At 70.6% G+C, this 113,880-nt stretch carries 100 protein-coding genes and 7 pseudogenes (2 of these 107 only partly in view); 49 read left to right on the top strand and 58 right to left on the bottom strand.

Going from position 1 to position 113,880, the window contains the following annotated elements; translation table 11 throughout:
* The 6 genes from OG819_RS31740 to OG819_RS31715 all read right to left on the bottom strand — a co-directional run.
* A protein-coding gene (locus tag OG819_RS31740) for a DUF2264 domain-containing protein (protein ID WP_266651984.1) crosses the window boundary here: on the bottom strand, positions 1–1,465 show its 5' portion. The gene continues 485 nt to the left of window position 1, outside the view; the window shows 1,465 of its 1,950 coding nt (coding positions 1–1,465); the start codon lies at positions 1,463–1,465; the stop codon falls past the left edge of the window.
* A gap of 21 nt (positions 1,466–1,486) precedes the next feature.
* Positions 1,487–2,545, bottom strand: coding sequence for a LacI family DNA-binding transcriptional regulator (locus OG819_RS31735; RefSeq protein ID WP_266651982.1), 1,059 nt, complete (start codon positions 2,543–2,545; stop codon positions 1,487–1,489).
* 52 nt (positions 2,546–2,597) lie between these two features.
* Positions 2,598–4,247: an extracellular solute-binding protein gene (locus OG819_RS31730; RefSeq protein ID WP_266651980.1), complete on the bottom strand. Its 1,650-nt coding sequence runs from the start codon at positions 4,245–4,247 to the stop codon at positions 2,598–2,600.
* A 29-nt stretch (positions 4,248–4,276) separates the two neighbouring features.
* Positions 4,277–5,164, bottom strand: coding sequence for a carbohydrate ABC transporter permease (locus OG819_RS31725; protein ID WP_266651978.1), 888 nt, complete (start codon positions 5,162–5,164; stop codon positions 4,277–4,279).
* Entirely contained in the window at positions 5,161–6,015 is an 855-nt protein-coding gene (locus tag OG819_RS31720) for an ABC transporter permease subunit (RefSeq protein WP_266651976.1), read from the bottom strand. Before OG819_RS31720 ends, OG819_RS31725 begins: the two co-directional genes overlap by 4 nt.
* A 399-nt stretch (positions 6,016–6,414) precedes the next feature.
* Complete coding sequence (locus tag OG819_RS31715; protein WP_266621973.1) at positions 6,415–6,909, bottom strand: subtilase-type protease inhibitor; 495 nt, start codon at positions 6,907–6,909, stop codon at positions 6,415–6,417.
* Between the two features lie 309 nt (positions 6,910–7,218).
* Between OG819_RS31715 and OG819_RS31710 the strand changes: the two genes are divergently transcribed.
* The 5 genes from OG819_RS31710 to OG819_RS31690 all read left to right on the top strand — a co-directional run bounded on the left by OG819_RS31710 (position 7,219) and on the right by OG819_RS31690 (position 11,665).
* Positions 7,219–7,770 carry a hypothetical protein gene (locus OG819_RS31710; protein ID WP_266621975.1) on the top strand — a complete coding sequence of 184 codons (552 nt, stop codon included), beginning with the start codon at positions 7,219–7,221 and terminating at the stop codon, positions 7,768–7,770.
* A 50-nt stretch (positions 7,771–7,820) separates the two neighbouring features.
* Positions 7,821–8,648: an LLM class F420-dependent oxidoreductase gene (locus OG819_RS31705; RefSeq protein ID WP_266621977.1), complete on the top strand. Its 828-nt coding sequence runs from the start codon at positions 7,821–7,823 to the stop codon at positions 8,646–8,648.
* Positions 8,649–8,722: 74 nt separating this feature from the next.
* A complete protein-coding gene (locus OG819_RS31700) occupies positions 8,723–9,160 on the top strand; it encodes a TIGR03668 family PPOX class F420-dependent oxidoreductase (RefSeq protein WP_266621979.1) in 438 nt (145 codons plus the stop codon).
* Between the two features lie 230 nt (positions 9,161–9,390).
* Positions 9,391–10,974 carry a cytosine permease gene (locus tag OG819_RS31695; protein ID WP_266418075.1) on the top strand — a complete coding sequence of 528 codons (1,584 nt, stop codon included), beginning with the start codon at positions 9,391–9,393 and terminating at the stop codon, positions 10,972–10,974.
* 7 nt (positions 10,975–10,981) lie between these two features.
* Positions 10,982–11,665, top strand: a complete 684-nt coding sequence (locus OG819_RS31690; RefSeq protein WP_266621982.1) for a cyclase family protein — start codon at positions 10,982–10,984, stop codon at positions 11,663–11,665.
* 264 nt (positions 11,666–11,929) lie between these two features.
* Here OG819_RS31690 and OG819_RS31685 read toward each other — a convergent pair whose 3' ends face one another.
* Positions 11,930–13,108 (bottom strand): helix-turn-helix domain-containing protein, encoded by a 1,179-nt coding sequence (locus tag OG819_RS31685; RefSeq protein ID WP_266651974.1) that lies wholly within the window; start codon positions 13,106–13,108, stop codon positions 11,930–11,932.
* 113 nt (positions 13,109–13,221) lie between these two features.
* Here OG819_RS31685 and OG819_RS31680 point away from each other — a divergent pair, with 113 nt between their 5' ends.
* Positions 13,222–14,391 (top strand): lactate 2-monooxygenase, encoded by a 1,170-nt coding sequence (locus OG819_RS31680; protein ID WP_266579841.1) that lies wholly within the window; start codon positions 13,222–13,224, stop codon positions 14,389–14,391.
* Positions 14,392–14,420: 29 nt separating this feature from the next.
* The gene (locus OG819_RS31675) at positions 14,421–15,425 is read left to right on the top strand and encodes an NAD(P)-dependent oxidoreductase (RefSeq protein WP_266652894.1); all 1,005 of its coding nucleotides are present in this window, start codon (positions 14,421–14,423) and stop codon (positions 15,423–15,425) included.
* 23 nt (positions 15,426–15,448) lie between these two features.
* On the opposite strand, the gene OG819_RS31670 is transcribed toward OG819_RS31675, so the two are convergent.
* From OG819_RS31670 to OG819_RS31655, 4 genes are all read right to left on the bottom strand, one after another.
* Positions 15,449–17,362: an RICIN domain-containing protein gene (locus OG819_RS31670; RefSeq protein WP_266621986.1), complete on the bottom strand. Its 1,914-nt coding sequence runs from the start codon at positions 17,360–17,362 to the stop codon at positions 15,449–15,451.
* A gap of 671 nt (positions 17,363–18,033) precedes the next feature.
* Positions 18,034–18,225, bottom strand: a complete 192-nt coding sequence (locus tag OG819_RS31665; RefSeq protein ID WP_266652893.1) for a hypothetical protein — start codon at positions 18,223–18,225, stop codon at positions 18,034–18,036.
* Positions 18,226–18,232: 7 nt separating this feature from the next.
* Positions 18,233–18,862: a hemerythrin domain-containing protein gene (locus OG819_RS31660; RefSeq protein ID WP_266651972.1), complete on the bottom strand. Its 630-nt coding sequence runs from the start codon at positions 18,860–18,862 to the stop codon at positions 18,233–18,235.
* On the bottom strand, positions 18,859–20,484 hold the full coding sequence (locus OG819_RS31655) for an MFS transporter (RefSeq protein WP_266651970.1): 1,626 nt from the start codon (positions 20,482–20,484) through the stop codon (positions 18,859–18,861). The genes OG819_RS31660 and OG819_RS31655 overlap by 4 nt, the downstream gene beginning before the upstream one ends.
* A gap of 173 nt (positions 20,485–20,657) precedes the next feature.
* Between OG819_RS31655 and sigJ the strand changes: the two genes are divergently transcribed.
* Together sigJ and OG819_RS31645 are read left to right on the top strand one after the other, a co-directional pair.
* Positions 20,658–21,629: an RNA polymerase sigma factor SigJ gene (sigJ, locus tag OG819_RS31650; RefSeq protein ID WP_266621992.1), complete on the top strand. Its 972-nt coding sequence runs from the start codon at positions 20,658–20,660 to the stop codon at positions 21,627–21,629.
* Entirely contained in the window at positions 21,626–23,173 is a 1,548-nt protein-coding gene (locus OG819_RS31645) for a cytochrome bc complex cytochrome b subunit (protein ID WP_266651968.1), read from the top strand. Before sigJ ends, OG819_RS31645 begins: the two co-directional genes overlap by 4 nt.
* Here the strand turns inward: OG819_RS31645 and OG819_RS31640 are convergent.
* Both OG819_RS31640 and OG819_RS58665 read right to left on the bottom strand, forming a co-directional pair.
* A complete protein-coding gene (locus tag OG819_RS31640) occupies positions 23,084–26,182 on the bottom strand; it encodes a glycoside hydrolase family 2 TIM barrel-domain containing protein (protein WP_266651966.1) in 3,099 nt (1,032 codons plus the stop codon). The two genes, OG819_RS31645 and OG819_RS31640, sit on opposite strands and share 90 nt — an antisense overlap.
* 11 nt (positions 26,183–26,193) lie before the next feature.
* On the bottom strand, positions 26,194–26,640 hold the full coding sequence (locus OG819_RS58665) for an Arc family DNA-binding protein (RefSeq protein ID WP_323139374.1): 447 nt from the start codon (positions 26,638–26,640) through the stop codon (positions 26,194–26,196).
* Between the two features lie 20 nt (positions 26,641–26,660).
* Here OG819_RS58665 and OG819_RS31630 point away from each other — a divergent pair.
* The 4 genes and pseudogenes from OG819_RS31630 (at position 26,661) to OG819_RS31615 (ending at position 30,945) form a co-directional block, all read left to right on the top strand.
* Positions 26,661–27,887: pseudogene (locus OG819_RS31630) on the top strand (RNA-guided endonuclease InsQ/TnpB family protein).
* 112 nt (positions 27,888–27,999) lie between these two features.
* Positions 28,000–29,004 (top strand): annotated as a pseudogene (locus OG819_RS31625) (SpoIIE family protein phosphatase); the annotation flags it as partial.
* Between the two features lie 85 nt (positions 29,005–29,089).
* Positions 29,090–30,385: an arsenic transporter gene (locus OG819_RS31620; RefSeq protein ID WP_266418053.1), complete on the top strand. Its 1,296-nt coding sequence runs from the start codon at positions 29,090–29,092 to the stop codon at positions 30,383–30,385.
* A 35-nt stretch (positions 30,386–30,420) separates the two neighbouring features.
* Positions 30,421–30,945: a universal stress protein gene (locus OG819_RS31615; protein ID WP_266651964.1), complete on the top strand. Its 525-nt coding sequence runs from the start codon at positions 30,421–30,423 to the stop codon at positions 30,943–30,945.
* On the opposite strand, the gene OG819_RS31610 is transcribed toward OG819_RS31615, so the two are convergent.
* Positions 30,875–31,831, bottom strand: coding sequence for a helix-turn-helix domain-containing protein (locus tag OG819_RS31610; RefSeq protein WP_266651962.1), 957 nt, complete (start codon positions 31,829–31,831; stop codon positions 30,875–30,877). The two genes, OG819_RS31615 and OG819_RS31610, sit on opposite strands and share 71 nt — an antisense overlap.
* An 80-nt stretch (positions 31,832–31,911) precedes the next feature.
* Here OG819_RS31610 and OG819_RS31605 point away from each other — a divergent pair, with 80 nt between their 5' ends.
* Entirely contained in the window at positions 31,912–32,706 is a 795-nt protein-coding gene (locus OG819_RS31605; protein ID WP_266634078.1) for a phytanoyl-CoA dioxygenase family protein, read from the top strand.
* Between the two features lie 2 nt (positions 32,707–32,708).
* On the opposite strand, the gene OG819_RS31600 is transcribed toward OG819_RS31605, so the two are convergent.
* A complete protein-coding gene (locus tag OG819_RS31600; protein ID WP_266622002.1) occupies positions 32,709–33,632 on the bottom strand; it encodes an alpha/beta hydrolase in 924 nt (307 codons plus the stop codon).
* A 21-nt stretch (positions 33,633–33,653) separates the two neighbouring features.
* Positions 33,654–34,259 (bottom strand): NADPH-dependent F420 reductase, encoded by a 606-nt coding sequence (locus OG819_RS31595; protein WP_266622004.1) that lies wholly within the window; start codon positions 34,257–34,259, stop codon positions 33,654–33,656.
* A 355-nt stretch (positions 34,260–34,614) separates the two neighbouring features.
* On the opposite strand from OG819_RS31595, the gene OG819_RS31590 reads away from it, so the two are divergent.
* Together OG819_RS31590 and OG819_RS31585 are read left to right on the top strand one after the other, a co-directional pair.
* Positions 34,615–35,415, top strand: coding sequence for an endo alpha-1,4 polygalactosaminidase (locus OG819_RS31590; RefSeq protein WP_266651960.1), 801 nt, complete (start codon positions 34,615–34,617; stop codon positions 35,413–35,415).
* 115 nt (positions 35,416–35,530) lie between these two features.
* Entirely contained in the window at positions 35,531–37,222 is a 1,692-nt protein-coding gene (locus OG819_RS31585; protein ID WP_266651958.1) for a phospholipid carrier-dependent glycosyltransferase, read from the top strand.
* 10 nt (positions 37,223–37,232) lie between these two features.
* On the opposite strand, the gene OG819_RS31580 is transcribed toward OG819_RS31585, so the two are convergent.
* Both OG819_RS31580 and OG819_RS31575 read right to left on the bottom strand, forming a co-directional pair.
* Complete coding sequence (locus tag OG819_RS31580) at positions 37,233–37,766, bottom strand: flavoprotein (protein WP_266651956.1); 534 nt, start codon at positions 37,764–37,766, stop codon at positions 37,233–37,235.
* Between the two features lie 42 nt (positions 37,767–37,808).
* On the bottom strand, positions 37,809–38,267 hold the full coding sequence (locus OG819_RS31575) for a nuclear transport factor 2 family protein (RefSeq protein ID WP_266418036.1): 459 nt from the start codon (positions 38,265–38,267) through the stop codon (positions 37,809–37,811).
* A 115-nt stretch (positions 38,268–38,382) separates the two neighbouring features.
* On the opposite strand from OG819_RS31575, the gene OG819_RS31570 reads away from it, so the two are divergent.
* Positions 38,383–38,964 carry a TetR/AcrR family transcriptional regulator gene (locus OG819_RS31570; RefSeq protein ID WP_266622012.1) on the top strand — a complete coding sequence of 194 codons (582 nt, stop codon included), beginning with the start codon at positions 38,383–38,385 and terminating at the stop codon, positions 38,962–38,964.
* Between the two features lie 99 nt (positions 38,965–39,063).
* Here OG819_RS31570 and OG819_RS31565 read toward each other — a convergent pair whose 3' ends face one another.
* Both OG819_RS31565 and OG819_RS31560 read right to left on the bottom strand, forming a co-directional pair.
* Complete coding sequence (locus OG819_RS31565; protein WP_266590917.1) at positions 39,064–39,258, bottom strand: ferredoxin; 195 nt, start codon at positions 39,256–39,258, stop codon at positions 39,064–39,066.
* Positions 39,259–39,277: 19 nt separating this feature from the next.
* Entirely contained in the window at positions 39,278–40,465 is a 1,188-nt protein-coding gene (locus OG819_RS31560) for a cytochrome P450 (protein WP_266622014.1), read from the bottom strand.
* 406 nt (positions 40,466–40,871) lie between these two features.
* On the opposite strand from OG819_RS31560, the gene OG819_RS31555 reads away from it, so the two are divergent.
* From OG819_RS31555 to OG819_RS31545, 3 genes are all read left to right on the top strand, one after another.
* Positions 40,872–41,504 (top strand): LysE family transporter, encoded by a 633-nt coding sequence (locus OG819_RS31555; protein ID WP_266651953.1) that lies wholly within the window; start codon positions 40,872–40,874, stop codon positions 41,502–41,504.
* 121 nt (positions 41,505–41,625) lie between these two features.
* Positions 41,626–42,069, top strand: coding sequence for a nitroreductase family deazaflavin-dependent oxidoreductase (locus OG819_RS31550; protein ID WP_266622016.1), 444 nt, complete (start codon positions 41,626–41,628; stop codon positions 42,067–42,069).
* 245 nt (positions 42,070–42,314) lie between these two features.
* A complete protein-coding gene (locus OG819_RS31545) occupies positions 42,315–42,632 on the top strand; it encodes a DUF4235 domain-containing protein (RefSeq protein ID WP_266622017.1) in 318 nt (105 codons plus the stop codon).
* A gap of 43 nt (positions 42,633–42,675) precedes the next feature.
* Here OG819_RS31545 and OG819_RS31540 read toward each other — a convergent pair whose 3' ends face one another.
* The 3 genes from OG819_RS31540 to OG819_RS31530 all read right to left on the bottom strand — a co-directional run bounded on the left by OG819_RS31540 (position 42,676) and on the right by OG819_RS31530 (position 44,408).
* Entirely contained in the window at positions 42,676–43,068 is a 393-nt protein-coding gene (locus OG819_RS31540; protein ID WP_266622019.1) for a VOC family protein, read from the bottom strand.
* Between the two features lie 94 nt (positions 43,069–43,162).
* Entirely contained in the window at positions 43,163–43,624 is a 462-nt protein-coding gene (locus OG819_RS31535; RefSeq protein WP_266622021.1) for a pyridoxamine 5'-phosphate oxidase family protein, read from the bottom strand.
* Positions 43,625–43,646: 22 nt separating this feature from the next.
* Entirely contained in the window at positions 43,647–44,408 is a 762-nt protein-coding gene (locus tag OG819_RS31530) for a TetR/AcrR family transcriptional regulator (RefSeq protein ID WP_266634082.1), read from the bottom strand.
* A gap of 170 nt (positions 44,409–44,578) precedes the next feature.
* On the opposite strand from OG819_RS31530, the pseudogene OG819_RS31525 reads away from it, so the two are divergent.
* The 4 genes and pseudogenes from OG819_RS31525 to OG819_RS31510 all read left to right on the top strand — a co-directional run bounded on the left by OG819_RS31525 (position 44,579) and on the right by OG819_RS31510 (position 48,775).
* A pseudogene (locus tag OG819_RS31525) lies at positions 44,579–46,054 on the top strand (APC family permease).
* A 12-nt stretch (positions 46,055–46,066) separates the two neighbouring features.
* Positions 46,067–47,725, top strand: a complete 1,659-nt coding sequence (locus OG819_RS31520; protein ID WP_266651951.1) for an amidohydrolase — start codon at positions 46,067–46,069, stop codon at positions 47,723–47,725.
* Between the two features lie 136 nt (positions 47,726–47,861).
* Positions 47,862–48,224, top strand: a complete 363-nt coding sequence (locus tag OG819_RS31515; protein ID WP_101403984.1) for a DUF1304 domain-containing protein — start codon at positions 47,862–47,864, stop codon at positions 48,222–48,224.
* On the top strand, positions 48,221–48,775 hold the full coding sequence (locus tag OG819_RS31510) for a TetR/AcrR family transcriptional regulator (protein ID WP_266651949.1): 555 nt from the start codon (positions 48,221–48,223) through the stop codon (positions 48,773–48,775). The genes OG819_RS31515 and OG819_RS31510 overlap by 4 nt, the downstream gene beginning before the upstream one ends.
* A gap of 4 nt (positions 48,776–48,779) precedes the next feature.
* On the opposite strand, the gene OG819_RS31505 is transcribed toward OG819_RS31510, so the two are convergent.
* Together OG819_RS31505 and OG819_RS31500 are read right to left on the bottom strand one after the other, a co-directional pair.
* Positions 48,780–49,634 (bottom strand): hypothetical protein, encoded by an 855-nt coding sequence (locus OG819_RS31505; protein WP_266622027.1) that lies wholly within the window; start codon positions 49,632–49,634, stop codon positions 48,780–48,782.
* 136 nt (positions 49,635–49,770) lie between these two features.
* The gene (locus OG819_RS31500; protein ID WP_266622029.1) at positions 49,771–50,718 is read right to left on the bottom strand and encodes a GlxA family transcriptional regulator; all 948 of its coding nucleotides are present in this window, start codon (positions 50,716–50,718) and stop codon (positions 49,771–49,773) included.
* A 69-nt stretch (positions 50,719–50,787) separates the two neighbouring features.
* Between OG819_RS31500 and OG819_RS31495 the strand changes: the two genes are divergently transcribed.
* On the top strand, positions 50,788–51,738 hold the full coding sequence (locus tag OG819_RS31495; RefSeq protein WP_266622032.1) for an NADP-dependent oxidoreductase: 951 nt from the start codon (positions 50,788–50,790) through the stop codon (positions 51,736–51,738).
* 21 nt (positions 51,739–51,759) lie between these two features.
* Here OG819_RS31495 and OG819_RS31490 read toward each other — a convergent pair.
* Positions 51,760–52,323: pseudogene (locus OG819_RS31490) on the bottom strand (zinc-binding dehydrogenase); the annotation flags it as partial.
* Between the two features lie 168 nt (positions 52,324–52,491).
* Between OG819_RS31490 and OG819_RS31485 the strand changes: the two are divergent.
* The gene (locus OG819_RS31485) at positions 52,492–52,929 is read left to right on the top strand and encodes a MarR family winged helix-turn-helix transcriptional regulator (RefSeq protein ID WP_266418010.1); all 438 of its coding nucleotides are present in this window, start codon (positions 52,492–52,494) and stop codon (positions 52,927–52,929) included.
* Between the two features lie 164 nt (positions 52,930–53,093).
* The gene (locus OG819_RS31480; RefSeq protein ID WP_266418008.1) at positions 53,094–53,474 is read left to right on the top strand and encodes an anti-sigma factor antagonist; all 381 of its coding nucleotides are present in this window, start codon (positions 53,094–53,096) and stop codon (positions 53,472–53,474) included.
* A 233-nt stretch (positions 53,475–53,707) separates the two neighbouring features.
* Here the strand turns inward: OG819_RS31480 and OG819_RS31475 are convergent, their stop codons facing one another.
* The 8 genes from OG819_RS31475 to OG819_RS31440 all read right to left on the bottom strand — a co-directional run bounded on the left by OG819_RS31475 (position 53,708) and on the right by OG819_RS31440 (position 63,029).
* On the bottom strand, positions 53,708–54,937 hold the full coding sequence (locus OG819_RS31475; RefSeq protein ID WP_266651947.1) for a family 16 glycosylhydrolase: 1,230 nt from the start codon (positions 54,935–54,937) through the stop codon (positions 53,708–53,710).
* Positions 54,938–55,212: 275 nt separating this feature from the next.
* Positions 55,213–56,166 carry a ribose-phosphate pyrophosphokinase gene (locus OG819_RS31470; RefSeq protein WP_266418006.1) on the bottom strand — a complete coding sequence of 318 codons (954 nt, stop codon included), beginning with the start codon at positions 56,164–56,166 and terminating at the stop codon, positions 55,213–55,215.
* Positions 56,167–56,396: 230 nt separating this feature from the next.
* The gene (locus OG819_RS31465; RefSeq protein ID WP_266651945.1) at positions 56,397–57,608 is read right to left on the bottom strand and encodes a hypothetical protein; all 1,212 of its coding nucleotides are present in this window, start codon (positions 57,606–57,608) and stop codon (positions 56,397–56,399) included.
* Positions 57,602–58,843: a glucarate dehydratase family protein gene (locus OG819_RS31460; RefSeq protein WP_266622039.1), complete on the bottom strand. Its 1,242-nt coding sequence runs from the start codon at positions 58,841–58,843 to the stop codon at positions 57,602–57,604. Before OG819_RS31460 ends, OG819_RS31465 begins: the two co-directional genes overlap by 7 nt.
* Positions 58,840–59,739: a 5-dehydro-4-deoxyglucarate dehydratase gene (locus tag OG819_RS31455; protein WP_266651943.1), complete on the bottom strand. Its 900-nt coding sequence runs from the start codon at positions 59,737–59,739 to the stop codon at positions 58,840–58,842. The genes OG819_RS31460 and OG819_RS31455 overlap by 4 nt, the downstream gene beginning before the upstream one ends.
* 64 nt (positions 59,740–59,803) lie before the next feature.
* Entirely contained in the window at positions 59,804–60,610 is an 807-nt protein-coding gene (locus OG819_RS31450; protein ID WP_266634084.1) for a carbohydrate ABC transporter permease, read from the bottom strand.
* Between the two features lie 137 nt (positions 60,611–60,747).
* Entirely contained in the window at positions 60,748–61,701 is a 954-nt protein-coding gene (locus OG819_RS31445) for a sugar ABC transporter permease (protein WP_323138092.1), read from the bottom strand.
* Positions 61,698–63,029, bottom strand: coding sequence for a sugar ABC transporter substrate-binding protein (locus OG819_RS31440; RefSeq protein WP_266651941.1), 1,332 nt, complete (start codon positions 63,027–63,029; stop codon positions 61,698–61,700). The genes OG819_RS31445 and OG819_RS31440 overlap by 4 nt, the downstream gene beginning before the upstream one ends.
* Before the next feature lie 325 nt (positions 63,030–63,354).
* Between OG819_RS31440 and OG819_RS31435 the strand changes: the two genes are divergently transcribed.
* From OG819_RS31435 to OG819_RS31420, 4 genes are all read left to right on the top strand, one after another.
* Positions 63,355–66,240, top strand: a complete 2,886-nt coding sequence (locus OG819_RS31435) for a glycoside hydrolase family 2 TIM barrel-domain containing protein (RefSeq protein ID WP_266622044.1) — start codon at positions 63,355–63,357, stop codon at positions 66,238–66,240.
* A gap of 51 nt (positions 66,241–66,291) precedes the next feature.
* Positions 66,292–67,797, top strand: a complete 1,506-nt coding sequence (locus OG819_RS31430; protein WP_266622046.1) for an alpha-N-arabinofuranosidase — start codon at positions 66,292–66,294, stop codon at positions 67,795–67,797.
* A 185-nt stretch (positions 67,798–67,982) separates the two neighbouring features.
* The gene (locus OG819_RS31425; protein WP_266651939.1) at positions 67,983–68,645 is read left to right on the top strand and encodes a DUF4230 domain-containing protein; all 663 of its coding nucleotides are present in this window, start codon (positions 67,983–67,985) and stop codon (positions 68,643–68,645) included.
* Positions 68,646–68,773: 128 nt separating this feature from the next.
* A complete protein-coding gene (locus OG819_RS31420) occupies positions 68,774–69,355 on the top strand; it encodes a VanZ family protein (protein WP_266651937.1) in 582 nt (193 codons plus the stop codon).
* Positions 69,356–69,514: 159 nt separating this feature from the next.
* Here OG819_RS31420 and OG819_RS31415 read toward each other — a convergent pair whose 3' ends face one another.
* The 4 genes from OG819_RS31415 to OG819_RS31400 form a co-directional block, all read right to left on the bottom strand.
* The gene (locus OG819_RS31415) at positions 69,515–69,892 is read right to left on the bottom strand and encodes a peptidase inhibitor family I36 protein (protein ID WP_266651935.1); all 378 of its coding nucleotides are present in this window, start codon (positions 69,890–69,892) and stop codon (positions 69,515–69,517) included.
* On the bottom strand, positions 69,889–70,641 hold the full coding sequence (locus OG819_RS31410) for a hypothetical protein (RefSeq protein ID WP_266622052.1): 753 nt from the start codon (positions 70,639–70,641) through the stop codon (positions 69,889–69,891). Before OG819_RS31410 ends, OG819_RS31415 begins: the two co-directional genes overlap by 4 nt.
* A gap of 3 nt (positions 70,642–70,644) precedes the next feature.
* On the bottom strand, positions 70,645–71,031 hold the full coding sequence (locus OG819_RS31405; RefSeq protein ID WP_266651933.1) for a hypothetical protein: 387 nt from the start codon (positions 71,029–71,031) through the stop codon (positions 70,645–70,647).
* Between the two features lie 231 nt (positions 71,032–71,262).
* Complete coding sequence (locus OG819_RS31400) at positions 71,263–71,499, bottom strand: hypothetical protein (protein WP_266579905.1); 237 nt, start codon at positions 71,497–71,499, stop codon at positions 71,263–71,265.
* A 169-nt stretch (positions 71,500–71,668) separates the two neighbouring features.
* On the opposite strand from OG819_RS31400, the gene OG819_RS31395 reads away from it, so the two are divergent.
* Positions 71,669–72,730 carry a PHP domain-containing protein gene (locus OG819_RS31395; RefSeq protein ID WP_266622055.1) on the top strand — a complete coding sequence of 354 codons (1,062 nt, stop codon included), beginning with the start codon at positions 71,669–71,671 and terminating at the stop codon, positions 72,728–72,730.
* Between the two features lie 309 nt (positions 72,731–73,039).
* Positions 73,040–73,999: an SDR family NAD(P)-dependent oxidoreductase gene (locus OG819_RS31390; protein ID WP_266622057.1), complete on the top strand. Its 960-nt coding sequence runs from the start codon at positions 73,040–73,042 to the stop codon at positions 73,997–73,999.
* A 13-nt stretch (positions 74,000–74,012) separates the two neighbouring features.
* Here the strand turns inward: OG819_RS31390 and OG819_RS31385 are convergent, their stop codons facing one another.
* Both OG819_RS31385 and OG819_RS31380 read right to left on the bottom strand, forming a co-directional pair.
* A complete protein-coding gene (locus tag OG819_RS31385; RefSeq protein WP_266622059.1) occupies positions 74,013–74,846 on the bottom strand; it encodes an alpha/beta fold hydrolase in 834 nt (277 codons plus the stop codon).
* A 336-nt stretch (positions 74,847–75,182) separates the two neighbouring features.
* Positions 75,183–76,631: an ROK family transcriptional regulator gene (locus tag OG819_RS31380; RefSeq protein ID WP_266651932.1), complete on the bottom strand. Its 1,449-nt coding sequence runs from the start codon at positions 76,629–76,631 to the stop codon at positions 75,183–75,185.
* A gap of 169 nt (positions 76,632–76,800) precedes the next feature.
* On the opposite strand from OG819_RS31380, the gene OG819_RS31375 reads away from it, so the two are divergent.
* Genes OG819_RS31375 through OG819_RS31360 form a run of 4 tightly spaced genes read left to right on the top strand, consistent with a single transcriptional unit; the run spans position 76,801 to position 81,407 of the window.
* Entirely contained in the window at positions 76,801–78,117 is a 1,317-nt protein-coding gene (locus tag OG819_RS31375; RefSeq protein ID WP_266651931.1) for a sugar ABC transporter substrate-binding protein, read from the top strand.
* Positions 78,118–78,131: 14 nt separating this feature from the next.
* Entirely contained in the window at positions 78,132–79,133 is a 1,002-nt protein-coding gene (locus OG819_RS31370; protein WP_266651930.1) for a carbohydrate ABC transporter permease, read from the top strand.
* A gap of 46 nt (positions 79,134–79,179) precedes the next feature.
* Entirely contained in the window at positions 79,180–80,019 is an 840-nt protein-coding gene (locus OG819_RS31365) for a carbohydrate ABC transporter permease (protein ID WP_266422099.1), read from the top strand.
* 29 nt (positions 80,020–80,048) lie between these two features.
* Positions 80,049–81,407, top strand: coding sequence for a GH1 family beta-glucosidase (locus OG819_RS31360; protein ID WP_266622065.1), 1,359 nt, complete (start codon positions 80,049–80,051; stop codon positions 81,405–81,407).
* A 79-nt stretch (positions 81,408–81,486) separates the two neighbouring features.
* Here the strand turns inward: OG819_RS31360 and OG819_RS31355 are convergent, their stop codons facing one another.
* Positions 81,487–82,470 carry an aminoglycoside phosphotransferase family protein gene (locus tag OG819_RS31355; RefSeq protein ID WP_266651928.1) on the bottom strand — a complete coding sequence of 328 codons (984 nt, stop codon included), beginning with the start codon at positions 82,468–82,470 and terminating at the stop codon, positions 81,487–81,489.
* Positions 82,471–82,635: 165 nt separating this feature from the next.
* On the bottom strand, positions 82,636–83,529 hold the full coding sequence (locus tag OG819_RS31350) for a DUF3626 domain-containing protein (RefSeq protein ID WP_266622068.1): 894 nt from the start codon (positions 83,527–83,529) through the stop codon (positions 82,636–82,638).
* A 233-nt stretch (positions 83,530–83,762) separates the two neighbouring features.
* Between OG819_RS31350 and OG819_RS31345 the strand changes: the two genes are divergently transcribed.
* The 3 genes from OG819_RS31345 (at position 83,763) to OG819_RS31335 (ending at position 87,463) form a co-directional block, all read left to right on the top strand.
* Entirely contained in the window at positions 83,763–85,034 is a 1,272-nt protein-coding gene (locus tag OG819_RS31345; protein WP_266622069.1) for an aromatic acid exporter family protein, read from the top strand.
* A 51-nt stretch (positions 85,035–85,085) separates the two neighbouring features.
* Positions 85,086–86,126, top strand: a complete 1,041-nt coding sequence (locus OG819_RS31340; protein WP_266651926.1) for a hypothetical protein — start codon at positions 85,086–85,088, stop codon at positions 86,124–86,126.
* A 116-nt stretch (positions 86,127–86,242) separates the two neighbouring features.
* Positions 86,243–87,463, top strand: coding sequence for a lactonase family protein (locus tag OG819_RS31335; protein WP_266651924.1), 1,221 nt, complete (start codon positions 86,243–86,245; stop codon positions 87,461–87,463).
* On the opposite strand, the gene OG819_RS31330 is transcribed toward OG819_RS31335, so the two are convergent.
* Positions 87,431–88,156, bottom strand: a complete 726-nt coding sequence (locus OG819_RS31330) for a DUF2470 domain-containing protein (protein WP_266652891.1) — start codon at positions 88,154–88,156, stop codon at positions 87,431–87,433. The genes OG819_RS31335 and OG819_RS31330 overlap by 33 nt on opposite strands.
* Before the next feature lie 98 nt (positions 88,157–88,254).
* Positions 88,255–88,872: a TetR/AcrR family transcriptional regulator gene (locus OG819_RS31325; protein ID WP_266622074.1), complete on the bottom strand. Its 618-nt coding sequence runs from the start codon at positions 88,870–88,872 to the stop codon at positions 88,255–88,257.
* A 122-nt stretch (positions 88,873–88,994) separates the two neighbouring features.
* Here OG819_RS31325 and OG819_RS31320 point away from each other — a divergent pair, with 122 nt between their 5' ends.
* Positions 88,995–90,479, top strand: coding sequence for a cytochrome P450 (locus OG819_RS31320; RefSeq protein ID WP_266622075.1), 1,485 nt, complete (start codon positions 88,995–88,997; stop codon positions 90,477–90,479).
* Here OG819_RS31320 and OG819_RS31315 read toward each other — a convergent pair.
* The 11 genes and pseudogenes from OG819_RS31315 to OG819_RS31265 all read right to left on the bottom strand — a co-directional run.
* On the bottom strand, positions 90,447–91,289 hold the full coding sequence (locus OG819_RS31315) for a pentapeptide repeat-containing protein (protein WP_266622076.1): 843 nt from the start codon (positions 91,287–91,289) through the stop codon (positions 90,447–90,449). The two genes, OG819_RS31320 and OG819_RS31315, sit on opposite strands and share 33 nt — an antisense overlap.
* A 179-nt stretch (positions 91,290–91,468) precedes the next feature.
* Complete coding sequence (locus tag OG819_RS31310; RefSeq protein WP_266622078.1) at positions 91,469–92,770, bottom strand: alpha/beta fold hydrolase; 1,302 nt, start codon at positions 92,768–92,770, stop codon at positions 91,469–91,471.
* A gap of 135 nt (positions 92,771–92,905) precedes the next feature.
* Positions 92,906–93,931: a LacI family DNA-binding transcriptional regulator gene (locus tag OG819_RS31305; RefSeq protein WP_266417968.1), complete on the bottom strand. Its 1,026-nt coding sequence runs from the start codon at positions 93,929–93,931 to the stop codon at positions 92,906–92,908.
* A 76-nt stretch (positions 93,932–94,007) separates the two neighbouring features.
* A complete protein-coding gene (locus tag OG819_RS31300) occupies positions 94,008–95,432 on the bottom strand; it encodes a BNR repeat-containing protein (protein WP_266651922.1) in 1,425 nt (474 codons plus the stop codon).
* 82 nt (positions 95,433–95,514) lie between these two features.
* On the bottom strand, positions 95,515–95,835 hold the full coding sequence (locus OG819_RS31295) for an L-rhamnose mutarotase (protein WP_266622082.1): 321 nt from the start codon (positions 95,833–95,835) through the stop codon (positions 95,515–95,517).
* Between the two features lie 17 nt (positions 95,836–95,852).
* Entirely contained in the window at positions 95,853–96,935 is a 1,083-nt protein-coding gene (gene rhaS / locus OG819_RS31290) for a rhamnose ABC transporter substrate-binding protein (RefSeq protein WP_266622084.1), read from the bottom strand.
* Positions 96,936–97,059: 124 nt separating this feature from the next.
* Positions 97,060–98,037 (bottom strand): ABC transporter permease, encoded by a 978-nt coding sequence (locus tag OG819_RS31285; RefSeq protein ID WP_266622086.1) that lies wholly within the window; start codon positions 98,035–98,037, stop codon positions 97,060–97,062.
* A complete protein-coding gene (locus OG819_RS31280; protein ID WP_266651920.1) occupies positions 98,030–99,070 on the bottom strand; it encodes an ABC transporter permease in 1,041 nt (346 codons plus the stop codon). The genes OG819_RS31285 and OG819_RS31280 overlap by 8 nt, the downstream gene beginning before the upstream one ends.
* Positions 99,071–99,161: 91 nt before the next feature.
* Positions 99,162–100,328 (bottom strand): annotated as a pseudogene (locus OG819_RS31275) (sugar ABC transporter ATP-binding protein); the annotation flags it as partial.
* A gap of 36 nt (positions 100,329–100,364) precedes the next feature.
* Positions 100,365–101,611, bottom strand: a pseudogene (locus OG819_RS31270) (IS701 family transposase).
* Positions 101,612–101,714: 103 nt separating this feature from the next.
* Positions 101,715–102,068 (bottom strand): annotated as a pseudogene (locus tag OG819_RS31265) (ATP-binding cassette domain-containing protein); the annotation flags it as partial.
* 340 nt (positions 102,069–102,408) lie between these two features.
* On the opposite strand from OG819_RS31265, the gene rhaI reads away from it, so the two are divergent.
* The 7 genes from rhaI to OG819_RS31230 all read left to right on the top strand — a co-directional run bounded on the left by rhaI (position 102,409) and on the right by OG819_RS31230 (position 111,508).
* A complete protein-coding gene (gene rhaI, locus OG819_RS31260; protein WP_266579948.1) occupies positions 102,409–103,569 on the top strand; it encodes an L-rhamnose isomerase in 1,161 nt (386 codons plus the stop codon).
* A gap of 146 nt (positions 103,570–103,715) precedes the next feature.
* Complete coding sequence (locus OG819_RS31255; protein WP_266622092.1) at positions 103,716–105,755, top strand: bifunctional aldolase/short-chain dehydrogenase; 2,040 nt, start codon at positions 103,716–103,718, stop codon at positions 105,753–105,755.
* Complete coding sequence (locus OG819_RS31250; protein ID WP_266651918.1) at positions 105,752–107,200, top strand: FGGY-family carbohydrate kinase; 1,449 nt, start codon at positions 105,752–105,754, stop codon at positions 107,198–107,200. The genes OG819_RS31255 and OG819_RS31250 overlap by 4 nt, the downstream gene beginning before the upstream one ends.
* A 142-nt stretch (positions 107,201–107,342) precedes the next feature.
* Entirely contained in the window at positions 107,343–108,098 is a 756-nt protein-coding gene (locus tag OG819_RS31245; RefSeq protein ID WP_266622096.1) for a (Fe-S)-binding protein, read from the top strand.
* Positions 108,095–109,582, top strand: coding sequence for a LutB/LldF family L-lactate oxidation iron-sulfur protein (locus OG819_RS31240; protein WP_266622098.1), 1,488 nt, complete (start codon positions 108,095–108,097; stop codon positions 109,580–109,582). Before OG819_RS31245 ends, OG819_RS31240 begins: the two co-directional genes overlap by 4 nt.
* Complete coding sequence (locus OG819_RS31235; protein WP_266622100.1) at positions 109,579–110,226, top strand: lactate utilization protein C; 648 nt, start codon at positions 109,579–109,581, stop codon at positions 110,224–110,226. The genes OG819_RS31240 and OG819_RS31235 overlap by 4 nt, the downstream gene beginning before the upstream one ends.
* 127 nt (positions 110,227–110,353) lie before the next feature.
* Positions 110,354–111,508 (top strand): betaine/proline/choline family ABC transporter ATP-binding protein, encoded by a 1,155-nt coding sequence (locus OG819_RS31230; RefSeq protein ID WP_266651916.1) that lies wholly within the window; start codon positions 110,354–110,356, stop codon positions 111,506–111,508.
* A 124-nt stretch (positions 111,509–111,632) separates the two neighbouring features.
* Here the strand turns inward: OG819_RS31230 and OG819_RS31225 are convergent, their stop codons facing one another.
* The 3 genes from OG819_RS31225 to OG819_RS31215 are packed head-to-tail and all read right to left on the bottom strand — an operon-like array spanning position 111,633 to position 113,235.
* The gene (locus tag OG819_RS31225; RefSeq protein WP_266651914.1) at positions 111,633–112,217 is read right to left on the bottom strand and encodes an alpha/beta hydrolase; all 585 of its coding nucleotides are present in this window, start codon (positions 112,215–112,217) and stop codon (positions 111,633–111,635) included.
* Between the two features lie 29 nt (positions 112,218–112,246).
* On the bottom strand, positions 112,247–112,645 hold the full coding sequence (locus tag OG819_RS31220) for a hypothetical protein (RefSeq protein WP_266651912.1): 399 nt from the start codon (positions 112,643–112,645) through the stop codon (positions 112,247–112,249).
* A complete protein-coding gene (locus OG819_RS31215) occupies positions 112,642–113,235 on the bottom strand; it encodes a hypothetical protein (RefSeq protein WP_266651910.1) in 594 nt (197 codons plus the stop codon). Before OG819_RS31215 ends, OG819_RS31220 begins: the two co-directional genes overlap by 4 nt.
* Positions 113,236–113,584: 349 nt before the next feature.
* Here OG819_RS31215 and OG819_RS31210 point away from each other — a divergent pair, with 349 nt between their 5' ends.
* On the top strand, positions 113,585–113,880 hold the 5' portion of the coding sequence (locus tag OG819_RS31210; protein ID WP_266651908.1) for a DUF1206 domain-containing protein. The gene runs 544 nt beyond the window's last position; 296 of the gene's 840 nt are visible here — the first part of the coding sequence; the start codon lies at positions 113,585–113,587; its stop codon lies beyond the right edge, outside the window.

Below are 113,880 nucleotides of genomic sequence, written 5' to 3'. Positions count from 1 at the left end.
TCGTCTCGATGCGGTGCTCGGCGCCCGCCAGATGTGCCGAGTGCCAGGAGGCGGCGCGGCGCCCGACCGCGCCCAGCGGATGGATCCGGCCGCGCCGGGACTCCGTGCCGTCCGCCGCGACCAGCGCGAGGTGGTTGTCGATCCCGGCCCCCTGGGTGTCGGGCGCGGCCGCGCTGGCGTAGGCGAACCTCGTGTAGTGCGGGCTGTCCTCGTCCGGTGCGGGCGGGGGCGGCAGCCGGTCACTGCCGTGGTTCACCAGGCGTACGACGCCGTCGGCGGCCGTCGACTGCACAAGCCAGCCCGGGACGGGCAGCGCCACGCACGCATCGGCCGTGTCGACCGGGCCCGGCTCCTCAGGGGCCGTCCACACCGGGTGGTCGGCGGGGAGCAGCAGACCCAGGAACGCCTTGCTCGCCCAGTACGGGGAGGCGGGTCCCGAGTAGCGCTGGGTGACCGGGAGGAAGGGGCGGTACCAGCCGAGGGACAGCAGCCCCTTCTCGTCGGGCACGCCGCGTTCGGCGAAGTGTTTCAGGGCTCCGGAGGCGAGGCGTCGGGTCAGACCCGGTGCCAGCGGGGTCGCGTCGGCGAGGGCTCCCGCCCACAGGGGGGCGGCGGTCGCGAAGCGGTAGGTGAGGGAGCGGCCCTGGTGCACGGGGGCGCCGTCCGAGCCGAAGAAGTACTGGTGGACGCCGAGGAACGCGGCCAGCCTGGCCCGGTGTTCGGCCACCAGTTCCGGGTCGGCCCGCGATCCGGCGACGCGCGCCCACAGCACCGGGTACAGGTGCAGGGCCCAGGCGTTGTAGTAGTCGAACTTGCGGCCGTCGCCGTCCGTGTACCAGCCCTCCCCCCGGTACCAGTCCCCCAGCCGCGCCAGCCCCGCGTCGATCTCGTCCCGGCTGTGCGGGGCGCCGACCGAGGCGAGGAACTCCTCCGTGATGACCTGGAAGAGCCGCCAGTTGGAGTCGTTGACCGTCGCGCCGATGAAGCCGCTCAGCCAGTCGACGACGCGACCGCGTACGGAGTCGTCGAGGCGGTCCCAGATCCATGGGCGCGTCTCGTGCAGGGCGATCGCGACGGACGCGGCCTCGACCATGGGCTGGCCCCGGTCGGTGATGGGCGGCCACCGGTCCGGGCCGTGCGGGTCCGTCCCGGCGGCGAGCCCGGCCGCGTACCGCTCGATCAGCGCGGGACCGGCCCTGCCGCCGGATCCCGCGATACGGAAGGCGGCGAGCAGGAAGGAACGTGCGTAGCCCTCGAGGCCGTCGGACCAGGGGCCGGAGTGACTGGCCCGGCCGGGGAGCCGGTACTGGGCCGACCCGGGTGAGGCGTAAGGGAGCAGACCGTCCAGGAGGCGGTCGGCGGTCGCCTCCCAGTGGGCCCGGGTCCAACCGGTGAGCGGTGAGGTGGTGGGGTCGGGGGGCGGCAGGTGTGTCGGGGCGGTGAGCGACACATGCGGGACGGTCATACGGGGGTGGATCCTCCGTCTCTAGGCCCCGGGCGGGGGAGGCTGGACGCTGTCGCGTACGACGATGTGGGTGCCGAGCAAGTGGTGGGCACCCGCCGCGTGTTCGGGGTCACGCAGGGCGATGCGGACGGCGGCGCGGCCGAGTTCCTCGGCGGGGGTGCGGACGGTGGTGAGCGGGGGGTTGAAGTCCTCCGCGAGCGGGATGTCGTTGTAGCCGACGACGGAGATGTCCGCCGGTACGCGCAGACCGGCGTCGGCGATGGCCCGCAGGGCCCCGGCGGCGACCATGTCGTCCCCGGCGAAGACCGCGGTGAAGCGCCCCGGGTTCTCTGCCCCTTTGAGCAGTTCCGTCATCGCGCGGTGGCCCGCCGCCCGGCCCAGGCCGCAGTCGACGACGTGGGCGGCCTCGGGACCCAGGCCGTGTTCGGCGAGTGCGGCCCGGTATCCGGCGACGCGGGCGTCGAGGGCCGTGTTGCCGGGCAGGCCACCGAGGAAGACGATCCTGCGGTGGCCGGCGGAGAGCAGATGGCCGGTGATCGCGCGTGCCCCGGCCTCGTTGTCGAACTCGACGACGAGCGCCGGGATGTCGGGGTCGGGCGCGGGCCGCCCGCACAGGACGAGCCGCGCACCGGACGAGGCGAGCGCCTGCGCGTAGTGCGCGACGCGCTCCCGGTAGGCGTCGTCCTCGACGACCCCGCCGACCAGGATCACCAGCTGGGCGCCCTCCTCGCGCATCAACTGGACGAACTCCAGCTCGCGCCCGGGGTCACCGCCCGTGGTGCCGACCAGGCAGAGCCAGCCGCGGGCGGCGGCCTCCGCCTCCACGCCCTCGGCGACCTGGGCGTAGAAGGGGCTGGTGACCTGGCGCAGGACGACGGCGACCATCTTGCGGCCGCCGCCGACCAGGGCGCGGGCGTGCGCGTTGGCGACGTAGTCGAGGTCACGGGCGGCGCGCAGCACCCGGGCCCTGGTGGACGCGGGCACCGGGTGGTTGCCGCTGAGCACGCGTGAGACCGTGGCCATGGACACTCCGGCCCGCTCGGCCACCTCGCGGATCGTGACCCGTCCCTTCGACGTCATGTCGCTCCCCATCCCCATCCCCCGCGCCTCTCCGTCAACCGGCTCCGCCGCCTCAGGTGTTGGCGGCGTAGTCCTTCGCGAATTCCTCGGCCATTCTGTCGCCGCCGCGATCGCGCCACTTCTTCGCGGCGGCGTCGAGTTCGGACAGCGACAGGCGGCCCGCGATGACGCCGGTGACGGTGTCGTCCATCAGCGCCCTGAGCGTGGTGCCCTGGGCGGTGTACGTGCTGGACTGCAACCCGAAGGACGCGTTGCGGATCGCCACCGGGACCACCTTCACCTGCCAGGCGTGCAGGGCACGTACGGCATCTGGCATGCCCGGCACGAACAGCACCTGGGGCCCCTCGGCGAGGTACTTCAGCGGCAGGTTGGTGTTGTTCTCGACGTCGCCGAGCTTGGTGGCCTCGGGCGAGCCGTCCTTGCCGCGGGTGAAGTGGGTGCCCTCGACGCCGTAGTGGACGAGTTCCCACTCCTTGCTGCCGAAGGGCGCGGCGAGGTAGTTCAGGACGCGCAGGAGAAGCTCGATGCGCTCCTTCTTCGCCTTCTTCAGGACCGTGTAGCCGAAGGAGCGGCGGCCGGCGACGATCCCTCCGGGTGTCCCGTCCACGCTGTACGGCAGCGCGGCGGCCGGGGTCAACAGGCCCTTGGAGTCGAGGTACTTGGGAAGGTACCCGCCGAAGCCGTCCTGCATGGAGCCGACGGTGCCGTTGAGGAAGAGCGTGCTCAGGTCCGGCTGGGAGAGGGAGGTGGCGTCGGGGTGGTAGGAGCCGTTCTTGCGGAGCTGCGCCTGGTAGGCGACCGCCGCCTTGTAGCGTTCGTCGCCGTAGTTGGCGTGGAAGGTGCCGTCCTTGTCCACGGCCCAGCCCTGCGGCGCGTTGTGCGCGGCGGAGTGCACCGCGTTGCCGAACAGCGAGCCGGTCGCGGCCCCGAGCGCGTACTTCTTGCCGCTGGTGCCCTTCTTGGCGACGGCGGCGAAGTCCTGGGAGGTCCAGCCCTCCTTCATCCCCGCGTCGGTGAAGAAGGCCTGGTTGAGCCAGAGGGTGGAGCCCGGCAGCGGGCGTTCCAGAGGGATACCGTAGATCCGGCCGCCGATGCGGCCCATGTCGCGCCAGGCGTGGGTGGGGATGTTGGCGAGGTTGGGGTGGTCCGCGATCGCCTCGCCGGAGAGGTACGGGGTGAGGTCCTCGGCCCTGCGCTGCACGAACTGCGCCTCGCGTGGCAGCACGAAGCCGGAGAAGACGTTGATGATGTCGGGCAGTTCGCCCGGGTCTCCGGCCATCACCGTGGCCATCTTCTTCTGGTAGTCGGTCTGCGAGATGATCGTGTACTCGATCTTCACGCCGAGCGCCTTCTCGACCGCCGCCCAGAACCGGTTCGCGGAGGCCGGCTTGGGCGGCGTGCCGAAGGTCACCGACATGACCTTGATGGTGGAGCCGTCGCCCGGTGTGCCCGAGACGGCCGTGACCAGGTCGCTGGGGTAGGCCGTGTATCCGGCCTGGACCCCGGCGTCGGTGGGCGCGAGGTCGGGCTTCGGGCCGGCGAACGCCTTGTACGCGGGCCAAGGGGCCAGCTTTTTGCCCGCGTTGGAGACGTCGCCGTCACCCGAGCCGGTCGAGCAGGCGGCCAGTGCGCCAGGTGCGGCGAGCGCGGCGCCGCCGAAGGTCATCGAGCGCAGCAGGGTGCGCCGGGACAGGGAGGGCATGGGAAACCGACCTTTCCTGGTGGACGGAGTCAGCTCTTGACGGCGCCGGTGAGCACGCCCTTGGTGAAGTACTTCTGGAGGAAGGGATAGACGAGCAGGATCGGCACGGTGGCGATCACCAGGACCGCCATCTGCACGGTCTGCGGCGCGTTGACCGTGCCCTCGCCGACCGTCGTGTCGGTGAGCCCGGAACCGGCCACCACGTAGGTGCGCAGCACCTGTTGGAGCGGCCAGTGGTCGCTCTCCAGATACAGGGAGGCGTAGAACCAGGAGTTCCAGTACGCCACCGCGTAGAACAGTCCGACGACGGCGAGGGCAGCCTTCGACAGGGGCAGCACGACCGACCACAGCACCCGCCAGTCCCCCGCCCCGTCCAGCCGCGCGGCCTCGTACAGCTCCTCCGGGATCGCCTGGAAGAAGCCGCGCAGGACGACGAGGTTGAACACGTTCACGAGCACGGGAAGGATCAGCGAGCTGTACGAGTCGAGCATGCCCAGCTCCTTGACCAGCAGGAAGCCGGGGATCATGCCCGGGGGGAAGAGGAAGGTGAACAGGATCAGGAGCAGGACCGGTTTGCCGCCGAAGACGCCGGGACGCGACAGCGCGTACGCGAGAGTGACGGTGCAGACGAGGCTGAGCAGGGTGCCGACGAGGGTGACGCCCGCGCTGACGCCGAGGGCGTGGGTGACGATGCCGCCGTCGAGGATGTCGCGGTAGGCCTTGAGGGTGGGGTGCTGGGGCCAGAGCACCCAGCCGCCGTTCGCGACGACCTCCCGCTGCGAGGCGAGCGAAGTGGAGAGGATGACGAGGAACGGCACGCACACCAGCAGGACGACGGCGACGAGGGCGACCGCCTTGGCGGCCTGGGTCGCGGGCTTCGGCTTCTCCATCCAGCCGGGCCGGGCATAGGTGCTCACCGGTAGACCCCCTGTTCGCCGAGGCGGTGGGCGACCTTGTTGGCCGCGTAGACGAGCAGGGCGCCGACGGCACCCTTGAACAGGCCCGCGGCGGCGGCGAATCCGTAGTCGCCGCCGACGATGCCCTGGTAGTACACGAAGGTGTCGATGATCTCGGCGGCCTGCGGGCCGACGGCATCCCGCTGGAGCAGCATCTGTTCGAAGCCCACCGAGAGGATGTCGCCGAGCCGCATGATGAGCAGCAGCACGATCACCGCGCGGATGGCGGGCAGAGTGACGTGCCAGAAGCGGCGCCAGGGGCCCGCGCCGTCGATGGCCGCGGCCTCGTACTGCTGCTCGTCGACCTGGGAGAGGGCGGCGAGGAAGATGATCGTGCCCCAGCCGGCGTCCTTCCAGATGACCTGGGCGACGACGAGCGGTTTGAAGGCGTCGGGGTTGCCGATGATGTCCACCGTGTGCAGGCCTGCGTCGCCGAGATAGCTGTTCACCATCCCCGTGTCGCCCAGGACCTGTTGGAACAGGGCGACGACGATCACCCACGAGATGAAGTGCGGCAGGTAGGCCACCGACTGCACGAAGCGGCGGATGCTGCTGCGGGTGAGGCTGTGCAGCAGGAGGGCGAGGCCGAGCGGGACGGGGAAGTAGAAGACGATCTGGAGGACCGCGATCCAGAGGGTGTTGAGGACCGCGTCCCAGAACTCGCCGTCCTCGAACATCCGCCGGAAGTTGTCGAGGCCCACCCAACGGCTGCCCCAGACGCCGTCGAACGGCACGTAGTCCTTGAACGCGATGACGTTGCCGAGCAGGGCGCCGTAGTGGAACACCAGGAAGTAGGCGAGCCCGGGGAGCATCAGCAGGAACAGCGTCCTGCTGCCATGTTTATGAAAACGCTTTAAGCCACGACGGACCTCGACCGGAGGGCGAGGTGAAGGGTCCACTGCCTCCGTACCTGCGTGATCCCGCAACACTGCGGCCACGGAGCCTCCTCACCTGGGACTGTCGGGTGAGGGGAAATTAAAACGTTTTCAGTGTGGGGTCAACACTTCTGACACAACCGCGAGTTGAGGACACGAGGAAGGCCGGCCGGGCATGCGCCACGACCGGCCGGACAGATGTCGGGGGCCGGCCGGCGGCCCCACTCCGCCTGACCGACCCCCGATGCGAGATCGCGTCGTACTCCGTGCCGGGGCGCGCACTCCCCACCTACTGCCCCCGGTCGACGCTCACGCAGGCCGCGCGATCCCGGTCCCTCAGAACGTGAAGACGGTCGTCCCGTAGGAGTTCTTCACGCACTCGTTGGCGAAAGTCCGTTCGTACGCGACGCGCTTGCCCCGCCAGACGCCCTCGACCGTGACGACCACCGGGTCGAACTGCCGCGTACACAGCGCCCCGTCTCTCAGGGACAGGGCGTCGAAGTCGCCGTTCACCGCGCGGAGTTCGGCGCAGGCCTCGAAGGCGGCGGGGTGGGTGCCGGAGGCGGTCGGGGCGCAGTTCAGCGTGACCGCGCGCTCCGGGGTGACGGTGGCGGCGGTCTCTCCGTGGCCCATGGTGAGCACCAGGGCCGAGGGGGCGTAGAGCCCGGAGGGGGCGAGAGCCGCGGTGGCGTGGGCCTGGGTCGCAGCCGTCTGGGTCACAGTCGCCCGAGTCGCGGGGGCCGTGGTGGCGAGGGCGGGCCCTCCGAGGGGGCCGCAGACGGCAGCGGCCGTGAGGGTGAGAGTCGCTGCCCAGCGCGCGGTGGTCGGCATTGTGTGCATCCTTCCGCTCGATTGAATGCAGTACCGGCTCGGTTGAGTGCCGGTGCGGCGAGCGCGAGTCTGCCGAGTCCGGACCGGAAACACACATCGACCCCATGCGTTTCGGTAACTTTGAGTATTGAATCACTGGCGTGAAGTAACGAAACTCGAACGTTCGAGCCCCGGAACTGAGGGGTTGTTGATCGCCAAGGACACCCTCCTGGCCGGATCCCCCCGGCTCCGCAATAGGCCTGAAACATTCCGGTTCAGCTCCCGGCTGAGCCCCTTGCATCCTCACTGCAACGGAGTAATCGTCATTACATGATTACGTCAGAGCAGCACGAGAAGCTGCGCGGCTGGTTCGCCGGCCGCCTGCCCGACGACCTCTTCGAGAGCCTGGTGGAGGTCACGGTCGACCGGGAGGAGATCACCGTCGTCGGCCGCATCCCCGCGCCCGGGCTCGCCGAAGGCGCCTCGGACACCGAGAAGGAGGCGGCCGCCCAGGCCCGTATCCAGGAGTTCCGCGAGCGCACCCGCGAGGACCGGGTCGCGGTGGCACGGGAGGCCGAGCACCGGTTCCGCAAGAAGGTCTCCTGGGGTGTGGAGTGCGGGGGTGAGCGCGCCCTGTTCACGCACATCGCCGCGCCCGTCATGACCCGGCTGCGACAGCCCGAGCGTCAGGTCCTCGACACCCTCATCGCCGCCGGGGTGGCGCGCAGCCGCAGCGACGCCCTCGCCTGGTGCGTCCGCCTCGTCCAGCGCCACACCGACGACTGGCTGACGGAACTGCGCGACTCGCTGGAGCAAGTGCAGCGGGTCCGGGCCCAGGGTCCGGACGCCACACCACAGGAGGCCACACCCGGCGAGGAGTGACCGACCGCGTCACACTGACGGCAAGAGCCGACAAGACGAGGTGGTCGCGGATGAAGTTCGGAGTGTCGACGTTCATCACCGACGAGGGCATCGCTCCGGCAGCTCTGGGCCCCGCTCTGGAAGAGCGCGGGTTCGACACGCTGCTGCTGGCCGAGCACTCGCACATTCCGGTGAGCCGGGAAACGCCGTATCCGATGGGCGGCGAACTGCCCCGCATCTACTACCGCACGCTCGATCCGTTCGTGGCGCTCGCCGCCGCCGCCTCCGTGACCCGCGACCTGCTGCTGGGCACGGGGATCGCCCTGGTGGTCCAGCGTGACCCGATCACCACCGCGAAGGAGATCGCCTCCCTCGACCTGATCTCCGGCGGCCGTGCCGTGTTCGGTGTCGGCGCCGGCTGGAACCGGGAGGAGATGCGCAACCATGGCACGGATCCGGCGTCCCGCGGCCGGCTGATGGACGAGCGGATTCGCGCCATGATCGAACTGTGGACCAAGGACGAGGCCGAGTTCCACGGCGACTTCGTCGACTTCGCACCGGTCTACTCCTGGCCCAAGCCCGTCCAGCGGCCCTACCCACCCATCTGGGTCGGGGGCAACAGCGAGCGCACCTTCGCCCGCGTCGCCGAGTACGGGTCGGCCTGGCTGCCCAGCGGCGTACCCCCCAAGGAACTGGGCGCGCGCATCGAACAGATGCGCAAGACGGCCGGTGACCGGCCGACCGTCGTGGTCTACGGGGCCGGGCAGGACCGGGAGTCCCTCGACATCTACGCGGAACTCGGCGTCGACCGCGTGCTGCTGGATCTGCCGACCCAGCCGGAGGACGAGACACTGCGCACGCTGGACGAACTGGCCCAGGCCGTGTCCACCTACCGCTGACCGCTTCCGGCCGCCGGGAAATCCGGGCTCAGCGTGCTCCGGCCGCCGGGGAATCGGAGCTCACCGTGCCGGACATGGACGAGGAGGAGGCGCGCCGCCGGTTCGTCGCGGCACGGGTGGCGCGCCTGGCCACGGTGGACGCCGAGGGGCGCCCGCACCTCGTGCCCCTCGTCTTCGCGGCGCGCGGCGGTGAGCTCGTCACCGCCGTCGACCACAAACCCAAGAGGTCACAGCGGCTGCGGCGACTGCGCAACATCGCCGCCCACCCGGCCGTGTGCCTCCTCGTCGATGCCTACGACGAGGACTGGGACCGGCTGTGGTGGGTACGGGCGGACGGTGACGCCCGCGTCCTGCCGCCCGGCACACCGGGCGAGTACCCCGCGGCGATCGCCCTGCTGCGCGACAAGTACGCGCCGTACCGCCGGCGGCCGCCAGACGGTCCGGTGATCGCCGTCACCGTCCACCGGTGGCAGGGATGGCGCGCCGCGCCCCAGCCGTACCCGGAGAGCTGAGCCACCGGGCACTCCCCGCAATGGACGAATGTTCCACCTCGGGCACGCAAGGTGGACGTTTTACCTTCTGGCGCAGGTCACCGACCCGGCCTTAGCGTCGGCAGACCTCCCAAGGACGGCTTCCGCTCCCACCGCACATCCCAGCGGCGACAGCGGGACCGTTCTCCCCTCGCGCCATCACGCGCTCCATCGCCCGCGTCCGGGCCCAGGCACTTCGCTGGAGCACCCCCTTGTCCGAGAACTCCCCCGCCACGTCGTCTCCGTCTCTCACCGAGGTAGAGACCTACGGCGTCGAGCGCATCCCCGACGCGGACCGCACCGCGTCGCCGCTCGACCTGTTCAGAGTCGCCTTCGGCGGTGCGAACACCTTCTCCACCTGCGTCCTCGGGGCCTTCCCCATCCTCTTCGGCCTCTCCTTCTGGCAGGGGCTCGCGGCCACCCTCCTCGGAGTCGTCGTCGGCGCGCTGATCCTGTGCCCGATGGCGATGTTCGGCCCGGTCAACGGCACCAACAACGCGGTCGCCTCCTCCGCCCACCTCGGTGTGCACGGACGGGTCGTCGGCTCCTTCCTGTCGCTGCTCACGGCCGTCGCCTTCTTCTCGATCTCGGTGTGGAGCTCCGGCGACGCCCTGGTCGGCGGCGCGCACCGGCTGTTCGGACTCGAGCAGAACGATCTGTCGTACGTGGTCGCGTACGCGCTCTTCGGCTGCCTGGTGCTCGCGGTGTGCGTGTACGGGTTCCGGTTCATGCTGTTCGTCAACAAGATCGCGGTGACCTCGGCGACCCTGCTCTTCCTGCTCGGCGCGATCGCCTTCGCCGGTGACTTCGATCCCTCGTACGCCGGCGCCTTCACTGCCTCGGCCGACTCGGCGACGCAGGCGCTGTTCTGGCCCTCCTTCATCGGCTCGGCGCTGATCGTGCTGTCGAACCCGGTGTCCTTCGGCGCGTTCCTGGGCGACTGGTCGCGCTACATCCCGGCGAACACGCCGCGCCGCAAGGTCGTCGGAGCCGCCTTCCTGTCCCAGATCGCGACCCTGCTGCCGTTCGTCTTCGGGCTCGCGACCGCGAGCATCATCGCGGCCAAGGCGCCGAAGTACGTCGACCCGGCGGCCCCCGACTTCGTGGGCGGCCTGCTGGCCATCTCACCGAGCTGGTTCTTCCTCCCGGTGTGTCTGCTCGCGCTGATCGGCGGCATGTCGACCGGCACGACGTCCTTGTACGGCACCGGGCTCGACTTCTCGTCGGTGTTCCCGAAGCTGTCGCGGGTCCAGGCGACGATCCTGGTCGGAGTCCTGTCGATCGCGTTCATCTTCATCGGCCGTTTCGGCTTCAACCTGGTGCAGTCCATCTCGACGTTCGCCACGATGATCATCACCTGCACCACGCCCTGGATGGTCGTGATGATGCTCGGGTTCTACACCCGGCGCGGCTGGTACGACCCGGACGCGCTCCAGGTCTTCAACCGCCGTCAGCGCGGCGGCCGTTACTGGTTCACGCACGGCTGGAACTGGCGCGGCATGACGGCCTGGTGGGTGGGCGCCGTGGTCGGTGTGCTGTTCACCAACATCCCCGGCCAGTTCGTCGGACCGCTGGGCGACCTCGCGAACGGCATCGACATCAGCCTGCCGCTGTCACTGGCCGTCGCCGCCGTGCTGTACCTGGCGATGCTGCGACTGTTCCCCGAACCCCGGGCGGTGTACGGGCCCGAGGGCCCGCGGCTGGCCCGTACGATCGACGTGCCGGTGCCACCGATCACCGGTCCCGGTACGGAGAGCGAGGGCACGCCCGCGGCCCTCGCGGTCGAAGGCGGTTGATGCGCTGATGGCTGATGCGCTGATGGAGGGCTGGCTCGACCTGTCCGTGCCCGTGGTCACCGGGATGCCCGTCTACCCCGGTGACCCGGAGGTGGAGGTCTCCAGGGCGCTGCGGGTCGCCGAGCACGGCGTGAACGTCCTTCGGCTGCACATGGGCTCGCAGTCCGGGACGCATGTCGACGCGCCGTACCACGTGGACGAGGCGTGGCCCACGCTGGACGATCTGCCGCTGGAGCGGTTCGCGGGGCCGGCGGTCGTCGCCGACGTCCGCGGTCTGCCCGCGCGGGCACCGATCACTCCCGACCTGCTCACCTCCGCCCTGGGCCTGCTGCGGCCCGGCTCGATCCTGCTGCTGGCCACCGGGTGGTCGCGGCACTGGGGAACCGAGGACTACCTCGGCCACCCCTGGCTCACGCCCGAGGCGGCGGAGGCCGTGGTCGCGGCGGGTTGCCTCACCGTCGGGATCGACGCGCTGAGCGTCGACCCGACCGGACCCGCGGATCTTCCCTCTCACCGGGTGCTGTGCGGTGCGGGGGGTGTGATCGCCGAGAACCTGACCGGGCTCGGCGGCGTCGCGGACGCGCAGGCCGCGGGATGTTCGATCGAGGCCTTCCTGTTCCCGATGCGCCTCGCCGGCGCGGATGGGGGCCCGGTCCGGGCGACGGCCCGCGTCACGCCCCGCGCACGGTAGTCCCTACCTGGGGGCGTTAGTCGGATGCGTTCATCGGCTACGTTCGTCGGGTGCGGGCGGGTGGGGGCTGGTCGCGCAGTTCCCCGCGCCCCTAGAAGCCCGGGGCCGTCCGGCGTTCGAAGACGGGCCCGGAGGGCGCACCGAACCCACCCCGGCGCGCATCACTCAGCCTGTCCGGCGCTTGAGGACGAACCTTTCGGGCGGTACGGGTGCAGGGGCGCGGCCCCCGGGGATGGGACGGGTAGGGGCGGCGGGGGCGAGGGACTATGGCCTGATCGTGCGGGCGATGTCCAGGGTGAGGCGTTGCCAGGGGTCTCGGGGGTCACGGGACGTCAGGGCGTGGATGCGGCGCAGCCGGTAGCGCAGGGACTGCGCGTGCAGATGGAGCGCTCGCGCGGCGGCATTCGCCGAGCCGGTGTCGATGTACGCGGTGAGCGCATCCATGAGATGCCGCTGCCCCGGGTCGGTGAGCGGACCGAGGACCAGGCGGGCGACGTGGTCCGGCGCGGCGGCCGCGTGCCCGGCGAGCAGGGCGAGGACATGGGCGTCCGCGTCGGTGAGGACACGCCCCGCCCGGTGGGCATGGCCGGGCGCCGTGTCGAGGGCGTCGGCGGCGAGCCGATACGCCACGGCGACCCGGTCCAGACTCTCCCCGGTGATCGCACAGCCCCGCCAGGACCGCGCACCCAACACGGTTCCCGCCCCGGCGGCGGCCGCGCCCGGCAGCAACAGCACGGCACGGGAGCCCCGTACCGTCGCGGTCGAGGCGGCCTCGTCGCCCGGAACGGCCAACGCGTCGAGCAGCCCCGTCGCCGCGTCGAGCGCCATGTCGGGGCGCTCCGTACCCACCGGCTCGGCCACCAGCAGACAGTAGGGGTCAGGGAGTTGGACCCCCAGCCGGGCCGACCGATCGCTCAGCGCACCCACCGAGGCGTGCCGCCCGGCGATCAGGTCGTCGAGCAGCAGCCGCAGCGCCCGGTCGCGGTCCGCCGCGAGGTCCTCGTCCGTGGCGGCGTAGGCCGTGGTCATCTCCTCGGAGAGGGTGTCGAGCGCGGTCAGCAGCATCCGGGAGAGGGCGAAGGCGTCCGCGGCGGCGAGCCGGGGCGCGCGGGCCGCGATCTCGTCGGTGAGGACGGTCGCCGCCACCCGGTAGGCCCGCAGCACCGCCTGCACGGGCCGCCCGTCCGCCGCGCGGGCCGCCGCGATGCCTCGCAGGCGCCGCAGGTCTGACGGATCGAGGGTGCCGTCGGTGACCCACAGGTGGAGGAGCCGCTCCAGCCCCCAGGCCGCGATGGCCCGTACCTCCGGCAGCCGGCTGTCGTCCAGCGCGGCGTACACCGGGACATGTTCGTGGACCGCCGAGACGATCGCCGCCACCAAGCGTGGATCGGCGAGCATCTCCTGCCGGACGTGTTCCCTTGCGGCAACGGGCTGACTTGTCACAGGGTGATGATCCCAGCCGCGCGATGTGCGCACCACAGTGGACGGCCCTTGTCACCTTCGCCAGGATCGACGGCGTACAGCGCGGTCTCAGGGACGAGAGGCGGGACGTACGGATGGCTAAGCATTGGGCCGACTTCCAGTACGAGATCTATCTGAACGGAATGACGGGCGCCGTACCGCGGCTGCCCACCGATCTGACCCGGCTGGAGGAGCTCACCGAGCAGCGGCTCGGGCCCGGTCCGGTCGGCTATGTGGCGGGCAGCGCGGGCAACGGCAGCACCGCCCGGGCCAACCGGGCCGCCCTCGACCGGCGCCGGATCGTGCCGCGCATGCTGCGCGACGTACACGAACGCGACCTGTCCGTGGAGGTGTTGGGGCGCGCCCTGCCCGCACCGCTGGCGCTCGCACCCGTGGGCGTGCTGTCGATCATGCATCCGGACGCCGAGTCCGCCGCCGCGCGGGCCGCCGCCGCGCAGGGCGTCCCGTACATCCTGTCCTCGGCGTCCAGCACGCCCATGGAGCAGGTCGCGGAGGCGATGGGGGAGGCGGAGCGCTGGTTCCAGCTGTACTGGGCGAAGGACCGCGAGGTCACCCGCAGCTTCCTGAACCGTGCGAAGGCGGCGGGGTACACCGCGCTGTTCGTCACCCTCGACACTCCTCTGCTGGCCTGGCGCCCGCGCGACCTCGACCAGGCGTACCTGCCGTTCCTGCACGGTGTGGGCACGGCGAACTACTTCTCCGACCCGGCGTTCCAGGCGGGTCTGGCCAAGCCGGTGCACGAAGACCCGAACGCGGCCGTGATGCACTTCGTCGGCATGTTCGCGGACCCGGGCAAGACCTGGCCGGATCTGGCGTTCCTGCGGGAGAACTGGGAGGGGCCGATCGTCCTCAAGGGCATCCTGCACCCGGACGACGCCCGCCGCGCCGCCGACGCCGGGATGGACGGCGTGGTCGTCTCCAACCACGGCGGCCGACAGGTGGCGGGGTCGGTGGCGGCGGCCGATGCGCTGCCGCGCGTGGTCGAGGCGGTCGGCGAGCGGCTGACCGTCCTGTTCGACAGCGGCATCCGCACCGGCGACGACATCTTCAAGGCGCTCGCGCTCGGCGCGCGGGCCGTACTCGTGGGACGCCCGTACGCCTATGGGCTGGGCCTGGACGGACAGGCGGGCGTCGAGCACGTAGTCCGCTGCCTGCTCGCCGAGTTCGACCTGACCCTCGCCCTGTCCGGGCACGCCCGCCCCGCCGGCCTCGGCCCCGACGATCTGATCGAGGAAACCGCATGAGCACGACCAACACGACCGACACGGCTCACATGACCGACACGACCGACACGACGGTCGCCGCGGTGGCGAAGAACGTTCTGGCCGTGGTCTCGCCCCACGTCGGCGGGCGCACCGCCGGTGCCGCGCTCGCCACCGTCTTCCCCGGCGAGGCCCGCGTCACCGTCGTGGAGACGACCGACGAGGACCCGGCCGCACTGCGCGAGGCCCATGTCATCATCACGGGGCTCGGCCCGGTGACCGCCGAACACCTCGCCACCGCACCGGACTTGGAACTGATCCAGTGCGCGAGCCACGGTTTCGACTACGTCGACCTGGACGCCGCCCGCGCGCAGGGTGTGCCGGTGTGCAACATCGGCTCCAGCGGCGCCGAGAAGCAGAACGTGGCCGAGCAGACCTTCGCCCTCATGCTGGCCCTCGCCAAGCAACTGATCCCGGCGCACACCGCGCTCGTCGACGCCGACTGGGCGCTGCCGCGGCTGCAGCGTTCCGTCACCGAGCTGTCCGGCAAGACCCTCGGCATCGTCGGGCTCGGCCACATCGGCGAGGAAGTCGCCCGGCGCGCGGTCGCGTTCGACATGAGCATCGTGTACGCCGGTCCGCAGTCCGTCGGCGCGGAGGCCGAGGCGCGGCTCGGCGGCGCCCGCCATGTCGAACTCGACGAACTGCTGCGCACGTCGGACTACGTCACGCTGCACGCACCGCTCACCGAGGAGACACGGCATCTTCTGAACGCCGAGCGGCTCGCGCTCCTCAAGCCGACCGCGTTCGTGGTCAACACCTCGCGGGGCGCCCTGATCGACCAGGACGCCCTCGCGGACGCGCTCGAGGCGGGCGCCCTGGCCGGGGCGGGAATCGACGTCTTCGACCCCGAACCTCCCACCGCGGCCCTGCGGTTGCTCAAGTCCCCGAACGTGGTGCTGTCGCCGCATGTCGCGGGCGTCACGCGCGAGACGCTCGTACGGATCGCGCTGGCGGCGGTCCAGAACGCCGCCGACTTCGTGGCGGGCAAGCCGCCCCGGGACGTGGTGTCCTAACCTCCGACCGACGCGCTTGCCCGCTAGAGCCCCAACCCCTCCACAACTGCTGAGAGTTGGGCGGGCAGTGACAGCGCGGGCCGGGGGCTCGTGCGGTCGTCGACGGTCACGGAGCGGGGCTCGGCAGAGGACTCCGACGGGGTCGCCGACGGGTCGCTCTGGTCATCCGCCGGCGGTTCGCTGGGCGAGGCGCTCGGCTCATCGGCCGTGGCGTGTGGGGACGGCGACTCGCTGACCGGCCTGGTCGAGGCGCTCGCCGTCCCCGCGATCGACAGCGACCCGGGATCGGCCGAGGCGGAGTCGGAGTCGGTCCGCCACCGCTGTGCGTCGGAGCCGTCCCGGTCCTTGACCACGATGTCAGCGCTCGGGTCGGTGGAGCTGGGCGTGATCGCCAGCCCCTCGCGCGAGCGGGACAGCAACTCGCCCCGCACGGTGAGGTCGTAGCGCACGTCACCGCCCCGCGCGGCGCTCTTCGCGACACAGCGGTCCAGGGTGACGACACCGTCCTCGGCGTGCGAGTCCAGGCACAGCGTGGGGTCGGCGACGCTGCGGAGCAGGCCGTCGTTCTCGTACGACCACTGCTGGGTCCAGGCCGAGGAGCAGACGGCCAGCTCGGCCTCGGCACCGGCCTTGGCCTTGCCGCCCCGGATGTCGAGGCAGAGGTCGGCGGCGAGGTTGCGCAGCCGGGTCTGCTCGGTGCTGGTGGGCAGTCCGGCCGAGGTCGGCGGCGAGGAGTCGGCGGAGGGGCCCGGGGTGACGGGGCTGGGTGAGACGGTGCGGCTGCTGCCGACGCCCGTGGAGGCGGCCGGATCGGCGCCACCGTCGTCGTGGGACCACAGACTGATGGTGAGCACGCTCACGAGCAGCACCGCCGAGGCCGTGCCCGCCCCCGTGAGCAAGGCCTTCGAGTGCTTCTGGGCAACCTGGGCCAGCCGTGCCGGTGCGGGAATCTGTGCCAGCAGACGATGCCGACCGGCACTCCCCGGACGCCCACCGGTCCCGAGACGCCCGCCGGTACCCTCACGTTCGCCCGCGCCCAGCCGTTCGCCGCCGCTCACACGTCCGGCGTCGAACGCGGGACCTCCCTCGGAGCGCACCGCTTGCCCCGTGCGCCCCGGGCGTGCGTCGAGATAGCGTCGAGCGCCCCAGCCCAGCACCGCTTCGGCGATCAGGATGCCCAAGCCGCGCTCGAAATGGCTGAGTTGCTCGGCGGCATGACGGCAGTGGCGGCACTCCCCCAGATGCTGTCGGACATCCGGCAGCAGGGCACCGCCGCGACGAATCGGGACGTCCAGGAGCCGGTTGTAGAACCCGCATTCCTTGGTCGGCGCGAGTTCCCGGTGGGCGCGCACACATCCCTGGCGGAATTGGTCGCGGGCCTGCTCCAGAGCGGCCGACGCGGTGTCGACGTCGAGGCCCGACAGACCGGCCGGTACGGATATGTGCTCGGCCTCGACCTCGGTGTGCCACAGCAGGCACTGGGCGAGCGGCGGCAGGGCATGGAAAGAGCGCTCGGCGAGCTTCCGATTTTCGGCGGTCATGGACTGCGCGGCCCGCATACCCCGCCCCCCGGCGGGTTTCCTCAAATCCGGCAGAACGCCGGATATCCGGTCCTCCCCGGACCACTCGTTGACGGTGTCCCGCACGGTCACGAGGAGTCGGGGCCGCAGGGCCGCGCCGGACTCGCCGCGTATGAGGCAGTCGAGCGCGTAGTGGAACGAGGTCGCGGCGACCATCGAGGCGACGTTCGAGGAAGAGGCGAGGCAGATGGCCGCGTAGTCGTACGTCGGCTGCCAGTGCCGCGCCATCAGCAGTGCGACGGATTGCGTGGCCTCGCCCTCCATCCGGCCTCTCAGCCGGGCGGCGAGGCCTTCGTCGGACTCCCCGGGAGCGCCGCCGGGAGGATAGGAGGGACGAGGGGGGTGGGGGGTGGGCACAGACCGGGTTCCTTCCACGGTGCAAGGTGGTACACAGAATTTTCTTGGTCGCCGAAAAGGGGGCCCCTGCCTGGTGCATACCTTTTTGACGGAGCGCCGGGGAAATGGCCGTCGGGCCGGAATAATGAACACCGATTTCATACCCGGCCATTGACCCGCGCGGTAAGTTCAGCCTCGCACAAAACGCTCACGACCAACAAGGCGCTTGGGCAACATCCGCATATTGAAAGATAGTCAGTAACTGCGCCAACTCACGCCGCTCGCACCGGCTTTCGAAATTTCCCATACCATGCTCACGGGCCTCGTCGGCGCACCAGGTGCATACGCCATGTTCATACACCATGCCATCCACCACGTTCTTGACCGTTCATGACCGCTCACGGCCGCCTTCGTGGCCGCTTTCGTGGCCGCGGTCATGGATGGCCGTGTTCAGGCGCTCCACGCATGCGCCGGGGCCCATGCGCCCCGTGTGAACCGCACGCTCACGCCGGAGCCCGTCGCACGGTCCCGGCGCGCGGATCTCCGTAGTCCACTGGAATCCGGCCCTTCTCGGAGGCCCCGCGCAGGACGGCGGCTCTCCCGCGCGAAACCGGCCGCCGGCCCCGATCCTCCCGCCCTCGGCCGGCGGCCTCGGGACCCGTTGGGGGCCGCGCGGCCGGTCTCAGATCCGCTCAGGCGGTCCGTCCCTCACCCCTGCCGGGAGGTTCGTCCTCGGGGAAGGCCGCCGCGAACTCGTCGGCGTGCGCCGTGAGGAAGCGGCGGAACACCTCCGGGCCCTCCTTCAGCGCCCGGTGCCGCACGATGTCGGCCGCGGCCGCCTCGTACACCAGGGCCTTCATCGACGTACCGCGCTCCTCGGCGATCTGCCGCTCAGGCCCTCCACAGCCCGCGCCTGCGGTAACCCGCCTCCCAGAACAGCTTGTTGAGGACCCGTGCGGGCGGCGGCAGCGCGCCGAGGAACCTGGCACGGTCGGCGGGTGACGCCCCGTCGACGATCCACGGCACGAAGACCGCGGCCCCGCGCACGCCCTGCGTCTTGCGGATACGACCGGTGAACGCGCCCCAGTCCGCGAGCGTCAGCAACTCCCGGATGAGCGGCAGGGCACTCTCCTCCTCATGAGCGAGGTGGTCGTCGAGCGTCGACGCCAACGTGCGGACCAGGAAGGGAAGTTCGGCCGACCGGTCCGTCAGGGCCGCGTCGACGGCGGTGAGCCGCGGGTCGAGCAGAGCGTGCTCCGCCTCCATCTCGGCCAGGAGCGCGACGTCCCGGGGGCGGCCCGCGACCTTGCGCTCCACGCGCGGCCACAGATCACTGTCCTCGGCGGTGTGGTGGATGTGCAGCTGGTGCCTGAAGTTGTCCCAGCCCGCGCGGACCTGGGGGGTGAAGGCGGTGCCGTCGGCCGCCGCGTCGCCGAGGCGTTCCAGGTCGCGGCGGAAGGCGTCGTGGGCGGCGTACATGACGGTGAGGTCGACGGTGCCGGCTGTGGCTTCGGTGGTCATGAGGTCACTTCCTCCAGTGCGGGTTCGTGGACGGGAAGGGCGTGCGGGTTGGCCGACGGTCCGCGGTGGCGGCGTACGGCGAGACAGGCGAGCGCGCCGGTCAGCAGGACGGCGGCCGAGACCAGGACGGCGGGACCCATGGCGTGCACGAAGCCGTGGCCGAAGACCTGGCCGCCCAGTGCGCGCATGCGGTCGGCGATGTCGTGCGGCACACCCTTCGGCAGCCGTGCCGCCTGCCGCGCGTTCACGTCGGTGCCCGCCTGGGAGAAGCCGCCGACGAAGCCCTCGCGGTACGCGGCGGGCAGCTGTCCGGCGCGCTGCCGGGCCTGGTCGGTGAGCGAGGAGGCGAGCCGGGCCTGGAGCACGGCGCCGACGACGGCGCCCGCGAGCACCGAACCGACCTGCCGCAGCGCGTTGTTGACGCCGGACGCCGCTCCGGAGAGCCTCGCCGGTACGTTGCGCATGACCTCCGTGGCCATCGGTGCGAAGGTACAGCCCGCGCCCAGACCCGCGAGGAAGAGCGGGAAGGCGACCGCCGTCCAGCTCGACCCGACGTCGGTCGCGGCCACGATCCACACCAGGGCCGCCGTCCAGGCGAGCAGCCCGGTCATCAGGATGAACTTGCCGCCGATCTTGTCCGCGAGGACTCCGGCGGGCCCGGCCGTCACGAACGAGCCGAGCGCGAGGGGCAACAGCACGAGCCCGGACTTGAGCGCGCTGAAGCCCAGTACGGACTGCAGGTAGATCGTCAGCGGCAGGAACATCCCGACCACGCCGAAGGACACGGTGACGCCCACGAAGTTGATGAGGGTGAAGTTGCGGTCCTTGAAGAGCGAGAAGGGGACGAGAGGGTCGTCGCCCTGCTGGCCGCGCTCATGACGGAGGAAGGCGGCGAAGAGAAGTGCCGCCGCGCCGAACAGCGACCAGATCCAGGCGTTCCAGTCGTAGCGCTGTCCCTCGGTCAGACCGAAGGCCAGACAGAACAGGGCTCCTGAGGCGAGCAGCACGCCCAGGGTGTCCAAGCGGTGGCCTACGGTGCGCCGTGAACCGGGGATGATCGCTACGGCAAGGCCCAGCACCACGACCCCGAGCGGCAGGTTCACGAAGAAGATCCACCGCCAGTCGAGGTGGGTGATCAGCTCACCGCCGATGATCGGGCCGAGGGCCCCGGAGACGCCCGCGACCACACCCCAGACGCCCATCGCGGCGCCCCGCCGGTCGGCCGGGAACACCTCCGCGATGATCGACAGGGTCTGCGGCATGAGCAGCGCCGCGCCCAGGCCTTGGACCGCGCGGAACGCGATCAGCTGCGCCGGATCCCGCGCGAGGCCGCAGGCGAGGCTGGCGAGGGTGAAGAGGGCGACGCCCGCGAGGAACAGGTTGCGTTTGCCACGCAGGTCGCCGAGGCGGCCCGCGGTGATCAGCAGGACGGCCAGGGCGAGGGTGTAGGCGTTGACGACCCACAGGATCTCGTCGAGGGAGGCGTCGAGGTCCTGGCCCATGTCGGGGATCGCGATGTTCACGATCGTCAGGTCGAGCAGGGTCATGAAGAAGCCCAGGGAGAGCGTGATGAGGATCGCCCATGGGTTGCCGTGCCACTTGTCGTGCCACTTCTTGAACACGGTGTCTGTCTCCTTGTGTCGAGGCATCGGACTCGCGTTCAAGAGGGCGTGGACTTCGACCGGTGTGACGCCCAGTGGACCCCATGAGACGTACGTCACATTTCACCCTCCGGACGTCACATTCGGGCCCGCTTCTCCCCTCGCAGTAGTGAGCGCACCAAGGGAGGCAAGGCATGTCCGAAAGCCCCGCGACCGGGACGGCCGACGGCGCGACGCAGGTGTTCGTCGACCACCGTGAGCTGCTCTTCGCGATCGTCTACAACATCCTCGGCAGCGTCGCCGACACCGACGACGTACTCCAGGAGACCTGGCTGTCCTGGACGGGCCGCGCCCGGCGCACCCCGTTGGAGGGCTTCACCAACCCGCGCGCCTATCTCGTACGCATCGCCGTGAACCACGCGCTCGCGCGGCGCGCCGCGATCACCCGCCGTCGCGAGACGTATGTGGGCCCCTGGCTGCCGGAGCCGCTGCTCGACGAGCCCGCCCCCGAGGACTCGGCCGACGACCGGGCTCTGCGCTCGGAGTCGGTGTCGCTGGCGATGCTCGTGGTCCTCGAGTCCCTCACCCCGCTGGAGCGCGCGGTCTTCGTCCTCAACGAGGTGTTCGGCTACGCGCACACCGAGATCGCGGAGGTCATCGACCGCAGCCCCGCGGCGGTGCGCCAGCTCGCGCACCGCGCGCGGGAACATGTGCACGCCCGCCGGCCGCGCTACCAGGCCCATCCGCGCGTCCGCCGGCAGGCGACCGAGCGTTTCGTCGAGGCCGCGCTCGGCGGGGACATCGCGGCGCTGATGGAGATCCTGGCACCGGACGTCACGGTGTGGACGGACGGCGGCGGGAAGGCCTCGGGCGGGCTGCGTCCGGTGCACGGCCGGGACAAGGCGGCGCGGCTGTTCGCCGGTTACGCCACCCGGCGCGCGGGCCGCGGCACCGGAATCGACCTTCGCTACCGACGTGTCAACGGCGACGACTCCGCCGTGCTCTTCGCGGGCGAGTCACCCTACGCGGTCATGGTCATGGACCTCACCGCGGACGGCGAGCAGGTGTCCGGCGTCTACATCGTCACCAATCCCGAGAAGCTCGCGCATGTGCGGCGCGACGACGAGAACCAGGAGACCGGGGTCGCGGAAGGGGAGCGCGCGTGACCGCCACGGAGCACCGGCCCACGAAGGCGTCCTCCGGTGAACGCGTCGCCGACTGGTTCGACGGCCGGCTCGGTGTGTACGCCCTCGGCAGACGCTATCTGCGCAAGGTCTTCCCGGACCACTGGTCCTTCCTCCTCGGCGAGATCTGCCTCTACAGCTTCGTCGTCCTGATCCTCACGGGGGTGTACCTGACCCTGTTCTTCCACCCCTCCATGAACGAGGTGACGTACCACGGCGGTTACGTCCCCCTGAACGGCATCCGGATGTCGGAGGCGTACGCTTCGACGCTCCACATCAGCTTCGACGTGCGCGGCGGACTGCTGGTCCGGCAGCTCCACCACTGGGCCGCGCTGGTCTTCCTCGCCGCGATGCTGACGCACATGATGCGGCACTTCTTCACGGGCTCGTTCCGCAGGCCCCGCGAGGTGAACTGGGTGTTCGGCTGGACGCTGCTGCTCCTCGGTCTGTTCGAGGGCCTCTTCGGCTACTCACTGCCGGACGACCTGCTGTCCGGGACGGGGCTCAGGTTCGTGGACGGGGCGATCCTGGCGGTGCCGGTGGTCGGCACGTATCTGTCGTTCTTCCTGTTCGGCGGGGAGTTCCCCGGCCACGACATCGTGGCCCGCTTCTACTCGCTGCACATCCTGCTGATTCCGGGGATCATGGCGGCGCTCGTCGTCGCACATCTGATCCTCGTCGTGTACCAAAAGCACACCCAGTTCGCGGGCCCGGGAAAAACCGAACGCAACGTCGTGGGCACCCCGTTCCTGCCCGTCTATCTGGCGAAGGCGGGCGGCTTCTTCTTCCTGGTGTTCGGTCTCCTCGCGCTGATCTCGGCGGTCGCGACCATCAACCCGGTCTGGTCGTACGGCCCTTACCGTGCCGACCAGGTGTCGACGGGCGCCCAGCCGGACTGGTACCTGGGCTTCGCCGAGGGCCTGGTGCGCGTCATGCCGGGCTGGGAGATCACCGTGGCCGGGCACACGCTCGTGCTCGGCGTGCTGATCCCCATCGTCGTCTTCCCGCTGCTCCTGGTCGCCATCGGCGTGTACCCGTTCATCGAGTCGTGGGTCACGGGAGACCGGCGTGAGCACCATCTCCTCGACCGCCCGCGCAACCGGCCGGTCCGTACGTCGATCGGAGCCGCGTGGATCAGCCTCTATCTGATCCTGCTCGCGGGCGGCGGCAACGACATCGTGGCGACGCGCTTCCATCTGTCGATCAACACCGTCACCTGGGCGGTGCGGATCTCCGTGTTCGTCGTCCCGGCCGTCGTCCTCGTGGTCACCCGCCGCATCTGCCTGGGACTGCAGCTGCGGGACCGGGAACTGGTGGCGCACGGCCGTGCGACCGGCGTCGTCACACGCCTGCCGCACGGCGAGTACGTCGAGGTGCACCGCCCGCTCGGCCCGGCCGAACTCCACACGCTGACCGAGCACGAGCACCGGGACGCGTCAGACCACCGGGACCTCCAGACGGCTGATCCGCAGCCCGCCCTCGGTGGCGCCCGGGTGCCCGCTCGTCATGAGGAGCCGCAGCCCTGAGCCTCTTACCCCGTCGAAGGTGATCACGGTCGGCGCGTCGGACGCGGTGGCCCAGTCGACGGCCGTTCCCTTCACCGGCACGTACCGCTTGCCGTCCCACACCGCGACCTCGACCGACGCGGGCAGTGCGTGCGTCGCGTCGACGGTGAAGGAGACCTCGACGCGGTCGACCGCGCGGGAACGGGACCAGGTGACCGAGACCCAGTCCTCGGGGCGGGCCCCGCTGAAGGCGGGCAGCAGGGCCGTCGCCGACTTGTAGAAGGCGTTGGACCACCCCGTCGCCGCGTCGCCGTCGAGCATGGCGGGGGGCAGGGTGTCCGGGCGGCCGGAGTAACTGGCGTCCGCGCGTGGCTCGTTCGGGGCGCCGGGACCCGGGTCCGGCAGGAACGCGGCGGGCGGGGTGGTCGCCTTCGAGCGTGCCGAGGTGGTGCGTACGGTGAGGGTGGCGCTCCGGAGTCCCTCGGAGCGGGCCGTCACCTTCAGCGAGCCCGGCCGCGTGCCGGATCGCACGATCGCGAGCGCCTTGCCGTGGAAGGCCGTTCGGGTGCTCGCCTGATAGCGCTCGGCGCTCTCCTCCCTGCCGTTGTCGAGCCCGGCGAGCGAGCCGCCGTCGATGTCGAAGGCGATCAGGTGCTCCGCGTCGGGCACGACCACACCACGGGCGTCGACGACCTCGGCCGTCACGAAGACCAGCGAACGGCCGTCGGCGGCGAGCGACTTGCGATCGGACGTGAGGTGTATCGCGTGCGGCGCCCCGGCGGTACGCAGGACGTCCGTGGCGACCGTACGGCCGCCGCGGCGCGCCACCGCCTTCAGCTCACCCGGCTCGTAGGGCACTTTCCAGGTGAGGTGGAGCTTGCCCGCGCTGCCGTTCGGGCTGGTGTAACTGCCCGGGTAGGGGCCCGAGGTGAAGGTCTTGTCGTCGCCACTCGCCTCGGTGGTCTCCAGGTAGGTACGGCCGTCGGTCGTCGTCTTGGTGTCGAACTTCCTTGTGCCGAGGGACTTCCCGTTGAGGAAGAGCTCCACGGTGTCGACATTCGCGTACGCCCAGACCTCGACCGTGTCCCCGGCCTCGTGGTTCCAGGTCATGGGCACCAGATGGACCATGGGCTCGCTCACCCACTGGCTCCTGAACAGGTGGTACATGTCCTTGGGGAAGCCCGCCGTGTCGACCGCGCCGAAGAAGGACGCCTTCACCGGGAACACGTCGTACGGCGTGGGCTCCCCGATGTAGTCGATGCCCGACCAAAGGAACTCCCCCGCGAACCACTTGCGGTCCCGGTCCTTCTTGTGCCCGTACTCGCCGCTCATCGTCCAGGACGCGAGGTTGTTGTCGTACGAGGAGACCGCGCGCCGGCCGGGGGTGTGGTTCTCGCCGGTGTTGAGGTGCTCCGGCTCCTGGTAGGTGGAGCGGGTCGAGGTCTCGGACGACGACTCCGACTCGAAGAGGAAGAGGTGCGGATAGGCGGCGTGCAGGTCGTCCACCGACTTGGCGGCGTTGTAGTTGAGACCGAGCCCGTCCAGTTTGGCGAGCATGAGGTCGGCCGCGGAGCCCTTCGTGGGCACGCGACGGTATTTGTCCGACCCGATGACCAGTGGCCGGGTGTCGTCCGCCGCCTTGACCGCGGCGATGATCCGGTCCGCCATCGCGAGCCCGGGGGTGGAGGTGGAGTCGGGGATCTCGTTGCCGATGGACCACAGGACCACGGCGGGCGAGTTGCGGGCCGCGAGGACCATCTCGGTGGCGTCCTTCTCGCACCACTCGTCGAAGAACCGGCCGTAGTCGTACCTCGTCTTGCCGGTCCGCCAGCAGTCGAACGCCTCCACCATCATCACGATGCCCAGTTCCTCGCAGACCTGGATCATCTGCGGCGAGGGCGGGTTGTGCGAGGTACGGAAGGCGTTGACGCCCATCGACTTCATGATCGTCATCTGCCGGCGGACGGCGTCGACGCTGATCGCGGCGCCCAGCGCGCCCTGGTCGTGGTGCAGGTCGACGCCCTTGATCTTGGCGTGGACGCCGTTGAGGTGGAAGCCCTCGTCCGGGTCGAAGCGGAACGTGCGGATGCCGAAGGGGGTGCGGCACGTGTCGACCCTCGCGCCGCCGACCCGCAGTTCGGTCTCCACGGTGTAGCGGTGGTCCGGGGTCGTGAAGTCCCACAACCTGGGCTCGGCGACGGTGAGTTCATGGGTCTCGTCCGCGCGGTCGGTGACCGGGACCGTGGTGGACGTACGGGCCGCCGTGCGTCCGTCGGGGTCGACGATCCGCGAGACCACCTGGACCTCCGCGGCGTCACCGGACTCGTTGACGACGGTCGTGCGCACCCGTACGACCGCCCGCTCCGCCGTGATGTCCGGCGTGGTGACATACGTGCCCCAGCGCTGGACGTGCACCGGTTCGGTGACGACGAGCCGGGCCTCGCGGTAGATGCCGCTGCCCGAGTACCAGCGGCTGCTGGGCAGTTGGTTCTGGACCTTCACCGCGATGACGTTCTCGGTGGTGCCGTCCGTGTGCAGCAGACCGGTGAGGTCGAAGGCGAACCCCGTGTAGCCGTAGGGGTGGTGGCCGACCTCCTCGCCGTTGCAGTAGACGTGCGAGTCCATGTAGACGCCGTCGAACTCCACGGAGATCCGCCGGCCGGCGAGGGCGGGCGGCAGCGTGAAGGTGGTGCGGTACCAGCCGAGGCCGCCCGGGAAGAAGCCCGTGCCGCTGGTGGTGCCGTGCTCCGTGGTGGGGGTCTGCTCGATGCTCCAGTCGTGCGGAACGGAGACTTCCCGCCACGCCGAGTCGTCGTAGCCGGGTTGTGCGGCGCCCTCGTACGCACCGGTGGGGTCGGTGATCCCACCCGGGTTGACCAGCGCGAAGCGCCAGCCGTCGCGCAGCTCGACCGAGCGGCGGCCCGCGGCGCGCCCCGGCGAGTCCGCCCAGGCGTCGGCGGCGCCCAGGAGCGATTCGGCCGCTGGTACGGCGGTTCCTGCGATCAATACCGATCTTCGAGTGACCGTCATGGCGGCTCTCCCTAGTCAAGGGCCCATAAGTCATCACAACTGATCGTGAACAAACAGATTCTGACGGTGTGACGCACGGGCCCGTCAAGGGTGCGGCACTCACTTCCGCCTCGCGCCTCACATCGGCCGGAACCCGCCGTACCGATGTATCCCTGGGGCCGCCCGTGTGCCAGGTGCGGAACGCGCGTACGCACTAGGCTGGAACCCGAGTGACGCGCCTGTTCACCTGGTAACCGGAGGATGCCCCGGCCTTCAGGCCGGGGAGGGATCCGGTTCCCGCACAGCGGGGCAGGAGGAGCCGGATCGCCGCCAGGCGGTCCGGCGTCCGCCCGGGGAGTGGCGAGGGCGGCCTCCAGGAAGTGGAGGATCCGGGAGTTGAGGGATCGCCGGTCCGCAGTGGCCGTGGCGGTCACCCGTTCGTGTAGGTCTGCCGGGATCCGGAGTGAGAAACGAATCATGACGCTACGTTGGCAGTGTGATGACGCCAAGTGAAGCCGACGAGGCCGGGCGTGCCCGGTACACGTACCGGCTGCGCTTGTCGTCCGCCGCCCGCACCGCCCTGGAAGCCGAGTGGGGCCGGTGCCGGTGGGTGTAGAACGAGTGCGTCGCCAAGTCCAGGGTCGCGCACACCCGCAACCAGCACCGGCCCGAGGGCGAGGACAAGCAGACGTGCGGTCCGGCGCAGCTCGACAAAATGCTGACCGAGGCCCGCACCCGCACTCCGTGGTTGCGAGAGGGTTCGTCGGTGCCGCAGCAGCAGATCATCCGGGATTTCGGGAAGTCCCGCGCCAAGGCGCACAAGGACATCAAGGACCGGCTTGCGATACGGCGCCGGGCCGGGATGCCCAAGTGGAAGAAGAAGCGCGACGCCGACCCGAGTCTGAACTACACCAAGCGCGGCTTCCGGCTGAAAGACGGCCTCCTGCACCTCGCGGGCAACATCGTGCTCAGGGTCGTGTGGTCCCGTGGCCTGCCCGCCGATCCCTCCTCGGTGCGGGTGTACCGGGACAGCGTCGGCCACTGGTACGCCTCGTTCGTCGTTCCTGCCGAGATCCAGCCGTTGCCCGAGACGGGTGCGGTGATCGGTGTCGACTGGGGTGTGAAGGAGACCGCCACCACCACAAGTGATGCCCACGACCTGCCCCACGCCGAGCACGGCCGTAAAGCCCAGGCGAAACTGTCGCGGTACGACCGGATGATGGCCCGCCGCGGACCCGCCAGGGGGCAGCCCGGCTCGAAGGGCTACCGCGAGGCGGGGAAGCTGCGCGCGAAGGCGTACAAGAAGGCCGCCCGGCAGCGGCGGGACACTGCCCGCAAGTGGGCCAAGAAGGTCGTCCGCGACCATGACGCGATCGCGGTGGAGGATTTCCGTCCGAAGTTCCTCGCCAAAACCTCGATGGCGCGCAAGGCGGCGGACGCCGCAATCGGCGCCACCAAGAAGGCCCTGATCGAGATGGGCCGCAAGCACGGGCGGGACGTCCGCCTTGTGCATCCCGCGCACACCACTATGGACTGCGCATCGTGCGGAGCGAGAACCAAGCACGCACTGCCGCTGTCGGAACGTACCTACACCTGCACCGCGTGCCAAGCCGTGTCCCTCAGAGACAAGAACTCAGCCCGCGTGATGCTCGTCCGGGCTGGTCTCAACCCGGCTGGTGCCGAAGGCGCAAGACCTCCTGGAGCGCTGCTCCAGGAGGCAGCCTGAGCCAGGAATCCCCCTCCTTCACGAGGGGGAGGATTCAATGTGAGTGAGCGCAATGGAGTTGGAGTGGCGACGATGAGCCCGGTCCACCCCCTCGACGAGGCTGCCACAGCACGGCGACTGGTTCTACGTGATCCCACTGTCCGGGATGCGGGTCGCCATGGTCGTCGGAGACGTCGTCGGCCACGGCATCCAGGCCTCCGCCACCATGGGACGGCTGCGCACCGCCGTCCGTACGCTCGCCGACATCGACCTCGCCCCCGACGAACTGCTCACCCACCTCGACGACCTCGTCGTACGCCTCTCCACGGAGGCCGGCGCCGAGGGCACCACCGGCGAGGTCGGCGCGACCTGCCTGTACGCGGTGTACGACCCGGTCTCGCGGCGCTGCGCCCTCGCCCGGGCCGGCCACCCCCCGCCGGTCATGCTCACCCCCGGCGGCCCGCCCGGGCAGATCGACCTGCCCGCCGGTCCGCCGCTGGGCCTGGGCGGCCTGCCCTTCGAGTCCGTCGAACTCGCCCTGCCCGAGGGCACGGTGCTCGCGCTGTTCACCGACGGCCTGATCGAGAACCGCGAGCGGGACGTCGACGCCAACCACGAGCTGCTGTGCCAGGCCCTGGCAGACTCCGCGGCCTCCCTGGAAGGGGCCTGCCACGCCATTCTCCAGACCCTGCTTCCGGCGGGCGGGGCCCAGGACGACGTGGCGCTGCTGCTCGCCAGGACCCACGGACTCGCGCCCTCCCAGGTGGCGACCTGGGACATCCCCGCCGACCCCGCCCTGGTCGCGCCGATCCGCAAGCAGGTCGTCGACCAGCTCGACACCTGGGAGCTGAGCGCGGCGACGTTCACGGCCGAGCTCGTGGTGAGCGAGCTGGTCACCAACGCGATCCGGTACGGCGAGCCGCCCATCCGGCTACGGCTCATCCACGACGCCGAGACCCTGATCTGCGAGGTCTCCGACAGCAGCCACACCGCGCCGCATCTGCGCCGGGCCAAGACCTACGACGAGGGCGGGCGCGGGCTGCTGCTGGTCGCCCAGCTCACCCAGCGCTGGGGCAGCCGCCACACGGCCGACGGCAAGACGATCTGGGCGGAGCTGACGCTCCCCGGCGAGTTCTGACGACATCGGCGCAGGTCCGAAGAGGACGACATCGCCGCAGGTCCGAAGAGACCGATGAGGGGCACAGGGTGCCGCGTCTGATGTGATGGTCCGGCACCTCGACCGTGTCCCGGAGGACCGAACCCTGAACACCCCGCTCGCCGAAACCCTGTCCGTCGTCCTGCTCGTCGCCGTCCTCGTCAGCGCGGTGGTCCGCCCGTTCGGCTGGCCCGAGGCGGTCGTCGCCGTCCCGGCGGCCCTGCTGGTGATCGCCACCGGCGCGATCTCCTGGGACCACGCGGAGGCGGAGGCGGGGCACCTGGGGCCGGTGATCGGCTTCCTGGCGGCGGTGCTGGTGCTCGCCAAGTTCTGCGACGACGAGGGGCTCTTCCACGCCTGCGGTGCCTGGATGGCCCGCTGGGCGGCGGGGCGGCCGGGGCGCCTGCTGACCGCGGTCTTCGCGCTGGCCTCGGCGATCACCGCGGTACTCAGCCTGGACGCCACCATCGTGCTGCTCACCCCGGTCGTGTTCGCGACCGCCGCCCGGATGGGCGCCCGTCCGAAGCCGCACGTGTACGCCTGCACCCATCTGTCGAACACGGCCTCGCTGCTGCTGCCGGTCTCCAACCTCACCAATCTGCTCGCCTTCTCCGCGAGCGGCCTCAGCTTCACCCGGTTCGCGGCGCTGATGGTGCTGCCGTGGCTGGTCGCCATCGGGGCCGAGTACGTCGTCTTTCGGCGCTTCTTCGCGGGCGACCTGGCCGCGGCCGTGCCCGAGCCGACGACCGGGGAGCCGCCGGAGCTGCCGCTGTTCGCGCTCGTCACCGTGGGCTGCACGCTGGCGGGGTTCGTCGTCGCCTCCGCGCTGGGCATCGACCCCGCCTGGTCCGCCGCGGCGGGGGCGCTGGTGCTCGCCGCCCGGGCCCTCCTGCGCGGGCGCGCCACCCCGCTCACCGTGGTGAGGGCCGCCGCCCCGGCCTTCCTCCTGTTCGTGCTCGCGCTGGGCGTCGTCGTCCGCGCGGTGGTCGACAACGGACTCTCCGACGCCCTCGGACATCTCCTCCCGGACGGCGGCGGACTGCCCTCGCTGCTCGGGATCGCGGCGCTCGCCGCCGTACTCGCCAATCTCATCAACAACCTGCCCGCGGTCCTGGTGCTGCTGCCGCTGGCCGCCACGTCCGGCTCCGGCGCGGTGCTGGCCGTGCTGCTGGGGGTCAACATCGGCCCCAACCTCACCTACGCCGGTTCCCTGGCGACCCTGTTGTGGCGGCGTATCGTGCATGAGCACGACCACGGCGTCGATCTGCGGGAGTTCACCCGGCTGGGTCTGATCGCCGTGCCGGCGGCGCTGGTTCCCGCCGTACTGGCACTGTGGTTCTCGCTCCACGTCATCGGGGGCTGAGTCGTCGCACGAGTGAGGGCCGGAGGCTGATGCTCATGAGGGTGGTCGTGTGGCTCGTCGAAGGGACCTGGCCGGCCTGCGTGGACGCCGTACACACGCACGCACCGCGGGCGACCGAGGTCGTCCTGCTGCACGTCAGTGAGCCGGGGGTGCCCGGACTGGCGCACGGCGCCTTCGCCGGGCTGCTCGGCCGTGGGCACGTCGAGCGCGATCCCGGGGACCGGCTGGAGGACCTCGGCGCCCGGTCGGCGGCGCGGTTGCTCGACACGGCGGCCGAACGCCTCGGCCGCCCCTGCACCCGGATAGAGCGCACCGGGCGCACGGAGCGTGAGGTGGTCGCCGCCGCCGAGGGCGCCGATCTGCTCGTGGTGGCCCGGGACGGCGACCGTGCCCGGCTCGGACCGCACAGCCTGGGGCGGGCCGGGCGGTTCGTCGTCGACCACGCGCCGTGCCCGGTGCTGCTGATCTGGCCCGAGGCCACGCCGGCCGTCACGACGATCCCGCCGCCTCCCCCGCCTCCCCCGCCTCCTCCGGATCACCCGCATGCGCCGCACTCCTAGCGGTGCCCTTCCGGTAGGCGCCCGGTGGAGTCCCGTACCGCTGCCGGAAGACGCGGCTGAAGTGGAACGCGCTGGGGAAACCGGAGGCCGCGGCCACCCGTTCCACCGGAAGTTCGGTGGCTTCCAGGAGCCGGGCCGCGTGCAGCAGCCGGGACTCACGCAGGGCCCGCATCGGGGAGCGGCCGAGCTGCTCGGTGAAGAGGTGGGCGAACCGGGAGGGTGAGAGGGCGACCGCCGCGGCCAGTGAGCGGACGGTGTGCGGCGCGCCCGGATCGGCGGCGATCACCGCCTCCGCGTGGCGGACGCGGGCGTCGAGATCGGGGCGGCTCCGCTCCGCCCGGGCGGCGGCGAGCAGCACGATCTCCTCCAGCGAGCACAGGGCCAGTTCCCGGGCGGCGGTGCCGTGTGCGACCGCGACCTCGCCCGGGAGGGGCTCCGCGTCCGCGGGCGGCGGGCCGTGTCCCGTCCAACGGGCGTCGGTGAGCATCCGACAGAACGCCGCTTCGATACGTTCCCGGCCGGGCGCGGGTCCGACGGCGTACAGCCCGTCGTCGAGGCCGTAGGGCCGCAGCCACCCGGTCCAGGACGGGCGGGCCTGGCAGTGCGCCCACCAGAACGCCCAGTGTCCGGCGCCCGGTTCGACGGCGTAGCGCTGCGGCACGCCGGGCCCCAGGACCACCAGGTCTCCGGGGCCGGCCGCCGTCCGGGCCGCCCCCTGCCGAAGCCGTCCCCGTCCGCCCGTGGTCCAGATGAACAGCCAGCTGTCGCTGCCCCGCGGCCGGTTGACGCGGTATCCCGGTCGCTGGTCGAAGCGTCCGACGGTCACCAGACCCGGCGGCGGGGACGGGGCAGCAGGCTCGGGCAACTCCTCAGCACGCACGGACATCCTCCCGAAAGGCTCGTCGACCTAGCGTGAAGCACCTGGGACTCCGGTGAGAAGGGACGGTCGAAATGGCAGTCATGGACATGAGCGGACCGCGAAGGTCGGACTTCGACGAGAACGGGTTCGTGGTGGCGCGCGGACTGTTCACCGGCGCCGAGATCGACGAGCTGTGCGCCGAGTTCGCGGCCCTGCACGCCGCCGGGCCGGTCCCGGGGCACTTCGAGCCCCGGGCTACCCCGGCGAGCGGTCCGGCGGATCCGCTCGACGCCCATCCCCGGGTCATGCATCCGCACCGCATCAACGAGTTGTCCCTGCGCCGTCTGCTCGATCCCCGGCTGCGGGAGATCCTGGAGGCCTTGCTCGGCGAGGAGGTCCTGGCCGCGCAGAGCATGTTCTACTTCAAGCCGCCCGGGGCCCGCGGTCAGGCGCTGCACCAGGACAACTTCTATCTGCGGGTCGAGCCGGGCACCTGTGTGGCCGCCTGGATCGCCTGTGACGTGATCGACCGGGAGAACGGCGGGCTGGAGGTGGTGCCGGGCACGCACCGCATGGACCTGTTCTGCCCGGAGGAGGCGGACGCGGAGGTGTCCTTCGTACGGGAGTACGTCCCGCCGCCGCCCGGTCTGGCGACCGTGCCCGTCGACATGGCCCCGGGCGACGTGTTGTTCTTCAACGGCAGTCTGGTGCACGGCTCCGGCCCCAACCGCAGTGCCGACCGCTTCCGCCGCTCCTTCATCGGCCATTACGTCGGCCGCTCCACTGACCGCATAGGCCGCCATTACGCCACGCTGACGATGGGCGGCGAGCCCGTCGTCCTGTCCGAGAGCGAGGGCGCGGGCCCGTGCGGCACGGAGTTCGCCCCGGTGGCACCGCACTGAGGTCATTCACCCGGCTCGGGCAGCGCGTCGGAGGTGAAGGCGAGGAGTGCGTTCGCGACCGCGCCAGGGCTCTCCAGGAGCATCTCGTGCGTGCCGTCGATCGCGACGACCCGCACGCTGGGCCGCCGCGCGGCCAGTTCGGCGAGATCCCGGGCGAGCCCCTTCCCGTACGCCGTCATCAGTTCGTCGAACCAGGGCATACCGGGGGCGGGCGGTACGGGCCGCGCGGCCCGTGCGAGCAGCAGTGGTCGGCCCGTCCTCGCGAAGGCGTCGAAGAGGTCGAAGAGGTCGAGTGCGTCGATGGCGGCCAGCATCTCCAGCACGTGCGCGCGTCGCGGGCGCACCTCCAGCCGTCCGTCGGGCGCGGGCCGCACGGTGCGCAGCAGGCCGGCCTCCAACAGCTCGTAGGGGATGCCCAGTTGCTCCGAGAGCGCGCGCTGCTCGGCGAGCAGGTCCTTGAGGCCGTCGGCCGGAAGCGGTTCGCCGGACACCGTCGCGGCGGCCGCCTGACGCATCTGGGTGAGGCGCTCCTCGACGTACGCCGGGTCGAGGCCCACGTACTGGTCGGGGCGGCCCCAGCCGTATCCGTCCAGGTTCACCGCGCCGGGCGTGACGTCCGGGTGCTCCAGCGCGTACCGTACGGCGATCATCCCGCCGAGCGAGTGCCCGACGGGCAGTGCGCCGGGAAGGCCGTACCGCTCCAGTACCGCCTCGATGTCGTCCAGCACTTGGCGGAGACTCCAGGTACCCGACGGTGAGAGACCGTGTCCGCGCAGGTCCACGGCGAGCACCCGGTGCCGGGGGACGAGGAGCGGCGCCACGGCGGCCCAGTCGGCGAGCGTGCGCCTGGCTCCGTGCAGCAGGAGCAGGGGTGGGCCGTCACCCCCGTGGTCGTGTACGGCCAGTTCGATGCGGTCTCCGGTCATGTCGTGACGATACGGCGTGGGTCAGGGCTCCAGGAGCAGATTGAGCGTGGGCAGCGGGCCGCCCGGGAACTGTTGCAGCCGTCCTCCGGACGCCAATGGGCCCAGGTTGATGACCGCCCAGCCCACCCGCTCGGCCAGCCGCGTGACGCGCTCGTTGGCCCCGGGGTGGTCTCCCGAGAGGAAGATCACCCGCCGTCCGACGAAAGTACGGGGATCGGAGCCGAGCACCGCCGGTGTCAGCGTGTTGAACGCCTTCACCAGGCGCGCTCCGGGTACGAGTTCGGCGACGACCTCGCTGGAGGTGCGGCCGCCGAGGTCGGCGACCTTGAAGTCGGGCGGTCCGAGTGGGTTGGTGGTGTCGATGACGATCCGCTCCTGCCAGTCGAGGACGTCGGCGGCGGCCACCGCCTCGCTCATCCGCCGCCACGGCACGGCGAGGACGACGATCTCCTCCCTGGCCGACTCCGCGACGGTGGCGGGCATCAGGGCCGGCCCGATCGAAGCGGCGAGGTCCCGCAGTGACCGCGGGCCCCGGCTGTTGCTGATGACGACCTGCTCGCCCGCCGCCACGAACCGATAGGCGAGGGCCTGTCCGATGGCTCCGGCACCGATGATTCCGATGGGCATGGGGGTGTCCTCTTCCTCGAGTTCGGCGGTTGCAACGAGAGGGTGACCATCAGCATCACGCCGCAGGTCACAGTGGCGCTCGTGTCATGTGACCGGCCGGGTCCATGACCCGCGCGGGCACGCGGGGCGCGGCCTTGACGCGGGCGTCGTCCAGGCGATTTGATCCTGTTGTGCCAAGGCACCCGGCCGGGCACCCAGAGGTGCGCCCAGCCGGTGGCGGACACCGTTCGAGTCCGGCCGAAGTCGCCAGGACCGCGGGAGCGTCCGAGGCGGGGTCGTACCCGCGATCGATGGAGCCGACATTCCCGCTCAACGTGTTTCCCGCGTCACCGGCGTCGGGGCGGCCGCCGCCCTGGTGGCGCTCGCGACGCTGGTGAGCTGTACGGCCGGATCGGACAAGGGGACGCCACCCCAGCAGGGTAAGGCTTCCCCGTCGACCCCGAAGGCCGTACAACTCCCCCCGCTCCACGCGGACTTCGCCTACCAGATCGGCGGCGCCTATCGGCCGCCGTCCGGTGTCCGCATCGTAAGCCGCGACCGTTCGAACTCACCCGCGCCCGGCCTGTACAACATCTGCTATGTCAACGCCTTCCAGGCGCAGCCGGACGAGCGGGCGGCATGGCCGGCCGATCTGCTGCTGCGGGACGCGCACGGCAAGGTCGTCATGGACCGCGACTGGAACGAGGCGCTCCTCGACATCCGCACGCCGGCCAAGCGCAAGCGGGTGGCCGCTCGGGTCAACCGGTGGGTCGACGACTGCGCCGACAAGGGGTTCGACGCCGTCGAGCCGGACAACTACGACAGTTACACCCGCTCGGGGAAGCTGCTGACGGCGAACGACGCCACCGCGTTCATCACCCTCCTGTCGACACACGCGCACGCCCGGGGTCTGGCCATCGGGCAGAAGAACACCTCGGAACTGGCCGGGCTCAGGTCGCGGACCAAGCTCGACTTCGCGGTGGCCGAGGAGTGCGGCCAGTACGACGAGTGCGGTACGTACGCAAAGGCGTTCGACGACCGGGTGGTGGACATCGAGTACACCGACAGCGGTCTGCGCAAGGCCCTCGCGAGCTACGGGGACCGGCTGAGCATCGTGCGCCGGGATGTGCAGGTGTCGACGCCGGGCAGTGCGCGGTACGTCCGCCGGACGCGCTGACGGACGGGCACGCCGGACCGGGAGAGGTCACCGTGCATACTCGCTCCGAAGCCGGACGGTTTCCGGATGAGCGGGTGCGCACGGAGCGGACGTATCAAAGGGCATGTCGACATCCATGGCCAGCAGGCGGGACGACCGCCTGCCGACGCCCGCCGCCAGACCGCCGGGCCGTTTCGAGGGGCTCCGGCGCCACCGGCGGTGGCTGTTCGCGCTGGCCGTGGTCGCCCTGCTGGCCCAGATGGCGGTCGCGATGGTCACGGCGGCCGTGCAGCAGACCCCGACGATCGACGAGCCGGTGTACGTGGGCACGGCGGAGACCTATGTGCGGGAACACAGCCTGCGCTACAACCCCGAGCATCCGCCGCTGGGCAAGCTGATCATCGCGACCGGGCTGGTGTTCGCCCATCCGCACCTGGACGCCCACTCCACGGATGATCAGACGGAGCTCGGACGGCGGCTGCTGTACGAGTCGGGCAACGATCCCTGGCGGGTGATGCTGTGGGCGCGGCTGCCGGTGGTCGTGCTGACGTTGCTGTTCGGTCTGGTCGTCCTCGCGTTCGCCCGTGAACTCGTCGGCGCCGTGGGCGGGTTGGTGGCGCTCGCGCTGTACGCGTTCTCGCCCGACGTCATCACCAACGGCTCGCTCGCCACACTCGACGTACCGGCGTCCGGTTTCCTGCTGACGTCGGTGTGGCTGGTGTGGCGGGCCCGGCGGCAGCGGCCCCTGCTCCACCTCACTCTCGCGGGAGTGCTGCTCGGCGCGGCGCTCGCCACCAAGATGAGCACCCTGCCCGCGGTGCCCGTACTGCTTCTGCTGGCGTTCCTCTCGTTCTGGCAGGCACGCCGTGCGCCCGGCCTGGGCCTGCGTGCGCAACCGCGGCTCGTCGGCCTGGGTGTGGCGGTGGCCGCCGGTACGGCGCTGGTGGCGCTCGCCGTCGTCTGGGCGACCTACCTGGTCGTCGACCCGCAGCTGCGCTGGACGACGCCCGCGGATCTTCCGCCCGTGCACGGTCTGCGCGGGCTCGTCATCGACCGGCTGCCCGTTCCCCGGCCGTACCGCGACGGGATGCGCATCCAGTTCGGATTCGAGAACGACGTGTGGACCGGCTTCCTGTTCGGACGGCTCTACCAAGGCTCGCTCTGGTACTACCTGCCGGCCGCGCTACTGGTGAAGACACCGCTCGGCATGATCGCGCTCTGGCTCATGGGCCTCGCCGTGATGGCCGCCGTGCCCCGGCTGCGCCCCGCCGCTCCGTACGTCCTGCTTCCCCCGGCCGTGCTGCTGGCCGTGGCCATGACCGGGTCCCGGGACCTCGGCGTCAGATACGCCCTGTTCGTCCCGGTGTTCCTCGCGGTGGCCGCGGCCGGGGTCGTCGCCCTGCGCCGACGCTGGGCCCACCTCGTCACGGCGGCGCTGGTCGGCTTCGTCGCGATCAGCTCGCTGCGCGCGTTCCCGTACTACCTGCCGTACTCCAACGAGGCCTTCGGCGGCCCTTCCCAGACCCGTCTGCGGCTGCACGACTCGAATGTCGACTGGGGGCAGGACCTGGGCCGTCTGGCCGACCGCCTGGCCGAGCGGTATCCCGACGAGCGGGTCTGGCTGGTCTACAAGGGCAGTGGTGTGCCCTCGTACTACGGCATCGAGGCGGCCGATCCGCGCAAGGAGCCGCCGAGCCAGGTACACGGACTGCTCGCCGTGTCGGACACCGCCGTCGCGAAGGCCGACGACCGTCTGGCGGCACTGCTCGACGGCGCCACACCCATCGACGACGTCGGCCACTCCATCACGATCTACCGTCGCCCGTGACCCTCGAGGGTCACGGGCGAGAAGCGAGCAGGTCCAGGACCGCACCCCAGGGGAACTCCGCGCGCAGGCCGTCCTCCCCGGGCTCCCCGGAGTAGCGGTCGCCGAACCCGACGCCCATCCCGCGCAGCCGCTCCACGCTCCCCCGGTACGCGGGGTGCGTCGCCAACGCGTCGCTCACACAGGGCAGTACGGCGATCGGGACGCCGAGGCCGTACGCCTCGTTCAGGGTGCCGAGCGCGAGGGTGTCGGATATGCCGGCCGCCCACTTGTTGACGGTGTTGAAGGTGGCCGGGGCGACGGCCACCGCGTCGGGGGCCGGGAAGGGGCGCGGGTCACCGGGGGCCCGCCAGGCGGACCTGATCGGGCGACCGGTCTGCGTCTCGACGGCCGACGCGTCGAAGAAACCGAGCCCCTGCGGGGTGGCGATCACGCCGACCTCCCAGCTCCGTTCCTGCGCCGCGGTGATCAGTTTGCTGACGTCCCGCGCGACACCGGCCGCACACACGACGACGTAGAGGAAGGGCTTCTCGGTGTGTTCGGTCACGTGGGAACCCTAGGGCCTGTCCGGCGGATCAGGTCGGAGTGCCTAGTGGACCGGGAAGGAATCCCCGCGTTCGGTTTCGGGCCGTGGGCCGAAGATCCGGCGCTCGTGCTCCTCGATCCGTACGTCGTTGATGCCGGCCTCGCGCCGGGTCATCAGCCCGTGCTCGTCGAACTCCCACAGCTCGTTGCCGTACGACCGCCACCACTGCCCGTCGGCGTCGTGCGACTCGTACTGGAAGCGGACGGCGATGCGGTTGCCGTCGAAGGCCCACAGGTCCTTGCGCAGGGCGTACTCGCGTTCACGCGCCCACTTGTCGGTGAGGAGTCCGACGATCTCGGCGCGGCCGGTGACGAAGGTGTCGCGGTTGCGCCAGACCGAGTCCTCGGAGTAGGCGAGGGCGACCTTGTGGGGATCACGGGTGTTCCAGGCGTCCTCGGCGGCCTGGACCTTCTGGGCCGCGGTCTCACGGGTGAAGGGCGGGAGGGGCGGGCGGTCGGTCATGGGGGTCTCCTTCTCGGATCCACGCGGATCTGTTCCACACAAGCAGAGAACGTGCGTTCTCTCGCTCGACTGCTAACGTAGAGAACGTTGGTTCTCGCGTCAAGGAGCAGCCCGTATGGACACCGAAGCCGCCCGCGAACAGGCCCTGGCCGCCGCCCGGGAACAGGCGTTGGACGCCGCGGAGGAGCTGTTCTACGCCCGCGGCATCCAAACCGTCGGCATGGACGACATCCGCGGCGCCTCGGGGGTCTCCCTCAAGCGGCTCTACCAGCTGTTCCCGGCGAAGGAACTACTGGTCGAGGCGTATCTGAAGCGGCGCGACGTACGCTGGCGGCAGCGGCTGGCGGAGCACGTCGACGGATACGAGGAGCCCGAGCAGCGGATCCTGGCGGTGTTCGAATGGCTGGGCCGATGGTTCGCCGAGCCCGACTTCCGCGGGTGCGCCTGGATCAACTCTTACGGCGAACTCGGCGCGACCTCGCCGCGCGTGGTCACCCAAGTCCTCGCCCACAAGGGGGCGTTCAAGGCCTACCTGGGAGGTCTCTCGAGCGCCGCGGGACTTCCCGACGCCGTCACCGACCAGCTGTTCCTGCTGGCCGAGGGTGCCATGGTCACCGCGGGCATCACACGCGGCACGGAGCCTGCCGAGCAGGCGCGCGGGGCGGCACGGGTGCTCATCGAGGCCCAGCGGCCATAGGGTGACCGCTCGGCGGGGACAGCCGACGCGAGCCGGTGCCGTCCCCGCCGAGCGTCCTCGGCGTCCTTCGTAGGGTCCTCGACGCCTGTCGGGCGGTCCTCAGCTCTCGGAGACGGTGATGGCGCCCACCGGGCAGGCCCGCGCGGCCTCCCGGACCAATGGGTCGCCGCCGCCGTCCTCACGGCCGGGCAACAGCGCGCTGAAGCCGTCGTCGTCCTGGGTGAAGACGTCCGGCGCGGTCAGCGCGCACTGTCCCGCGCCGATGCAGACGTCCTTGTCGATCGCGATCTCGATACTCATGGCCGCCAGCCTCTTACCAGGTCACGGGGAGTTCCAGCATCCCCTGGATCGTGTCTCCCGCTTTGAAGGGGATCTCCTCCGCCGGCGCGGCCAGACGCAGTCCCGGCAACCGGTCGAAGAGCGACAGCAGGGCGATCTCCATCTCGGCGCGGGCGAGGTTCTGGCCGAGGCACTGGTGGATGCCGAAGCCGAACGCGACGTGATGACGGGCCGACCGGTGCCAGTCCAGGGCGTCCGGCTCGGGGAAGGTTCCCGCGTCACGGTTGATGACGGAGGTCGAGAAGACCACGCCCTCGTCGGCGCGGATCGTCGCCCCGGCCACCTCGATGTCCTCGGTGGCCACCCGCAGCAGCCCGTCGGCGATGGACAGGAAGCGCAGCAGTTCCTCCACGGCGGCGGGCATGAGCGTCGGCTCGGCGCGCAGTTCCGCCAGCTGCTCGGGGTGGTGCAGCAGGGTGAACGTACCGAGCGAGATCATGTTCGCGGTCGTCTCGTGCCCGGCGACCAGCAGGATCGTCGCGAGGCTGATCAGTTCCTCGCGGTCCATCGTCCCCTCGCGCAGCTGTTCGTGGATGAGCTCGTCGAGGAGCCCGTCCCCCGGGTCCTTCTGCTTGCGGTCGATCAGCGCCCCGAAGTAGGCCTCCAGCTGGTCGCGCGCGTCCTGGGTGTCCGCGGCGGTCGGGCCGCGCAGCAGCCTGCGGGACTGCTCCTCGAAGAAGTCGTGGTCGCCGTACGGAACGCCGAGCAGCGCGCAGATCACCATCGAGGGCACCGGCAGCGCGAAGGCGCTGACCAGCTCGGTGGGCGGGCCCTGCCGCTCCATGGCGTCGAGCAGTCGGTCGACGGTCTCCTGGATGCGCGGGCGCAGGGCCGCGGTCCGTTTCAGGGTGAAGCTCGGAACGAGCATGCGGCGCTGGGTGTGGTGGGCGGGATCGTCGAGCCCGAGCAGCGCGACCCGGCGGTTGCGGGACTGGGCGAACCGCTCCGTGGGCATCGGGAACTCCGGGCGGGTGCGGTCGGAGGAGAGCCGGGGATCGGTGAGCAGTTCACGCGCGGTGCTGTGCGCGGTGACGACCCACACGTTGCGCCCGTCGAACAGGGAGACACGCGACAGGGGGCGCGCCTCGCGCAGGGCGTCGTAGGCGGTGGGCGGGTGATAAGGACACGTACGGTCCTGGGGGAAGGCAACGGGTTCTGTCATGAGTGACCTCGCAAGCGATGGTTCCCTCTTGCCGATCTTCATTAGATGCCCCAGGCACCTATAGGAGCCACCCGAAGTCCGGCCAGATGCCCCGAACGGACCAACTGGCCGAACGCCGTCGCCGATCGGGGCGGCCGACGGGCTCCCACGGGCCTCGGTCGCCGCCCGGGTGCCGTGCCTACGGTGCGCGTGTGGCTCGATCCAACCACTTCCTCCACGGTACACACCCGCCTTCCGTGGCTCGGTGACGTCCTCGCGTAATTCGCTTGCACGGGCGGCTCGACGGGCGCCAGGATCTGCGCATGCCCACGATCGAAGCCCTCCTGCCGCCGACCTCCGCCGCCGCTCGTCCGGTGCGGGTCCAGCAGCAGCCCGGCCGTCCGCGGAGGCCCTCACCTCCCCGGTCGTGACCGCCGCGCTCGTCGCGGGGCTTCTCGCGGGCTATGGCATCGCCATCCCCGTCGGAGCGGTCGCGACCTATCTCGTCTCCCTCACCGCGCGTACGTCCCTGAAAACCGGCGGGTGCGCCGCGCTGGGCGTCGCGACCGCCGACGGGCTGTATGCCCTGGTCGCCGCCCTCGGGGGCGCCGCGCTCGCCGCCGCGCTGGAACCCGTGCTCGTGCCGTTGCGCTGGGCCTCCGGTCTGGTGCTGCTCGCGCTGGCCGTACGGGGCGCGGTCGGCGCGGTGAGCCAGTACCGCGAACAGCTACTCGCGACCCGGTCCGTACGGGACCCGGTACACCCGGCGCGGGCGTACCTGACCCTGCTCGGGATCACCCTCCTCAACCCCACCACCGTGATCTACTTCGCCGCACTGGTGCTCGGCAGCCGGACGGCCGAGGCGGTGCGCCCCCTGGAGCAGGCGGTGTTCGTGCTCGCCGCGTTCGTCGCGTCCGCGAGCTGGCAACTCCTGCTCGCCGGCGGCGGCGCACTGCTCGGCCGGGCGCTGACGGGACGACGGGGGCGGCTGGTCACGGCGCTCGCGTCGAGTGCCGTGATCATGGCGCTGGCGGTACGGATGCTCGTCGCCCCGCGATGAGTGCGAGACCCTCGCCGACACCGCGGGCACCCGCGGGGTGAAGGTACGGATGATTCGCGTCCGCGCTGGTGTTGAATCATGCCCAGACAGGATCAGTACCAACAACGATGGGACGGAAGTCATGCCTCTTGAGGGTGAGTACGAGCCCAGCCCGACTCAGTGGGTGCGCGACCAGGTGGAGTTGTACGAGGGCTCCGGCGGCACCAAGGGGACCACGCTGCTGGACACGGGACTGCCGGTCATCATTCTCACGACCCGGGGTGCCAAGAGCGGCAAGATCCGCAAGACCCCGCTGATGCGGGTCGAGCACGACGGACGCTACGCGGTGGTCGCCTCGCAGGGCGGCGCCCCCAATCACCCGGTCTGGTACTTCAACGTGCAGTCCGATCCGCATGTGGAGCTCCAGGACGGCCCCGGACGCCAGGACATGACGGCACGTGAGGTCACGGGCGAGGAGAAGGCGCAGTGGTGGGAGCGCGCGGTCGCCGCGTACCCCCCGTACGCCGACTACCAGAAGAAGACCGACCGCGAGATCCCCGTCTTCGTGCTGGAACCGACGGGCTGAAATTCCTTGGAAATCGGCGTGCATGATCCGTCGCACGCCGGGCACCCGTGCCTCAGGCCCCGCCGCGCTCCCCCGTCGCGGCGGGGCTTTCCGCTGCCGCCACGACCTGACCGGTGACCATGTGCACCACCATGCCGGCGCCGGTTTCCCCGGCGTGCCCGCCTCACACTTCGGCGTAGGCCCACGCCCTCTACCCGCCGTCCGGATTCGATGACACCGTCGGCTCGACCGAGTAGGAGGCCCAGGTGTCCAAGAAGGTGTCGAAGAAGCCGAAGAAACTCAAACTGCCCCTCGCCTACAAGCCCCTCGGCTTCGCGCTGGGCTGGGCGAGCGGCACCCTGGCCGGGATCGCCTTCCGGGCGACGTGGAAGGCGATCCGCCACGAGGAGGACGCCCCTGACGCCCTGGACAGGGACCGTGGCTGGGGCGAGGTGCTGCTCGCCGCGGCCCTCCAGGGCGCCTTGTTCGCGGTGGCGCGCAGCGCCGCGGACCGTACGGGCGCGAAGGCCGTCGAACGCTCGACGGGGGTCTGGCCGTCCTCGGACAAAGGCGGCCGGGACTGAGGACCGGCGACCAGCGCGGGACGGGCCTGGCGCGGGCCTGCGGTCAGCCCTGTTTCGGTGTGGTCGGCGGCAGGAGGCGCAGGGTGAAGGAGTGCCCGGACGGGTCGGCGTAGCCGCGTTCCTCGAACGGGCTCGCCGGGTCGTTGGTCTCGATCGGGCGCCCGCCGAGGCCGACGATCCGGCGTTCCACCTCGTCCAGGTCCGCCACCTGGAAGTCCAGATGCACCTGGAGGGACTTCTCGGGACGTGGCCAACTGGGCGGCGTCGCCATCACATCGCGGCGGAACGCCATCCTGATGCCGTCGGCGCCCCTGATCTCCACGCGGTTCGCGGTCGTGTCCGTCTCCTCGGCGTCGATCAGCTCCCTGTAGAAGGCGGCGAGCTTCTCGGGCTCGGCGCAGTCCAGCACCACGACGCCTGCCGTGACCAGTGCCATGTGTCCTCCGTACGGGTTCCGGGCGCGGGCGACGGCCGCCGCCCGCCGTGTTCGTGTTCCCGGTTACCCCGTAGGGCGAATTCAGTCCGCCACTTCAGTCCGTCACGAGCCACTCCCCGTCGCGCATGAGGTCGCGCCCGGTGAGTTCGTCGGCCTCGCGCCAGGCCTGCACACGCCGCGGGGTGATACGGAAGTAGAGGTACGCCGTGGTGAGTCCGCGCGGGTCGAAGCCGGTCTTCTCGGCGAAGGCCTCGCCGACCCCGTCCGGCAGCGCGGCGGGTTCCAGCGCCTCGGCGGATCCCTCGACGAGCACCACGTCACGGGTCGGGCCGATACCCAGGCGTACCTTGCCGGTCGCGCGCAGGTTGCGGCCGGTCGGACTGGCGGCCGGGGTGGCGAGCAGCAGGGCCGTGCCGTCCCAGAGGAAGGACAGCGGGATCAGGTACGGCGCTTCCCCGGCGCCGTCGGCCGTGGACACCCAGCAGTCGACGTCGTTCTCCAGTCGGTGGAGGGTGTCGTGCTTGCGTTGCTTCGGGGAGCGGGCGGGCGGGTTCATGGGCGGGCGGTCTCCTGATCTGCTACTCGGGTGTGGGAGAGATCGGCTCTTCTGCTCGGGCGTGCGCAGGACCGGCGTGATCGGCGACCTCTTCGAGGCAGGCCGCCGCCGCGGTCAGCAGCATGTCCAGGGCCACCGGATAGGCGCTGCGGCGCATGTCCATCAGCAGATGGCGGGCGGTCGCCGCGATGTGCGGGTGTGTGTCGGCGGGCAGCCGGGCGTATGTCGCCCGCCACACGCCCGCCTCCGCGTCGCGCGCGGCGCGCGGAAGCGCCAGGCTCGCCGCGTCGAGGGCCGCGAAGGCCAGCGACTGGTCCACGAAGGCGTGGTAGATCCGCACCGCCTCCGCGTCCGGGAAACCGGCTCCGCGCAGCACGCCGAGGATGGTCTCGACGGCCTCGATCTCGTGGACCCGGCCGGTGACGCGGTAGGAACTGAGCACCGCGGCCTGTGGATGCGACAGCGCCCCGGCGTGCATCCGCAGGCCGAGGTCCCGCAGGTCGGCGCGCCAGTCCCCGGCGGGGCGCCAAGTGCGCAGGGTGCGGCCGATCAGTTCGTCGGCGATGGCGAGGAGCAGGTCGTCGGTGTCGCGGAAGTACCGGTACAGGGCGGTCGGGTCGGCGCCGAGGGCGAGGCCGAGGCGGCGGACGGTGAGGGCGTCGGCGCCGTGCTCCTTGAGCAGCCGCAGCGCGGTCTCGACGATCAGCTCCTCGGAGAGCACGACTCCGGTCTTGGTGGGGCGCCTGCGCCGCCGTGCGGCGGGCGGGACGACCCGGTCGTTCATGGACGTCATGGACTCTCCCTCCGATGCCGTACGGGATCTGCCTCCGGTGCGGGCACCTTATGTCAACGGCGTTGACCTGTTAAGGCCCCGGGCAGTTTCATTTCCGGTCATCGGGCCGGAATCAGGCCCCCGGGTGCGATCGGAGCAGGCCATGACGCAGCAGCCCCACGGTGAGGACCCCCCCGTCCCTGCGCAAGACGCTCGGCGTCGTGGACGGCGTCGCCATCGCCGCCTCCAGCACGGCGGCGACCACCAGCATCGGCATCGGGCTGGGTGTGACGGCCGGTGTGGTCGGACTGCATCTGCCCGCCATCATGCTGCTGGCCTTCCTGCCGATCCTCGGGATCGCCGGCGCCTACAGCCGGCTGAACCGGGTCGAGCCGAACGCGGGCAACGGCTATGTGTGAGTGGGCCGTTCGCTCACCCCCTGGCTCGGTTTCCTGGTCGGCTGGGTGAACATCGTGGCCACGGTGGCGTTCCTCGCGTACACCACGGCCGTGACCGGCTCCGCGATGCTCCAACTGGCCGGTGAGGCCGGGCTGCACAGGGTGGCGGGGCTGGTGCTGGACCCGGGTTCCACCGCCCAGACGACCGCGGTGGGCATCGTGGTCCTCGTCGCCGTGACCCTCACCGCGGTCACCGGGGTCAAGACCGCGGCCCGGCTGCAGAGCGGGCTGCTCGTCTTCGAGTACGTCGTACTGCTGGGCTTCTGCGGCTACGGCATCGTCACCGGTCCGCACCCATTCCGGCTGAGCTGGTTCGACCCGTTCGCGATTCCCTCGGTGTCGGCGCTGGCGCAGGGGCTGCTGCTGTCGGTGTTCTGCTACTGGGGCTTCGAGGCGGCGTTCACCGTGAACGAGGAGGTGCGCGACCCGCGCGACGCCTCGCGGGCCGGGCTCATCACGCTGGTCACCATGCTCGGGCTGTTCCTCCTGGGCTCGGTCGCGTTCCAACGTGTCTTGTCCGAGCAGGAGTTGGCCGGGCACGGCGCACAGGGACTGGCGTTCTTCGGCGACCGGCTCGCCTCCCAGCCGCTGGCCGCGCTGCCCCTGGTGGCCCTGATGTTCTCGGCCGTCGCCTCACTGCAGGCCGGGGTGATCCCGACCGCTCGCGGGATGTTCGCGATGAGCCGGGACCGTACGCTCGGACCGGTGTGGTCCAAGGTCAGCGCCCGGTACGGGACTCCGGCGACCGGGACGCTGCTGATCGGCGCGCTGGCGACGGCCGTGGCCGCCCTTGCCCTGGTGATCCCCCGGCTCGCCGACATGATCATGGCGACGGTGAACGCGGTCGGGATCGTCGTCGCCCTGTCCTACGCGCTCACCGCCCTCGCGGCCGCCGCGCGCTTCCGGGGCCTGCTGCGGGAGGACTGGCGGCAGGGGGTACGGGCGGTGGTCCTGCCCTCCTTGAGCGCCGCGGCCCTGCTCGGGCTCGGCGGCTATCTCGCCTGGTCCTTCTACACCTCCACCGACCATTTCGAAGTCAGCGCGGACAACGGCTGGTTCCTGCTGCTCACCCCCGCCCTGATGATCGCCTCCGTTTTCCTGGCCGCCGCGTGGGCGAAGTGGGTCCGCAAGTCCCCCTACTTCCGTACGGGACACGGCACCGACGCCGACGCGCCCCACCTGCTGGCCACATCCAACTAAGGAAAGAAGCACATGCACGCCGATCTCCTCTTCACCGGCGGCCCGGTCCTCACCCCCGAGGTCCACGAGGCTCCCGGAGGTCCCGCGGGCCGCGGCGCGACAGTCGTCGCCGTCACCGGCGACCGGATCACCGCCGTCGGAAACTCCGAGGTACACGACCTGATCGGCCCGAGGACGGAGGTGGTCGACCTGGCGGGACGGCTGCTCCTGCCGGGCTTCCAGGACGCCCACGTCCACCCGGTCCCGGCGGGGCTGGAGCTCAGTCAGTGCGACCTCACGGGGGCGAGGACCGCCGAGGAGACTCTCGCCACCGTGCGGGCCTACGCCGACGCGCATCCGGAACGGGAGTGGATCACGGGCGGCGGCTGGTCCATGGAGGCCTTCGCGGGCGGCACACCGACCAAGGAGCTGCTGGACGCGGTCGTACCGGACCGTCCGGTATACCTGCCGAACAGGGACCACCACGGGGCCTGGGTCAACAGCCGCGCCCTGGAGCTCGCGGGCGTCACCCGGGACACGCCCGACCCGGCCGACGGTCGGTTCGAGCGGGACCCCTCGGGTGAGCCGAACGGGATGCTCCAGGAAGGGGCCATGCAGTACGTGGGGCGGCACACTCCGCGGGCCACCGCGGCGGACCGGCTCGCCGCGCTGTTGCACGCCCAGCGGGAGCTGCACGCGCTCGGGATCACCGCCTGGCAGGACGCGCTGGTCGGCGCGTTCGTGGGGATGGACGACCCGTCGGACGCCTATCTGACGGCGGCCCGCGACGGTTCGCTGACCGCACGTGTCGTCGGCGCGCTGTGGTGGGACCGGGAGCGCGGGGTCGAGCAGATACCCGAACTCGTCGAACGGCGGGCCGCGTTGAGTCACGGCCGGTTCCGCGCCGGCAGCGTCAAGCTGATGCTGGACGGCGTCGCCGAGAACGGCACCGCCGCGCTGCTGGACCCCTATCTCGACCGGTGCGGCTGTGCCACCGCCAATCGAGGGAAGAGCTTCATCGACCCGACCCAACTTCCCTCTTACGTGACCGAGTTGGACGCCATCGGCTTCCAGTGTCACTTCCACGCCCTGGGCGACCGGGCGGTACGCGACGCCCTGGACGCCGTGGAGGCGGCGAGGAGGGCCAATGGGCGAAGCGACACGCGTCCGCACCTCGCCCATCTCCAGGTGGTGCACCCCGACGACGTACCCCGCTTCGCGCGTCTCGGCGCCACGGCCAACATCCAGCCCCTGTGGGCCACGCACGAACCGCAGATGGACGAGCTGACCCTGCCCTTCCTCGGGCCCGAACGGGCCGCATGGCAGTACCCGTTCGGGGCGCTGCTGCGGTCCGGCGCGAGGCTCGCCGCCGGCAGCGACTGGCCGGTCAGCAGCGCCGACCCGCTCCAGGGCATCCATGTCGCGGTCAACCGGGTGGCCCCGGAAGGGACCGGGCCGGTGTTCCTGCCCGCCGAGCGCATCGATCTGACGGCCGCCCTCGTGGCGTACACGGCGGGATCGGCGTACGCCAACCACCTCGACGACACCGGGCGCGTACGGGCTGGGGCACTGGCCGATCTCGTGGTGCTGGACCGCGACCCGTACGCCGGTCCGCCGGAGGAGATCGCGTCCGCGAAGGTCGCCCTGACCTATGTCGGGGGCGAGCGCGTCCACGCGGCATCCGGGGCCTGAGACCACCGGCCCCCCTCCGGACCAGGACGGTAACGCGGGACTTCCTGGACAGTCGTCCAGCTATAGTGGACACCTGTCCAGGAAACATCCGTCCACACACGCCGTGGACAACCGCGTACGAGGGAGCTTGCTGACGATGGAGACGGTCGCGAACGTGCTGGTGGGCCTGGTGGCCGCGCTGCACGCGTACATCCTCGTGATGGAGATGTTCCTGTGGGAGAAGAAGCCGGGGCGCGGCCTGCACGGCTTCGACCCGGAGATGGCGCGGGCGACCGCGCCCATGGCCGCCAACCAGGGGCTCTACAACGGGTTTCTCGCGGCGGGCCTGGTGTGGGGGCTGATCGCCGCAGATCCGACCGGGTTCCGCGTCCAGGTGTTCTTCCTGGTGTGCGTCGTGGTCGCCGGGGTGTACGGGGCGGTCACCGCCAACCGTCGCATCCTCTTCGCGCAGGCCCTGCCCGGCGCGCTCGCCCTGGCCGCCGTCCTGCTCGCGCGGTGACACCGGAGGACCCGCGGGCCGCCCGCACCCGCGAGAAGCTACGCCGGGCGCTCCTCGCGGAGTGCGCCGAGCGCCCGCTGGAGGAGGTCGGCGTCGCCGCGCTGGTGCGGCGGGCAGGGGTCGGCCGGGCCACCTTCTACGTGCACTACGCCGACCTGGAGGCGCTGGCCGTCGACGCCTGCGCCGACGTCGTACGGGAGGCCGTGGAGGCGCTGCACGCGTGGCGCGGGCGGCCCGACCCGGTGTCCGCACCGCCCGCCCTGCTCGCGTTCTTCGCCGACCTCGCCCCGCACGCCGGCCTCTACCGCGCGCTGCTCAGCCCGGGCGGGGGCGGACCGCTCGGGCACGTCCTGCACCGCGACCTGCGCGCCCGCAGCCTGGCCGAGCGCACCCTCGCGGGCGCCGCGGACGCCCCCCTGTTGGCCTCCGCCGTCGCCGCCACGTTCGCGGGGGTCCTCGCCGACTGGCTGCACGGACTGCTTCAGGGCACGCCGGAGGAAGTCGCCGACCAGGTCTGGCAGTTGCTGGTCGCCCTGCACATGAGCCGCTGAGGTCTTACTTGCAGGCCGCCCACTCCTTCGTGGCGGGCCACGCTTCCACCCCGTGGTTCGTGCGTACGTACGCCATGGCCTTGTCGTCCGTCAGCCAGAGTGCCCAGTCGCGGAAGCGGTATCCGGTGTCGTGCGCGACGGCGGGCATACCGACGTCTTCCTTGTACGCGGCGGTGAGCAGGTGGCTCCCGAGCGCCCCGCGCGGATCGCGGGCGTACTGTCTGGCGTCCTTGCCCTCGCCCGACGTGAGGAAGTGGACGCTCTCCCAGTCGCAGTGCTCCGGCCCCGTCGAGCTGCTCAGCGTCGTGGTGGGCACGCGACGGCCCTCCCGATCGGTCCAGATCTCGAACCTGGTGTCCGTGAAACTCGCGGGGAGTTCGGCCGGATCGCAGGAGGCGTTGGTCTCCGGGCCCCAACCGGGGCGGTGCGGCTGGTCCTTGGCGACGACGACGGCGACCTTGGTTCTGCCGTCGACGTCGTACGAGAACAACACACGATCCTTCTCCCTTCGCTCCACCCGGTAGCCATGGTCGGGCAGTTCGGGCAGGTCCATGTCGAAGTAGGCGTTCAGGCCCTCCTCCGGTGTCGAGCCGCCGTCACTCTCGGCCCATCCGTCGCCCCCGCCGCCCGAGTAGATCTCGCCGTCGCACTCCAGCGCCCGCCCGGCCGCTCCCGAGCTCTCCTCGGCCTCGTGCGCGCTACCGTCGGCGCTCTCCTCGAACGGCAGGTCCAGCCGCCCGGCGTACGGCGTGGCGGGAGGTGTACCGGTGACGACGAGGTCCTCGCGCACCCCCTCGTCGTCGCACCCCACCGCTACCAGACCCACCAGCGCCACCGCCGCCACGATCCCTCTGCGCATCCCCGCCCCCTGTTCGACACACGCTCCTTGTCCCTCCTCCGACGCACGAGGGACCGTGATCGTTCGTACGAGGGACGGTGATCGTTCGTACGAGGGACGGTGATCGTTCGTACGAGGGACGGTCATCGGCCGTCGCTCAGCGAGTCGCTTGGAACGTACGCCGGTAGGCCCCCGGGGAGACACCGATCGCCGCGTGCAGGTGCTGGCGGAGCGAGGTACCCGTCGCGAAGCCCACCTCGCCCGCGATCTGGTCCACCGGGAGGTCACTGGCCTCCAGCAGATGGCGGGCCCGGGCGACGCGCTGCTGGATGAGCCAGCGGCCGGGGCTCGTGCCCACTTCGTCGTTGAAACGGCGGGCGAAGGTGCGCAGGCTCATCCGGGCGTGCCCGGCGAGATCGGCCAGGGTCAGCGGGTCACCCAGTCGGGCCAGCGCCCACGCGCGGGTCGCCGCCGTGCTGGTCGCCGTGGCGTCGGGAACGGGCTGCTCGATGTACTGGGCCTGACCGCCATCGCGCCAGGGCGGCACCACACAGCGCCGGGCCACCTTGTTGGCCAGCTCGCTGCCATGGTCGCCCCGCAGGATGTGCAGACAGACGTCGACGCCGGAGGCGGCACCGGCGGAGGTGAGGATCGTGCCGTCGTCCACGAAGAGCACGTCCGCGTCCAGGGACACCTGCGGGAACAGGCGCCGGAACTCGTCGGCCAGCTGCCAGTGCGTGGTCGCCCGCCGCCCGTCCAGAAGACCGGCCGCCGCCAGTACGAACGCACCCGTGCAGATGGAGACGATGCGGGTGCCCGGGCGGATGAGCGCGAGCGCGGCGGTGACCTCGGCGGGGAGCTCCGCGGTCACGGCGGCCGGGTCCATGGCGGGGATCACCACCGTGTCCGCCGTGCCCAGCACCTCGGGGCCGTGCTCGACGGTGACCGAGAAGTCCGCGTTGCAGCGCACCGGTCGGCCGTCGACGGTGCAGGTCAGCACCTCGTACCGGCCGTCCGCCGCACCGAAGATCCGGCTCGGCATGCCCAGCTCGAAGGGATAGACACCGTCCAGCGCCAGGACGACCACTCGCTCCACTTTCCTCATGGCAGGATCTTATCGAAGGTTGGCAAACTTGCCATTTCACGGAGCGCGCCGACCCGGCACGCTGGGTTCATGAGCACTTCGAACACGATGCGCGCGATCAGTCAGGACGTCCTCGGCGGGACCGAGGTCCTCAAGGAAGTGGAGAAGGAACGGCCGACGCCCGGGCCGAGCGAGGTACTGGTGCGGGTGCGGGCCGCCGGGGTCAACCCGACCGACTGGAAGCACCGGGCGACCGGCGGGTTCCTGGGACAGCCGCCCTTCGTCCTGGGCTGGGACGTCTCCGGCGTGGTGGAGGCCGTCGGGGTCGGCGTCACCCTGTACGAGCCCGGCGACGAGGTCTTCGGCATGCTGCCCTACCCGTTCGGGCACGGCTCGCACGCCGAGTACGTGACCGCGCCCACCCGCTCCTTCGCGCCCAAGCCGGCCGGGATCGACCACACGGAGGCGGGCGCCCTGCCGTTGGTCTCCCTGACCGCCTGGCAGGCGCTGGTCGACACGGCCGATGTGCGGCCGGGGCAGCGGGTACTGATCCACGCGGCGGCCGGCGGCGTCGGACATGTGGCCGTACAGATCGCCAAGGCACGGGGCGCGTACGTGATCGGCACGGCGAGCGCGGGCAAGCACGAGTTCCTGCGCGGCCTCGGCGCCGACGAGCTGATCGACTACCGGGAGACCGACTTCACCGAGGCGGTACGGGACGTCGACGTCGTCCTGGACACGATCGGCGGGGAGAACACCTTCCGTTCCCTGCGGGTGCTGCGCGAGGGCGGGATCGTGGTGTCGATCCTGCCCATGGGGTCGGAGGAGCTCTACAAGGAAGCCGCGGGGCTCGGTGTGCGGGCGGCGCGGATGCTGGTGGAGGCCGACCACGCGGGCATGCGGGCTGTCGCGGACCTCGTCGACGCGGGCAAGCTCCGCGCGACGATCGCCGGGACGTTCCCGCTGGCCGATGCCGCCGAGGCGCACGCGCTCGGCGACACCGGCCGGACCACGGGGAAGCTGGTGCTCACGGTCGACTAGAGGGCAAGTACGGGCTGTCGCCTAGAAGGTCAGTACGGGCTTGATCGTCTTTCCCGCCTTCATGTCCCGCACCGCCTGCTCGATGTCCGCGAAGGGATAGTGGCCGATCAGGCGGTGCAGCGGGAGCCGCCCCTCCTTCACCAGCTGGACCAGCGCGGGGATGAAGGTCTGGGTCTCGCTGTCCCCCAGGGTGAGGCCGACGATCCGCTTCCCGGGGATCAACCCGTTGACGTCCAGGGCGACTTCGGTGCCGAAGGGCGGGGCACCGACCACGACCAGGGTGCCGCGCGCGGCGAGCGCGTCGGCGCCCTGGCGCAGTACGGCGACACTGCCGGTCGTCTCGACGACACCGTCGGCTCCGTGACCGTCCGTCAGCAGCGCGACGGCTTCGCCCGGATCGACCTCGCCCGCGTCGACCGTGTGCGTCGCACCCAACTCCTTCGCCAGGGTGAGGCGTTCGGCGACCCGGTCGACGGCGATGATCCTCGTGGCGGGGGTCAGAGCCGCGGCCATCACCGCGGACAGGCCGACGGCTCCGGCGCCGAGCACGACGAGGGTGTCGCCGAGCCTCGGCTTCAGCACGTTCCCCCACTCCTCAGCCTTGATGCCTGCATGACGTGATTGCCGTCATTGACGTAACTGCCGTGACACGTGATCTCGACCATTGATCGCCAAGATTTCAACCAACAGGATTCCTGTTGGTTCGCAGTCTCATTACGGACAGGTTTCCTGTCAATGCCTTAGGCTGAACCCATGGTCGGCACCCAGGTAACGAAGGCACCTCCGTCCCTGCTCTACATGGTCAAGCAGGTAGAGCTCGTCGTACGCTCCCACCTCGACGAGCTGGTGAAGCCGGCGGGGATCACCGCACTGCAGTACACCTCGCTCACCGTGCTGGAACGACACGACGGCCTCTCGGCGGCACAGCTCGCCCGGGACTCCTTCGTGACCGCGCAGTCGATGGCCGACCTGGTGCGCTCACTGGAGAACCGCGGACTGATCCGCCGCGAGCGCAATCCGCACAACCGGCGCGAGCTGCTGATCCTGCTCACCGACGAGGGGCGCGAGCTGCTGGCACGGTTCACCGACGCGGTGCGCGAGCTGGAGGAACGCATGGTCCGCGACCTCACCGCGCACCAGACGGACCAGTTCCGCCAGGCGCTGTCCAAGGCGTGGCACGCACTGTCGTGACCCGCGCGGCCGATTCGGGAGACAACTCGCCGCCCAAATCGCATACATATGTCAATCGAACATGCTGAAATTCACTCCATCGAGGGTAACTTGCAGAGCAGGGAACGGTTTTGCGGGCCCTGCCACCAGGAGTGGGCCAGCAGCCGGTTGGAGGCGATGTCGCCGTGACGCACGACCCCGCACCGCCCACCCGGCATCTACGCGTCCGCCGGGAACGGGGTCACACGGTGCTGGAGTTCCGCGGGGAGATCGACATCGTCGCGGCGCTGGAGATCACGCCGCACCTGGACGCCCTGACGGGGCACCCGGAGCCGCAGATCGTGATCGACCTGCGGCCCGTCGACTTCTTCGACTGCTCCGGGCTGCGCCTGCTGTACCGCGCCAGAAGCCGCGTTCTCGACCGGGGCGGCCGGCTGCACCTGGTCTGCACCCGGCCACTGACACTGCGCGTCCTCAAGGTGACCGGCCTGGCCCGACTCCTGCCGCCCTCGGCATCGCTGGACGCGGCGCTGGGACAGCCGGAGGCCACGTCGGGCACGTTATGACTCCCGACCGACCTGCCGCCCTCCCGCCGCCCTCCCCCGGATGGCGAACCTCAGGCCTTCCTCCGTGGCGATGGGCTGGATGAGCCGCACGCTGCGACGGGGACGTCTGCCGCGAGTCGGGGCCAGGCATGCGAAGGCCTCCAGGACGGCAATCCTGGAGGCTTCGCCGGCGCCGATGAGGCACCGCCCGTTTCCTGCGGCCTGCCCCGCCGGACAGACTCAGGGCCTGCGGCTCAGCCGACCGTCCACTTCTGGGCGGCGGTGCCGTTGCAGGTATAGATCTGCAGCCGGGTGCCGTTGGCCGAGTTGGCGCCCGTCACGTCCAGGCACTTGTTCGCCTGCGGGTTCACGATGTCGTTCGCCGAGGAGACGACCCACTTCTGGTTCGCTCCGCCCCCACAGTCCCACAACTGGACCGTCGAACCGTCCGCCGTCCCGTTGTCGGTGATGTCGAGGCACTTGCCGAGCGCGCGGATCGTCCCGTCCGAGCCGACCGTCCACTGCTGGGCGGCGCTGCCATTGCAGTCGTAGAGCTGTACGGGCGTGCCGTTGGCGGAGTTCGCCGCGGCGACGTCCACGCACTTCCCGGCGAGCCCCTTGATCGCGACGCCGGCGGCCGTGTCACCGGTGGTCACCGACACCGAGTCCACCACCAGTTGCTGCGGGAAGGCGGTGGAGCTGTTCGGGTCGCCCGGCCAGTCGCCACCCACCGCCAGGTTCAGGATCAGGAAGAACGGCTTGTTGAACACCCAGGTGTTCCCGCCCAGATCGGCGGGTGTGCGCCGCTGGTAGACGGTCCCGTCCACCGACCAGGTGATCGAGTCGGGGGCCCAGTCCACGGCGAAGGTGTGGAAGGCGTCGGCGAAGGTCTGGCCGTTGGGCAGGGAGTAGGCCGCGCCTATGCCGCCCGAGCCGGAGTAGCCCGGGCCGTGGATCGTGCCGTGGATCGTGGAGGGCTCGTAGCCGACGTTCTCCATGACGTCGATCTCGCCCGAGGCCGGCCAGTTGACCGGTGTGCCGAGCATCCAGAACGCGGGCCACATGCCCTGCCCGCGCGGGATCTTCATCCGGGCCTCGACGTGCCCGTACTGCGCGGAGAACTTCCCGGACGTGTTCAGACGGGCCGACGTGTACTGGCAAGTGCCGTACCAACACTGGTAGTTGGACGGGTTCTCCTTGCGGGCCGTGATGACCAGATGACCCTGACCGTCCAGGGCCGCGTTTTTATTGCCCGAGGTGTAGTACTGCCGCTCGTGGTTGTTGACGTTGTCGCCGGTCTCGATCTGCCACTTCGAGGAGTCGACGGCCGATCCGGCGGCCCCGTCGAAGGTGTCGGAGAACGTCACGGCTGCGGCCCCGGCACTCGGGGCGTCCGCCTTTGCCGGGCCGATCGCGGCGGTCGCGACCAGCATGGCTGAGAGGGCGGCGAAGAGACATCTGCGGAGCGCTCGTGGCGAGACCACGGCTCTCCCTTCCGACGCACGCGTGCGCCGAGCGAGGTGGGGGGTGAGTGCGCGCCCCTTGATTTAAGGAGTGAGGTAAGGGGGCGTCAATACCCAGTAGAGACCGGGAGTTGGAAACACGGGAGGCGTCATGCCGCATTCGACGTCACCGATGTCCGCTAGCGGCAATCCCTTTGAGGCATACCTCCGCAATTCACCGACAACGGGCGTGGCTTTCGTGTCGCGGAAACCGTGTGCGGACCCGAACGCCGGGTCAGGCCTCCATGGAGAACTGTTTATTCACTCGGGGGCGCGTCGAACAGGGCGCTGACGGACTCACCGTTGTGAATGCGCCGAACGGCCTCGGCGAGCGCCGGGGCGATGGACAGGATCCGCAGCTTCTCGGTGTGCTCCTCGTCCGGCACCGGCACGGTGTTGGTGCACACGATCTCCAGGACGTCCTCCTGCTCGCTGAGCCGCTTGAGCGCGCCCGCCGCGAACAGTCCGTGGGTGCAGGCGACCCGGATGGAGCGAGGGCCCAACTCACGCAGCCGCTCAAGGAGTTCGAGGACCGTGCTGCCCTTGGCGATCTCGTCGTCGAGGACGATGACATCGCGCCCGGTGATCTCACCGATGACCGAGCTGATGCTGACCCGGTCGTCGGCGAACCGCTGCTTGGCACCGGCGGCGACCTGGGCGCCGATCAGCCGTGCGAAGGCGGCGGCCTCCTTGGCGTTTCCCAGGTCCGGCGACACCACGGTCGTACGTGACAGATCGTGGCCGCGGAAGTGCGCGGCGAGCTCCCGCAGGGCGTGCAGATGGTCGACCGGCACCGAGAAGAACCCGTGGACCTGCGGGGAGTGCAGTGTCATCGCCAGTACCCGGCTGGCTCCGGCCGCCACCAGCAGGTCGGCGACCAGCCGTCCGCCCATGGAGATCCGCGGCATGTCCTTCTTGTCTGAACGCGCGTACGAATAGTGGGGCATGACCACGGTGATCCGACCGGCCGAGGCACCGCGCGCCGCGTCGCACATCATCAGCAGTTCGACGAGGTGCTCCTGTACGGGGGTGACCAGCGGCTGCACGAGGAACACATCGCGCTCGCGACAGTTGGCCTGGAGCTGGACCTCCAGGCAGTCGTTGGCGAACCGGCTGACCCGGGTCGGGCTGAGGGGCACACCGAGATGGGCGCAGACCTCTGCCGCCAGCTCGGGATGGGCACTACCGCTGAACACGGCGATGTCACGCACGACCGCTCCTCGCAAGATCGATCCGGGTGCGCCGCCGGTCGGCATGATCGACCCGGGATGCGTGCTTCATGCTACTGGGCCCGGGCCGGGTACTCCCACCGGAGGAAACTCGGTCCGTCCGGCGTTCGTGGGCACTGATGGCGTCGTACTCGGCGACCGACAGGGTGGGGCCCCGACTTCAACGCCATCGACCCGGACAAGGGCACCACCGCCGTCACCGCGCAGTACGACTACGTGCACGACGACGGTGACGGCATCCTCGATTCCGCCGCCGCGTGGCCGGGGTCGCGCGGTGCGGCCCGGACCGCGCTCAGCGCCTCACCCACGGCGGTCAAGCGGGCCCGCGACGCCAGGCCCGCATGGTAAAGGTGCAGCTCGTCCGCGCCGGCGTCGAGGCAGGCGGCCCATTCGTCGGCCAGGGCCCGCGCGTCCCCGGGCCTGGGGGGCAGGACGGGAAGATAGGCCCCGAGCCGCGCGGTAGGCCCGGCGAGGTCCCGCAGCGCGGCAAGGTTGGCCACACCCTGCCGGGCGCCGGTCCACGCGGAGGCGACCAGCACGTCGAGCTCCGGGTCCGGGCCGGTGTCGGCGACCAGGGTGGCGAAGGGCCCGGTGGCCCAGGGATCGGCGCTCGCGTGCAGCGCGACCGTGACCGTCGGACGCGAGGCGCGGGCGTCGAGCACGGCACGTCGCAGGTCGGCCGCCAGCCGGGTGCGTACCCGGGCGACCGCCGCCATGGTCTGCGCGTCCACGGCGGCACTCGCCCCGCCGTCCACGGCTGCCCTGACCTGGTCACGCAGCCGGTTGGCGTCGAGTCCCGCGTCCCGGTAGCGGCCCAGGCAGGCCACGCAGAAGCACAGTGACAGGAGCCGGTCGCGGGCGGCGTCCCAGTCGGCGCCGTCGGTCTTCTCATGGTGGCCGCCGTGGCCGAGGCCCAGGGGGCCGCACGCCTCGAGCACCAGACCGTCGGGGCGCCCCTGGTCGAGGATCTCGCCGACCAGGGTGGCGCAGTACTCCCGCACCTGGGCCGACGCCGGACACAGCGCGTACGGATAGCGGTCGCCGAAGGCGTTGTGCACAGACAGCTCGGGGTGGGCGCGGCCCAGCCGGGTGTTGTGGGTGAGCACCGTCCACGCGTGTACGGGGAGGCCGACGGCGCGCAGAGCGTCCCGGGCGGCGGTGAACGAGTCGTCCCGTGTCATCCAGCCCGGTGTGCCGGGGACCAGCCGGGCCCCTGCCCAGACCTTCTCGCGCACCGGAAGGTAGAGCGCGGCGTGGTGGGCGTCGACCATGCGGTGCCGCGGGTGGAAGGGCGTGGCGGCCCGTACCGAGTGGTACGCGGCCGCCAGCGCCACGGAGTCCACGCCCAGGGCCGCCACGCGCTCGGCGGCGGCGGGGTCGCCCACCACGTCCCACGGGTAGAGGTAGGCGGTCGCGGTCACCATCGCGGCAGCTCGGCCACGAAGTCCGGGTTCACCCGCCGCATGTACCCGGTGTCGTCCCGGCGCCGCAGCCCGCAGGTGAGGTAGTTCTCGTGCAGCCTGCCGAGCACGTCCTGGTCGAGTTCGACGCCGAGCCCGGGACCGGTGGGCACCCGGAGGCTGCCTTCGGTGAACTCCAGTACGCCCGGCACCACCACGTCGTCCTGCGCACTCCACGGGTAGTGGGTGTCGCACGCGTACGTCAGGTTGGGCGTGGCCGCGGCGAGGTGGGTCATGGCCGCGAGGCTGATGCCCAGATGCGAGTTGGAGTGCATCGACATGCCCAGGCCGAAGGTCTCGCAGATGGTCCCGAGGTGCCGGGTTCTGGTGAGGCCGCCCCAGTAGTGGTGGTCGCCCAGGATCACCTGGACCGCGCCCTGTGCCACGGCGGGCGGGATCTGGTTGAAGGCGACCACGCACATGTTGGTGGCCAGCGGCATCGGGGCCTTGGCCGCGACCTCCGCCATGGCGGGGATGCCCCGGACCGGGTCCTCCAGGTACTCGACGACGCCGTCGAGCTCCTCGGCGACCTGCAGCGAGGTCTCCACGGTCCAGGCGACGTTGGGGTCCAGCCGCAGCGGATGGTCCGGGAAGGCCTCCCGCAGTGCGCGGATGGCCGCGATCTCCTGGTCAGGCGGGAAGACGCCGCCCTTGAGCTTGATGGACTCGAAGCCGTAGCGGTCGATCATCCGGCGGGCCTGGTCGACCACACCCTGCGGGTCGAGGGCCGCGCCCCACTCGTCGGGCTCGGCGCCGGGGTGTCCGGCCCACTTGTAGAAGAGGTAGGCACTGAACGGGACGGCCTCGCGGACCGCCCCGCCGAGCAGGTCGCTCACCGGGCGGCCGGCCAGCTTGCCCTGGACGTCCAGGCAGGCCACCTCGACGGCGGAGTGCACCCGGCCGAGGTCGAAGGAGCTGATGCTGCCCCCGGTGTAGTCGAACAGCTCGGCGGCCTTGATGTACAGCTCGCCCAGGGCGTACACGCTGGTGCCGGCCAGATGCGGGCGCAGGGCGGCCAGCCGCTCCAGGTGGACGGCGTCACCGAAGCTCTCGCCGAGTCCGATCACGCCGTCCTCGGTGACCAGCTGGATGACGGAGCGCAGCGCCCAGGGTTCGTGCACGCCGTCAGCATTGAGCAGCGGGGGGTCACGAAAGGCGATCGGGGTGACCACCAGGTCCTTGATACGCACGTCGCTCACACCAGTACCTTTCCAGCGGTGATGATCTGCCGCAGCTGCTCCACATGCTCGGGGGCCGGGTCGACCAGCGGCGGACGGACTCCGCCGACCTCCAGGCCGCCGAGCCGCACGGCGGCCTTCACCAAGGAGACCGCGTACCCCGGCGCCTTGTGACGCAGTTCGACCAGCGGCTGGAAGAACCCGGAGAGCAGCCGGTCCACGGTGGCGGTGTCGCCCTCGCTGACCGCGCGGTGGAAGGCGAGCGAGATCTCGGGGGCGAAGCAGAACACGGCGGAGGACCAGAGGTCCACTCCCACGGCCCGGTAGGCGGGCACGGTCATCTCGGCGGTGGGCATGCCGTTGAAGAACTGGAAGTCCTTGCCGACGGCGGCGCGCACGGTGAGCACGATCCGCTGCATCAGGTCGAGGTCGCCGGTGCCGTCCTTGAAGCCGACGACGTTGGGGAGCGCGGCGATCCGGGCAGCGGCTTCGGGGGTGAAGACGGCGTTCCCCCGCTGATAGACGATCACGGGCAGCGAGCTCTCGGCGGCGATCTCCTCGACGTACCGCACCAGACCGTCGACCGGGAACTTCACCAGATACGGGGGCAGCAGCAGCACCCCGTCCGCGCCGGCTCGTTCGGCGGCGCGGACGTACTCCTTGGCCAGCGGCAGCGGTCCGCCGGCGCCCGCGAAGACCGGCACCCGGCCGTCGGTGACCTGGACAGCGGTGCGTACGACCTGCTCGGCCTCCAGCGGCTCCAGGGCGTGGAATTCACCGGTGCCGCAGGCGGCGAAGACTCCGCCGGGGCCGGCGTCCAGCCCCTGCTTGATGTGCGTGGTCAGAGCCGCCTCGTCCACCGCCCCGTCCGCGGCAAAGGGGGTGACGGGGAAGAACAGGACTCCTGCGAGTCGCATGCGGGGCCTTTCAACTGAGGTGAGAAGTGAGGAAGCGCGGTGCGGGCAGTGCGGAGGAAGGGCATCAGCCCTTGAGCGCTCCAGCGGTCATGCCACTGATCAGCGACTTCTGGAGCAGCAGATAGACCACCAGGCTCGGCACCAGGGCGAGCAGGGCGCCGGCCAGGACGAGGCCGGGGCCGGTGGTGTCGCTGCGGAGGGTCGACAGGGCGACCGACAGTGGGTAGTCCGACGGGTCGTTGGCGACGATCAGCGGCAGCAGGTACTGGTCCCAGATCATGATGAAGCCGAAGACGGTGATCACACCGAGTGCCGGGCGGCACAGCGGCAGGATGATCTGTGCGAAGATCCGCATCTCGCCCGCGCCGTCGATCCGGGCGGCCTCCTCCAGTTCGATCGGGAGCTCCCGCATGAACTCGGTCATCACGAAGATGGAGAAGCCCCAGGCCCCGAGCGGCAGGATCATGCCGACCAGGGTGCCCTTGAGGCTGATGTGCAGCACCGGGATGTCGCCGATGATCAGCGACAGCGGGATGGCGATGACCTCCTCCGGGAGCATCATCGTGATCAGGAACAGCATGGAGATGATCGCGCGTCCCCGGAACCGCTTGCGGGCGAGGGCGTAGGCGGCGAAGACGCTGACCGACACCTGGAGCAGCAGTCCGCCGCCCGCGATGACCAGCGAGTTGCCGAGGTAGTGCCAGACGCCGCGCTCTCCCGCGAGCGTGAAGTTGGAGAGGGTGGGCGAGTTGGGGATGAGCGACAGCTTGGTGGGGTCCGGGTTCTTGTCGAAGGCCCCGGAGAACAGCACGATCAGCGGTCCGGCGAAGAGCAGCAACGCGACCAGGCTGAGCACGCCGCGCAGCGCCATGCTGACGATGTGGTTGCTTCCGGTACGCCAGCCGAGTGCGGTCTCCACGCCCTGCGAGACCCCGACACCCTTTCTGCGGCCGCCGGATCGTGCGGCTGTCGCGGGCTGCTTGGTGCCGGTCCGCTTGTCGAGAGCGGTCACAGCTGTGCCTCCTTCCGGCGCTGGTACCACTGGATCGACGCCGTCAGGGCCACCGTGACCAGGAACAGCACGGTGGCGGCGGCGGAGGCCACGCCGATCTCGTTACGGTTGAACCCGAGGTCGTAGACCCGGGTCATCCACACGTCGGTGGATCCGGCGGGCCCGCCGCCGGTGAGGACGTACACCTCGGTGAACGTGCGGAAGCTCCGGATCGCCGCGAGCGTCAGCAGGATCGCTATGGCGGGGCGCAGCGCGGGGAGGGTGACGTAGCGCAGGCGCTGCCAGGTGGTGGCGCCGTCCAGCGCGGCTGCCTCGTAGAGTCCGCGGTCCACCTGGGTGAGACCGGCGAGCACGATCACCATGTTGTACGGACCGCCGCTCCAGATACTGACGGCCATGACCGACCAGATGGCGCTGCCCGTGGTGTCGAGGAAGTGCAGGGGACCGATGCCCAGGAAGCTGAGCACGGTGTTCACGAAGCCGTCGCCGGTCGGGTAGTAGAGCAGCCGCCAGATCTCGCCGACCACGGCGGTGGCCGTGATGACGGGGAGGAAGACCGCGGTGCGCAGGAACCACAGCGACCGCGCGGTGCCCTCCAGCAGCAGGGCGAGCAGGAATCCGACGATCACCGAGCCGATGGTGCCGCCGACGGCGAGCAGCAGGGTGTGGCCGAGGGCGGCGCGGAACCGATCGTCGCTGAACACGACGCGGTAGTTGTCGAGTCCGACCCACAGGTTGCCGAGGAAGGGGCGCACCTCATAGAGACTGAGGCGGACCCCGTCGAACATGGGCAGGTACTTGAAGACGGTGAAGAGCAGCAGTGCGGGGGCGATGAACAGCCACGGGACCAGGCCCGCGCCAAGGCGGCGGCCCCGGGGGGTCCGCCGCTCCGGCGCGGGCGCGACGGCGGGTTGCGCCGTCGCGCCCGGGTGCCCCTGGGTCAGGGTCACTTGGCTGCCCCTTGGGACTTCAGCTCTTGCTGCAGGGTGCTGTTGAGCGTGGTCATCGCACCCTTGACGTCGGTGCCGCAGTTCGCGAACAGCTTGTTGAGCGCGTCAGCGGTGTCCTGCCGGATCGGCTGGTAGTTGATCGCGGACGGGAACGGCTTGGAGCTGTTGTTGTAGGCGTCCTCGAACGGCTTCCAGCGGTCGTCCTTGTACACCGCGCTGTTGTCGACCGTCTTGTTGACGGAGAGCCGGACGACGGGCGCGTCGGGGGCGGTCATGCCGATCTTCTGCGCCTCGGGCGAGATGAGGAACGCGGCCAGCTTCTTCTGCTGGTCGGTCTTCTTGGAACCGGCCATCAGGTAGACGTTCTCGCCCTCGGCGAGCACGGTGTTGCCCGCGGGGCCCTTGGGGACGGGAATGACCTCGTACTTGTCCTTGCCCGGCGTCGCGTCGAAGCGCGGGAACTGGTAGGGGCCGGTGAGGACGATGCCGACCTTGCCCTGGTCGAAGAAGGGGTAGGAGTCACCGGTGGTCATGGTGAGGGCGCCGGGCTGTACGACCTTGCTGTGGCAGTACATGTCCTCGACGTACTTCACTCCGGTGACGGTGGCGTCGGAGTCGGCCTTGGCCTCGTACTTGCCGTCGTTGGTCGGGGCGACGAACTCGCCGCCGGCCTGGAACACGAAGTTGGAGGTCCACCAGCCGAGGTAGCCGTTGGTGGTGGAGCCCGGGGAGAGGATGCCGTAGGTGTCGGCCTTGCCGTCGCCGTCAGGGTCCTTGGTGGTGAACGCCTTGGCGACGTCGAGCAGTTCGGCCCAGGTGGTGGGGGCCTTCTTGCCGACCTTGGCCAGCCAGTCCTTGCGGATGTACATGCCCTGCGCCTGTGCGGAGAAGGGGATGCCGTAGTACTTGCCATCGATGCCCTTGGCGCCGTCCCAGGACTTCTCGGTGAGGTCGGAACCGCCGGTGATCGAGCTCTTGTCGACCTCCTGCAGCAGGCCCTGGGACTCGTAGTTCCCGAGGCTGCCCATGTCGTTGACGGTGACGTCCGGCAGGTTCTTGCTGGCCGCCCGCTGCTGGAGCAGCTTGTCGAAGTCGACGACGGGCTTGTAGTCGACCTTGATGCCGGTCTTCTTGGTGAAGGCGGCGAAGATCTTCGTGTAGGCCTTCGCGTCCACCGCGTCACTGCGGGTCCACACCTCAAGAGCGCCCGAGGAACTGGCGCTGCCGCCGCCGCCGCCGCTGCTGGAGCAGCCGGTCAAGAGGCAGCCGGCGACCGCCACCGAGGCCAGGGCCATGAACTGTGCGGGGCGGGCTGAGCGTCTAAACATGTCCACCATCGGTTCAGATAGATGAATTCTGGTTACATACTCAAAACACTATCCGGACAGTAGAAACGGATCAGGCCACTGTCAACCTCCTTGTTGATGTCTGGATCATCCTGTTCAATGTGGTGCCGGACGGCGCCCGCGCGCCTCTGTCCAGCATGTGAACTGCGCCTTCCCCTGTCGACGGACTGGCGGTAGAAGGCCCACCGAGCGGCACGGAGACCCGGCCGTCGGCTCGCGTCGCTGTGGCCTAAAGTCGCCCACGAGAGCGCTGAGATCTCATCCGCAGTTCAGGAACACGAACGTCGAGCAACACCCGAGGAGAACGATGACCGCGCCGTACTACGAGGACTTCGCGCCGGGTGCCGGAGCACTCGCGCCACGCGCGGCGTTCGGCTCCGACGCCGACCGGCTGTCCCTGAACGGCGACTGGCAGTTCCGTCTCTCGCCGTCCGTCGCCGCGGCCGACGCCGCCGAAGCAGCGCCGAACCCGTCGTGGGACGTGCTCCCCGTGCCCTCCCACTGGGCGCTGCACGGCCACGGCTCGCCCCAGTACACGAACATCCGCTACCCCTTCCCGGTGGACGCCCCCCGCGTCCCCACGGACAACCCCACGGGCGACTACCGGCTCACCTTCGACCTGCCCGCCTCCTGGCCCGAGGACGGCGCGTCCCTGCTGCGCTTCGAGGGCGTGGAGTCCTGCTACCGGGTCCGGCTCAACGGGCACGAGCTCGGCACCGCCAAGGGAAGTCGGCTGCCGCACGAGTTCGACACCGGCCCTCACCTGCTACGGCACGGCAACGTCCTGTCCGTACGCGTCCACCAGTGGTCGTCCGGCAGCTATGTCGAGGACCAGGACATGTGGTGGCTGGCCGGCATCTTCCGCGACGTGGAGCTCGTCCACCGCCCCATGGGCGCGGTCCGCGACTTCTTCGTCCACGCCGGCTTCGACCACGTCACCGGCGAGGGCACGCTTCGCGTGGACGCCACACCGGGCGGCCGGATCACCGTCCCCGAACTCGGCATCGACCTCGCGACCGGTCAAAGCGCGACCCTCCCCGTGGAGCCCTGGTCCGCCGAGGTGCCCCGGCTCTACGAGGCCGTGCTGGCCACCGACGCCGAACGCGTCCCGTTCCGGGTCGGCTTCCGCACCGTCGCCGTCGAGGACGGCGTGATCAAGGTCAACGGAAATCCGATCCTGCTGCGCGGCGTCAACCGCCACGAGTTCCACCCCGACCACGGCCGCGCCCTCCCGTACTCCACCATGCGCGAGGACGTGCTGTTGATGAAGCAGCACAACATCAACGCCGTACGCGCCAGCCACTACCCGCCGCACCCCGACTTCCTCGACCTGTGCGACGAGTTCGGCCTCTGGGTGATCGACGAGGCCGACCTGGAGACGCACGGCTTCGGAGGCGACGACTGGCGCGGCAACCCCGCCGACGACCCACGCTGGGAGGAGGCCCTCGTCGACCGGGCCGCCCGGATGGTCGAGCGGGACAAGAACCACCCGAGCGTCATCATGTGGTCCCTGGGCAACGAATCCGGCACCGGCCGCAACCTGGCCGCCATGTCCGAGTGGATCCGGGCCCGCGACCCGCGGCGCCTCATCCACTACGAGGGCGACTGGAGCTGCGCGTACGTCGACGTCTACAGCCGGATGTACGCCTCGCACGAGGAGGTCGAACTGATCGGCCGCCGGGAGGAGAAGCCCCTCGACGACCCCGAACTCGACGCCCGTCGACGCGCCATGCCGTTCATCCAGTGCGAGTACGCGCACGCCATGGGCAACGGCCCCGGGGGTCTCACCGAGTACCAGCGGCTCTTCGAGACGTACGAGCGGCTGCAGGGCGGCTTCGTGTGGGAGTGGATCGACCACGGGCTGCGCACCCAAGACGCCGAGGGCCGGGAGTTCTTCGCCTACGGAGGCGATTTCGGCGAGACCCTGCACGACGGAAACTTCTGCGCCGACGGCCTGCTCTTCCCCGACCGGAGCCCCTCGCCGGGACTGCTGGAGTACAAGAAGGTCATCGAGCCGGTCGGCATCGAGGTCGACACCGCCGCGGGCACCGTCCGCATCGCCAACAAGTACGACGTCGCCGACCTGTCCCAGCTGGCCTTCACCTGGTCCTACGCGGTCGAGGGGCGCCCGGTGGCGCAGGGCGCCCTACCGGTTCCGCCGCTGCGGCCCGGCGAGTCGGCCGAGATCCCCCTCCCGGCAGCGCCGGAAGCCTCGACGGAAGCCTGGTGGACGGTCCGGGCGGTCCTCGCCGCCGACACGCCGTGGGCGTCCGCCGGGCACGAGGTCGCCTGGGGCCAGGCGCTCGCGGCCGTCCCCGCCCGGCCGCAGGCGCGGGCGTCCGTCTCCCCCGTACCCGGCCGGTCGCAGATCACCCTGGGCCCGGCGACGTTCGACCCTGTACGCGGCACACTGCGCACCCTTCACGGGTTCGAGGTCACCGCACCACGCCTGGATCTGTGGCGGGCCACCACGGACAACGACCGGGGTCCGGACGAAGCCCAGTCCGTCGCCACCCAGTGGCGCCGCCACGCGCTCGACCGCGTACAACACCGTCACGACTCCCTCACCGTGGACGAGACATCAGTGCTCGTCAGGACCAGGGTCGCCCCGCCGGCGGGCTTCTTCGGCCTGTACGCCGACTACCGCTGGACCAGCGACGGCACCCGGCTCACCCTCACCGTCGACATCACCCCGGACGGCGAGTGGCCCTGCCCGCTCCCCCGGCTCGGGGTGCGCATGGGGCTGCCCGCCCGGCTGGCCACCGTCGAGTGGTTCGGCGCCGGCCCCGGCGAGTCCTACGCGGACACCCGCCGGGCCGCCCGCGTCGGGCGGTACCTGGCGACGGTCGACCAGCTCCAGACCCCCTACGTCTTCCCGCAGGAGAACGGCAGCCGCGGCGACGTACGCTGGGCCGACTTCCGCGATGCGGAGGGCACGGGCCTGCGCGTCGAGGGAGACCCCGTCTTCACACTCACCGCCCGGCGGTGGACCACCGAGCAGCTCGAATCCGCCCGCCACCCCACCGACCTCACCCCGGGCGACGTACTCCATGTCAACCTCGACCTGGCACAGCACGGCATCGGCACCGCCTCCTGCGGCCCCGGGGTCCTCGCCCCCTACCAACTGCGGGCCGCCCCGGCCTCGTTCACCGTCACCTTCGCGGGACTGTCACCGGCCGCCGGGCAGCGCTGACCAGTTCCTGCCCATGTACGACTGACACAACCGAACCTCCGGAAGGTAAAGATGCGTACCGCCCGTTTCGCCCTGGACCCCGCCTTCACCGTCGGTGAGGTCAACCCCCGCCTCTTCGGCTCCTTCGTCGAACACCTCGGCCGCTGCGTCTACACCGGCATCCACGAACCCGGCCACCCCTCCGCGGACGCCGAAGGCCTGCGCACGGACGTCCTGGAACTGGTCCGCGAACTGGGCGTCACCACGATCCGCTACCCCGGCGGGAACTTCGTCTCCGCCTACAACTGGGAGGACTCGGTGGGCCCGGTCGAGGAGCGGCCCCGCCGTCTCGACCTGGCCTGGCGTTCGACCGAGTCGAACCGTTTCGGCCTGTCGGAGTACATCGCGTTCCTGCGGAAGCTCGGCCCGCAGGCCGAGCCGATGATGGCGGTCAACCTCGGCACGCGTGGGGTCGCCGAGGCCCTGGAGCTCCAGGAGTACGCCAACCACCCCGGCGGGACGGCCCGTTCGGACCTGCGGGTGGCGCACGGCGACAAGGAGCCGTTCGGTATCGGTCTGTGGTGTCTGGGCAACGAGATGGACGGGCCCTGGCAGACCGGCCACAAGACGGCCGAGGAGTACGGCCGGCTGGCCGCCGAGACCGCCCGCGCGATGCGCCAGATCGAGCCCGACCTCGAACTCGTCGCGTGCGGATCCTCGGGACAGGACATGGAGACGTTCGCCGCGTGGGAGGCGACCGTGCTGGCCGAGACGTACGACCTCGTCGACTACATCTCCCTGCACGCCTACTACGAGGAGACCGACGGCGACCGCGACTCCTTCCTCGCCTCCGCCGTCGACACCGAGTCCTTCATCGAGAACGTGGTGGCGACCTGCGACCACGTGGGCGCCCGGCTGAAGTCGAAGAAGAAGATCAACCTCTCCTTCGACGAGTGGAACGTCTGGTACCAGAGCCGTCCGAACCCGCATCCGGTCGAGGACTGGCAGGAGGCCCCCCGCATCCTGGAGGACGTCTACACCGTCACCGACGCGGTCGTCTTCGGCTCCCTGCTCATCGCGCTGCTGCGGCACGCGGACCGGGTGACCGTCGCCTGCCTCGCCCAGCTCGTCAACGTCATCGCCCCGATCATGACGGAACCCGGCGGCCCCGCCTGGCGCCAGACCACGTTCTACCCCTTCTCACAGGCGGCGAAGTACGGGCGCGGAGAGGTCCTCGACGTCCGCGCGGTGTCGCCGACCTACGAGACGAAGAAGTACGGCGAGGTCGACCTGCTGCACGCCACCGCCGTACGCGCCGACGACGGCTCGGTCACCGTCTTCGCGGTCAACCGCAGCCAGACCGAACCCCTGCCCCTCGAAGTCGCCCTGAACCGCCTGGGACTGACGACGGTCGTCGAGCACACCGCGATCGCCGACGCCGACCCCGACGCCCGCAACACCCTGGACGACCAGGAACGGGTCACCCCCCACCCCGTCCAGGACACCACCCTCCAGGACGACGGCACCCTGACCACCGTCCTGGAACCCCTCTCCTGGAACATGATCCGGCTGATGTAGTGCGGCAGATGCGGTACGGCGGGCGGACACGGTGCTCCGTCGGCGTACGGCGAAGTGCGGTGGTCGGTGCCGCCCGAGTGGACGCGCTCCCGCCCGCGCTCCCCGTCGATGACACGAATCCGCCAACAGGGCGGCCTAGTAGTGGATTTGGAGGGCATTCGGTCAGCAGGAAGGAGGACCGTCGAATGACGTCGTCCATCAAGCGCCTGCCCAAGCGCATGCCCGCGTGGGCCAAGGTGATCACTGCCATCTTGCTGGTGCTCGTGGTGCTGTTCGCCGGACTGCGACTGGCCGTTCTCCCGGGGCTGCGTGACCTGTTCGGCACCGAGACGCACGACCGCTCCGGACCAGCCCTCCTCGAGTCGATCCAGGACATGAGCCGTTACGACGCCGCCTCGGGCAACTTCCAGGTGGTGGTGGACCTGGAGAAGGATGCCAAGTACCTGCCCGACGCGATCCGCGGCACCCGCACGCTGTACGTGGGGGCCGGCACGGTCGAGGCGTACGTCGACCTCGGTTCGCTCACCAAGAAGGACGTGACGGTCAACTCCGACCGCACCACGGCCACCCTGCGGCTGCCGCACGCGTTCCTCGGCAAGCCCGCGCTCGACCCCGACCGTTCGTACGCCGTCTCCAAACAGCGTGGGCTGCTGGACCGGCTCGGCGACCTCTTCTCCGACAACCCGGGCAGCGAGCAGGCCGTGCAGAAACTCGCGGTCAAGCACATCGGCACGGCGGCGAAGGACAGCCAGCTCACCAAGCGGGCCGAGGAGAACACCACCGGCATGCTCGACGGCCTGCTGCGCTCCCTCGGCTTCAAGGAGGTGACCGTGAGCTACGACGCCTGAGCCGGGCTCCGGCGGTCAGCCGCTCAGGATCCCCGGCGACGCCAGGGCTCCCAGACGCGTCGCGCATCGAAGGACGCTTTGCGGGTAACCGCCTTTACCTAGAGGGCAGTTGGAACCGGGAGAATCGAATGGTCCGTACGGCGTCACTCTCAAGCACCCTGCGCACCACCGGTACGACGAAATCCGGTCGACGGTCATCGGTACCCGCGCAGGAGCGCAAGGTGCTCCCGTTGCCGGTGCGGCTGCTCGTGATGCTGCTGGCCTTCGTGGCCATGGTGGCGTTCGCGGTCGCGCTGGCCCGGCTGACGCTGGAGCCGTCACCGGCGTCGAAGGCGTTGATCCACACCAATCTGCACCCCGGCAGTTCGCTGCGGGCCTATCTCGACCAGCCGGCGCTGCGCGACGCAGTGAAGCAGATCGGCGGGAACGTCCTGCTCGGTGTGCCCTTCGGTGTGCTGGTGCCCGTGCTGATTCCCAAGGCTCGGGGAATCCTGCGCGTGCTGCTGCTCACCGCGGTGGTGATGCTGCTGGTCGAGCTGGTCCAGGGCACGCTGATCACCGGGCGCGCCTTCGACATCGACGACGTCATCCTGAACACGTCCGGAGCACTGGTGGGTTATCTGCTGCTGGGACGGCGGATCGGCCGGGCGGTGCACCCCAAGCCCCGTCGGAGGAGTTGGCGCAACCGGCGCGAAGCCCCGAAGGCCTGAGGGGCCGCACGGCATGACCGTCCGCCCGCGGTCCCTACCGCGGGCGGACGGCGTTGATCGGCCAGCGCTGATCGGCCGGCGCTGATCGGCCGGCGCTGATCGGCCGGCGCTGATCGGCCAGGGTCGATCGACAGGCGTCGATCGGCTGGGGTCGGCCTCTCAGCAGCCCATGGACCAGGTGTGCGAGTCACCGCGGTCGTTCGCCACGGCGTTGTAGCCGACCTCCTCCCCCGGTCCGAGACAGATCGTCATGGCGCCGCCCTGCCAGGCGTTCTCGTAGACCTTCACATGGTCCTTGATTCCGGGTCCCCCGATGCCGTGGTTGGCCCAGGAGGAGTCGGTGTCGGCGATCCAGCTCTCCCACCATCCGTCGTCCCCCGACCAGTTGGCACGCTGGCCGTCGAAATTGGCGTTCTCCCAGACGCAGAAGTTGCCGCTGGGGCAGTCGGCCGCGCCGGAGGGGGTGGCCAGGGCGAGGCCGCCGGTGAGGGCGAGCAGGGCCGCGGCGGCAAAGAGGGCGAGACGCTTGTTGATCACGAAGGGTCACTGCCTTTCTTCAGGGTTACCTGGACGGTCCGCTCGGCGTACAGGTCCGCCGCGCGGCGCAGTGCGCGGGTGCGCAGCTGCCGGTAGGTGGTCAGTTGTCCGTGCCGCTCGGCGCGGACCCGGGCCAGCAGCACCGGTTCCAGCCGCGCCCGCACCCGGGTGAGGCCGCTCTCGCGGGCGCAGCGGGTGGAGACGGCGGGGTCGGGGCGGCCCGGGCGGGTCCCGTGCGCCGGGGTGGCGCAGCGGGTCCAGCGGGCGGTCGCGTCGCGGTAGTCGGGGTCACGCTTCATGCGCTGCTGGGCTTCGGCCCGAAGGTTGTTCACCACGACCCGGGTACGGAACCAGAGCCGCTGGTCACCGTAGAGTTCGCGCTCGGCGGCGGCCAGACAGCCGTCCGTGTGGGCGGTGACGGTGTAGCCGGTGGCCAGGGTGACGGAGAGTCCGGGGCGTCCGCGGCCGAAGAGGGCGCCCTGCAGCCGGCGGTCCGGCGGATCCGAGGCGCTGCGCTCTCGTGGGTCCGAGGCGCCGCCGTGCTGCGGAGCCCAGGCGTTCTGGAGGGTCAGTCCCTGCCGGGCCAGACAGCGGTCGACGAGCACCTGCTGGGCGGTGTCGATGAGGTCGTCTCGGTCGCGCTCGGTCCTGGGCAGCGGGGGCACGGCGCGCTGCGCGGTCGCCGTGGCGCACCCCGTCAGCGCCAGCAGCGCGAGCGCGGCGGCGGCGAGCGCGCGAAGGTGTCGCACGGGTCAGCCGACCTCGCAGCCCATGGTGGTGTCGGCCACGCCGTCGAGCCGGGCGCCCCAGGGCCAGTTGTCGGCCAGGTCGTGCGCCCGGATCAGCCGGGCGTAGCAGGTGCCGCGGCCCCAGTCGATGGCGTACACGGCGGTGTCGGCGTTGGACCGGAAGGAGGCGGCCTTGTCGTGCAGGAACTCCGGGACGTCCGTGTAGCCCGGTGGGGTGTAGCACCACGACGAGCCGTGCTGGCCGGCGGCGGTCCAGAAGCACACGTCTCCGGCCCGCGACGCGCCGTGCGTCGCCGCGCTCGCCGGTACAGCGGCGAGGAGGGCGGTCGAGGCCAGCAGGCCGGTCGAGGCGAGGAGGGCGGCGGCGGGCGCGGCGAAGCCACGGGGCATGACGACTCCCGGAGGAAGAGGGGGCGCCGGGGCGGTCGTGATCACCCGGCAAGATCAACCGTGCCCTCGCGGGAATCGGCCCATGCCGGGTTCCCGCCCATTGGTGATCTTTCCTGGGGTGCGGGGTCACTTCCTCCCGTGACAGCTCACACCGGCGCGAAACCCGAGGTCCGCGCGCTCCCCGAGCCGCTGTCTCGCTGTCCGCTGTCCCCGTGTCTCGCTGTCCCCGTGCTAGTGGTGCGACCAGGTGAACTTGCCGCCGCCCACCCAGCGCACCGCGTCGGGGTCGTCGAGATCATGGATGTGGATCCCGTAGGCGCCGGCGATCGTCAGGACATCGGTGATCGACTTCGCCTCGCCGGCCATTTCCCCGTCGATCTCCACGATCCGGAACGGCGGTTCGCACGGCTGCACCCCGAGCACCATGACCCGCGGGTAGGAGATGTGGGGGCTCGAGATTTCGGTCATGTCTAGAGCGTAGATCGATTCCCGCGAGCGGGCCGAGGAGAGCACGCCTAGGTGAGCGCGCCTGGGTGAGCGGCGAGGCGAGTGGCCAGGTGAGCGGCGCTCCGTCGTGCGGGCCGACGGCGGCTCGGCAAGGCTTGAAGGGGCGGGGAACTCACGGAAGGTGGTGGCGATGGAACCCGTCGAAGCCCTGGACCGGATCGCGTTCCTGCTGGAGCGCGCCCAGGCCCCCACCTATCGCATACGGGCCTTCCGCACCGCCGAGGCCGTGCTGGCCGGGCTGCCCGCCGGGGAGGTCGAGAAGCGGGTCGCCGCCGGGACCCTGGAGTCGCTGAAGGGCATCGGGCCGAGGACGGCACAGGTCGTGCGCGAGGCGGTGGCCGGTCAGGTGCCCGACTATCTCGAGAAGCTGGAGCAGGAGGCCGCGACACCGCTTGCCGAGGGTGGCGAACGGCTGCGGGCGCTGCTGCGCGGCGACTGCCATCTGCACTCCGACTGGTCGGACGGCAGCAGCCCGATCGAGAGGATGGGCCGGACCGCCGCGGACCTCGGGCACGAGTGGGCGGTGCTCACCGACCACTCGCCGCGGCTGACCGTGGCGCGGGGGCTGTCCCCCGAGCGACTGCGCGAGCAGTTGGCGGTGGTGGCGGAGCTCAACCGCCAGTGGGTTCCGTTCCGGCTGCTCACCGGCATCGAGTGCGACATCCTCGACGACGGATCGCTCGACCAGGAGCCGGAGCTGCTGGAGCTGCTGGACGTCGTGGTGGTGTCGGTGCACTCCAGGCTGCGCATGGACGCCAGGTCCATGACCCGCCGCATGGTCACCGCCGTACGCGATCCGCTCGCGGACGTGCTCGGGCACTGCACGGGCCGGCTGCTCTCCGAGCGGCGGCCCGAGTCGCAGTTCGACGCCGACGCGGTCTTCGCCGCCTGCGCGGAGTCGGGTACGGCCGTGGAGATCAACTGCCGCCCGGAACGTCTCGACCCACCGCGCCGGCTGCTGCGCCGGGCGCTCGACGCGGGCGCGCTGTTCTCGATCGACACCGATGCGCACGCCCCCGGTCAACTCGAATGGCAGATCCACGGCTGCGCGCGGGCCGAGGAGTGCGGGGTGCCCGCCGAGCGCGTGATCACCACCTGGAGCGAGGCCGAACTGCTGGCTTGGACCCAGGAGCGGACGACGCCGACCCGGCGCCGCGAGAACCCTCCCGCTTCCTTGCCCCCCTCCGGGTGACGTACGTCACCGCGTCTTCCCTGGTCACGCGGGAACACCCATCGGTAGTTCCCCGTTGAACCAACCGTGGATGTGGATGGAACAGTGTCCTCGGGCCTCACCTTTCGCCCACAGGGACGATCGTTCGGCTGAAGCCCCGTGGAGCCTTTCGCCCAGAGGCGACCGCCATCCGTGCCCACCACAGACGGCCCCGACCGAGATTCCCCCATCCGGTCGGGGCCTTTTCATGCCCGTGGCCACACCCGTCCCCCGCCGTGAGCAGTGGCCTCCGCTTGACTTCGAGTGCTCTCCAATCCGTAGCGTCGGAGCATGACCACTGCACAGCACAAGATCGGCTCGGGGTTCGGCGCCCACAGCACCGCCGACGACGTCCTCCAGGGCATCGACCTGACCGGGAAGCTCGCCCTCGTCACCGGCGGGTACTCGGGGCTCGGCCTGGAGACCACACGCGCGCTCACCAAGGCGGGCGCCCACGTCGTCGTCCCGGCGCGCCGCCCGGACGTGGCCCGCGAGGCGGTGGAGGGCATCGAAGGGGTCGAGGTGGACGAGCTCGACCTCGGTGACCTCGAGAGCGTCCGTGCCTTCGCCGAACGCTTCCTCGCCTCGGGTCGCACCATCGACATCGTCATCAACAACGCCGGGATCATGGCCTGCCCGGAGACCCGCGTCGGTCCCGGCTGGGAGGCCCAGTTCGCGACCAACCACCTCGGCCACTTCGCCCTCGTGAACCGCCTGTGGTCCGCGATCGAGCCGGGTGGCGCGCGGGTCGTCTCCGTCTCCTCGGGCGGTCACCACAACTCGGGGATCCGCTGGGACGACGTGCACTGGCGCACCGGCTACGACAAGTGGGAGGCGTACGGGCAGGCGAAGACCGCGAACGTCCTGTTCGCCGTCCACCTCGACCGGCTCGGCCGGGAGTCCGGTGTACGGGCCTTCGCCCTCCACCCCGGCGGCATCCTCACCCCGCTGCAGCGCCACCTCGCCAAGGAGGAGATGGTGGAGCGCGGCTGGATCGACGAGGACGGCAACCTGCTGCACCCGTCCGCCTTCAAGTCGCCCCAGGAGGGTGCGGCGACCCAGGTGTGGGCGGCGACCTCGCCGCAGCTGGCCGGCCTGGGCGGGGTGTACTGCGACGACTGCGACATCGCCGAGGTCGCTCCGGCGGACGGCGAGCGGACCGGCGTACGCGACTACGCGATCGACCCCGAGCAGGCCGCGCGGCTGTGGGCGCTGTCGGCGGAGCTGACCGGGGTGAACGCGTTCGCGTGACGCGCCCGGGGCGTCAGGCGCGGGTCATGAACTCCCGCAGATCCGCGAGGAGACGTTCCGCGTGGGTGGCGAAGAGGCCGTGGCCCGCGTTCTCGTAGACCTTGAGCGTGCTGCCGGACAGCAGTTCGGCCGACCGGCGGCCGGTCAGGTCCAGCGGCGCCGACGTGTCGTGGGTGCCGTGGACGACCAGCGCGGGCAGGTCGAGCTTCGCCAGGTCGGGGGCGACGTTCAGGGTGGCCGCGAGGTCTCCCAGCGCCGCCCCGCCGCGCGCGGTCGCGCCGTGGCAGCGGTTGATCATGGACTGCACATAGGCCGGGGAGAGTTCGTTCCCGGGGAGATCGAGGGCGAAGAACGAGCGGGCCCCGTCGACGAAGAAGGCGGCCCGGTCACGGCGGAAGACCTGGTTGCCAGCCTCGACGACGCCCGGGTCGACGCCGCCCGGATGGTCCGCGGACCGGACGGCCCCGGGCGCCATGCCCGCGACCAGTGCCACCCTCGCCACCCGATCGACGCCGTGCCGCGTCAGACAACGCACGACTTCGGCGGTCCCGACGGAGTGCCCGACCAGGGTCACGTCGGACAGGTCGAGGTGGCGCAGCACCCCGTCGACGTCGTCGGCCAGGCTGTCGAGGTCGAACCCGCCCCACACGTCGTCGGACCGGCCGTGGCCGCGCCGGTCGAAGCCGACGCAGCGGTAGCCCTCCGCGGCGAGCGGCAGCATCTGGTACTCCCACATCTCCGTACCGAAGTAGGCGCTGTTGACGAACACGATCACCTGCCCGGTGGCGGGACCGTAGTCGACGAAGTGCAGCCGGGTGCCATCGACGGGGCTCTCGAAGTACGGCATGGGAAACCTCCCGGAATCCGGTGGCGGGTCGAGTGGGTACGTCCTTCATGGTTCCGGAGGGCCGGGGGCGGGTCGATTACCCCCGAGGTCATGCCGACCGCTCACCACCCCGATCCCTTCCTGTTCCCTCCGCACCGGACAGTGCGGCGGCGCCCCGGTGGCGGCCGGCGAGGAGGGCTCCCGTGAGAGCGCCACCCGCCGTGAGAATCCGGGCGGCACGCAGCGCCGTGCCCGCCCCGCCCCGCCCCGCCCTGCCCTGCCCTGCCGGTAGCGCACTCCACGCGGGAAACGATCGCCGAAACCCCGTGTTTCCGGATCAGGGCGGTGCCCTGTCGATCAGTGCGGGGCGCGCTCCTCCAGCGCGGTGCGCCAGGCCGGGGAGGGGCCCTCGCTCACCGGCTCGGCGCGTCGGCCGCCCCGCGCGAAGAAGTCGGCGAGCGGCAGGATCGCGGCGCCGACCGTCACGGCGTCCGGACCGAGCCGCCCGAGGTCGATGGAGACGCGCTCGGCCGGGTAGCGCAGGGCGTACGAGGCCGCGTGCCGGCGGACGGCGGGCAGAAAGCGGGTGCCGAGCTGGAGGCCCGCCCAGCCGCCGATGAGGATGCGCTCGGGCTGGAAGAGGTTGATCAGGTCGGACAGGCCCGCGCCCAGGTACTCGGCGGTCTCCTCCAGGACGGCGAGCGCCACGGGATCGGGCTCGGTACCGTCCTCGGTCGGATACGCCGCGGTGAGCATCGCGGTGAGCGCGGTCTCCTCGTCGGTACCCTCCGGCGGGCGTCCGCCCTCCTCACGCCAGCGGTCGAGGAGCGCCTCCGCGCCCGCGTAGGCCTCCAGACAGCCGAGGGCTCCGCACCGACAGCGGCGTCCCCTGACCCGTACCGTCAGGTGGCCCCACTCCACCGAGCGGCCGTGCTCCACGTCCTCGGTGACCAGGCAGGCGCCGACGCCCGAGCCGAAGAGGACGACGACCGCGTTGCGGGCGCCGCGTCCGGCGCCGAACCACATCTCGGCCTGGCCCAGGGTCCGGGCGCCGTTGTCCGCGAAGTACGGGACGGTGTCGGGGAGTCGGCAGGACGAGCGGAGCAGGGACTCCAGCGGGACGGCGTCCCAGCCGATCGTCTGTCCGTGCACCACCGCACCCTCCTCCGGCGTACGGGCGACGATTCCCGGGACGCCGATACCGACGCCGAGCAGCCGCTCGGGGGCGATGCCCGCCTCGGCCAGTACCTCGGCGATGCCGTCCCGGATGTGTCCGACGATGACGTCCACGTCGTATTCCCGGCGCTTCGACGACGGTCCGCCGCCCGGAGCCGGGGCGAGCTCGTGTCCCGGTCGCTCCGGCGGCCGGTCGGCCGCGGCTACGCCCTCCCCCTCGGACGGCCCCTCCCCCTCGGACCCTCCCTCCCCCTCCGGCGCCCGGTCGCTCCCGTATCTCTGCCGCTCCAGCGGCCGTTCCGTGCGGGCGAGTTCGGTGAGGGTGAGGTCGAAGAGTTCCACGCGGACGCGGGTCTCGCCCACGTCGACGCCGATCATGTGGCCGCTGTCGGGTACGACCCGCAGCAGCGTACGCGGGCGGCCGCCGTCGGAGTCGACGCTTCCGGCCTCCTCGACCAGACCGTCCGCGACGAGTTCCGCGACCACGTTGCTGACGGAACCGGAACTCAGGCCGGTGGCCGGGCCCAGCTCGAAGCGGCTCATGGGGCCGTCGAAATACAACCGTTGCAGGACGGCGGTGCGATTGCCGCGTCGCAGGTCACGCACTGTCCGCCCGTTCCGCACCGCCATGTGAATCCCTTCCGGCCCGCCCGACCTGCAAGATACCCCTGCGCGATCCCTTGACGCGACTTTCTTCCGGGTCTTAACTCACGTCCTAAATTAAGCCATGAGGGTCGTTCAGGAAGTGAACGCGGGCGCCCTTCGTGGCTCTCCCTCCGGGAAAGGGACATACGCAGCCATGCGCAGAATCCGAGCCGCGGCCGCCGGTGCGGTCACCGTCTCCCTGCTGACCGCCGTGACCGCCTGTGGTGGCGGCTCGTCGACGGGCGGCGGGTCCAACGACTCGCCGAAGACGCTCACCTACTGGGCCTCCAACCAGGGCGCCAGCATCGAGGTCGACAAGAAGGTCCTCCAGCCCGAACTCGACAAGTTCGAGAAGCAGACCGGGATCAAGGTCAAGGTGGAGGTCGTCCCCTGGTCGGACCTGCTGAACCGGATTCTCACCGCGACCACGTCGGGTCAGGGCCCCGACGTCCTGAACATAGGCAACACCTGGAGCGCCTCGCTGCAGGCCACCGGCGCACTGCTGCCGTGGAACGCGAGCAACTTCGCCAAGATCGGCGGCAAGGACCGCTTCGTCGACTCGGCGCTCGGCTCGACGGGCGCGCAGGGCAAGGACCCGGCCGCGGTACCGCTGTACTCGATGGCGTACGCGCTCTACTACAACAAGAAGCTGTTCGCCGACGCGGGCATAGCGAAGCCGCCGACCACCTGGGACGAGCTGATCGCCGACGGCAAGAAGCTGTCCAAGGGCGGCAAGTGGGGCCTGGGAGCCGAAGGTTCGAACCCCTCGGAGAACATCCACCACACCTTCGTCTTCGCCAAGCAGCACGGCGCCGACTTCTTCACCGCGGACGGCAAGCCGGACTTCACCTCGGACGGCACGGTCGCGGCGGTCAAGCAGTACGTCGACCTGATGGCCAAGGACAAGATCATCGCGCCCGGCAACGCCGAATACGCCCAGAACCAGTCCGTGAGCGACTTCGCCAAGGGCAAGACCGCGATGCTGCTGTGGCAGTCGGCGTCCTCCAATCTCAAGTCACAGGGCATGAGTGACGACGCGTACGGCATCGCCCCCGTCCCCGTGCAGTCCGGCACCCCGGGAACCGGCACCAACGTCAACTCGATGGTCGCGGGTATCAACCTGGCCGTCTTCAAGAACACCCACAACCTCGACGGCGCCACCAAGTTCGTGAAGTTCATGACGAGCGACGCCGAGCAGAAGATCCTCAACACCGCGTACAGCACGATCCCGCCGGTGAAGACGTCCCAGACGGACGCCACCTTCAACACCCCGGCGAACGCGATCCTCAAGGACACCCTGGCCAAGAGCGCCGTCGCGCTTCCCCAGGTCGCCGACGAGTCCCAGTTCGAGACTGCGGTCGGTACGGCCGTCAAGGAGCTGTTCGCGGAGGCGGCCGCCGGACGCGCGGTGACCACGGAGTCGGTGAAGGCGGAGCTCGAGAAGGCCCAGCAGCAGATGCCGGCGAAGTGAGCGCGGACACCCTCATGACCACCACGACCGCCGCCTCCGCCGACTCCGGCGAACGGACGGTGCGCAAGGACTCCCCCGGTGCGGCGCGCGGGCCGCGCCGCCCCGGGCGGATCCGGCGTATCGGACTGCCCTATCTGCTGCTCCTGCCCGCCCTGCTTCTCGAACTCCTGGTCCACCTGGTGCCGATGGTGATCGGCATCTTCATGAGCTTCAAGCAGCTCACCCAGTTCTACATCCGTGACTGGGGCACCGCACCCTGGTCCGGCTTCGACAACTACAAGGTGTCGATGGACTTCAGCGCGCCCGTCGGCAAGGCGCTGCTGCACTCGTTCCTCGTGACCGTCGGCTTCACCCTGCTGTCGGTGGGCCTGTGCTGGCTGATCGGCACGGCGGCCGCGATCTACCTGCAGGACACCTTCCACGGCCGCGGTCTGCTGCGGGCGCTCTTCCTCGTCCCGTACGCACTGCCCGTGTACGCGGCGGTCATCACCTGGGTGTTCATGTTCCAGCACGACAACGGCCTGGTGAACCACGTCCTGCACGACCAGCTGCACCTCACCGACAAGCCGTCCTTCTGGCTCATCGGCGACAACAGCTTCTACGCCCTGCTCACCGTGTCGGTGTGGAAGGGCTGGCCGTTCGCCTTCCTCATCGTCATGGCCGGCCTGCAGAACATCCCCGGGGAGCTGTACGAGGCGGCAGCCCTCGACGGTGCCGGTCTGTGGCAGCGGCTGCGCCGCATCACCCTGCCGTCACTGCGCCCGGTCAACCAGGTGCTGGTGCTCGTCCTGTTCCTGTGGACGTTCAACGACTTCAACACACCGTACGTCCTGTTCGGCAGGACCGCTCCGGAGGCCTCGGACCTCATCTCGGTGCACATCTACCAGGCGTCGTTCGTCACCTGGAACTTCGGCACCGGATCGGCCATGTCGGTCCTGCTGCTGCTCTTCCTGCTCGTCGTGACGGGTGTCTACCTGCTGCTGACCTCCCGAGGAAGGAAGACGGCCGATGTCTAGCACCGCGCAGGCGGCGTCCGGCGCCTCGAAGGCGCCGCGCTCGCCGATGGCTCCCCCGCGGTCCTTCCTCTGGTCCCGGCGGATCTTCCTCACCCTGCTCACCGGCTTCGTGCTGGTTCCCGTCTATGTCATGGTCTCCAGCTCCCTGAAGCCGCTCGCGGACGTGTCGGGGAAGTTCCGCTGGCTGCCGAGCGGTCTGACGATCCGCCCGTACATCGACATCTGGTCGACGGTCCCGCTGGCGAGGTACTTCGTCAACTCGCTGATCGTGGCGGGCGCGGCGACGGTCTGCTCGGTGGTGATCGCGGTCTTCGCGGCGTACGCGGTGAGCCGCTACAGCTTCCGCGGCAAGCGCGTCTTCACGGTGACCGTGCTGTCGACGCAGATGTTCCCCGGCATCCTCTTCCTCCTCCCGCTCTTCCTTCTCTACGTCAACATCGGCAACACCACGGGCATCGCGCTGTTCGGCTCGCGCGGGGGCCTGATCCTCACGTATCTCACCTTCTCCCTGCCGTTCTCGATCTGGATGCTGATCGGGTACTTCGACTCGGTGCCGCGCGATCTGGACGAGGCGGCGCTGGTGGACGGCTGCGGGCCGCTCGGCGCGCTGTTTCGGGTGGTCGTGCCCGCCGCGATCCCGGGCATCGTCGCCGTCGCCGTCTACGCCTTCATGACCGCCTGGGGCGAGGTGCTGTTCGCGTCGGTGATGACCAACGAGACCACGCGCACGCTCGCCGTCGGGCTCCAGGGCTACTCCACGCTCAACAACGTGTACTGGAACCAGATCATGGCCGCCTCGCTCGTGGTGAGCGTCCCGGTGGTCGCCGGGTTCCTGCTGCTCCAGCGCTACCTCGTCGCCGGCCTGACGGCAGGAGCCGTCAAGTGACCGACTCCTCTTCCCCTGAAGGGACTTCCGTGACCATCGACCTTGCCGCACTCCCCGAGGACTTCCTGTGGGGCACGGCCACGTCGGCCTACCAGATCGAGGGAGCCGTCGCCGAGGACGGCCGCTCCCCGTCCATCTGGGACACGTTCTCGCACACGCCCGGCAAGATCGACAACGGCGACCACGGGGACATCGCCTGCGACCACTACCACCGGTGGCGCGAGGACATCGCGCTCATGCGTCAACTCGGGACGAACGCCTACCGGTTGTCCATCGCATGGCCCCGGGTGGTGCCGGGCGGCGACGGCCCGGTCAACGCCAAGGGGCTGGACTTCTACGACCAGTTGATCGACGCCCTGCTCGAGGCGGGCATCACCCCCTCCGTCACCCTCTACCACTGGGACCTGCCGCAGGTGCTCCAGGACCGGGGCGGGTGGCCGGAGCGCGACACGGCACACCACTTCGCCTCGTACGCTTCGGTCATCGCGGAACGTCTGGGTGACCGCGTCCAGCACTGGACGACGCTCAACGAGCCGCTGTGCTCGGCCTGGATCGGCCACCTGGAGGGCCGGATGGCCCCCGGCCTCGCCGATCTGACGGTCGCGGTCCGCGCCTCGTACCACCTGCTCCTGGGCCATGGCCTGGCCGTGCAGGCCATCCGCGCGGCAGCACCGGACGCACAGGTGGGCATCGTCAACAACCTCTCCAGCGTCGAGGCCGCCACCGACCGTCCCGAGGACGTCGCGGCGGCCCGCCGGCTGGACGGGCACACCAACCGCTGGTGGCTGGACCCGGTGCACGGCCGCGGGTTCCCGGCGGACATGCGTGAGGTCTACGGCGTCGAACTCCCGGAGCTGCCAGGCGACTTGGAGACCATCGCGCAGCCCCTGGACTGGCTGGGCCTCAACTACTACTTCCCGTCCACCGTCGCCGACGACCCCTCAGGACCCGCGCCGCGCGTGCGCACGGTGCGCCGCCTCGGTGTCCCCCGCACCGGCATGGACTGGGAGGTCGACGCCTCCGGAATCGAGCGCCTGCTGCTCCGCCTCACCGACGACTACGGCGCCCGTAAGCTGTATGTCACCGAGAACGGTTCGGCCTATCCCGACGTGGTCCGCCCCGACGGCACCGTCGACGACCCCGAGCGCACGCGGTACCTGGAGCAGCACCTCGCCGCCTGTGCCGCGGCGGCCGCGAAGGGCGTTCCCCTCGCCGGATACTTCGCCTGGTCGCTGCTCGACAACTTCGAGTGGGCCTACGGCTACGACAAGCGTTTCGGCCTCGTGCACGTCGACTACGAGACCCAGCGGCGCACGGTGAAGGGCAGCGGGCACCGGTACGCGGACATCATCCGGGCCCACGGGGAGCGGAGGCGCAACGCGGCCTGACATACGTCCCGGCCTTCGCGCTGGACGCGGGTGTTCCCTCGACCGGAGCCCGCGTCCAGCCGAAGGCGAGGGTGCGAGGTCATCCGTTCGACCGGCCGGCTCCACGCCGGCCGACGTCGTCCAGGGCCGCCACGAGCTGCGGAGCCACCGCCTCGCGGACCCAGGCGACCTGGTCGTCGTCCACGGCGCGGGGCACGGTCTCGATGAGCATGATCAGGTAGAGGTAGCTGCGGTAGAGGGCGAGACGTTGGCGGGCCGCGGCGCCGAAGTCCGCGCTGCCTCCCGCGTTCTGATAGCCGGTCAGAAAGGCGGTGTCCTGCTCGATGTCACCGAGAAGGGCGAGGGAGACGAAGTCCCCCAGAGGGTCGCCCCAGAACATGCGCTCGCCGTCGATGAGGCCGCCGATCCGGGGTGTACCGTCCGAGCGGTCCACGAGGATGTTGCCCCGCCACAGGTCGAAGTGGACCAGGCGGGGGGTGGTGACCTCGTCCAGGGAGTCGTACGCCGCCTTCGCGGTGCTGGCCACCTCCTCCACGGGCCGGGGCAGCCAGGCCCGGTAACGGCGGGCGTCGTCCAGGACGGCGTCGTACATGGTGGTGAAGGCGGTGCGCCAGTCGGGGGCGAGCGGGCCGAGGGCCCCGGACGGATAGCCGAAGCCGGGTCCGGTGACCTGGTGGAGCCGGGCCACCAAGCCGCCCAACTCCGCACGTAGAGCGTTCTGTTCGTCAGGAGTGAGCGTGCCGTTCCACGACTGGCCCGGGCAGGCCGTCATGAGGAGGTGACGGCCCCCCATGGCCACGACGCGCGGCGCCGGTACGTCGACGGTGGCGGCCGAACGGTAGAACTCCGCCTCGGAGACCAGGAGTTCGCGCTCATGGCGCAGACCCGGGGCGGTCTCCGGGGGCGGGACCTTCAGCACATGGCGGGTGCCGTCGGTGAGGAGGAGTTCCTCGACGGTGTTGTACGTGCCACCGTCGAGCGGGCGGCAGCGGGCGAGGCGGTCCGGCGACAGTCCGGCCGCCGCGAGAACCCGCCGCGCCCGCTCCCAGGAGTCCTCCGTCATACGCTCCACCCCGCCCTTTCGGTCACCCGGCCGCGTACACGTCCTCCACGTAACGCCCGGTCGCGATCAGCTCGTTCAGCCACCTCTCGGCGGTCGCCTCGTCCGCGTCCGGCGTACGGTCCTGGTACAGCGTACGGAAGGCCTCGCGGAACTGGTCGCGCGCGCCTACGCGCTGGGCGTACTGACTCGGGGAGTGTGGCCGCCCACGGCGGCGACCGCCCCCTGAGGGGCGCCGAAGCGCGCGAGGCAGTGCCACACCATCTTCAGGTCCTGCAGTTCGTGGCGGCCGGTGTGGGCGGCGTCCCCGATGATCCGGGGGTCGAGCCGGCCGTCCTCGGCGATGCGGGCGCCGAGCGCGACGGACTCGGGACCGCGGAAGTCCGGGTGGCGGCGCAGTTCCTCGACCGGGAGCCGGTACCCGGGGTGCCACTCCACGGGGCACGGGAGCCGCCGGGCCGCCGCCTCGACGGCCGTGCCCCGGTAGCTCGCGTCCAGGACCAGGGCCTCCGTGTCACCGGCCAGGTCGACAGGTCCGTGCACCTGTGCCTCGATGTAGTCGTTGAGCGCGTCCTGTTCGTCCGCCTCGGCCAGTTCGATCAGTGACATCCCGGCGGCGACTCCGAACGCGGACGGCTCGGCCGCGCTGTCGGGGTAGCAGAAGGTGGTCCGCCGCAGCGCCGCACCGGTCAGTCGGAAGTGCGAGGAGCCGAAGCGGGGCGCCGCGCCGACGACCTGGCGCCGGAAGTTCAGTCCGCCGTACACGGGGCGCTCGCGCGCGGGTTCGGCGTCGTACGCCGCGCCGAAGATCCGGCTCTCCCAGCGCCAGCGGTCGCCGCCGGGGTGCGCGGTGAGCCCGCCGTTGCTCGTGCCGGTGACGAACTGCGAGACGTACGTGCCGTCCCGGGCCAGTGCCTCCAGGATCGGGAGCCCGCCCACCAGCCGGTCGGGGTGGAAGTTCAGGGTGATGCGCAGCGCCGGATCCACCGCCGGACCGCGGGATCGAGCCGCGACATGGCGCAGCGCCCGCTCCTGAGGTGTGCGACCGTCCCCGAGATCCACCGGACCCCTCCCCCGCCCTGTCCCCTCACGTCCTCGCCCCCACTGGGGTACCCCTAAAGATCACTGGCCGGACGGGACATCCGCAACTCGTTTGTTCGAAGCCCGCGAGACCGCTCACTCCTGGTCCCCCTGGACGCCTTCCGACCAGGGAGAACAAACTAGGCTCCCTTGCGGACAGTTACGGTCCTCGATCAGCACGTTCGGTACACCTGCGAAAAGGGAAAAGGCCAAGGATGCGAGACGTACGTGGTGCGTGGGCCATGGCAGGTGCACAGTTGCGGAAGTGGCACCAGGAACCCGTGGTCGTCCAGTCGGTGCGGTCGGCCGCGGCCGCGACCGTCGCGTATGTGATCGCGCTGCGGCTCAGTCCGGAGCCCGCGCCGCTCACCGCCCCGCTCACCGCGCTCCTGGTCGTGCAGGTCACGCTCTACGCCACCCTCACCACCGGCATCCGCCGGGTGAACTCCGTGGTGGCGGGTGTCGTCGTCGCCATCGCCTTCAGCGTTCTCGTGGGTCTGACGTGGTGGAGTCTGGCCCTGCTCATCCTCGCCTCGCTGGCCGTCGGCCATCTCGTCCGGGTCAGCGAGTTCGTGCCCGAGGTGGCGATCAGCGCGATGCTGGTGCTCGGCGTGACCAGGGTCGGGGACACGGCCTGGGCCAGGGTGCTGGAGACACTGATCGGCGCGGTGGTCGGACTCGGCTGCAATCTGCTCTTCGCTCCCCCTGTATGGGTGGGCGCGGCCGGCGAGTCCATCGGGGATCTGGCACGGCGGGTGCGCCAGTTGATGTTGCGCATGGGCGAGGAGGCGGCGGGCCGTACTCCCGTCGAGCACGCGACCGCCCGGCTGCACGAGGCGCGCCGCCTGGACCACGACATCGTCCAGGTGGACGCGGCGCTCCGGCAGGCCGAGGACAGCCTCAAGCTCAATCCGCGCGTACGGGAGGGCCTGCTGCACCGGATCGTGCTGCGTACCGGCCTCGACACGCTGGAGATCTGCACGGTGGTGCTGCGGGTGCTCGCCCGCACCCTGACCGACCTCGCCAAGGAGCGCGATCCCGACCCGCTGTTCGAACCGCAGGTGGGGGCGACGCTGGAGCAGCTGCTGTCGGAAGTGGGCGACGCCGTGGTGAGTTTCGCGGTCCTGGTGACCACGGACGTCAGCCAGAACGCCGAGTCGGCGGAGGCCCGGCTCGCCGCGGAGCTGTCCACGGCCGCGGCGACCCGCGACAAGCTGGCCCAGCTGCTGCTGGAGGAGGTGCAGCGGGACGCCCGGCAGTGGCAGCTGCACGGCGCCGTCCTCACCGAGGTCAACCGCATCCTGGACGAGCTGGACACGGAGCACCGCTCACGGCGGCTCCTGGAGGAGCTCGACCGCGGCACCCGCGAAGAACGCGAGCGCCGTCACCATCTCATCCGGCTGCGGCGGCGCCTTCGGATGCCCCGCGGGCCGCGACGGCCGCGCTCGGACCGGAACCGTCCCCCCGTCTCCGGTCGTTCTCTCTGAGGACAGCCGTTCCGCGTAAGGAGCGGGGGCGACGACGGGGGGAGCGGGCGGATGACCGACGACGCTGTGCGGATCGACGGGAAAACACTGCGCTTGCCGGGCGGGGTGCGGATCCGGTTCATACGGACGCTGCGCCTGCCCGAGACGGGCACGCACGAACTGCCACCGGGGCTCGGCGAGTTCCCCCTGCGCCGCGTCGAGGACTACGCGGACACCGTGCCCGCCGAGTGGCGTGCGCGCGGCGGTGTGATGCTGCCGGTGTATCTGCGCGAGGCGATGTGGCTGAGCTTCGCGGGCTCGACGGAGCCGGCCGCGTTGCAGGTCGGGGTGGGCAAGGTGTGCGCGGTCTCGGGCGAGCCGTGGAGCTCCCTGCTCACCCAGGACCCGCAGAACTATGTGGTGCTCCCCCGCCAGCCGTGGCTCGACGGCATCCACTCCGGGAAGGGCACGGTCCGCCAGTTCGTCGCCGTGCCGCTGGGGCTCGGCGCCACGGTCGAGGGCCAGGTCACCGGCGAGGAGGTGTGGGGCGGCGTGCAGCTGCAGTCCTTCCGGCTGAATGACGCGGAGCTCGCGAAGTGGCGTGAGCGGGAGCGCCGCCGGACCGTGAGCGCGAGGTCGGTGAAGAGTGTGTCCGCCTATGGCGCCCCGCCGCCGGCTCCCGGCGCCGCGATGGCCGCCGCGCCCGCCTCGGCGGGCCGCCCGAGGAGCGCCCCGGCCATGGGACTCGGTGTGGGAGGCTCGATGCGCCAGGAGGTCTACCGGGACGAGCGATCGCGCGGCGCCTGGGCCAGGGAGCCCGTCGGCCGGGTTTTCGTACATCTTGTGACGCCTCCCGAGTGGCGCCGGATCACGGGCGAGGCTCCCCCGCCGTCCCCTGTCGACCGCGCGGCCTACACACGGGCCGGACTGCCCTGGTTCGAGTACTACGACGACACGGCCCAGGACATCGCCCCCACCGACTCCCTGAGCTCGGTGCGGCCGGTCGGCGAGTGGCTCGGCGACGACCACGAGCCCTGGCAGGAACCCTCGCCCCACCAGGTGAAGCAGCTGGGTGACGCGCCGGGCAAGCCGGTCGAGGACGGAGACTGGTAGGCGGCCCACCCAGTCGTTGCGCAGGACGCAACATCCATTGCCGCGCTTGCACTCCTCGGGTGTCGCACGCCAAGGTGGCTGTGACGACCGAGTCGACCGACACCCGAGGTGCAGGTATGAACAGTGGTGCAGATCCGGCGCGGGAGACGGGCGGCGGCTGGCGCAGGCGCCGGTTCGTCGGAGCGCTGGCGGGGATCGCCGCGGCTACGACGGTTCCGGCACCGGCCGCGCCGCGCACCCGCCCCGCGACCACGGCCCCACCCGCCGACGGCTCCCTCACCACCTCGGCCCCCGCGCCGGCCCCCTCCACCGTCCGCCGGCTGTTCCTCGGCACCTACACCTCGGTCGCGGGCGGCGGGAAGGGGATCGGCCTGGCCACGTACGGCACGGCGACGGGTTCCGTCACCGCCACCGGCACGCTCACCGGCATCGGCGACCCGTCGTACCTCGCCGCACATCCGAAGGGCCACACGCTGTACGCGGTCGACGAGCGGCCCGAAGGCGCTGTGACGGCGGTACGGCTCGCCGACAACCGAGTGCTGGGCACCCGGAGCACCGGTGGCGCGGGCCCCTGTCATCTCTCCGTGCATCCGAGCGGACGCTGGCTGCTGAGCGCCAACTACACCTCGGGCAGCGTGGTCGTGCACCCCATCGACGCCTCGGGCGCACTCGGCGAGCGCACCGACCTGGTCGCACATTCCAGTCCGGCACCGGGCCACAGCCACGACGGCCCGCACGCCCACCAGTTCCTCACCAGCCCCGACGGCGGGCATGTCCTCGCCGTCGACCTGGGCACCGACACGGTCTACACCTACCGTCTGGACCAGGCGAAGGGAACACTCACCGAGGTCTCCCAAGCGCACACCCGGCCGGGCGCGGGACCGCGCCATCTCACCTTCCACCCCGCCGGCCGTTTCGCCTATCTCGCGAACGAGGTCGACAACACGGTCGTGGTCTGCGCGTACGACCCGGCGAGCGGACGGCTCACCCCGGGCGACCCGCAGTCCACCGGCACGGGCACGGGCACGAACTACCCGGCGCAGATCCTGGTGACGTCGAACGGGTCGTACGCCTATCTCGCCAACCGCGGCCACAACAGCCTGACGCGGTACGCGGTCGAGGCGGCCGGCGCCCGGTTGCGGCTCCTGGACACCGTGCCGGTCGACGGCGACTTCCCGCGCCACGTCGCCTTCTCACCGGACGAAGGGCTGCTGTTCACGGCGAACCAGCGCTCGAGCACGGTCAGTGTCTTCCACGTCGACGGCGCGAGCGGTGAACTCCGGCGCGCGGGCAAGCCGTTCACCTCACCCGTCGCCGTCTGTGCGCTGCCGCTGTAGCGCGCGGGGACAGGAGGCGGAGCTCGCCTGCGTGAGCAGTACATGCATCCGCTCGGTGAGCTGCGAGACGTCGTCGGCCGGCGAGTGGAAGGGCAGGCGTACGTCGCCGTTGCCGCGCGCCCGTTCGATCCGCAGTGTCAATCCGTGCCGGTCGACGGCGAGCGGCTGGACGCGGACCGCGCCGTGCAGGCTGTCGGGCTCGACGAGGCGGGTCAGCCGCTCGACGGCGTCCGGATGCGCGTCGGCCAGATGGGTGAGCAGGCTCGCCTCGGCCGTCGCGAGCGGGTCGGGGACGGCGTCCGCGAACTCGTCGAGGTCCACCACGAGCGCACCGGACGCCCCGCGCAGCACCACACGCGAGGGCCGGAACTCCAGATACCCGTCCGCCAGGACGAACCGGCCGGCCATCCAGAGCCGGGTGCGGATCCGGCCCCGCACCGGCACGGGCGCGACGTCCGCGAACTCCAGGACGGCGGAGGGCTCCCCGCGCGGCGCGCACACCGCCGCGGCCGTCAGTGTGCTGTCGTCCGGTACGTGCAGGAGCACGCGGCCGTCCGCGGTGACGGTGTGCGCGCCGACGAGCTCCTCCCTGCCACCCTCCGCGGTCACCGCGCAGGACCATGCCGCGGCGAGCACCGAGCGGGCGCGCTCAGCAGCGGCGGGCGCGGCCGTCCAGCCATGACGGTCACCCATGCGGTCACCCATCCCAACCTCCTTTAGGTAAGCCTTGCCTAACCTATCGGAGATCCGGGTGCACGCCACCCACGCCCCGCCCGCGACCCTCGAACGAGTTACGGCGCGATGGCACCCAGAAGCGCCCGCGCGCACAGATCCCGCAGCTGCTCCCGCGTCAGCTCCGACCCCCTGAGCCATTCCAGGCACACGGCCGTGGTGAAGGCGAGCCAGCCGCGGACGGCGATCCGCAGCTCGGGCCGGTCCTCGATCCCCCCGGGAACGTCGGGGTCCGCGTCGAGCGCCGCCAGGATCTGCCGCTCCTGCGCGGCCAGCGCCCTCTGATAGACCTTGCGCACGGCCTGGTCACCGGCCGCGTCGGCGCGATGGAAGGCGCGGAAACCGTGCGCGTGGGCCTCGACGTACGCCAGGAAGGTGTCCAGTCCGGCGCTCAGCTGCTCACGGACGGGGGTGCCGGGCACCGCCGTCGTCAGCCGCAGCATCCGCTCGCTCTCACGCTCCACGACGGCCGCGAAGAAGTCCCGCTTGGTCGGGAAGTAGTGGTACAGGAGCCCGCGCGAGACCCCGGCGATCTCGGCGACCTGCTCGATCCACACCTCGTCGTACGGGCTCTCCGAGAACAGCCGCGCCCCGACGGACAACAGCTGCTCCCTGCGCTCCTCGGTACTCAGCCGACGGCGCGTCCGCTCTCCCCGCTCCCCCTGTTCGCCCATCATGGCCGCACCTTACTTGACGTCGGTTCAACAAGGGGATCACACTGAAAACCACTATTGAACCCGCGTACAACAGGGTCAGGACAGCAGTGTCGACGTGCCGCAGGCACAAGGGAGATCGCGTCATGGCGGAGACGACAGGGGCCGTGCTGCCCAAGGGGTTCCGGAGCGCGGAGCTGGGCTGGCCCGAACTGCACCGCATCCCCCGCCCGCCCTACCGGCTCCCCCTCGTCGGGGATGTGATCGGGGCGAACGTCCGCTCTCCGGTGCAGGACTCGATGCGATTCGGGCGCCGGCTCGGGCCGATCTTCCGGCGCAAGGGCTTCGGCAAGGAGATCGTGTTCGTGTGGGGCGCCGAGCTCGCGGCCGAGCTGGCGGACGAGACACGGTTCGCCAAGCACGTCGGCCTCGGGGTCGCCAACCTCCGGCCGGTCGCCGGGGACGGTCTGTTCACGGCGTACAACCACGAACCGAACTGGCAGCTGGCCCACGACGTCCTCGCTCCGGGCTTCAGCCGTGAGGCCATGGAGGGCTACCACCCGATGATGCTCGCCGTGACCGAGCGGCTGATGGAGCGCTGGGACGGGGAACGCGCGGCGGGCCGGGCGGTGAACGTTCCCGGCGACATGACGAAACTGACACTGGAGACCATCGCCCGCACCGGCTTCGGCCACGACTTCGGCTCTTTCGAGCGCTCCAGGCCGCACCCGTTCGTCACCGCGATGGTCGGCACCCTGACCTACGCGCAGCGCCTCAACGTGCTCCCCGCGCCACTGGCTCCGGTACTGCTGCGCGGGGCCACCCGTCGCAACGAGGCGCACGTGGCGTACCTCAACCAGACGGTCGACGCCGTCGTCGCGGCCCGTCAGCACTCCTCCGGCGAGGGTGACCTGCTCGACCGGATGCTGGAGACCGCCCATCCCGAGACCGGGGAGCGGCTGGCGCCCGAGAACATCCGACGCCAGGTGATCACCTTCCTGATCGCCGGCCACGAGACGACCTCGGGCGCGCTCTCCTTCGCCCTGCACTACCTCGCCCAGCACCCGGACGTCGCCGCCCGCGCACGGGCCGAGGTGGACCGGGTCTGGGGCGACACCCTCCTGCCCGCCTACGACCAGGTCGCCAAGTTGCGCTACGTCCGCCGGGTCCTCGACGAATCGCTACGGCTGTGGCCGACGGCGCCCGGCTTCGCGCGCGAGGCCCGCGAGGACACCGTGCTGGGCGGGGTCCACCCGATGCGGACGGGTGCCTGGACCCTGGTCCTGACGACGCTGCTGCAGCGCAACCCGGAGGTATGGGGCGCGAACGCCGAGGAATTCGACCCGGACCGCTTCGACCCGGGGGCCGTACGGTCCCGGCCCGCCCACACCTTCAAGCCGTTCGGCACCGGGGCGCGGGCCTGCATCGGCCGACAGTTCGCGCTGCACGAGGCGACGCTCGTCCTGGGCCTGCTGCTGCGCCGCTACGAGCTGCGGCCCCAGCCGGACTACCGGCTGCGGATCGCCGAGCGGCTGACGCTGATGCCGGAGGGGCTGCGGCTGCACCTCGAAGACCGGGCGCCCGCGCCGGACTCCGTGTCACTGCGTCCAGTGGCCCGGGCGGGTGACTGACCGCGGCAGCCTGGTCCCGGCACTGCCTCTGGCCGCGTTCAGCTGGGGCTGGGTCAGGAAGAACGCGTCCGTCAGATCCGCGTCCGTCAGATCGGTGTCGCGCAGGTCGGCGCCGATCAGGTCCGCGCCGCGCAGATCGGCGCCGGTGAGGTCGGCGGCGATGAGGTAGGCGCCGCGCAGGTTGGCACCCCGCAGGTCGGCGCCCTTGAGGCGGGCGCCCATGAGGTCGGCGCCGCGACGCTCCTTCTTCTTGCCGCGGCCGACCCCCGCGCGCGCGAGTTCACTGGTCCGCAGCAGGAGGGGGTTGACCTGCTGCCGGTGTGCGTTCACATCCAACTCCCCCAGCTCCTGGGGGGATTGGCTCGTCAGCCGTTCCGTCTCCGCGAGGGCGCGGCGGATGTCGGCGTGGATCGGGCGGGCCGCGGGGAGGGTCAGGGCCTCGTTCAGGTACCAGAGCAGTTCGTGCAACTGGCGGACGACCGGGAACACGTCGAACATCTGCCGGGCCCGCTCTCGCGAGCCCGTGTGCCAGTCCTGGCCGCCGAAGGTGACCTGGGAGACCTGCTGGCCGGCGCCGAAACAGTCGTACACCGTGCATCCGCTGAAGCCCTTCTGCCTCAGCTGGGTGTGAATCCCGCACCGGGAGTCCGCCTGCAGGTTCTGGCAGGGCTTTCCGGCGGGCTTGTCGATCGCGAAGTCCGCCGAGCGGGTGAAGGGCAGGGCGACACAGCACAGCCCGAAACACCGACCGCAGTCGGCCCGCAACTCAAGGAGCCGGTCATCGACTGCCGTCACGCTGTCTTCTCGCATGTCACCAGCGTACTGAGCCGATGGGGGTGCCCCGTGCGCGCCAGCGCTCATAAGGGGCGCGGGGAACTGCGCGACAAGCCCCCACCCACCCGCAGACAGGGAACACACCCGGGGGTTTGGGGCGGAGCCTCCAAGTGGGGATGGGACGGGTAGGGGCGGCGGGGGCGAGGAACCGGAGGTCAGACCTCGTCGCGTGTCAGCGCCAGCAACCGGTCCAGGACGCGCGGCCCGCCGACCCGTACGCCGTCGTGCTCGAACTCGTTCGTCACCCAGGTCCGCAGACCACCGATGGCACGGGCCGTGCGCAGGGAGTGCTCCGGGTCGACGTACATGTCGTCGTGGTAGACCGCCGCGGCCACCGGTACCTCGTTGGCGGCGAGGCGGGCGGGGTCGTACAGCGGCCGCCAGTCGGTGCGGGCGGCCAGTTCCTCGGCGGTCTCGCGGAGGGGACGCAGCGCGGGGTCGGTGTCGAAAAGCCAGGGGTGCACGGATTCGCCGGTGAACAGCAGCGGTCCGTCGTCCGCGAGGGCCTTCGCCGCGTCGAACTGCGGGAACTCGGCGCGCACCCGCTCGGCGGACCAGGCGGTCGGCCTCTCACCCTGGGCGTAGCAGGCCTCGTGGACGAGCGCGTACAGCGGGTGGCCGGCGTAGGAGAGGAGGCCCTGCACCTCCTCCTGGAAGGCGTCGGAGAGGGCCGGGCCCTGCGGGGTGCGGACGAAGGCCTCCTCGAGGAGGTAGTGCAGGCGGTGGCTGCCCTCACCGCCGCCGAGGAGGATGCCCAGGGACTGGAAGGCCTCGACGGTCAGGCGGTAGCCGTTGCTCAGGACCGGTTCGTGGCGAACCAGGTGCTCGGCGATCTGGCGAGCCCGCTCGATGTCCTGGGGGTAGCGCGCGTAGTGTGCCGCGACCTTGCGTTCGATACGGGGATACGCGGCCCGGTACACGTCGTCCGCGTGCGCGTCGAGGGAGGGCAGGCCGCCGGTGATCAGGGCCGCCCGCAGGCCTTCGGGCGCCGTCGAGAGGTAGTGCACGGCGCAGAAGCCGCCGAAGCTCTGGCCGAGTACGGTCCAGGGGGCGCCGCCGGTGAGACGAGGGCGGATGGCTTCGCAGTCGCGGACGATGGAGTCGGCGCGGAAGTGCGCGAGGTAGTCGGCCTGCGCGCCGGGGCCGCCGCGCAGCGGAAGCGTCTGGCGATTGGCGGGCGTGGAGTGGCCGGTGCCGCGCTGGTCGAGCAGCAGCACCCGGAACTCCTTCAGCGCGCGGCCGAGCCAGGCCTGCTTGCCGACGAAGCGGTTGGCGCCGAAGCCGGGACCGCCTTGGAGGTAGACCAGCCAGGGGAGGTCCTGACGCGCCTTCTCGCTCGCGACGACCTCGCGGGCAAACAGTTCGATGCTCTCCCCCGCCGGGTCGTCGTGGTCGAGGGGCACGGTGAAGCGGCGGTCGGTGAGGACGACACCGGGCTGGCGGTAGCTGACGGTCAACAGTGCTCCCGAGACGTACGGATCCAGGCTGCGTCCCAGTTGAGCACATGATCGCCGACCCGCCGAGACCGGGGATCAAGAAAGTCGTACTGAATGGTGGCTCAGCAGGCCGGGCCGCGCGGACGGTGCCGCGCGTCAGCGCGCCGACAGGCTGGAGCGGCGCACCACCAGCTCGGGCTGGAGCACCACGCGCCGGTGTTCGTGCGGGGTGGGCGCCGTCTCGGCCTCGGTCTCCTCCAGGAGCAGTTCGGCGGCGAGGGCGCCCATGGTCATCGCGGGCTGCCGTACTGAGGTGAGCGGGACGGCCGCGGCGGCGGCGAACTCGATGTCGTCGTAGCCGACGATCGCGAGGTCGTCGGGGACGCCGACGCCCGCCGCGTACATGGCCTGAAGGACGCCGAGCGCGAGCAGGTCGTTGGCGCAGAAGACGGCGGTCGGGCGCTCGGCGAGGCCCAGCAGCCGGGCGCCCGCGTCGCGGCCCGCGGCCACGTCGAGGCGCTCGGTGGGCAGCTCCCGCATCGCGGTGGGCGGGAGGCCGGCCTCGGCCAGCGCGTTCAGGGCGCCCACGCGGCGGTCCCTGACCTGGTTGAGGCCGGGCGGCCCGCTGACGTACGCGATCGATCGATGGCCCGCGTCGACGAGATGCCGTACGGCCAGCGCGCCGCCCGCCACGTCGTCGACCGAGACCGAGCACTCGGTGGTGCCCTCGGCCACCCGGTCGACCAGGACGAAGGGGATGCCGTTGCGGCGGAACGCCGCGATGTTGCGCCCGGTCGCGTCGGCGGGCGTCAGCAGCACGCCGCGCACCCGCTGCTCGGCGAAGAGCGACAGATAGTCGGCCTCCTCGCCGGCGCTCTGCGCGCTGTTGCAGACCATCACGCCGAGCCCGGCGTCCCGCGCGGCGCGCTCGGCACCGCGGGCCACGTCCACGAAGAAGGGGTTGCCCATGTCGAGGACGAGCAGGCCCATGATCCGGCTGCGCCCGGCCCGCAGCTGGCGTGCGGACTCGCTGCGGACATAGCCGAGCCGGTCTATGGCCGACTGGACACGGGCCCGGGTCTCCGAGGCCACGGTGTCCGGACGGTTGATGACGTTGGAGACCGTGCCCACGGAGACTCCGGCGGCACGGGCGACGTCCTTGATACCCACCGACTGGGCCATCAGGCAGGAACCTCCAAGGGGATGAGAAGCGGCGGGTGGGTCTTCACATTACCCGCGAGTCCGCCGGCTTCGGTGGTCATGCGGGCAGCCGGAAATCGACGACGTGGAGCGCCGAGGGCGTGGTCCCGCTGGACTTCTCCTGGTACATGACCGACAGCGTCCCGTCCTGCGTGACGCGCGTCTCGTCGATCACCACCTCGCCGAAGGCGTCCAGGCCGCCGCCGTCGTACAGGAGGCTCCAGTCCGTGTACCCGGAGGACTTCGAGGCGCCCGCGATCCGGCCGAAGGGCATGATCGCGTAGGCGTTGTCGTACGTGTCCAGGATCAGCCTGGTGCGCTGGCTGGAGTCGAGCGCGATCGGGATCTCGGTCTTGGTCCAGCTGCCCGAGGCGTTCTTGCGGAGGTGGAAGGCGCGGCCGTTGTTCGTCCGGTCGGTGACGTAGTCGGTGGTGCACTGGCCGAAGCGGCCGGGCACATAGCTGATGATCGCGTGCGGCAGGCCGGTGGAGTCGGTGGTCTGGCTCTCCTGGTTCATCAGGGAGTGGTCCGGGTTGAGCGCGTCGACGACGAGCCCGGCGTCGGTGACGGCCACCGTGTCGGAGCCGCCCGTGGTGCCGACGACGGTGCCCGCGTCGTTGCGCCAGGTGCGGCCGCGGTCGGTCGAGTAGACATAGCCGGTGTCGTGGTTGGTGATGCCGCCGCCGTTGCACATCACGGCGCCGTTCTGCTCGCGCCAGGCGAAGAAGGCGTGCAGGCGTCCGTCGACGTCGTAGTCGATGCCGTGCAGGTACATGTTGCGGGCGATGCTGGAGCCGTGCTCGCTGGTGTATGTGCCGGTCGAGCCGGACCACTCCCCGAGAGCGGTCCAGGCCGAGCCGTCGTACTCCGCGAGGGCGTTGCGCCCATTTCCGGAGATGCCCACGCGGTAGCTCAGCTGGAGCTTGCCGTCGGGCGTGGAGATGAACTGGGGGTAGGTGAACTGTGTCGTGAGCGCGAGCCCGTCCAGCGAGGTCTGTACGGCTCCGAAGACCGCGGAGGTCCAGGCGGTGGAGGCGGGAGCGTCGAGCAGCCCGGCCACCGACTTCACGTAGAAGAAGCCGTCGCTGTGGGAGTCCATGTTGAGGTGCAGCCGGCCGTCGGTCTTCGACACGCCCATGGAGATCACGTTGTGCGAGTCGGAGCTCTTGAGCTGGTGGGCGAGCTTGACCGTCGACCAGCTCGTCGCGCCGAGCGCCCGGCGGGCGACGACCGCGCTGCGGTCGCTGGTGTACCAGACGGCGTACTGGTAGCCCCGGTAGGTCAACAGCCCGTTCTTCTGGAACGAGTTGTTGTTGACCAGGCCGTCGTACGACACGAAGTACAGCGCCTGGGCATCCAGTCGGGTACTGCCGGTGAGGGTGACCGAAGGGCCGAAATCGGCCGCGCGAGCCGTACCGGCGGCGGCTCCGGGGCCCGCCACGCCGGTCAGCACGGCGGTAGCCAGCAGGGTGCGTCTCTTCATGTGCGGGCTCCTGAGTGGGGCTTCGCGCGGGTATCAGCAGGTGTCGTGGGTGTCAGCAGGTGTCAGCGAGTGTCGGCGGGTGTCAGGCGAGATGGAAGACCTCGGTGAGGGGCCTCATGGCCTCGTCGGGTCTGGCGCCGTCCAGCGATTCGAAGAACGGCGCCATCTCCGCCTGCCAACGGGCATTGATGTCGGTGGCTTCCATGCCGGCCTGCGCGGCCGCGAAGTCCTCGGTCTCCAAGTAGCCGACCAGCAGGCCGTCCTCGCGCAGGAAGAGCGAGTAGTTGTGCCAGCCGGTGGCCGAGAGCGCGTCGAGCATCTCGGGCCACACGGCGGCGTGCCGCTCGCGGTACTCGTCGAGGCGGTCCGCACGGACCTTCAGCAGAAAGCACACACGCTGCATCAAGGAATCCCCGGATCCTAGAAGTTGAACTGGTCGATGTTCTTGGCGTTGAACACGGTCGGCTTGCCCAGGTTGATCACGCCGTCCTTGCCGATGGTGAACGAGCCCATGTCACCGGCCTTGAAGGTCTCGCCCTCGGCGCCGGTGATCTGCCCCGAGGACAGCGCCACGGCCGTACGCGCGGCGAGCTCGCCGAGCTTCGCCGGGTCCCACAGCTCGAAGGCGTCGACGGTGCCGTTCTTGACGTACTTGCGCATGTCGTTGGGGGTGCCGAGGCCGGTCAGCTTGACCTTGCCCTTGTACTTGGAGCCGGACAGGTACTGGGCCGCGGCCTTGATACCGACGGTGGTCGGGGAGATGATCCCCTTGAGGTTCGGGTGCTCCTGGAGCAGGCCCTGGGTCTGCTGGAAGGACTGCTGGGCGTCGTCGTTGCCGTAGGCGACCTTGACCAGCTTGACGTCCTTGTACTTGGGGTCCTTCAGCTCCTCCTTCATGAAGTCGATCCAGGCGTTCTGGTTCGTCGCGGTCTGCGCGGCGGACAGGATCGCGATCTCGCCCTTGTAACCGATCTGCTCGGCGAGCAGCTGGACCTCGGTGCGGCCCAGGTCCTCGCCGCTGGCCTGCGACACGAAGGCGTTGCGGCACTCGGGCTTGGTGTCGGAGTCGTACGTGACGACCTTGATCTTGTTGCTCATGGCCTGCTTGAGCGCGGTGCACAGGGCACCCGGGTCCTGCGCGGACACGGCCATCGCGTTGACCTGCTGCTGAGTGAGCGTGTTGACGTAGCTCACCTGGCCGGAGGTGTCGGTGGCGCTGCTGGGGCCGACCTCCTTGTACTTGGATCCCAGTTCCGTCAGCGCCTTCTCGCCGCCCTTGTCCGCCGAGGTGAAGTAGGGGTTGTTGACCTGCTTCGGCAGGAAGCCGACCGTGAGGCCCTTCTTGGTGGCCGCGTTCGGGTCGGCCTTGCCGGTCGCGGCGGCCGAGCCGCCTCCGCTCTTCACGTCGTTCTTGGTGGTGCCGCCGCAGGCGGTGACGGCCAGGGCGAGCGAGGTCACGGCGGCGAGCGCCGCGCCGGTACGGCGGAGGGATGACTTGCGCATGGCGGGTTCCTTTTGACGGAGGTGAGTGCGACGTGCGCCTGAAGGGGTGCGGGGCTTGTATCGGATGTGCGGCTCCGCCGCGTGGGCGGGACCGGGCACGCAGGGCCCGCGGTTCTCGAACGGTCTATGCGGCGGAGCGTGCCGCCCTGGCTACGGAGATCTGCCGCGCGACCCGGGGGCCGAGCACGGAGATGACGAGCAGAACGCCGGTGACGACGATCTGCGACTGAGCGGAGACGTTCAGGAGGCTCATCACGTTCTGCAGCGCGCCGAGCAGGAAGACTCCCGCGATCGCGCCGCCGAGTGTGCCCTTGCCACCGTCGAAGTCGATACCGCCGAGCAGGACGGCGGCGATGACGGAGAGCTCGAGGCCGGTGGCGTTGTCGTAGCGGGCGCTTGCGTAGTGCAGGGCCCAGAAGATGCCGGTGAGGGAGGCCATGAAGCCGGTGGCGACGAAGAGGATCAGCTTCTGCCGCTTGACGCGGATGCCGGCGAACCGCGCGGCCTCCTCGTTGGCGCCGATCGCGAACGACGAGCGTCCGAAGGGCGTGGCATGAAGTACTACCACCGCTGCCGCGAGGAGCACAAGGAAGGGAAGGAACGCCTGCGGGACGAAGGTGTTCCCGATACGTCCGGAGGCGAAGTCCTGGTACTGGGCGGGGAAGTCGGTCACCGCGTCCGAGCCGAGCACGATCTGCGCGATGCCCCGGTAGGCGGCGAGCGTACCGATGGTGACGGCGAGGGACGAGAGCCCGAGCCGGGTCACCAGCAGACCGTTGACCAGGCCGCACACCACGCCGAGCAGCAGGCACAGCGGGATGATCGTCTCGATCGACATGCCCTGATTCCACAGGGCGCCCATCACCGAGCCGGAGAGCCCCGCCGTGGAGGCGACGGAGAGGTCGATCTCCCCGGCCACCACGAGCAGGGTCATCGGCAGCGCGATCAACGCGATGGGCAGCGTGTTGCCGATCAGGAACGACAGGTTGAGCGCGTTGCCGAACCCGTCCACGAACCCGAAGGAGAACAGCAGCACGACGATGAGGAGGGCGCCGACGGCCGTGTCCCAGCGGACGGCGCGCGCGAGGGACGAGTCAGCCATGGCGGGCGTTCCTCTTCTTCAGTGCGGAGGCCACGCGCAGCGCGACGACCCGGTCGACCGCGATGGCGAGGATGAGCAGAATGCCGTTGATGGCGAGCACCCACACGGAGCTGACGCCGAGCGCGGGCAGCACGCTGTTGATCGAGGTGAGCAGCAACCCGCCGAGCGCCGCGCCGTAGACGCTGCCGGAGCCGCCGGTGAAGACGACACCGCCGACCACGACCGCGCTGACGACGGTGAGTTCATAGCCGCTGCCGGTGCCGGAGTCGACGTTGCCGAACCGGGCGAGGTACAGGGCGCCCGCGAGGCCGGTGAGGCCGCCGCAGAGGATGTACGCGGCCAGGATCCGCTTGCGGACGGGGATACCGGCGAGCCGGGCGGCCTCCGGGTTGGAGCCCAGCGCGTACAGCTCGCGACCGCTGCCGAAGTGCTTGAGGTAGTACGCGGTGACCACCAGCACCGCCAGCGCGATCAGGGCGAGATACGGGACCGCCGAGATGCCGCCGGAGCCGAAGTCGACGAAGCCGCCGGGCAGGTCGGCCGCGGTGATCTGGCGGGAGCCGACCCAGATGGAGTCGACGCCGCGGATGATGTAGAGCGTGCCGAGGGTGACGACCAGCGCGGGCACCTGGCCGAGGCTGACCAGCAGCCCGTTGACCAGCCCGCAGCCGATGCCGAGCAGGACGGCGAGGAACACCGCGACGACGGGGTTGCCGCCGCCGTGCAGATAGGTGCCGGCCGCGAAGGCGCTGATGCCGAGTATGGAGCCGACCGACAGGTCGACGTTCCGCGTGATCACGACCAGCGACTGCCCGGTGGCGACCAGCACCAGGATGGTCGCGTTCAGCAGCAGGTCCTTGATGCCCTGCTCGGACAGGAACTCGCTGTTGCCCATCTGGGTGATGGCGATCATCACCAGGAAGACGACCAGGATGGCGAGTTCGCGCATCTTGAAGACGCGGTCCACCAGCCGGGTGCCGCTCGACTTGGGCACCTCGGCGGCGGGGGCGGGATTGGGTGCGGTCACCGTCATGCGGCGGCCCTCCGGGGGATGTTCGGGGTCTGACGGTCGGCCGTCCCGTCCGCTGACGGTGCCGCGCCGAGGGTGACGTTCCTGGTGGCGGTCATGCGGCGGTCCTCCCCGTCGCGGCGGCCATCACGGTCTCCTCGGTGGCTTCGGACCGGCATATCTCGGCGGTGAGCCGGCCCTCGTGCATCACCAGCACGCGGTCGGCCATGCCGAGGATCTCGGGCAGGTCGGAGGAGATCATCAGGACGGCCACCCCGTCGGCGGCCAGCGCGGAGAGCAGCCGGTGCACCTCGGCCTTCGTACCGACGTCGATGCCCCGGGTGGGCTCGTCGACGATCAGCACCTTGGGGCCGGTGGCGAGCCACTTGGCGAGCACGACCTTCTGCTGGTTGCCGCCGGAGAGCGTGGAGACGGTGTCCGCGATCCGGGCGTACTTCACCTGGAGTTTGACCGCCCAGTCGAGGGAGCGGCTGCGTTCGGCGCCGCGGTCCACCAGCCCCGCCTTGACGGTCGTACGCAGCCCGGTGAGCCCGATGTTGCGCTCGATGGACATGTCCATCACCAGGCCCTGGGCACGCCGGTCCTCGGGGACGAGGGCGAGCCCGGCGGCCATGGCCGTGGAGGGCGCCCCGTTCGTCAGTGACTTCCCGTCGACCTCGACCTCTCCGGCGTCCCAGCGGTCGACGCCGAAGACGGCCCGGGCGACCTCCGTACGCCCGGCGCCGACGAGTCCGGCGAGACCGACGATCTCACCGCGCCGCACGTCGAAGGAGATGTCGGTGAAGACACCCTCGCGGGTCAGCCGGCGCACGCTCAGTGCGACCTCGCCCGCCTCGACGTCCTGCTTGGGGTAGAGCTCGTCGAGGTCGCGGCCGACCATCCGGCGTACGAGGTCGTCCTCGGTCATGCCGTCGATGAGCTCGCTGGAGATCCAGGCTCCGTCACGCAGGGTCGTGACCCGCTGGCAGATCTGGAAGATCTCCTCCAGACGGTGCGAGATGAACAGCACCGCGGAGCCCTGCTCGCGCAGGGTGCGGACGACACCGAAGAGGCGGGCCACCTCGCTGCCGGTGAGGGCGGCGGTCGGCTCGTCCATGATCAGGACGCGAGCGTCGAAGGAGAGCGCCTTGGCGATCTCCACGATCTGCTGGTCGGCGATGGACAGTCCGCGCGCCGGGCGGTCGGGGTCGAGTTCGACGCCGAGTCGCTTCATCAGGGCGGCGGTCGCCGCGTGGGTGGCCTTGTGGTCGATACGGCCTAGTACTGCAACCGCATCTGGAGAATGTGGCCTCGGCGTTTATAGTGGGAGCGGCGGGCTCGGGCTTGGCTGCGTCGTCGGAAGCGTGACCAGTGCAGATGGTGCTCGTTGCTGTGACAGTGGCGCGTGACGACGACGTGGCCCATCAACCGGCGGATCTCCGGGACGCTGAGGGGTATGAGGTCTTGCTCGTCGTCGAGAGTGCCCTTTTGTGGCTTCTGCGGCGCGGACGGCGGTCAGGTAGGCAAGGGCGGCCATGGCCAGGGTGATGTGGCGGTACCAGGCCCGGTAGAGCCGCACCTGGTAGTGGTCCAGACCGCACTCTCCCTTCGCGGTCTGGAAGCACTCCTCGACCGCCCACCTCGCGGCAGCTACTTTGACCAGGTCTTTCAGTCGGGAGGCGACCGGGCCGTAGCAGACGTAGTAGGCGATCTCGCTCGGGTCGCTGACGCTGCGTCGGGCCAGCACCCAGTGCCCGAAGCCGTTTTCCCAGGACGGGCGGATCGCGACACGCGCCCAGTCGTAGATCCGCTCACCGTGCGCGCCGGCCCCGCCGGAGATTCGTTTCCACCGCTGGCGGGGCAGCGCGGCGACCAACTGGTCCACCCGCGTGTCCGCCCCGTGCGTGGTGATCACAGTGTCGTTGACCTTCGTGGCCAGCACGTGCGCGACCCGACGTTCCTCCAGCCACACTCGCAGGTGCTTGACCTGCCCGTATGCCTCGTCAGCGGTGACCCACGCGAACGGGACACCCGCGTCGATGGCGCGTTGCAGCATCCACTTGAAGTGCTCGTTCTTGGTCGCGAAGGGGACCTCGTCGTCGATCCCGGCCGCGCGGCAGCGGTCACGGTCATCCGTCCAGGAGACGGGGATGTAGAGCTCGCGGTCGATCAACGCCCGCCCCTGGCGGAGGCGTAGGCCAGGAATGTTCCGATCTGGCTGTTCTCCGTGCGGCCGGCTGTGCCGGTGTACTGCCGCTGGACGCCGGCGGACTTGGTGCCCTTCTTCAGGAAGCCGGTGTCGTCGCCGATCAGCACCGCGTCCTTGGCGCCGATGGTCTCCACGACGAAGTCCCGGACATCGTCGCGGACCGCGTTCTCGTCCCAGTCGGAGTGGTTGAGCAGGCGCTGGACGCCGTCGGGGCGCAACTGCCCGACCTGCTCCGACAGCGTCCACCCGTTCTTCTTCTCAAGCGGCGCGAGCAACCCGTTCAGGTAGTCCGACGCCCGCTCGCGGGGCTCCGACCTGCCGAAACGGTGGGCGAACCGGGCATGGAACCCGGCTATCCCCTCGGACCACGACTCGACCTGCTCAACCGTCAACGATTCATCGCACAGTCGGAACAACGAGCCAACCCAGCACCTGTCACGGCAGATGCGGTTGCAGTACTAGGGCGCGCCGGGGCTGGCGGCCCATGAAGATGTTCTCCGTGATCGACAGGTCGGGGAAGAGGGTGGGCTCCTGGTAGATCACCGCGATGCCCGCGTCGCGGGCGTCGGCGGGACCGTGGAAGACGGTGGGCTCACCGTCCAGCAGCACCTGGCCGGCGTCCGGTCGGTGCACGCCGGCGAGCGTCTTGATGAGGGTCGACTTGCCCGCGCCGTTCTCGCCGGCGAGAGCGTGCACCTCGCCGGGGAACAGTTCCAGGGACACGTCCCGCAGGGCGCGTACCGCGCCGAAGGACTTGGAGATGTCCTCCAGCGCCAGTACGGGGGCCGGACCCGCGTCGGACCGGTGGGTCATGTGAGCTCCTCAACGACGCGGGCGGAGAGGCCTCACGACGTCGTGAAAGGTTTCAACTAGGTTGCCGGGACGTTAGGCAGGTTGCCCAGGTCACGTCAATGGGTTCGGATCGAAATTTTCGATAGCAGAAGGTCACAACCGAGTCACGGAGGCCGGTCTCCGCCCAGGGGGTTGACACGCCTGCGGAGGGCTCATAACTTCGGCGCTCTGAATCGTTTCAGATCGTTTCAGGCGGAAGAGCTGTTCCGATCAGGCAGAAGCGCAGTTCGGACCCGACTCCACAAGCCGTTCGAAACCGAAGCCACACCCGAATCACACCCGAAGTCACAGGAGCCCCGAAGTGACCGAGCTCGCCGCGGTGAAGACCGCCCTGAAGACCCAGGCAGTAGAGACGCCCTCATGGGCGTACGGGAACTCGGGAACCCGCTTCAAGGTGTTCGCGCAGCCCGGAGTCCCGCGCAATCCGCGCGAGAAACTGGACGACGCCGCCCAGGTGCACGCCTTCACGGGAGCCGCGCCGACCGTCGCGCTGCACATCCCCTGGGACAAGGTCGACGACTACGGTGCGCTGGCGAAGTACGCGCAGGAGCGCGGCCTGAGGCTGGGCGCGATCAACTCCAACACCTTCCAGGACGACGACTACAGGCTCGGCTCCATCTGCCACCCGGAGGCCGCCGTCCGCCGGAAGGCCGTCGATCACCTGCTCGAGTGTGTCGACATCATGGACGCGACGGGTTCCAAGGACCTGAAGCTCTGGTTCGCCGACGGTACGAACTATCCCGGTCAGGACGACATCCATGAGCGCCAGGACCGGCTGGCCGAGGGCCTGGCCCAGGTCTACGAGCGGCTCGGGGACGACCAGCGGATGCTGCTGGAGTACAAGTTCTTCGAGCCGGCCTTCTACATGACGGACGTCCCGGACTGGGGCACGGCGTACGCGCACTGCCTCAAGCTCGGCCCCAAGGCGCAGGTCGTCGTCGACACCGGGCACCACGCGCCCGGCACCAACATCGAGTTCATCGTCGCGACGCTGCTGCGCGAGGGGAAGCTCGGCGCGTTCGACTTCAACTCCCGGTTCTACGCCGATGACGACCTGATGGTGGGGGCGGCCGATCCCTTCCAGCTGTTCCGGATCATGTACGAGGTGATCCGGGGCGGTGGCTTCACTCCGGACGTCGCCTTCATGCTCGACCAGTGCCACAACATCGAGGCGAAGATCCCGGCGATCATCCGTTCCGTGATGAACGTGCAGGAGGCGACGGCCAAGGCACTGCTCGTGGATGGTGCGGCGCTGGCCGACGCTCAGCGTGCGGGGGACGTGCTCGCCGCGAACGCGGTGATCATGGACGCGTACAACACCGATGTACGGCCGTTGCTGGGTGAGGTGCGGGAGGAGTTGGGGCTGGACGCGGATCCCGTCTCGGCGTACCGCCGGTCCGGGTGGGCGGAGAAGATCGCGGCGGAGCGGGTTGGTGGGCAGCAGGCGGGGTGGGGGGCGTGAGCGACTGAATCTCGTCTGCCTGGTTCGGCTCGTCGCAGTCTGCGGGTCGAAGTGGGCTGGTCGCGCAGTTCCCCGCGCCCCTGAGGGGCGCGCCGCAGCACAGGTACGTCACTCCTTTCACTCTTCTTTCCCTAAGGACTAGGAACATGGCTCCCCATCCCGAAGCCGCCGCTCTGTTGGCCCGTTCGCACCGGCTCGGTGCTGATCCTCGTAACACCAACTACGCGGGCGGCAACACCTCCGCCAAGGGCACCGACACGGATCCCGTGACCGGGGGTGATGTCGAGCTGATGTGGGTGAAGGGATCGGGCGGTGACCTCGGGACGCTGACCGAGGCGGGCCTCGCCGTGCTGCGGCTTGACCGGCTGCGGGCGATGACGGAGGTCTACCCGGGTGTGGAGCGCGAGGACGAGATGGTCGCCGCGTTCGAGTACTGCCTGCACGGCAAGGGCGGCGCGGCCCCGTCCATCGACACGGCGATGCACGGGCTGGTGGACGCGCCCCACGTCGACCATCTGCACCCCGACTCGGGTATCGCGCTGGCCTGTGCGGCGGACGGCGAGAAGCTGACCGCCGAGTGCTTCGGCGACAGTGTGGTGTGGGTGCCGTGGCGCCGCCCGGGCTTCCAGCTGGGTCTGGACATCGCGGCGGTCAAGGAGGCCAACCCGCGGGCGATCGGCTGCGTCCTGGGCGGGCACGGCATCACGGCGTGGGGCGACACGGCCCAGGAGTGCGAGCGCAACTCGCTGCACATCATCCGCACCGCCGAGGCGTTCCTCGTCGAGCGTGGCAAGGCGGAGCCCTTCGGCCCCGCCGTCGAGGCGTACGCGGCCCTGGAGGCCGCCCCGCGCCGGGAGCGGGCCGCGGCGCTGGCACCGTACATCCGGGCCATCGCCTCCCAGGACAGGCCGCAGGTCGGCCACTTCACCGACTCCGATGTCGTCCTCGACTTCCTCGCGAGCGCCGAGCACCCGCGGCTCGCCGCGCTCGGCACCTCCTGCCCCGACCACTTCCTGCGGACCAAGGTCAGGCCGCTCGTCCTCGACCTGCCGCCGACCATGGACCTGGACGCGGCGATCGCGCGGCTGAAGGAACTGCACGGCGAGTACCGCGAGGAGTACGCCGCCTACTACCAACGGCACGCCGACGCCGACTCCCCCGCGATGCGCGGCGCGGACCCGGCGATCGTGCTGGTCCCCGGTGTCGGCATGTTCTCCTTCGGCAAGGACAAGCAGACCGCACGGGTGGCCGGCGAGTTCTACGTCAACGCGATCAACGTGATGCGGGGCGCCGAGGCGGTCTCGACGTACGCGCCGATCGAGGAGTCGGAGAAGTTCCGCATCGAGTACTGGGCGCTGGAGGAGGCCAAGCTCCAGCGGATGCCGAAGCCGAAGGCGCTCGCCACCCGGGTGGCGCTGGTGACGGGGGCGGGCAGCGGGATCGGCAAGGCGATCGCCGAGCGGCTCGTCGCCGAGGGCGCCTGCGTGGTGATCGCCGACCTGAACGCGGAGAACGCCGCCGAGGTCGCCACTTCGCTGGGCGGTCCCGACAAGGCCGTCGCCGTCACCGTCGACGTGACCTCCGAGGAGCAGATCGCCGAGGCCTTCAAGGCGGCGGTGCTCGCCTTCGGCGGTGTCGACCTGGTGGTGAACAACGCCGGTATCTCCATCTCCAAGCCGCTGCTCGAGACCACCGCGAAGGACTGGGACCTCCAGCACGACATCATGGCCCGCGGCTCCTTCCTCGTGTCGAGGGAGGCGGCGCGGGTGATGATCGCGCAAGGGCTGGGCGGTGACATCGTCTATATCGCGTCCAAGAACGCGGTCTTCGCGGGTCCGAACAACATCGCGTACTCCGCCACCAAGGCCGATCAGGCGCATCAAGTCCGGCTCCTCGCCGCCGAGTTGGGCGAGCACGGTATCCGGGTGAACGGCATCAACCCCGACGGGGTCGTGCGCGGCTCGGGCATCTTCGCGGGCGGCTGGGGCGCGCAGCGCGCGGCCACGTACGGCATCGAGGAGGAGAAGCTCGGCGAGTTCTACGCCCAGCGGACCATCCTCAAGCGCGAGGTGCTGCCCGAGCACGTGGCGAACGCCGTGTTCGCCCTGACGGGCGGGGACCTGACCCACACCACCGGTCTGCATGTCCCGGTCGACGCGGGTGTCGCGGCGGCATTCCTGCGATGAGCGAGCACGTGAAGAGCTTCGCCGCGGTCGACCTCGGCGCGTCCAGCGGACGCGTCATGGTCGGCCGCGTCGGCCCCGAGGCCCTGGAGCTGACGGAGGCGCACCGCTTCCCGAACCGGCCGGTGCGGGTTCCCGAGGGGCTGCGCTGGGACATTCTCTCGCTGTACGCGGGGGTGCTCGACGGACTGCGGGCGGCCGGGCAGGTCGACTCCGTCGGCATCGACAGCTGGGCCGTGGACTACGGCCTGCTGGACGCCGACGGAGCCCTGCTCGGCAACCCGGTGCACTACCGCGACGCCCGCACCGAGGGGGTCGCGCAGAAGGTCTGGGCCACCGTGCCCCCCGCCGAGCTGTACGCGACGACCGGGCTCCAGTACGCGCCCTTCAACACCCTGTACCAGCTCACGGCGGCCCGCTCGACTGCGCAACTCGCCGCCGCTGAGCGGCTGTTGCTCGTTCCCGACCTGCTCGCGTACTGGCTCACGGGCGAGGCGGGCACGGAGGTCACCAACGCCTCGACCACCCAGCTGATCGATCCGCGCACCCGTGACTGGTCGTACGACCTCGCGGACCGGCTGGGCATCGACCTCACGCTGTTCGCGCCGCTGCGGCAGCCGGGCGACCCGGCCGGGCTGCTGCTCCCGCGGGTCCTGGAGGAGACCGGGCTGAGGGGCCCGGTCCCGGTGACGACCGTCGGCTCGCACGACACCGCCTCCGCGGTGGCCGCCGTGCCGGCGGTGGGCGAACGGTTCGCGTACATCTGCACCGGCACCTGGTCCCTCGCCGGCCTGGAACTGGAGCGGCCGGTCCTCACCGAGGCGAGCCGGGCGGCCAACTTCACCAATGAACTGGGGCTGGACGGCACGGTCCGCTATCTGCGGAACATCATGGGGCTGTGGCTGCTCCAGGAGTGTGTACGGGAATGGGGGCGGCCCGATCTGGGTGAGCTGCTGCGGGCCGCCGCGGAGGTGCCCGCGCTGCGGTCGGTGGTGGACGCGGGCGACGCCGCCTTCCTGGCACCCGGCCGGATGCCGGAGCGGATCGCCGGGGCCTGCCGGGAGTCGGGACAGCCCGTGCCCGAGTCGCGCGCCGAGATCACCCGCTGCATTCTCGACTCGCTCGCGCTCGCCCATCGCCGGGCGATCCGCGAGGCCGGGGCTCTCGCCGACCACCCGGTCGACGTCGTCCACGTCGTCGGCGGCGGCACCCGCAACGAGCTCCTGTGCCAACTGACGGCCGACGCCTGCGGACTGCCGGTCGTGGCGGGCCCGGCGGAAGCGGCCGCGCTCGGCAACGTCCTGGTCCAGGCCCGCGCACACGGTCTGGTCGGCGACCGTACGTCGATGCGGCGACTCCTCGCCCGTACGCAGCCGTTGCGGCGGTACGAGCCCCGGGGTGACGCGGCGGCCTGGCACTCCGCGGAGGACCGGCTCACCCTCGGGTGAACGGGAACTCCCGCCCTCCCGTGACGGGACCTTGCACCCGTCCGCGAGAGGGGACTTATCCGTGTCCATGAGCGGGGGCTCCCCTGCCGACCGCCCTCCGCGTACCCTGCACTCATCCGATGATCGATCCCAAGGAGCCGCGATGCGTGTCGCCCTGTTCCTGACCTGTGTCAACGACACGCTTTATCCGGACACCGGCCGCGCCGTGGTGAAACTGCTGACCAGACTGGGCGTCGACGTCGACTTCCCGATGGCGCAGACCTGCTGCGGGCAGGCCCACTACAACACCGGATACCGGCATGAGGCCGAGCCACTGGCCCGGCATTTCTCCGATGTCTTCAGTGAGTACGAGGCGATCGTGACGCCCTCCGGGTCGTGCGGCGCGATGGTGCGGGAGCTGTATCCGCGGATGGGCGAGCGGGCGCGGGCGGAGGGCCGCGGGGACACCCTCGCGGCCACCCTCGCCCCGGTCGTACCGAAGACGTACGAGCTCACCGAGTTCCTGGTGGACGTGCTCGGCGTGACGGACGTCGGCGCGTACTACCCGCACACCGTCACCTACCACCCCACCTGTCACGGTCTGCGCAGTCTCCGGCTCGGCGACCGGCCGCGCCGGCTCCTCCAGGCCGTCAAGGGGCTCGAACTGCGCGAGCTGCCCGGCGCGGACGAGTGCTGCGGCTTCGGCGGCACGTTCGCCGTCAAGAACCCCGACGTCTCGGCCGCGATGGGCGCCGACAAGGTGCACAACGCCGAGTCGACGAACGCGGAGGTACTGTGCGCCGCCGACAACTCCTGCCTCATGCACATCGGCGGCACGATGGCCCGGCTCAAGACGAGGATGCGGCCCGTGCACATCGCGGAGATCCTGGCCAGTACGGAAGAGGAGCCGAGCGCATGAGTGGCACCTTCGTCGGCATGCCGGCCTTCCCCGTGGCCGCGCACGACGCGGTCAACAACCCGACCCTGCGCGGCAATCTGCGCCACGCCACCCACACCATCCGCGCCAAACGGGCGGTCGCCGTCGCCGAACTCGACGACTGGGCCGCCCTGCGCGAGGCCGGCAAGCAGATCAAGGACCACACGCTCCGTCACCTCGATCGCTACCTCGTGCAGTTGGAGGAGTCGGTCACCGCGGCCGGGGGCGTCGTGCACTGGGCCGCCGACGCCGACGAGGCCAACCGGATCGTCGCCGACCTGGTGAAGATGACCGGCGAGAGCGAGGTCGTCAAGGTCAAGTCGATGGCCACCCAGGAGATCGGCCTCAACGAAGCCCTGGAAGCCGAGGGCATCCACGCCTACGAGACCGATCTCGCCGAACTCATCGTGCAGTTGGGCAAGGACCGGCCCTCCCACATCCTCGTCCCGGCCATCCACCGCAACCGCGGCGAGATCCGCGACATCTTCGCCCGCGAGATGAGCGAGTGGGGCCGCCCGGCGCCGGAAGGCCTCACCGACACGCCCGCCGAACTGGCCGAGGCCGCCAGGCTGCACCTGCGCGAGAAGTTCCTGCGCGCCAAGGTCGGCATCTCCGGAGCCAACTTCATGGTCGCCGAGACCGGCACCCTGATGGTCGTGGAGTCCGAGGGCAACGGCCGGATGTGCCTGACCCTCCCCGAGACCCTGATCTCGGTCGTCGGCATCGAGAAGATCGTGCCGACCTGGCAGGACCTGGAGGTCTTCCTCCAAACCCTCCCCCGCTCCTCGACCGCCGAGCGCATGAACCCCTACACCTCGATGTGGACGGGCACCACGGACGAGGACGGCCCCCAGACCTTCCACCTGGTCCTCATCGACAACGGCCGCACCGACACCCTCGCCGACGAGGTCGGCCGCCAGGCCCTGCGCTGCATCCGCTGCTCGGCGTGTCTCAACGTCTGCCCGGTCTACGAGCGCGCCGGCGGCCATGCCTACGGCTCGGTCTACCCCGGCCCGATCGGCGCGATCCTCAGCCCCCAACTCCGGGGCACCGCAAGCGAGATCGACGCCTCGCTCCCGTACGCCTCCTCGCTCTGCGGCGCCTGCTACGACGTCTGCCCCGTCGCCATCGACATCCCCGAAGTCCTCGTCCACCTGCGCGAACGGATCGCCGAGGGCGGCCAGGTGACGCGGGAGGGCAACAAGGTCGTACTCAAACCCGCCAAGGGGCACGCGGCCGAGCGGGCGGCGATGCGGGCGGCACGCTGGGCGTTCAGTCACCCCGGCGCGCTGCGCACCGGCCAGCGGCTCGCCTCCCGGACGCGCCGCTTCCACCCGCGCTCGCTGCCCGGCCCGGGCAAGGCGTGGAGCGGCACCCGGGATCTGCCGACGGTCCCCGCGGAGCCGTTCCGAGACTGGTGGCAGCGCACGCACGGCGGGAACACCGACAAGGGGGCGGCGAAGTGAGCAGCAGGGATCTGATCCTGGGGCGGGTGCGGCGCGCGCTCGCCGATGTACCGCGGGACGACACGCCGTACGAGCAGGCCGTCGAGCGCGGGTATCTGCGCGAGCACGGGGCTCGGAGCGTCGAGCAGACGGTGGATCTGCTGGCGGAGAACCTCGCCGACTACCGGGCGCTGGTGCACCGGTGCGCTGCCGCCGAGCTGGCGGGCACGATCGCGGGGCTGCTCGCCGGGCACGGTTCGACCTCGGTGGTGGTGCCGGCGGGCCTGGACGAGGCATGGCTGGCGACGACGGAGGTGACGCGCGTCCCGGACCGGGCCGAGGACACGTCGGGAGAGCTGGACCGCGTCGACAGCGTCGTGACCGCGTGCGCGCTCGCGATCGCCGAGACCGGCACCATCGTCCTGGACGGCGGCCCGGACCAGGGGCGTCGTCGCATCACCCTGGTCCCCGATCACCACATCTGTGTCGTCCGTGTCCCCGACCAGGTCGTGTCCTCCGTGCCCCAGGCCCTGGAGCGCCTCGACCCGACCCGCCCGCTGACCTGGATCTCCGGCCCGTCGGCGACCAGCGACATCGAGCTCGACCGGGTCGAGGGCGTGCACGGTCCGCGCACCCTGGAAGTGGTGCTGGTGAGCGGTGAGTGAGCGGCGCGGTTAGGGCCTGTCCGACGGATCATCCCGCAGACGCGGGGCTTGGCACGCCCATCTGCGGCGATGAGGTATCCCCCGTTTCCTGCGGCCTGATCCGCCGGACAGGCCCTAGCGTGAGGGGATGATCCGGTTCGAACAGGTCACCAAGCGCTATCCGGACGGCACGACGGCCGTGGACGGCCTCTCGTTCGAGGTCGCAAAGGGCGAACTCGTCACGCTCGTCGGCCCGTCGGGCTGCGGCAAGACGACGACCATGATGATGGTGAACCGGCTGATCGAACCGACCTCGGGCCGGATCTTCGTGAACGGCGAGGACATCGCCACGGTCGACCCGGTGCGGCTGCGGAGGCGTATCGGATATGTCATCCAGCAGGTGGGCCTGTTCCCGCACCGGACGATCCTCGACAACACGGCGACCGTGCCGACGCTCATCGGCTGGAAGAAGGCGAAGGCGCGGACGCGCGCCGCGGAGCTGCTCGAACTGGTGGGCCTGGACCCGAAGACGTACGGCTCGCGCTATCCGGAACAGTTGTCGGGTGGCCAGCGCCAGCGGGTCGGTGTGGCCCGGGCGCTGGCCGCCGATCCGCCCGTACTGCTGATGGACGAGCCCTTCGGGGCCGTCGACCCGGTGGTCCGGGAACAGTTGCAGGACGAGTTCCTGCGGATGCAGGAGGCCGTGCGCAAGACGGTGCTGCTGGTCACGCACGACATCGAGGAGGCGGTACGGCTCGGCGACCGCATCGCGGTGTACGGGCAGGGCCGCATCGAGCAGTTCGACACCCCGGGGGCCGTCCTCGGCACCCCGGCCACCCCCTACGTCGCCGAGTTCCTCGGCGCCGACCGCGGGCTGAAGCGGCTGTCGGTCACCGAGATCGAGCCCGGCGACCTGGAACAGCCGCCCGTCGCCCGCCTGGACGAGCCCGCCGGGACGGCCGTCGCCCGCTTGCACGCGGAGGGAACACGATGGGCGGTCGTGCTGGACGCGGAGGGTGATCTGCACGGGTGGGTGGGCGTCGAGGAGTTGGCGGCGGGCGGGTCCGTCGGCGACCGCGCCCACCGTATGAACTCCTGGGTCCCGGTGGGCGCCCCGCTGAAGCAGGCCTTCGGTGTGCTGCTCCAGCACGACGCGGGCTGGGTCGCGGTACTGGACGGGGCCCGCTTCCTCGGCGTACTCACCCCGGCGAAACTCCACGAGGCGCTGCGGCGGTCGGTGGACGCGGATGCGCGGGGGGTGCGGCGGGGGCAGGTGTCGTTCGACTCGGTCTCCGATGCGTGAACGCTCCGCTGGGTTGGGCTGGGGATACGGGTTGTTCGCCGCTGCGGGTCCGATGTGGCTGGGCGCGCCCACGCGGCGGAGCCGCACATTGTCACAGCCCCGCGCCCCTTGGGGCGCGCGCCCGTCACGCGAGGCGTACCTCGGGGTCGAGGCGCCAGTCGAGGACCGACGGCCAGGGGCCGTAGCCCGCGTCGAGGTCCAGGTGGGCGGCGCCCTGGATGACGTCGGTGTCGAGGCCGAGAGGCACGCCGTATTCCTTGGCCGCGCCGCCCGGGCAGTACGGGTCGTCGTCGGCGGCCAGGAGCCGGGTCACGGGGGCGGCGGCGCGCAGGTGCGCGGCGGTGGCGCCGGAACCGGCGAACCCGGCGATGTCCTCGTAGCCGGCCATGACCTCGTCGGACGGCGGCGCGACGAGAAGGACCCGGTCGGCCCGGGCCCTGCCGCGGGCCACCGCATGCAGCCACAGCGGGACGGCGAGGCTGTGGCAGACGACCACGCGCTCGTACGCGTGCCCGAGGGAGTCGAGGTGGGCGTGGAGCCGGTCGAGCCACACCGCGAGGTCCGGGTGGTCGGGGTCCGGGAGCTGCGGGTAGGTGACGGCGTGGCCGCGGGCGGTCAGTTCGTCCGCCAGCCAGTGCTCCCAGTGGTCCACGGGACGGTGGTTCTGCCAGCCGTGCAGGATGAGGAAAGAACGCGAGTTCGAAGTCACCCTTCAGTGTCGGCCACGAGGCGGCGGACTCAGGGCAGCGCGTTCTGCAGGTCGACGAGCACGGCGTGCGCCAGTTCGGCCGCTCCGGTACCGGCGCCCACCGCGGCCCCGGTTGCCGCGCCGGCCGCCACCGATGCCAGTACGTCCCTGATCCGGCCCAGCAGACCGCGCAGGCGTCCCACGTCCGGCTGCGACTGGGCGGCCTCCGACAGAGCGGCCTGGGCGTCCTGGCGCACGGCCGTTTCGTCCTCGGCGGGCAGACCGAGCGTCTCCAGCGCCGCGAGCATGGACCGCAGTGCCTCGGCGAGCCGGGCGCTCGCCCCTTCGTCGGCCGTCACGTACTGGTGCTGGGTGACGTTGTGGCCGCCGATCGCGATCTGACTGCCGTGAATGGGCCCGTAGAACTGGGCACCGCCCGAACTCGTCAACGTATGCCTCCTGAACCGGAGTTCTCTTCCGCCGCGTTGCCGACGGCACCGAGGACAGCCTCCAGGCGAGCGGTCAGGGCCGCCAGACGGGCGGTGAGAGGGCGGCCGCCGGGCTGCCGGGCCAGGCAGGCGAGGATCTGCTCGACGGCCCCGCGGACACGCGCCTCATTGATCGGAGGGCGGGCCAGCTCCACCTTGATCACCGCTGCGGCCTGCCGAATGACGTACTGCGAGTAGAGGTCCAGCCCCAGCCGTTCGACCTCGACCCGCACGGTTTCCACCACCTGTACGGGGTCGGCACGCCGCGCCGGCTGGAACTGCGCCCGGTAGAACTGCTCGGGCCGTACGTCGGTCCGGTTCTGGATCACACCCCCTTGGGAGTTGACCGCCACCTGACTGTTGGTGATCGGGCCGAAGACGTAGACCAACGGAGTCGTCGGCTCGTCCGGACGCAGGGTGCTGCGTTGATGGGGAAAAGGCTCACGGGCCCGGCGCAGCAAGGAGTCGTAGTCGCCGTGGTCGATGAGCGGAGGCAGGGCGCTGCGCGGTGCCTCGGCCGGACGCCCGGCCGCGCCCGAACTCCGTTCCACGTGCGAGGTGTCATACCCGGGGGAGCGCGTTTCCGGTCCAGGCCGCTGCCACGAGCTGGTGTGCTGCCTCCCCTCCTCCACAGCGTGCTGCCGCGAGCTGGTGTGCTGCCTCGCCTCGGTCTCGGGAGGGGCGGGCCGAGCCTCGGCCTTGCTCCGAGAGACCGGCTGCGTCTTCGGCTTGAATACTGGACTGCCCATGTGAACCCCCCGTGGCAGAGCACCTCCTTGAAGCGTAGCGAGCCAGGCCCGAGGAGGAAGGCCTCATCCGGCATCGGAGTACCGCAATCCGGCCACTTCCGTGCGTGTGTGCCCCTCCGATGCGCGGGCACCCGGATCGTGGGAGGTCCACATGAACGCAAGTACGGCGGCACGGACCGGACGCGTCGAGGCTCGGCGCGTGGCGAGGGGCCCGGTGATGGAGTACGCCGCCCGGGCGGGTCTGACCGCGCGGGGCGTGATCTACCTGCTGGTCGGTGTGCTGGCGCTGCGGATCGCCTTCGGGGACGGGAAGAAGCAGGCGGACCGCAACGGTGCCGTCGCCGAGATCGCGCAGAAGCCCTTCGGTGCGGTGCTGCTGTGGGTGCTGGGTGTCGGTCTCGTCGGCATGGCCGTGTGGCGGCTGTCCGAGGCGTGCTTCGGCTGCGT

It is taken from the genome of Streptomyces sp. NBC_01549, from assembly GCF_026339955.1.
In the GTDB taxonomy this organism is placed as follows: Bacteria; Actinomycetota; Actinomycetes; order Streptomycetales; family Streptomycetaceae; genus Streptomyces.
Note: the sequence above shows the minus strand (reverse complement) of the source record. Positions and strands in the feature narration are given on the sequence as shown.

Bases quoted from the DNA above. Each gene is read 5' to 3' on its own strand.
- OG819_RS31735 (WP_266651982.1), bottom strand. From the start codon at position 2,545: ATGACGTCGAAGGGACGGGTCACGATCCGCGAGGTGGCCGAGCGGGCC.
- OG819_RS31730 (WP_266651980.1), bottom strand. From the start codon at position 4,247: ATGCCCTCCCTGTCCCGGCGCACCCTGCTGCGCTCGATGACCTTCGGC.
- OG819_RS31720 (WP_266651976.1), bottom strand. From the start codon at position 6,015: ATGCTCCCCGGGCTCGCCTACTTCCTGGTGTTCCACTACGGCGCCCTG.
- OG819_RS31715 (WP_266621973.1), bottom strand. From the start codon at position 6,909: ATGCCGACCACCGCGCGCTGGGCAGCGACTCTCACCCTCACGGCCGCT.
- OG819_RS31710 (WP_266621975.1), top strand. From the start codon at position 7,219: ATGATTACGTCAGAGCAGCACGAGAAGCTGCGCGGCTGGTTCGCCGGC.
- OG819_RS31705 (WP_266621977.1), top strand. From the start codon at position 7,821: ATGAAGTTCGGAGTGTCGACGTTCATCACCGACGAGGGCATCGCTCCG.
- OG819_RS31700 (WP_266621979.1), top strand. From the start codon at position 8,723: ATGGACGAGGAGGAGGCGCGCCGCCGGTTCGTCGCGGCACGGGTGGCG.
- OG819_RS31690 (WP_266621982.1), top strand. From the start codon at position 10,982: ATGGCTGATGCGCTGATGGAGGGCTGGCTCGACCTGTCCGTGCCCGTG.
- OG819_RS31680 (WP_266579841.1), top strand. From the start codon at position 13,222: ATGGCTAAGCATTGGGCCGACTTCCAGTACGAGATCTATCTGAACGGA.
- OG819_RS31675 (WP_266652894.1), top strand. From the start codon at position 14,421: ATGACCGACACGACCGACACGACGGTCGCCGCGGTGGCGAAGAACGTT.
- OG819_RS31660 (WP_266651972.1), bottom strand. From the start codon at position 18,862: ATGACCACCGAAGCCACAGCCGGCACCGTCGACCTCACCGTCATGTAC.
- sigJ (WP_266621992.1), top strand. From the start codon at position 20,658: ATGTCCGAAAGCCCCGCGACCGGGACGGCCGACGGCGCGACGCAGGTG.
- OG819_RS31640 (WP_266651966.1), bottom strand. From the start codon at position 26,182: ATGACGGTCACTCGAAGATCGGTATTGATCGCAGGAACCGCCGTACCA.
- OG819_RS58665 (WP_323139374.1), bottom strand. From the start codon at position 26,640: ATGATTCGTTTCTCACTCCGGATCCCGGCAGACCTACACGAACGGGTG.
- OG819_RS31620 (WP_266418053.1), top strand. From the start codon at position 29,090: ATGGTCCGGCACCTCGACCGTGTCCCGGAGGACCGAACCCTGAACACC.
- OG819_RS31615 (WP_266651964.1), top strand. From the start codon at position 30,421: ATGAGGGTGGTCGTGTGGCTCGTCGAAGGGACCTGGCCGGCCTGCGTG.
- OG819_RS31610 (WP_266651962.1), bottom strand. From the start codon at position 31,831: ATGTCCGTGCGTGCTGAGGAGTTGCCCGAGCCTGCTGCCCCGTCCCCG.
- OG819_RS31605 (WP_266634078.1), top strand. From the start codon at position 31,912: ATGAGCGGACCGCGAAGGTCGGACTTCGACGAGAACGGGTTCGTGGTG.
- OG819_RS31600 (WP_266622002.1), bottom strand. From the start codon at position 33,632: ATGACCGGAGACCGCATCGAACTGGCCGTACACGACCACGGGGGTGAC.
- OG819_RS31595 (WP_266622004.1), bottom strand. From the start codon at position 34,259: ATGCCCATCGGAATCATCGGTGCCGGAGCCATCGGACAGGCCCTCGCC.
- OG819_RS31585 (WP_266651958.1), top strand. From the start codon at position 35,531: ATGGCCAGCAGGCGGGACGACCGCCTGCCGACGCCCGCCGCCAGACCG.
- OG819_RS31575 (WP_266418036.1), bottom strand. From the start codon at position 38,267: ATGACCGACCGCCCGCCCCTCCCGCCCTTCACCCGTGAGACCGCGGCC.
- OG819_RS31570 (WP_266622012.1), top strand. From the start codon at position 38,383: ATGGACACCGAAGCCGCCCGCGAACAGGCCCTGGCCGCCGCCCGGGAA.
- OG819_RS31560 (WP_266622014.1), bottom strand. From the start codon at position 40,465: ATGACAGAACCCGTTGCCTTCCCCCAGGACCGTACGTGTCCTTATCAC.
- OG819_RS31550 (WP_266622016.1), top strand. From the start codon at position 41,626: ATGCCTCTTGAGGGTGAGTACGAGCCCAGCCCGACTCAGTGGGTGCGC.
- OG819_RS31540 (WP_266622019.1), bottom strand. From the start codon at position 43,068: ATGGCACTGGTCACGGCAGGCGTCGTGGTGCTGGACTGCGCCGAGCCC.
- OG819_RS31535 (WP_266622021.1), bottom strand. From the start codon at position 43,624: ATGAACCCGCCCGCCCGCTCCCCGAAGCAACGCAAGCACGACACCCTC.
- OG819_RS31530 (WP_266634082.1), bottom strand. From the start codon at position 44,408: ATGAACGACCGGGTCGTCCCGCCCGCCGCACGGCGGCGCAGGCGCCCC.
- OG819_RS31520 (WP_266651951.1), top strand. From the start codon at position 46,067: ATGCACGCCGATCTCCTCTTCACCGGCGGCCCGGTCCTCACCCCCGAG.
- OG819_RS31515 (WP_101403984.1), top strand. From the start codon at position 47,862: ATGGAGACGGTCGCGAACGTGCTGGTGGGCCTGGTGGCCGCGCTGCAC.
- OG819_RS31505 (WP_266622027.1), bottom strand. From the start codon at position 49,634: ATGCGCAGAGGGATCGTGGCGGCGGTGGCGCTGGTGGGTCTGGTAGCG.
- OG819_RS31500 (WP_266622029.1), bottom strand. From the start codon at position 50,718: ATGAGGAAAGTGGAGCGAGTGGTCGTCCTGGCGCTGGACGGTGTCTAT.
- OG819_RS31495 (WP_266622032.1), top strand. From the start codon at position 50,788: ATGAGCACTTCGAACACGATGCGCGCGATCAGTCAGGACGTCCTCGGC.
- OG819_RS31485 (WP_266418010.1), top strand. From the start codon at position 52,492: ATGGTCGGCACCCAGGTAACGAAGGCACCTCCGTCCCTGCTCTACATG.
- OG819_RS31465 (WP_266651945.1), bottom strand. From the start codon at position 57,608: ATGGTGACCGCGACCGCCTACCTCTACCCGTGGGACGTGGTGGGCGAC.
- OG819_RS31455 (WP_266651943.1), bottom strand. From the start codon at position 59,739: ATGCGACTCGCAGGAGTCCTGTTCTTCCCCGTCACCCCCTTTGCCGCG.
- OG819_RS31450 (WP_266634084.1), bottom strand. From the start codon at position 60,610: ATGGCGCTGCGCGGCGTGCTCAGCCTGGTCGCGTTGCTGCTCTTCGCC.
- OG819_RS31440 (WP_266651941.1), bottom strand. From the start codon at position 63,029: ATGTTTAGACGCTCAGCCCGCCCCGCACAGTTCATGGCCCTGGCCTCG.
- OG819_RS31435 (WP_266622044.1), top strand. From the start codon at position 63,355: ATGACCGCGCCGTACTACGAGGACTTCGCGCCGGGTGCCGGAGCACTC.
- OG819_RS31430 (WP_266622046.1), top strand. From the start codon at position 66,292: ATGCGTACCGCCCGTTTCGCCCTGGACCCCGCCTTCACCGTCGGTGAG.
- OG819_RS31425 (WP_266651939.1), top strand. From the start codon at position 67,983: ATGACGTCGTCCATCAAGCGCCTGCCCAAGCGCATGCCCGCGTGGGCC.
- OG819_RS31420 (WP_266651937.1), top strand. From the start codon at position 68,774: ATGGTCCGTACGGCGTCACTCTCAAGCACCCTGCGCACCACCGGTACG.
- OG819_RS31405 (WP_266651933.1), bottom strand. From the start codon at position 71,031: ATGCCCCGTGGCTTCGCCGCGCCCGCCGCCGCCCTCCTCGCCTCGACC.
- OG819_RS31400 (WP_266579905.1), bottom strand. From the start codon at position 71,499: ATGACCGAAATCTCGAGCCCCCACATCTCCTACCCGCGGGTCATGGTG.
- OG819_RS31395 (WP_266622055.1), top strand. From the start codon at position 71,669: ATGGAACCCGTCGAAGCCCTGGACCGGATCGCGTTCCTGCTGGAGCGC.
- OG819_RS31390 (WP_266622057.1), top strand. From the start codon at position 73,040: ATGACCACTGCACAGCACAAGATCGGCTCGGGGTTCGGCGCCCACAGC.
- OG819_RS31385 (WP_266622059.1), bottom strand. From the start codon at position 74,846: ATGCCGTACTTCGAGAGCCCCGTCGATGGCACCCGGCTGCACTTCGTC.
- OG819_RS31380 (WP_266651932.1), bottom strand. From the start codon at position 76,631: ATGGCGGTGCGGAACGGGCGGACAGTGCGTGACCTGCGACGCGGCAAT.
- OG819_RS31375 (WP_266651931.1), top strand. From the start codon at position 76,801: ATGCGCAGAATCCGAGCCGCGGCCGCCGGTGCGGTCACCGTCTCCCTG.
- OG819_RS31370 (WP_266651930.1), top strand. From the start codon at position 78,132: ATGACCACCACGACCGCCGCCTCCGCCGACTCCGGCGAACGGACGGTG.
- OG819_RS31365 (WP_266422099.1), top strand. From the start codon at position 79,180: ATGGCTCCCCCGCGGTCCTTCCTCTGGTCCCGGCGGATCTTCCTCACC.
- OG819_RS31355 (WP_266651928.1), bottom strand. From the start codon at position 82,470: ATGACGGAGGACTCCTGGGAGCGGGCGCGGCGGGTTCTCGCGGCGGCC.
- OG819_RS31345 (WP_266622069.1), top strand. From the start codon at position 83,763: ATGCGAGACGTACGTGGTGCGTGGGCCATGGCAGGTGCACAGTTGCGG.
- OG819_RS31340 (WP_266651926.1), top strand. From the start codon at position 85,086: ATGACCGACGACGCTGTGCGGATCGACGGGAAAACACTGCGCTTGCCG.
- OG819_RS31335 (WP_266651924.1), top strand. From the start codon at position 86,243: ATGAACAGTGGTGCAGATCCGGCGCGGGAGACGGGCGGCGGCTGGCGC.
- OG819_RS31330 (WP_266652891.1), bottom strand. From the start codon at position 88,156: ATGGGTGACCGTCATGGCTGGACGGCCGCGCCCGCCGCTGCTGAGCGC.
- OG819_RS31325 (WP_266622074.1), bottom strand. From the start codon at position 88,872: ATGATGGGCGAACAGGGGGAGCGGGGAGAGCGGACGCGCCGTCGGCTG.
- OG819_RS31320 (WP_266622075.1), top strand. From the start codon at position 88,995: ATGGCGGAGACGACAGGGGCCGTGCTGCCCAAGGGGTTCCGGAGCGCG.
- OG819_RS31315 (WP_266622076.1), bottom strand. From the start codon at position 91,289: ATGCGAGAAGACAGCGTGACGGCAGTCGATGACCGGCTCCTTGAGTTG.
- OG819_RS31305 (WP_266417968.1), bottom strand. From the start codon at position 93,931: ATGGCCCAGTCGGTGGGTATCAAGGACGTCGCCCGTGCCGCCGGAGTC.
- OG819_RS31300 (WP_266651922.1), bottom strand. From the start codon at position 95,432: ATGAAGAGACGCACCCTGCTGGCTACCGCCGTGCTGACCGGCGTGGCG.
- OG819_RS31295 (WP_266622082.1), bottom strand. From the start codon at position 95,835: ATGCAGCGTGTGTGCTTTCTGCTGAAGGTCCGTGCGGACCGCCTCGAC.
- rhaS (WP_266622084.1), bottom strand. From the start codon at position 96,935: ATGCGCAAGTCATCCCTCCGCCGTACCGGCGCGGCGCTCGCCGCCGTG.
- OG819_RS31285 (WP_266622086.1), bottom strand. From the start codon at position 98,037: ATGGCTGACTCGTCCCTCGCGCGCGCCGTCCGCTGGGACACGGCCGTC.
- OG819_RS31280 (WP_266651920.1), bottom strand. From the start codon at position 99,070: ATGACGGTGACCGCACCCAATCCCGCCCCCGCCGCCGAGGTGCCCAAG.
- OG819_RS31255 (WP_266622092.1), top strand. From the start codon at position 103,716: ATGGCTCCCCATCCCGAAGCCGCCGCTCTGTTGGCCCGTTCGCACCGG.
- OG819_RS31250 (WP_266651918.1), top strand. From the start codon at position 105,752: ATGAGCGAGCACGTGAAGAGCTTCGCCGCGGTCGACCTCGGCGCGTCC.
- OG819_RS31245 (WP_266622096.1), top strand. From the start codon at position 107,343: ATGCGTGTCGCCCTGTTCCTGACCTGTGTCAACGACACGCTTTATCCG.
- OG819_RS31240 (WP_266622098.1), top strand. From the start codon at position 108,095: ATGAGTGGCACCTTCGTCGGCATGCCGGCCTTCCCCGTGGCCGCGCAC.
- OG819_RS31230 (WP_266651916.1), top strand. From the start codon at position 110,354: ATGATCCGGTTCGAACAGGTCACCAAGCGCTATCCGGACGGCACGACG.